Origin of the sequence: Rhizobium sp. T1470 (assembly GCF_042140505.1) — a bacterium.
Taxonomy (GTDB): Bacteria; Pseudomonadota; Alphaproteobacteria; order Rhizobiales; family Rhizobiaceae; genus Rhizobium; species Rhizobium favelukesii.
In genome coordinates, this window is sequence record NZ_CP148094.1 from 570781 (window position 1) to 686123 (window position 115343).

Consider the following 115343-nt stretch of genomic DNA (forward strand, 5'->3'; position numbering starts at 1 on the left):
GGTGCAATGTTCACGACCTACTATGCCGAGCAGAGTTGCACGGCGGGACGGAACGCCTTCTTCACCGGAATGCACCCGCTGCGCACAGGTATGATCCCGCCCCAATTGCCGGGCAGTCCGTCATATCTCAAACCGGGAACTCCATCGCTTGCATGGTTCCTGCGCGACCTCGGCTACAACACCGGTGAGTTCGGCAAGAACCACCTCGGCGATCACACGGACGCCTTGCCAACCGCCCATGGTTTCCATGAGTTTTGGGGTTATCTCTACCACCTCGACGCCATGCAGGGCGTGAGTTTCCCGGATATCAACAGGACGCCGACCGAGCAGACAATTGCTCCGGCGTGCAAGAACACGCCGATCCCAGGCCTCAAAGACGACCCTGCGGCGGTGGACCCAAAAACGACGTTATGCTTGATGCCGCCACGGCCCGTGCTGGCGTGCAAATCCTCGGACGGCACCGCCGCCAACCAGACCTGCGCGGACGAAGGCCCGCTGACGCTGGAGCGCTCGAAGACGGTCGACGAGGAAATATCGAGCCACGTCATCGATTTCCTCGACCGCAACGACCCGGAGAAGACGAAAAAGCCGTTCTTCGTCTGGTACAACCCCGCGCGCATGCACATCACGACCGTGCTTCCGGACAAGTACCAGAACATGGTCGGCGAACCTGGTGGCAAGGACTGGGGTGTCAACGAAGCCGGCATGAAGCAGATGGACGACAACATCGGCTACGTGCTGAAGAAACTTGAAGAAATGGGAGAGCTCGACAATACGATTATCGCCTTCACCACCGACAATGGGGCCGAAACGATCACCTTCCCAGACGGTGGCACTACCCCGTTTAAAGGTGGCAAGCTGACAACATGGGAAGGCGGCATGCGCGCGCCGCTCGTCGTGCGTTGGCCGGGCCACATCAAACCGGGCACTGTAAAGAACGACATCTTCGCCTCTCTCGACTGGCTGCCGACCCTGGTCGACATCGCAGGCGGACCCAAGAAGAACGAACTGAAGGCTGAGATCGAGAAGGGCGCCTATCCGGGAATCGCCAAGACCACGCTCGATGGCGTCAATCAGCGCGACTATCTTGAAGGGACTTCGGAAAAATCTGCCCGAGATACGTTCTTCTACTATTCCGGCAAGGATCCGTCGGCAGTTCGCTACAAGAACTGGAAGATGTATTTCGCAATGGTATCGGATGCGCCCACAGGCTTCCTCGCAGGCGTCCTCCCGTTCCACTGGACCCAGGTGGTCAATATCAAGCGTGATCCGTTCGAGACGTCGATAGGAGAGCAGATCAAGACCCTTACAGGTATGGGTGGAGCGATCTCTGCTCCAGCGACTGCCTATGTCTACGACTGGAACATGCTGCCTATCGGTCAGGCACTATGGCTGAAGGAACTCCAGAGTTATATCGACTATCCGCCGATGCAGGACCCCGCCAGCTATAATCTCGAACAGGTCATCCAACAGGTTCAGGCGATGAAGCAACAGCACCATCCAGGCGAATAGCCTGACCTCAACCGATGACGGACGCCGCTCGACGGCGTCCGTTTCTCAGCATGTCCAAGGGCTGCAGAGGGCGGAACGATGAGTGATGACATCCAAGCACGTCGTGAGGAACCACGCTGGCCTCCGGTGATGGCGATCCTGGCGGTGTTCGTTTTCCTCGAAATTCTGCCGCACCACGTCTATGCCATGCCGCGATGGGTGTCGTACGCGGTTGTCGTCGCCGCACTCGTTCCAATGATCATGGTGACGGTGTCTCCCGACAACTCAACCTGGCTTCGCATCGAAGCGTCGCGGTCATGCTGCTTGCCAGCGTCTACGCTGGGAATACGGCGGCGGAACTTGGCGATATGATAGGGATTATCACGATCCATCCACCGGAGACGCGATCGGTGTCGTTGCTGACTTCATCGTTTTCGATCTGGATCACCAACGTTCTTACCTTCTCGCTTCTCTATTGGCAGATCGATGCGGGCGGTCCGTCACGCATCTCGCGTGGCATGGCAAGGAGACCCGACTGGCTCTTTCCCCAGGCGTCGGCTCCCGAGCTCGCATCGCCCGATTGGCGGCCGCTCTACATCGACTACCTGTCGCTGGCGTTCAATACGGCAACGGCCTTCAGTCCCACGGATGTCATGCCACTCACGCCGCGTGCAAAGGCATTGATGATGCTCGAAAGCGCGATCTCGCTCCTGACCCTGGTGCTCGTGGCCGCACGTGCAGTCAACGTCATTCCGTAGCGTTCTCACGGCGAGTGCCCCAAAGGGCAATAGACAGGCGCCCTGCTTTCCAGCCACAAACACGAAGGCCTGCTGCATCGGACGACGTCCCCAGGCCGCATGAAAGGGTTTCAACCACTAGGAACGGATCACCCCATGACGCAAAAGAGGCTCATGCTCGTCGCCGCAGCGACATTCTCCGCCTTTATGACTCACGCCGTCGCCAGCCGCGCTGACACCATTAGCTACGCGGACGCCGTGACAGCGCTCGCCAAGGAGTGCGGCGCAGACATCAAGAAGCATTGCAAGGGCGTCAATCTTGGCGGTGGCCGCATTCAGGCCTGCCTCGAAGAGAATGCCGCCAAGGTCTCGCCGACATGCACCTCGACGCTTTCGAGCGTGATGACGTCCATCAAGCAGCGGCAAGAGGCACAGATGGCGTACACCAAGGTCTGCAGGCACGACATGTCTCAGTACTGCAACGGCGTGGTAGGGGACGGAAACATCCTCGCATGCCTCATCGAGACCAGCCGCGTCGATGGCAGGAAATGCGACCAGGTAATCACCGACGCCGGATGGCGCTAGGATCGAGGGATAGGAGGGAAGACAATGTTCATTGCCCGAATGCGCATATTGGCAACGGTTGGCCTGCTGCTTGCTCCAGGCTATACAACGGCGCAGCAGATCGACCACAAGCAACTGATCGGAACCTTGGCAGGCTCGACCAGGCCGCACCCGCAGTCGATGTCGCCTTGTTGGCCGAGGAGGTTACCGCAAACGCCGGAAAGGGCGTGGCAAACCTTCCGAACTGGCAGAACCTGGCGCGGCTTTCGCAGCTCATTGTCGAGATTGATTTCGAGAATGATTCCGTCGCCATCGAGCCGGAGTCCTATCGCACGATCGGGATGATCGCCGATGCATTGCATCACCCCAATCTCTCACGATACAGATTCCTGGTGGTGGGGCATACGAGTTCGACCGGTGATGCCAAGCACAATCTCAAGCTCAGCCAGGACCGCGCGGATGCCATAACCTACGCACTGTCCACGACCTTCGCCGTCCCCCCTGATCACCTGTATCCCATCGGAGTCGGCAAGGAATGGCCGATCGACGCTGGCCACCCTGCGGCAGCCGACAATAGACGCGTGCAACTCATCAATCTGGGTCTGGTGCGGTAGAAAGGGACATATGGCCGCGACGCCGATGAGACGTACGCCTGGACACATAGGTGAGAAAGATGTCGGTCGAAGCTGACCAGCTCGCAAGCATGATCAACCACGCGGTCGCGCCGGCGTTCATGCTCAATGGCGTCGCGGCGATGGTGGCGGTGCTGGTCAATCGGATTTCCGGCGTCACCGAGCGGATCAGAAAGCTTCGCGAGATCGATGAGAGTGACGTCGCCCGAGCCCCCCTGAAGAAGGGAATCGGGGAGCTGAAGCGGCGTGAACGCCTCTTAAACAACGCATTGCACCTGGCGGTGCTGGCCGGAATCGGCGTGACGCTTCTGCTCCTCTTCGGCTTCGTCGTGGCCTTTTTGGGATACCGTCACGAACCAGGCGCGGCCGTACTGTTCATTGCGGCACTCTGCTTCCTGGCGGGATCTCTCTTGCGATTCCTGCAGGACATCTGGCTGTCGCAAGGCGAACACGACGACCGTCAGCTGCAATGATCGCCGAATTGCTCCCCTGGCGCTCTCGCCTTCACTAGAAGTGGAAGGATACCCCTACGATCGGGCCTTGCTGGACGACGTCGAAGACAAACCCGTCGTTCTCGTAGTTGACGCCTCATGCGCGGTATCCGCCACTGCCGAGATGGTGTCGTTGAATTTGCAGCCGAGGCCGAGGCCCATGTCTCAGTCGGCGGCACCGCCGCCGCCCACCAGCCCCCATCGTGACATAGATTTCCGGGGTGAAGAAGCAGTTCCCGCGCAGGCCGACGACCGCGTCCACCCATGTCGCACTATCCGTAGCCATGAAGGCGAAGTCGAGATTGTCGAGAATGTCGCCGAAATCGGCGTCGATGTTGACCTCGGGAAGCCCGAATTGCCGTACGTCCCCCGAAATTCCGGCAGCCCAGAAGTACGGCGCGTCCGTGGATTTCCAGCCGCTCCGGTCTCGACCGTCTTCGCTTCGAGCGCGAGCGGTCAGATCGGCGGCATAGCCGATCGAAGCGGCAGGGACGCCGGCCAGCAAGACAATCGCATGCAAGTGAATGGCCTTCATGAGAAGCCCCGATCTCGTTTGTCGGAGACCGTGCAATATGAGCCGATTTCCGCAAGCCGGAGCATCTATTGCGGGTTGACGGCCTGCCGCAACTGCCTGAGCAGGTCCGAGATCTGCGGGTCCTGCGGCCTCAGTTGCGCCATGCGTTCTGCCAATCTCAACGCGTCCGGAAGCCGCTGAAGCTTGAGACTGTATTGGAGCGCGAGGCCCGTGATGTCCGCGTCCGAGCCGGCAGCCGCCCAGGCGTCGAGCTTGTCGAGTGCCTCTGGCGTCCTTCCGACGGAATCAAGGGCGACTGCAAGCGTCGTCTTGTAGCGGGAGCTTCCGCCGTCCAGCCGGACCGCTTCCTCGAGTTCTGTGATCGCGTCGGTTAGGGCCTTCTTGCGAACAAGCGATAGGCCATGTCCGTAACGCAAATCTGCCCGTTCAGGCGAGATCGAAATCGCTTCGGCGTAGGTTTTCTCGGATTTGTCGTTCTGCCCGGTGGCACGGTAAAATTCCGCAAGATTGACGCGCGAGCCTTCCAGTGTAGGGTCGAGGGAAATCGCTCGCTGGAAGGCGGCTTCGGCCTCTGCCGCCCGCTGCTGGCCGAACAGGAAGAAGCCGTAGTTGCTTTGGGTTTCGGCGACATCGGCATTCGTATCGACGTAGGCACGCAGGTCGTTGACCGCGGTTTCGAAGCTGCCTCGCTGGCTGCCAAAGAGGTCGGGAGGGGTACCTCCAAGGGCCGTTGCCGCCGCCACACGCACCGCGCGCGTTTCATCGCCGAGCAGGTCGGCGATCGCCTCCAGCCTGCGCTCTGGCGGAATGTTTCCCGCAGCTTCGGCGGCCCCAAGCCGCACGAGTGGATTTATATCGGCCGATGCCGCTCGAATATCCGCCACGACGTCCGCTCCGCCCATCCGGCTCATTCTGGCAATGGCACTGCCTCTGACGATCCCGGCCTGGTCCTGATCGTTGACCAGCTTGCGCAGTGCTTCCATAGCTGTTTGAGCGTTCGCGCCGTCCGCGAACCCATGGGCGATCGTCGGACGTTTACGCCAGTCGGTTCCGTACCACTTGTCCATGGTCTCGGCTGCCCAGGCATTGTCCTTGCGGGCATGGCACGTCGTGCATGCATTCGGCGTACCCAAGGTCGCCGACAGGTCCGGCCGGGGGACCACGAACGAGTGGTCACGTCTCGGATCGACCTTCATATAGGTGCGTTGTGGCATATGGCAGTTGGCGCATTGAGCTCCCGCCGATCCGACGGGATGGTGGGTATGGCTCGGATCGTCGAACAGGCCGCTCGGATCCTGCTTCACAAAGCGCTCCGGCTTCGTTTCCGTATGGCACTGCGTGCAGAGCGCGTTGCCATCAGCCTTCAGGCTGGCATCGTGCGGCCGATGGCAGTCGAGACATGTCACGCCTGCCCTTGCCATCTTGCTCTGCTGAAACGAGCCGTATTCGAAGACCTCGTCGAGGATCTGTCCATCCGGAAAATAGAGATCCTCTCGGAGGAATGCCGGGGAGAAATAGTCGAGAAAAGGCTTTCCGGGCTGATAGCCTCCCTGGAGCCTGGTCCGCCGGGCGTGGCACGCAAAACAGACGTTCGCATCGACCTTCGGCAAGCCTGCCTGCGGTTTGATGGCCGAAGAGGCGAGGCCGGAGCTTGCCCACGCGACGTGCTCGGCGCCCGGACCATGGCAGGACTGGCAGCCGACGCTGGTGGCGACATAGGTCGACTGGTATTCGTTCGTCTGCGGTTTGAAGTTTGCTTGCGGATCGGTCGAGTGGCAGTCGATGCAGGTGCGGTTCCAGCGGTAGAACGGACCCGCCCAGTGATAGGTCGACCCAGGCTTGGCCGGGGATGCATTGCCGAGCCAGAACCACTCCTGTTTGGTCGTGTCCCAGGCGATGTCGAGAGCCTGCAGTCGTCCTCCTCCTGTATCAGCGAGGTACTGCTGAAGCGGTTCGTAGGCGAAGGTGTATTTGACTTCGAACTCGGCTTGCTTGCCGTCCGGCCCTTCGGTCTTGACGAAGAAGCGGCCGTCACGACGGAAGAATGTCGTGGCAATGGCGTCATGCTCGAACCGGGAATTGTTGAAATCGCCTCGGACGGTGCTGTCGTTTGCCAGCGCCATGGCCTTGGCATGGTGGGATTTTGCGAAAGCGGCGGCCTGATCACCATGGCAGGACGCGCAGGTCTTCTCGTCTACGAAACCCGCATGAATCGATATCCGGGGATCCAGGCCGGGTGTCGCGATATTATCGGACGCATGGCTCTGCCCGGCGGAGGCGAGCAACAGGAAAAAGAGGGACAACAGGAGGACGGTTCCTGAAACCGCCGCTGACCGAAAACATGCTGCCACTCAATCGCTCCATGCCATCGTCTGGGAAAGCGCCACGCCGCATCGGCGGCGTGGCGGGAATGGGGTCAGTAGCAGGACGGGTACGGATAGTAGCCGCACTGCGGGCCGTTGTCGTAGGAATTGTAGTAGGGATAGTAGGGGCGGGCGGCTGCCGCACCAATGGCCGCGCCGGCGACTACACCCGCGGCAACCGGAGCGCCGCGATACCAGGCCCCGTGGTAGACAGGGGCATGCCAATAGCTGCCTCCAACGCGGTTGATGTTCGTATCGCCGATATGCACGTCGTTGCCCCTGAAGCCGCCTCCGCCATAATCTCCGCCACGGAAGCCGCCGCCAGCGAAACTGCCTCCGCCAAATCCGCCTCCGCCGCCGAACCCGCCACCGCCACCGAAGCTGCCGCCGAAATGATCGATGAACAGGGCTGCGGGACCGGTCGCACCGCTCAGGCTTCCCTCCAGAATGGCAATATCGAAGGTGAGCGTGGTGCCGTCGAGTTTTGGAGTTTTGAGTGTGACGACGGCGTCACTGACATCCGATCCGTCGCCGCCCAGCACCGATACCGTCGCGTTCGGAGGATCGACGGCGAAATTGTCCTTGCCGTCGTCCCATTGCATGATGAACTGTTCCGTCATCACATGTCCGGCGGCGCGCACCGGCCGGTCAGCAAAGACGATCGAATTTGGCGAGACGCCAGTCAGAATGAGCTTGCCGTTCTCGATCTTGGCACCAGCCGAATTGAGCACTGCCAATGACGGCACCGGACCTGTCGGCGTGGTTGTGCCAATGGCTTTTTCGAGCGGCACGTGCGGCTTTTTCGGGGCGTCCTGGGCAAAGGCGGCAGTGCTCAGCGCGAAGCCGGCAATGATCAGGGTGGCGATATGATCGACTTTCATGGCGGTATCCTCCCGTTGAGATTGGCAGAAACACGGTCCTAGTCCTTGAAGATCTGCTTCCAGTCGGCCTTCATGTCGATGACGGTCCAGCCGGTGATCGCTGCCGCATCGAGCGCCTTGTCGAGGCGGCCGAAATCGGTGTTGCGGTCATAGGCGTATTCGCGCTCCGCGTCGGTATGGTGGACAAGCATGCCGAGACGCGCAGGCGCGCCCGCCATTGTCGTCCATTGCAGCATTTCGAGGTCGCCGTCGGAATTGCCGAAGGCTGCAATTGGCCGGCGTCCGATCTCCTCGTTGATCCCGACCGGTTTGCCGGCCTTGTCATCGATGAAGTTGACTTCGGGCAGGCGGCGCAGCGTCGGCGTGTCGTCCTGCATCTTGAACTCGGTCTTGATCGAAGAGCCGACGACCTGCTCAGGCGGTACGCCATAGGCCTTCTCCGTCCATGGCCGCATGAACTCCACGCCGCCACCCGATACGATGAATGTCTTGAAGCCGTTGGCGCGCAGGTAGGCGAGCAGTTCGACCATCGGCTGATAGACCAGTTCGGTGTAGGGTCGCTTGAATTTTGGATCGCGCGCCGTCGCAAGCCAGTCGGTGACGACCTTCTGGAACTCGTCGGTCGTCATTCCCGCATGGGTGACCATGATGAGTTCCAGAAGGCCCTTTTCGCCCGATGCGGCAAGGGTTTTCATATCGCCGTCGAGCGCCGCCTTGAACGGCTGCACAGTCTGCCATTCCGGATGCTGTGGAGCGAGCGTCTTCACGCGGTCCAGGGCGAAGGCCAACTGGGTGTACATGGGATGTTCGACCCACAGCGTTCCATCATTGTCGAACACTGCGATCCGTTCGGGTTCGGCGACGAATTCGGGTGATCCCTGCCTGGTGACCTTCTCGACGAAGGAGACGATCGCCTGCTTCGGCGCGGTGTCGTTCCAGGAGGGCAAGGGATCGCTCTGTGCCAGCGTTGTTGGCGCGGCGAGCAAGGTGAACAAGCCGATCGCCAGAATTCCCTGGCGCGTCCATTTGAGGAATTCACGACGAGTGGCCAGCATTTCGGGGCCCTCCTGAAACAGTTGGTCTAGCCTTGAGACGACGACGGCCTGAAGATGTCAGGCCGCCGATCAGATTCAGTTGCCGGTCGGTAGTGTGATGGTGACGCCTTCCTTTGCCAGGGAATCCCGCACCCACTGGAACCGCTCATAGTTCGATAGTGTGATCGGACCCGTATAGCCCATACTCTGCAGCTTGCGAGGAGGATACTGAACATACGTCGCCATGATCTTCTTCAATTCTTCCCCCATGACAACGCCCATCCAGGTTCGTTCCGTGAAGTTGTTCATGAAGATATCGTAGCGCTCCTGCGGGTCTTGCCAGAGGTCAAATACCTGCGGCACTGTGGCTACATACTTGTCCGGCCCCTTCCAGCCGAGGTTGGAATCGACCGCCAAACCGCCCGTCTGAGCGCCGTCATCGCCACGAATATTGAATGCAAATTTGTAGTTATTGACGCGTATAGCGCCAGGCGACAGTTCGTTCTCAGTAAAGTAGAACCATGATTTGCGTTCCGACTTTCCGGTTCCGAGAAGGATCGGCGTCATGTCGTAGCTGTCGAAAATGATTGGCTTGTCTTCGCGATCCTTGTCTGGCAGGGGAACGCCGCCGACGGAGGCAAACGTCGCCATGAGATCAAGCCCACCGACAATATCGTGGTTCTTGGTGCGAGGCTTGATCTTGTTCGGCCATACGGCGATCGCTGGAACCCTGTTGCCGCCGTCACGGAGCGTGCCTTTCGTACCGCGGAAGGGCGTATAGCCTGCGTCAGGATAGACATCCTGCCAGGCCCCATTGTCCGTGGTGTAGAAAACCAGCGTGTTTCGGTCCATTCCGGTCTCACGCAACTTGTCCATGATCCGGCCAATGCGGGTGTCGAGTTCCACGACCGAGTCGGCATACTTGCTCTTTGACATGGACTTGTGCTCGAACTCGGGCGCAGGCATGTTCGGCTGGTGAACCTTCATGAAGTTCACGTTGATGTAGAACGGCTCATCGGGCTTCTTGGCGGCTTCGTCGAGGAAGCCCAGTGCAGCCTTCTCGACGTAGCTGTCGAAGAACGGAATGCCGACGACGCCTTCCTTGCCGTCAATCACCGGTGTGTCGACATATTGCCCGTTGATCTTGAACTCTTCGGTCACCGGCCCGCCGGCGTTTCCGGACAGTGCACCCTTCGTCACCTTCTGAAACATCTCCCGCAGTTTCGGATCCATGTCCGGGAACCACGTCGGGTCGCCATAGGTGTAGGCGTTGAGGTGGTAGAGGCCTGCATACTTCATCTCGTCATAACCTTGGGCATTCGGCAACGCATAGTCCGCCTCGCCGAGATGCCATTTGCCTGTGAAGTAGGTGTGATAGCCTCCACGCTTCAACACGGATCCGAGCGTCCATTCGGCCGCGGGCAAGCCACCGCCCTGACCTTGGAAGGCAACGGTGGTCATGCCGCTGCGGTTGGGAATGCGTCCGGTCTGCATGGCTGCACGCCCAGGCGTGCAGCTCGGCTGGGCATAGAAGGAGAAGAAGGTCATGCCTTCGTCCGCCAGCTTGTCGATGTTCGGGGTCGGCATCCCGCGGCCCTCGCCGCCACCATAGGGACCTAGATCGCCGTAACCAGTATCGTCGGAGACGATGAACAGGATGTTCGGCTTTCGTTGGGAGTCCTGCGCTTGCACCGATGAGGCTGCACACCAGAGAATGGTGGATGAAGCCAGTGCTCCAATGCAGCGGATAAGGATTCTGCTGTTCATTTCAAATCCTCGGTTGGATGTTCGGCTGACGGATGGCAGGTGCGTTGGCCGCAGCCAGGTTGCATGCGTCAGGCGAAACGGACTTTAAACGACTGCGACAGGCCGGCGGGGCCTCTCTCCAGTCGGCCGACGTCGATATTAGCGGATGCAGATGGTCCTCGATATTGCCCTTTAGGGAGTCTCGGAAGCAACGTTCCAATCACCGGTAGTACAATGCGGTGATGACACTACACCGCTAAGGTGTTATTCTCGCCCGGCTTTGGGGAAGCCAGATGAGCTCGCGCACGTGGTCAGTTAGATTGCAATACGCTGGCCTCATGCTGTCGGCGGCCTTGTCGATTGTTGCGAACTCTCACGCGGCAACCTCGGGCACATCGTTCCCCATCGTCGATCGGGTTCCACGCATCCTCATCCTTTATCCCTACGATGAGAGGCTCGTGGCAACGACGGTTGCCGGGGAAGCGTTGCGGAGCCGCCTGCTGGAGGAGACGGATGGGAAGATCGACCTGTTTTCAGAGTTTCTGGATCTGTCGAGGTTTCCGGAAGCCGATCATGTCTCACGCATGGGACGGTATCTCGCGGAGAAATACGCCGCTCGCCGCCCCGACGTAGTTGTCGCGTTAGGCAAGGAGTCTGCCAGCTTCATATCGACGAACCGCGGAAGGATCGCTCCCGATGCAAAGATAGTCGCGGCAGGCTTCGGCAACTCCACCGCGGAGAACATCGATCTGCCGGATGACGTGATCGGGGCGTTCACGACATTCGACATTGTGAAGACGGCGGAAATGGCCCGCAAACTGCAGCCCAATGCCCGTCACCTTTACATCATCGGTGGTTCGTCGGAATTCGACCGGGAATGGTTGGCGTCGGCGCGTGCGGATCTCGACGAGTTCTCCAAGTCATACGAAACGAAGTACCTGGAAGATCTGACGATTGAGGAGTTTATCGAACGCGCATCAGACGTCCCCGTCGATAGCATCATCCTGGCGTTGACGATCTTTAAGGATCGGGCGGGGCGGAATTTCATCCCGCGCGAGGCAATCAGGCAGATCGCGGCAACGGCCAGTGCGCCCGTCTATGGGCCCTATCAGACCTACATCGACCACGGCGTCGTCGGCGGCAATACCGTCACCTTCGATTCCCTGGGACGCACCGTCGGAAACCTCGTCATCGACGCAATCGCCGGCAAGCAGGTGGTGGACGTCAACGCGCCGCAGACCTATATCGTCGATGCCCGGCAACTTCGGCGCTGGGGGCTGGCGGAGGAGGATCTGCCAGCGGGCACCATACAGATGTACAAGGAAAGAGGCTTTTGGGAGGAACACTGGCTCGCATCTACGAGCGTAGTTGCCGTCGTTTTGATGCAGGCAGGCGTCATCTCGATTCTCCTGTTCGAGCGCCGCAAACGCCGCCAGGCGGAGAGCAGGTCTCTTCTTCATTTGCTCGAAGCCGTTCATCTCAACCAATCGGCAACGGCCGGCGCTTTGTCGTCATCCATCGCCCACGAACTGAACCAGCCGTTGTCGGCCATACGAAACAATGCCGAGGCGGCGTCCCAGCTGCTTCGAAGCGAACCCCCCGATCTGCAATTGATCCAGCAGATCCTTCAGGACATTCAGGAAGACGACCAGCGGGCAGGCGACATCATTGGCAGGATGAGGGGGTTGCTCAAGAAGCGAAGCGAGATCGATTGGCAGGAGTTCGACCTCAACGACGTTGCGTCGAGCGCGATCCACATCATTCATGGCGAGGCCGAGCGCAGAGGGATTACACTCAATACAAATCAGCCGACGACCGAGCTGCCGGTGCGGGCGGACAAGGTTCATGTGCAACAGGTCGTCCTCAATCTGGCGACCAATGCGATGGACGCCATGATGGACGCCGATTCCGCCAAAAGAATCCTGACATTCGCAACAGGAATTGAGAAGGAGAGGGCCGAGCTCTGTGTTGTCGACACAGGCAACGGCATTCCTGAAGAGCGCCTGTCCACCATCTTCGAGCCGTTCTATACGACCAAGAACGCAGGGACGGGGTTGGGTCTTTCCATATCGCGTGCGATCGTCGAGACCTATGGCGGCACGATCTCTGCATACAACCGGCCTGAAGGCGGCGCCATCTTCCGGGTGGTCCTGCCTCTCGCCCGACGGGAGGCGCGAGGTGCATGAAACCAGTTGTCCATATCGTAGACGATGACGAATCCTACCGCACGGCGACTGCACGGCTGCTCTGCGCCTATGGTCTGAAGGTCGAGGCCTATGAATCCGGAGATCAGTTTCTAGCCCGCCTTCCAAGCTGCGAGCCGGGCTGCGTTCTCCTTGACCTACAGATGCCAGGTCAATCTGGTCTGCAAATACAGCGCCAGTTGTGCGAGCTGGCGCCGCTACTGCCAATCGTGTTCCTCACCGGCGAAGGAGACATAAAGACAAGCGTCGACGCAATGAAAGCAGGCGCTCAGGACTTCTTGGAGAAGTCGAGCTCGGTGCCGGTCCTGATGGAAACGATCGAGCGCGCGTTGGCTCAATATGAAAGGCGTCGGGCCGAGCTCGATCAGCATCAGGAGCAGCGGAGGCTGGTGGCGAGCCTGAGCGCGCGCGAAGCCGAAGTCTTTGAGTTGATCATCCGTGGCCATCTCAACAAGCAGATCGCCTTCGCCCTTGGCATATCCGAGCGCACCGTCAAGGTGCACCGGCATCGCGTGATGGAAAAGCTCGGCGTGCGCTCCGCTGCCGAAGCAGTGTCGATTGCAGCCAGCGTCGGTCCTTTCGAACGAAAACCCGTTACGCACAATGTCCCGGCGACTTCCCTTTAGGACAATATCAATCGAACACCAACACGCCTACTGTGAAGGCAACCGCGTATCTCTCATGTAGTCACGAGTGGGGCTTGGGATGGGAAAGCTGCGCCACACGGTCGCCGTTGTTGATGATGACGCAAGCCTACGGCGGAGCGCCGGGCGGCTCCTCAACGCCTATGGTTTTGCGGCCGTGGAATATGCATCCGCCGAAGCCTTTCTCGCGCAACCTGCAAGCGCCGACGTCGCCTGTCTTGTGCTGGATATCGACCTGGGCGGTGGCATGTCCGGCATGGAATTGCAGCGCAGGCTGAAAGAGGCTGGCTCGAACCTGCCGGTCATTTTTATCACAGCGATTGAAGATCGACGCCTACAAGCAGAGGCCGAGCGGGCCGGGTGCATCGCGTACTTGCGAAAGCCCTTCGCCGGGGCCGATCTTATCACGGCGATGAATAAGGCGCTTGGGTTGTAAGGGAAGACGTCCACGAGGCAACAGGACGCATGAACGACACGAATATCACCACGTCGATAGAAAGGAACGCTTCACTATGCACTGCAAGACACCCGACAAGCCGTTGATGAACCTGGCGCTCGCTTGACCGCCTGCACGAGCGCGCAAGGTTCCGTCTCCACCAAGGAAAGTAACCTCGCAGCCGGCTTCGTCGCGCGCCCTGCCGACATGCCAAAGCGCCAGGCGATGCGCAACCACCTGCCTCCGGACACTTTCGTGACGAGTACGCGCGGCAACAAGACAACCTACGTCTATGCCGATCCGGGCGGCTGCAAGTGCCTCTACGTTGGAACGCAACAGGCCTACAGACAGTACCGAACCCTTCAACAGGCAAATGCTGCAAGCCAACGGCAGCTTGCCGCACAGGTCCATCCCGACTCCGGCTGGGACTGGGGGAATGGGTGTCCCTGGATCTCGGATTTCAACAACGGTCCCTTCGGCCAAATTTTGACACCCCCTGAACAATCAGAACCGTTAGACGCGGTAACACGGTCGAAGCGTTCAGAGCCGCGAGCGTCCGGCGCGCGACCGTTAACGCTCGTTCGCGCGAAGCACGCCGATGAGAGCCTTCCCGTCGGTGAAATAGGGGTCGCCGCCTCCGTTGCGGCCGCTGCGTGTCGCCCCGATGCCGTCGATCTCATAGTCCGATAGCAGTTGGCCCGCCTTGAGGAGATCGCCGATGACCCGGTTTCGCTCGGCGTCGACATCCGGGCCGATGTGATGCGTGATCTGCCCGGTGTCATGACTGAGGCCAACGCCGCGATCAAAGCTTGCCGAGCCAAACCATAGCGGACGGTCGTCCTCCCCGGTTTGTTTCGTCAGCCAGAAACGAACGTGGTTGCGCTCGTCGGCGCTTTCGCCCACCGGCTTCTCGAAGGCGAGGTCCTGCTTTCTTCCCTCGAAAAACAGCGGACTGACCGGGGCGTCGAGGTCGGGCCGGTCAAGCACGACACTCAATCCGATATCGATCGATGTGCGCAAGGTGATTTTGTCGGCAGGATCCCACTTGGCCGCCGCAAAGGCGCGGACCACATCCTCCTTCGACCCAACAAGGCCGACATTGATCGGATCGCCCGGAATGTCCTGCGCGGTTGTCGTGACCATGCTGCCGAGCTTGGCAACGCGGCCGGCATCATGGAAAAACCAGATCTCGGGAATGACAAAATAAGCGAGCAGCAGGTACGTGTGCAGATTCCGAGGCAATCCGCCCCCGCATTCCGAAATGATGCCGCCCCCCAATTCCGAGAATTAACCGCCCCCTTGTTCCGAGATGATGCCGCCCTCTGATTGGGGTGTTTGTCGGGGTGTTCTGCTGGTGAGACGTTCGTCCTTTCAGTTGCCTGAGAGGAAGGAACGCGATGCCAGCGGAGAGACTAAAGATGCGGCGTGTCCGCGAGATACTGAGATACAGATTTGAGGAAGGCCTTGGCCACAAGTCGATTGCGGTGCGCGTTGGTGCGGCGCCGTCGACGGTGCGTGAGACGCTGCGCCGTGTGGACATTGCTGGGCTTTCCTGGCCGTTGGGCGAGGACGTCAGCGATGCGATGTTGGAAGCGGCTCTCTACAAGGCTGCCGGCACGAAGACCGGTCATCGCCGCAGCGCTGAGCCGGATTGGGCAATTGTTCACCGGGAACTGAAGCGCAAGCATGTGACGCTGCAGATCCTCTGGGACGAGTATATCGGCCTTCATCCCGAGGGATATCGCTACAGCCGTTACTGTGATTTGTATCGCGGCTGGGCGCTGAAGCTGCCGGTGACAATGCGCCAAAACCATGCGGCCGGCGAAAAGCTGTTCGTCGATTATGCCGGCGACACGGTCACGGTGGTCGTCGACAGATTGTCGGGAAAGACGCGGCAAGCCCACCTGTTCGTCGCAGTGCTCGGCGCATCGAGCCTTTCATTTGCACATGCTCGCTGGAGCGAAACGTTGCCCGACTGGATCGAATGTCACCTGCTTGCGCTTGAGGCGTTCGGTGGCGCACCGGCGTTGCTGGTTCCCGACAACGCCAAGGTCGCCGTCATCAAGGCCTGCCATTTTGATCCGCAGGTCAATCGCACCTATGCCGGGATGGCGGCTCATTACGGAAGCGCTGTTCTTCCGGCACGACCGCGCCGGCCTCGGGACAAGGCGAAGGTCGAAGCCGCGGTTCGCATTGTCGAGCGCTGGCTGCTGGGTCGACTACGCCACCGCGTCTTTTACAGCCTTGCCGACGTGAATGCGGCGATTGCTGAATTGCTCGCTGATCTCAACGACAGGCGCGTCCTGCGTCGCGTCGGGCGCACGCGACGGCAATTGTTCGAAGAGCTGGATTATCCCGCCCTGCGTCCGCTGACTGTGGAACGATACGTCTTTGCGGAATGGAAGATACGCAGGGCCGGTCTCGATTATCATGTCGATATCGACAAGCACTATTACTCGGTGCCCTACCGCTTTGCGCGTGAGCAGGTCGAGGCCCGCATCACCGCCAATACCATCGAGATCTTCCACAAAGGTGAGCGGATTGCCGCCCACAGGCGTTCGAGTGGCAATGGCAAGCACACGACAACGCCCGAGCACATGCCGTCATCGCATCGCCGCTTTGCCGACTGGACGATCGAACGTATCAGCCGCGAAGCCTCCGCGATCGGCTCAGACGTTGCATTGCTCTGCGAGCGTATTCTTGCCGATCGACCGCATCCCGAACAGGGCTACAGAGCCTGTCTGGGCATTATCCGCCTCGTCAAAGCGTTTGAGCGCGAGAGGGTCAATGCAGCCTGCGGCCGGGCATTGGAAATCGGCGCTCGAACCTATGGCTCGGTGCGTTCCATTCTCGACAATCACCTTGACCGACCGTCGGCGTCATCAGGCGCATCATCACCCGAGCCGATCAACCACTCCAACATCCGCGGTCCCCGCTATTACCACTGAGGAGACGACATATGCTTGCACATCCCACCCTTGATAAATTGAATGCCATGGGCCTGACCGGCATGGCCAAGGCGTTCAACGAACTGCTGACCAACGGTGAGAGCGAACAACTCTCCCATGCCGAATGGCTCGGGCTACTGCTGGAGCGAGAATGGAGTTCGCGCCACGATCGCAAGCTTGCCGCCCGGCTGCGGTTTGCCAAGCTTCGCCATCATGCTGTGCCTGAGGATGTCGATTACCGCAGCGACCGCGGTCTCGATCGTGCGCTGTTCATGAAGCTGATCGGCGGCGACTGGATTGATGCCCACGACAACCTCGCGATTTGCGGGCCATCTGGCGTTGGCAAAAGCTGGTTAGCCTGTGCACTCGGGCACAAGGCCTGCCGCGACGATCGCTCAGTTCTTTATCAACGCGTGCCACGCTTGTTTGCCAATCTCGCTCTTGCCCACGGCGACGGCCGCTATGCAAGGCTGCAGCGAACCCTCGGCCACGTCCAGCTCTTGATCCTTGATGACTGGGGTCTGGAACCGCTCAATGAGCAGGCACGCCACGACCTCCTGGAGATCCTCGAAGATCGCTACGGACGCCGCTCGACGATTATCACCAGCCAGCTTCCGGTATCAGCCTGGCACGAGATCATCGGCAACCCAACCTACGCCGATGCCATCCTCGATCGCCTCGTTCACAACGCCCACCGCATCGACCTATCCGGCGAAAGCTTGCGGCGAAATCAGCGCCGGAAATCTTGACTCGTTACACGAATGAACTGACAACAATCACAGCCAGCAGGACCCCAGCCTCAAGGGGGCGAGATCATCCCGGAATCCGGGGGCGCAATCATCTCGGAACAAAGGGGCGGCTTCATCGGAATCGGCAGGTACGTGCAGAGCAGGACGATCATAGCGCCCAACACCGTGCGGGTTTTCGTGCGATGACGCATTGGATTTCGCCCACCCTGAAGGTCTCTGGAGGAACGATACGACAAAAATGTTCAGGAAAATATCCAGAAAGTAGTGGGCGGCTTAAGCACTTTGGGTGGCCGTCAAGCGGAGCAGGGTGGGGCGTGAGAGGTCACGCTGCCACCAGCAGAGTGCTTTCTGAAATCCCGCCGAGTTCAAGGTCCGGGATCTTTCAAACCTTTCTTGGCGCGGCCTCTGTCGAGCTTGCCGAATTCGGTCATGATGCTCACCAGAACGCTGCCCGTCCATCCGAATGTAAACAGGCCCGACATCGCCATGATCGGTCCGATCAGACGCCATCCGTCCGGCAGACGGACAGCGCCTTCTCCAAGCGTCGTATAGCTCTCCAAGACGAAGTAGTAGCTGTCTCGCATTGAAGGGATCAGCCCCATCAGCGATATGGGGGCGGCCCAAAGGAAGGTTTCCACAAAATGAAGGACTGCCAGCGAACCGATTGTGAATGCAAGCAAAAGATTGATCCGCCAATGCGGTGTGACGTTAGAGCGCCGTACCTTTAATCGAACCCATAGCCTGCGGCTGTAAAATAGTTTCGACATTCTTGGCTGTTGAAGAGGTTGCAGATGGATCCGAGCGCATTTGAGAGTGCGTCAAACGTGCGAGCGGCGGCGGCTCGGAGATGGGCCTTAATTTTGGCGAAGGCCATTTCGATCGGGTTCAAATCTGGCGAATAAGACGGCAGAAACAGGAGCCACGCACCAACTTCCTTGAGGCAGGCTTTGGCTTTATCGCTCTTGTGAACGCGAAGATTATCCAGGATGACGACATTGCCTGGTTCGAGTGTCGGCGCAAGCTGGGTCTCGATGTAGGTGTCGAAGATTTCCCGGTTCATCGGCCTGTCAATAATCCAGGGCGCAGTAAGACCGAAACAGCGCAAGCCTGCAATGAATGTCTGTGTCCCCCAGTGGCCAAAGGGCGCATCCGTGATGAGACGCTCGCCGCGCGGGGAGCGCCCACGCAGTCTCACCATCTTTGTGTTCACCGAGGTTTCGTCCAAGAAAACAAGTCGATGCGGTTCAAATCGCATCCGGGGTTGGCGTTTCGAAATCCAGACATCACGATCCTTTCGGATATCAGCGCGAGCGCGTTCCGACGCCATTATCTGTTTTTTTATATGTGTATCCCTGCGTTATCAAAAACCGGACGATGGTGGAATAACCAATCCATGTTCATCCTCAAGGCGACGGGCAAGCTCTGGCATGGTGATATCCGGTTTGCCTTCGACCTGTGCGACCAGGAAATCGCGAAACGCCGACAGTTTCCCTGCACCTGGTGGCCTTCCTTGACGCGCGGGGGTTATCAGCCCAGTCCGCTCCCGGCGTTGCAGCAGCTTGATCGCACTGCTGTCGCTGATTGCGAAATGACGGGCAGCGGCTCGCCGTGATTGGCCGCTAGCGACCATGGAAACAACACGCTGACGAAGATCAACAGAATGAGATTTACCCATGTGATTCACCTCCAACCGCAGTGAATCACACCAATACCCTCGTGAAAACCCCACTCGATTCTCAATTCAAGTGCGATGCTCTAGTCACACGGACCCAGGATTTGCTGAAACGCTGGTTGATTGCGCGGATGCCGACACCGTGTACGATGATAATCGCAATCACCATCAAGGTTCCAAGCGCAATCTCAAGAAGCGGATCGGGAGGTGACAGTTGATCCAATCGAATCCCTCAGAAGCAATGGCAGCACGCCGTAACTCGTCTTCCTGGAGCGGATATCGCGAAAGTCTCTTATTTCGGGAACAAGAACGTGACCACTGCCCGAACTCCCCAGCCGTCCGGCCCGTTTTCGGGCGAACTTGCCCAGTAACGCGCGCCGACGCCAAAGCTCACGGGCTGTTCGCCGAACTTCACCACCTTGGAGACCTGGAAGTTGATCGGGACCGACCAGTCATTGGTTTCCCAGTCGTATGTGCTCTCGGTATTCAATGAGAAGGTCCAGGCCTCCGGCGTCGTGTAAGAGATGAAGGGTTGCAGGTATGTCGAACTGACGTCCGCCCGGTCGCTCTGTCCGGCGAACGACCACAAATGGTTCGCCAGTATACCGAAGGTCCATGGCCCGTCTTGCTTGAGAGCCACGCCGGTTGGACCCGCGGCCCACTTTCCGCTTCCGAGGAACTCGTCGGTTGCTGTGGGAACCAGGAACGCCGGGCCGACGCCCCAGATAATTCCATTTTCGGTTGGCTTGGCTGGCGACAGGAAGAAACTCTGTAGCGTGTCACCGAGCCCGAACTGCTCTCCTGACGGGCCAGCGATGTCGTCTTGCCACGTCACAGGCAGGATCGTTCGGGAAATGAGGTTCCAGTCTTCATTGAGCGCGAATGGAATTACCGGCTGAATGTTCACGACGGTATGATCGCCGTCTTGCGGTCCGTAGCCTTGATCGTAGTTGAATTGAAACGGAACGCTGATCAGCGAGGCAATTGGGTTTGAGAGCTTCTTTGCTAGCTCCTCGCTGGATTGGGCGTGCACCGATGCGGCAATGGACGTCAGAAGAATGGCGTAACTGAAGAGTTTGAGCGAACCTGATGCCACAGTCATGCTCCTACCTGCACGTAGGTTTTAAGAAACCGGCGGAGCCGTGCAGGACCCCCCAGGTTGCATGCTGTAAACACGATGGGAGAGTCCGCATATCGGCGCAAGTGCATGGCGGCAACACATGCCGCAAAAGAGCCGGCCCGCAAGCTGAGGCAACCGAGTGGTGGCACCGCGCCAAAAGGCAATGCCTCATGGGCATCGGAAACGACGAGAGCTAGTAGAAGTTGTTACCGGTGCCGCGAACCGGGCCAATCCCTGCCGGGCTTGCGTAGGTTGAGTTTTCTGAGCTGGTGGTTGTACACCCTGAAAGGGTCAAAAGAGCGCTATTGCTGCGGCGGCCAAAAATGTTTCAGAGGCATGGCATTGTCCTGTCATCGAGCCTGCCCAGGCCTCAACGGCCAGAGCCCGAATACTTCCTCAAATCATCGCCAATGGCAAGCGGACGGCAGCCAAATCGGGGCCGTTGCCTCGACGATGTCGAGGACGGAGGCGGGAAAATCGTTTCGCAGCAAGCACAGCAGACGCCACGTTCAGGAGAGCGAACAGTCGAGCACCTGCTGATGTCGACCCTGATGCTCCTTGGGGCTCACTGGCTCTGGATTATCCTTTGCAGGGCCCTTCGTCTTCGACGCCAAGGCGAAAGGCTCGCTGAGCTTCTAACATCCGGTCGCGCACGCCGGCATGCGACGGCGCCATGCAGCTACATGCCGGGCGAACAGCGAGTGCGCACGGGCGTGCATAGTGATGGACATGGTGCGCGCGTCTTCCGCGCGCAAAAAATGGACGCTGTGCGTTGATGGGAGGAGGCCGGCCCGCCAGGCTCCGTCAACTCAGCAGCGATCGCGTTCCTCAAAGCGTTCAATGTGTTCACGACGTGATGCCGACGACGGACAAATCAGGCGCTCCCGACCTTTGAAGGGTCGCGATCCGTAGTAAACCAGGGCGGCGACGAGTGTGACGATGGACCCGTAATTCAAAAAGAAGCCAAGTGTAGACTCGTTGAAGTCCCATAGGTCGAGTGTGTAGGTGAGCATCAGCTTCGAGCCGAAGGCCATCTCGAACGTGCTTTTGATCCCGAGGACTGCAACCACGCCGACGCCAATTCTGATCAGGAGCATCCGCACCGCATTGGTGCCGGTTATACCCAGCGTTCTGCGAGAGACCATCATCACGACCGGCCAACGGAACCCAAGGTGCATGGCGACTATCAGAACGATCCAGTAGGCGGCGAACAGATGTATTTCCCGCACGCCGAACGCCCCGTCGAGCGAGGCGAACGCGAAGACGTCGCGGGATATCAAGATGCTGGTGACGAGCATCATGGTCATCGTGATCACAAGCCCGATGATCGTCGCGGTGTTCAGGATCCGCATTGCGTTGTAACGGCCGCGGAAAGCGACGCCATACCAGCGGCGGTTGATGACGATATGGATAGCCGCCAGCAAGAACATGGCGGTGCCGAAAATCTCGTGGGCCAGATTGTCGAGCCACCAGTAGGCCAGACACGCCACAAGAAGTCCGACGGATACGACGTGGAGAAACAGACGAGCGGGAAACGGGATCATTCGAATTCGAAGCGCCGCATATCGCTGTGGGTGTAGAGGAAGTCCCGGTCAGATCGCGCGTCATGACATGATTGGCAGCGGGCCGTATTCTCGGCCAGGTTGATCGTCTTGTCGGGCTTGAACCACTGGAACTGCCAGTCTCCGGTGCGCCGGCTTTCGTCATAGTCGGCACCAAAGCCTTCGCCCTTCTCCATGACGAAGTACCGAAAGACTTCGCCGTCACGGTAGTCCACGAGCACCACATGAGTGTCGGGCGGGACGGGCTGGCCATTCTTGACCGCCTCGATCGCCTCGCGCGATGTCATGATGTGTTCGGTGACTTCGCCGCGGGTGACGGTCGTATAGTGGATCAGCTTGTCGATGTCTGGAAACGTCGTGCGGTTCTGTTCTGCATGAACCTGCCAGCCGACAAGCGCGACGGCGCAGCCAGACAGGAACGCGCCCACGATAACGCCTGCGACCTTCGTCATTCCGGATTTCTCCCGAATACTTCCTTGGCGACGCCGACCGCCGTGACGGCATTCGGCCAGCCGCCGTAGAAGGCGAGGTGGGTGATGGTCTCGCTCAGCTCTTCCTTGGTAACGCCGTTCTGAAGTGCAATGGCAAGGTGCGAGCGAAGCTGATCCGGCCGGTTCATGGCGATCAGCGCTGCCACGGTAATAAGGCTGCGATCGCGCTTCGAAAGCTCCAGACGTTCCCAAATGTCGCCATAGAGGATATTGTCGGTGAGTTCCGCAAGCTTCGGCGCGGTATCTCCCATCAGTTGCTGGGCTCTGGATTGCTTGGTCATGTCATCGCCTTTCGCCAAGGACTGGGCACACACCGCCCCTGGCAGCGCTGCGAGCACGATGCCGACCGTCAGAAGTATGTTCGCGATCAGGTGTTTCATCAGTTTTCTCCGCTCTGTGGTCAGTCGAGCTTCTGCTCGGCAAGAAACTTCGACACCTGGTCGGCGATCTCGATGTTGTTCAGATCGGAGAACAAGAAGTGGGTGTTGCCGCGGATGCCGATCTCCGGCAAATGGACGAGCTTGGCGTCGCCGCCGTGCTTATTGATGGCGGCAACCCAGAGCTTCGCCATCGCCAGTCTCACACGCCAGTTGTCCTGTCCACGTTCGCTGGTTGGTTCGACGGGGAAGTTGTCTCCGTAGTAGATGACGATCGGAATACGCGTCAGCTTTTCGAACTCTTGGACGGGAACGACTTCCGCTGGCAGAGTGCCCGCCGCGCTCGGCATCGGCTCGGGCACTTCACCGTCTGGAAAGATGAAGCCGCTTCCCGGCTCGAATGCGACGATCCCTTTTACGTTCGGGTTCTTGATAGCGGTAAGCCATCCGGGCCCGCCTCCCTGCGAATGCGTGAATAGGATCGCCGGACCGGTTCGATCGAGAAGCGCTGACATGGCCTGCGAGATGACGCCGGGATCATAAGGACCAGTGTTCGGCGTCACTGAGGTCAGGAATTGTGTCAGCGTATTCGGATCGCGATCGAACTGGACGTTGTCGTAGTATTTCGGCCAAACGCCAATCCGGAACTGGTCGAAGAAGAGCTGGTCGTATGGGGTGGGTTCAATGGCAGCGGCGACGGTGCTGTTGCCGGCACGGCCCCGCCGCGGCTGGTCGACGACGTAGACTGGGAAACCGCGGCGGAGAAAGATCGTCTGGAATCCCTCCCGCCCGTCGGGCGTCGTTTCCCAGCTCCGGCCCGACTGGAAGGCGCCGTGGAGCATCACGATCGGCAGCGGTCTCGGGTTCTGTGGGATCTGGAAGAAGGCGTAGAGATGATCGCCATGGATGCTCTGGCCCTGCGAGGTCGGAGCTTTGTTGTTGAAAGTACCGGGCGTGGTGACGGCCTTACCTCCGGCTGAGAAACTGCCCTGTTCCTCGATGACAATGGCTTCGGGCTTGGGTGCCGTTTGCGCGGACGCAACTGCGGCGATTCCGAAATGGCTCAAGGCTAGTAGAAAAAATGCTGCATTCCGTAGCGAGATATTCATGTCGTCCTTCCCCTGGCGCTGACACAAGGAAAGATACGCGAGGGCTCATCTAGTGATTAGATGCCTTGATCCGCATGAAGCCATTAGCTGTCCTTATCAATCACATCGAAGTGAACGCGCTTTTATGTGCGGTACCGGAGAGCCTCGACGACGAGGGCGAAAGCCGGCGAGGGATGCCTCCGGTTCGGATAGTAAAGATGATAGCCCGCAAACGGCGGGCACCAGTCCTCCAGCACCCTGATCAGTTCGCCCTTGTCCAAAAGCTGGTGCACCTGATCCTCTGGCATGTAGGCCAGCCCCAATCCTCTAAGAGCCGCCTCCCGTCTCATTGCCAGGTTGTTGAAGACGAGCTGTCCCTCGACGCGGACGCGGAGCTCCCGTCCGTCCTTCTCGAACTCCCAGGCGAAGATGTTGTCGTACGTCGGCAGCCGCATGTTGATGCAGTTATGGGCGGTCAAATCCTGTGGTGTCTCCGGCCAAAGGTGCTGACGGAAGTAGGCGGGCGACCCCACAACCGCCATTCTGACTTCGGGGCTGATCGGAACCGCAATCATGTCCTTCGCGACCTGCTCGCCTAGACGGACGCCGGCGTCGAAGCGCTCGGCGACAATGTCTGTGAGCCCGTAGTCGACGATGATCTCGACCTTTACGTCGGGATTGTCCGGCAGGAACTTCTCGAGAGCAGATGCAAGAACGGACACCGCAGCATGCTCTCCCGCGGTAATGCGGACGGTACCCGTCGGCCGGTCCCGCATCTCGCTCAGTGCCGCGAGCTCGGCTTGGATCTCTTCGAAACGCGGCCCCGCCGTCTGCAGCAGCCGTTCGCCGGCTGCGGTGGGCGAAACCCGACGCGTCGTTCTTGTCAGCAGTCTCATGCCCAGCCGCTCCTCGAGACCTCGGATCGTTTGGCTGAGGGCCGACTGCGAAACGCCGAGCTTGGCGGCGGCCTTCGTGAAGCTTTCCTCGCGGGCAACGGTGACGAAGGCGGCAAGGTCATTGAAATTCTCGTTCGGCATTCATTAGTCCTGCTTATAGGGGAATGCGGATTATAGCGTCTAATCGAGCGATCAAGCGAGGGCTATATTCGGAGCGAGAACAACTCCGTACCTCCGTGAAAGGATTTCCAGATGGCAGATCAGCAGAAGATGACATTGGGCCGTCGACGCTTCCTGGGAGCGGCGGGATCGCTCGCAGCCACCCCGCTTCTGGAAGCGGGCCTATCTCCTGCCCTGGCGCAGTCGACATCGACCGCCGGTTCATCTGCCAACGTGCTTGGGCGACGAAAGCTCGGATCGCTCGAGGTCTCCAGCGTCGGCCTCGGCGTGCAGAACGTGAGCCGCACCTACCAGACGACCATCCCCAACCGTGCGGAGATGATCGGCATCATCAGGGCAGCACACGAGCGTGGCGTCACGTTCTACGACGCCGCGGAAGCCTACGGACCGCATGAGGTCGAGCGGATCCTGGGTGAAGGCGTGCAGCCGTTCCGAAACCAGATCGTCGTCGCCTCCAAGTTTGGCTGGAACATCGACCTGGAGACCGGCAAGCGGCTGCCGGGGCTCAACAGCCGTCCAGAGCACGTGAAGCTCGCCGTCGAGGGCATGCTCAAGCGTTTGCGGACTGACCATATCGATCTTCTCTACCAGCATCGCGTCGACCCGCAGGTTCCGATCGAGGACGTCGCGGGCGCAGTCAAGGAACTCGTGACGCAGGGCAAGGTTCTGCACTGGGGGCTGTCCGAGATGGGTCTCAACACCGTACGCCGCGCACACGCCGAGTTGCCGCTTACAGCAGTCCAGAACGAGTATTCGATGCTGTGGCGAGGCCCCGAGGAGGCCGTCATTCCACTCTGCGAGGAACTCGGCATCGGTTTCGTTCCATGGAGCCCGCTGGGCGTCGGTTTCCTGACGGGTGCCATCGACGAACGGACAAGATTTGCCGAAGGAGACATACGCGGCGTCGAGGCGCGGTTCTCGTCAGAAAATGTGCCGAACAATCTGGCCCTGGTCGCTCTAGTGAAGACCTGGGCTGATCGCAAGAAAGCGACGCCCGCCCAGATCGCGTTGGCGTGGCTCATGGCCCAGAAGCCATGGATCGTACCGATCCCCGGGACCACGCAGATGGCGCACATGCTTGAAAACATCGGCGTAGCCTCCATCCACTTCGAGTCCGACGAGGTCGCGGAGCTGAACAAGGCCGTCGCGGCCATTCAGATAAACGGCGCGCGGCTCCCTGACCAAGTCCTGGTCTATTCTGGCGTGGAAGCGCCACCGCGAACCTGACCGTTTGGGGCACGGGGTACTCGTGACCATTGGGCGGACAGCACCACACGAAAGGAATGACGATGACCACATGGACGATTACCGGCTGCTCGACTGGACTGGGAAGAAGCCTCGCTGAAGCCGTTCTCGCGGCGGGACACAACGCAGTCGTAACGGCACGCGACGTGGCGAAGGTGCAGGACCTTGCGGCGGCGTTCCCCGACACGGCTCTCGCAGCCCCCCTCGACGTCACGGACAAGGAGCAGGTGGCCAGGGTTGCTGCTCAGGCGCAGGACCACTTCGGCTCCGTCGACGTTCTCGTCAACAATGCGGGCTACCGGGCCGCGGTCGAGGAGGGCGACGACAAGGAGGTCGAGGATCTGTTTGCCACCAACTTCTTCGGAACCGTCTCGATGATCAAGGCGGTTGTTCCGGGCATGCGTTCCAGGCGCAGCGGAACCATTTTCAACGTATCCTCGATCGCAGGCCGGCTGGCCGCGCCCGGCTCCGGCTACTGCGCGGCGAGCAAGAACGACAAGACCCACGGTCGTCAGCCGGGCGATCCGAGAAGGGCGGCAACCGCGCTTCTCGAGCTGGTCGGAAAGTCGGAACTCCCAGCCCGGTTTCTGCTGGGCAGCGACGCCGTCAAGATCGTCGGAAACGAACTCGACAGCCAGCGGCGAGAGATCGACGCCTGGAAGGAACTCAGCGTCAGCTCGGACTTCCAGTCCGGCGAACGCGGACGCGACGAACAAGCAAAGGGAAACGAAAATGCAGAAGCGTAAACTTGGAACTTCCGGCCTGGAAGTATCGGCCCTCGGCCTCGGATGCATGGGAATGACCGGGGTGTATGGAGCAGCCGGCGACACGAGCGAGATGATCAAGCTGCTCCGCGATGCCTTTAACAGGGGGATCACGCACTTCGACACGGCCGAAGCCTACGGACCGTTCGCGAACGAGTCGTTGCTCGGCGAGGGCCTGCAGCCCATTCGCGACCAGATCACGATCGCGACTAAGTTCGGCTTTGACATCGATTTGGAGACTGGAGCGCGCACCGGTGGCACCAACAGCCGCCCGGAGCACATCAAGGCCGTGGCGGATGCCGCGTTAAACCGTCTGAAGACCGATCGCATCGACCTCTTCTATCAGCACCGCGTCGATCTGAACGTGCCGATCGAGGACGTAGCAGGCGCCGTGAAGGATCTGATCGCGCAAGGCAAGGTCAAGCACTTCGGCCTGTCGGAAGCCGGCGTCCAGACCATCCGCCGTGCTCATGCTGTCCAGCCCGTCACCGCGGTCCAAAGCGAGTACTCGCTGTTCTGGCGCGAGCCGGAGAAGGAGCTCCTGCCGGTGCTCGAGGAGTTCGGGATCGGCTTCGTGCCGTTCAGCCCGCTTGGCGCTGGCTTTCTGACTGGCAAGATCGACGAGAGCACCAAGTTCGAAGAGGGCGACTTCCGCAATATGGTGCCGCGTTTCTCGACCGAGGCCCGCAAGGCGAACCTTGAGCTCGTGTCGGTTATCAAGGCGGTCGCGGAACGGAAGCGGGCGACCCCTGCCCAGGTCGCCCTTGCATGGCTGCTGGCGCAGAAGCCGTGGATCGTTCCTATCCCTGGCACGACGAAGCTACATCGTCTTGAGGAAAACATCGGCGGCGCGGAACTCCCAATGACGGCCGATGATCTCGCCGAGATCGACCGCGAGGCGTCGAAAGTCGACATCCAGGGTGAGCGGCTTCCTGAGGCTGTTCTCAAGATGACCGGCCACTAGGGGCATGAGCTCAGCGTTCGGCGCGGCCGCCGTTTTATTGTCGTAGAGGACGGCGGTCAGGGTTAGATCGTCGAACGCAATTCTGCCTGACGTTGCTTGCTTCTCGGCTTGCGGGATCGCCTCCCTGCTGCGCCTTGAGCGCAGAGGGAAGGGTGGCCGGTGCCGTAGCACCGAGGACTGCCCGACGCGTGAAATTCGTAGATCTCAGCGTTATGCCCGCCCGCCTCAGACCGCAGAAACCCAGCCCGATGTCGGTCACTCATGAGCGTGATCGATAACTGCATGCAGTAAAAGCACCCTAAACAAATTTTCCGGCGCCCTACCTTTGCAAGTTGGCATCAAGCCCATCGGGCCTGATGCCTCCGTCCAACGAATAAAACGAAGTGGAGATGGACATGCAAAACCCTGCCCAACTGGAACTTTCCCGTCGCGACCTGCTTATCTCGTCGGCCGCGACGATCGCGGTTACTGGGACCGTCGCCAAAGGCGCGGCGGCGCAATCCGCAGGGAGAACAATGGATTACACGACGAAGGTAACCTTCATGGTCAACGGCGAGGAACGCGATCTCGACGTCGACAACAGAACCACGCTGCTCGACGCGCTGCGCGAACATCTCCACCTCACCGGCACCAAGAAGGGCTGCGATCACGGCCAATGCGGCGCGTGCACGGTCATCGTCGACGGACGGCGGATCAACTCCTGCCTGACGCTGGCCGTCATGCACGAGGGCGACGAGATCACGACGATCGAAGGCCTCGGAAGGCCCGGCGAACTCCATCCAATGCAGGCCGCCTTCGTCAAACACGACGGCTTCCAGTGCGGCTACTGCACGCCCGGTCAGATCTGTTCCTCCCTGGCGGTGCTCGACGAGATCAAGTCGAACATTCCCAGCCACGTCACCGGCGATTTGAACAGCCCGGCGCAGTTGACTGCAGCCGAAGTGCGCGAACGCATGAGCGGCAACATCTGTCGTTGCGGGGCCTACTCCAACATTCTCGACGCCATTTCGGAAGTCGCGGGGATCAAAGCATGAAAGCCTTTACCTACGAACGGGCCTCATCTGTCGAGGCCGCGGCCAAGGCGGTCGCATCCAACCCTGAAGCAAAGTTCATCGCCGGCGGCACGAACCTGCTCGATCTCATGAAGCTTGAGATCGAGGCGCCGACGCACCTGATCGACGTGAACGGTCTTAGTCTCGACAAGATCGAAATCACTCCCGAGGGCGGACTGCGTATCGGCGCTCTCGTGAGGAATACGGATCTCGCAGCGCACGAAGTCGTCCGTCGCGACTACGGACTTCTATCACGAGCGCTCGTGGCCGGTGCCTCGGGGCAGCTACGGAACAAGGCGACGACGGCAGGAAACCTTCTGCAGCGGACGCGCTGTCCGTACTTCTACGACACCAATCAGCCATGCAACAAGCGCCAGCCGGGCAGCGGCTGTTCGGCCATCGGTGGCTTCTCCCGCCAGCATGCTGTCGTCGGTGGCAGCGATGCTTGCATCGCCACCCATCCAAGCGACATGGCAATCGCCATGCGGGTTCTCGATGCGACCGTCGAGACGGTAAAGGCAGACGGAAGCGAGCGCTCGATCCCAATTGCTGACTTTTATCGTCTGCCCGGCGACACGCCGCATATCGAGACCGTCCTCGAGCGTGGCGAGTTCATCACCGCCGTCATGCTGCCGCCGCCGATCGGTGGGAAGCACATTTACCGCAAGGTTCGCGACCGCGCCTCCTACGCCTTCGCGCTCGTCTCGGTCGGAGCCGTCATCCAGCCCGACGGAACGGGACATGTCGCGGTCGGTGGCGTCGCACACAAGCCCTGGCGGGTCGAGGCGGCCGAAGCCGAGCTTCCGAAAGGTGCTCAGGCTGTCGCAGGCGCCATCCTCGCCGACGCCCATCCCACGGAGCAGAACCGTTTCAAAGTCGAGCTGGTCAAGCGCCGCTCGGCGCCGTTCTTTCAGAAGCAAGGGGTTGAGCCATGAAGTTTGATAGGCCAGCAACCACCAATCCGATCGACCGGCCGAAGGTCGTCGGCCAACCGATCCACCGCATCGACGGGCAGCTCAAGACGACCGGACGGGCGATGTACGCCTACGAGTGGCATGACCCCAATATGCCATACGCCTACGGCTATCCCGTCGGTTCGGCCATCGCCAAGGGCCGGATAAAATCGATGGACGTCTCCGCCGCCAAGATGGCGGCAGGCGTCCTCGCCGTTGTCACGACCCTCGACGTCGGCGACCGTAAGAAGGGCAAGTTCAACACGGCCAAGCTCTTCGGCGGCGACAAGATCCAGCACTACCACCAGGCGATCGCTGTCGTCGTCGCGGAGACCTTTGAACAGGCTCGCGCGGCAGCTGCCTTGATCAAGGTCGCCTACGCTGAGGAGAAAGGTGCGTTCGACCTCAAGGAAGCACAGGCCTCAGCTAAAAAACCGGACGAGTCTGTGCAGCCGGACTCTGCGGCCGGCGACTTCGAGTCCGCGTTCAAGAGCGCGCCAGTTACCTTCGAGGAAACCTACACCACCCCCGACCAGTCCCACGCGATGATGGAGCCGCACGCTTCCATCGCCGTATGGAACGGCGACGAGGTGACGGTGTGGACTTCGAGCCAGATGATCGACTGGTGGCGCTCCGACCTCGCAACGACGCTCGACGTCGACAAGGAGAAGATCCACCTCATGTCTCCATTCATCGGTGGCGGGTTCGGTGGCAAGCTCTTTCTTCGATCGGACGCTGTCCTCGCAGCGTTCGCTGCCAAGGCCGCCAAGCGACCGGTCAAGGTCGCCCTGCCGCGCCCGTTCATGATGAACAACACGACGCATCGTCCAGCGACGATCCAGCGCATCCGCATCGGCGCGGGGCACGACGGGAAGATTACCGCGATCGCCCACGAAAGCTGGTCGGGCGATCTCGAGGGGGGCCAGCTCGAAACGGCCGTCAACCAGACACGGCTCCTCTACGCCGGAGCCAACCGGATGACGGCCATGCGCCTCGCCACGCTGGACCTTCCCGAAGGCAACGCCATGCGTGCGCCCGGCGAGGCGCCCGGGTTGATGGCGCTGGAGATCGCGATCGACGAGATGGCCGAGAAGGTCGGTATTGATCCGGTCGAGTTCAGGATCGTCAACGACACCCAGGTCGACCCGGAAAAGCCCGAGCGTCCGTTTTCTCATCGAGACCTTGTCGGCTGTCTGAAGCTCGGCGCCGAACGGTTCGGCTGGAGCAACCGGCCCAAGGCCGGATCCCGCCGCGAAGGGAACTGGCTGGTCGGCATGGGCGTCGCCGCGGCCTTCCGCAACAACCTCGTCCTGCCGTCCGGGGCGCGGGTGAAGCTCGACAGGCAGGGCGTCGTGACGGTCGAGACCGACATGACCGACATTGGTACTGGCAGCTATACTATCATTGCGCAGACTGCTGCCGAGATGATGGGTGTGGGGATCGACAAGGTCGCCGTCCAGCTCGGAGACTCCCGGTTCCCCGTGTCGGCCGGATCGGGTGGACAATTCGGTGCGAACTCGTCGACCTCGGGCGTTTATGCCGCTTGCGTAAAGCTGCGCGAGGCCGCGGCCAAGAAACTCGGCTTCAATTCTAAGGACGTTGTCTTCGAGAACGGTGACGTGCGCTCGGGCAATCGTTCGGTTCCGCTCGCCGAAGCCGCGGGGCAGGAAGGGCTCGTCGGAGAGGACACAATAACATGGGGCGACCTTACGGAAACCCACCAACAGTCGACCTTCGGCGCGCACTTCATTGAGGTCGGCGTCGACGTCGCGACTGGCGAGACGCGCCTCCGGCGGATGCTGGCCGTCTGCGCCGCCGGCCGCATCCTCAATCCAATCACGGCTCGCAGCCAGGTGATCGGAGCCATGACCATGGGAGCCGGCGGCGCCCTGTCGGAAGAACTTGCCGTCGATACCCGGCGCGGCTTCTTCGTCAACCACGACCTCGCCGGCTACGAGGTCGCGGTCCATGCAGACATTCCGCGTCAGGACGTGATTTTCATGGACGAGACAGATCCGATGTCGTCGCCGATGAAAGCGAAAGGTGTCGGCGAGCTAGGCCTTTGCGGCGTCTCCGCGGCGATCGCCAACGCCATCTACAACGCGACAGGCGTCCGCGTCCGACACTATCCGATCACGCTCGACAAACTGATCGAAGGCATGCCTGCCTGACCGCAAACGGACGGCTGTCGGTTTGACGACCGCCGTCCGCCTCACCATTCGAAACCTTTCCGATGAAACACATCGCGCTCTGCGGGTGCGAGCGGCTCACCATGGCCGTAGCACGGAAGCCGAGAGCCGTGATATTCTCGAATCCGCGGTTCATCCGTCGGAGCGAGTGAAGCTCGGTTCTCTTCTCGCGGAAATCGGCCGTGAAGCAGAGCGTTCCAATCGAGACGTTGAAGCTTTGCATCAAAGTCGCCAACTGAACCAATGACTTTCGAATGATCTCGCTGGACATCAATGTGATATACGAGCCATGGGAACCGGCTCCCGATGAGGCGCTAATCGCTTGGCTGGACGCCCAGGTCGTCGAGACATTGTTCCTGTCCGCAATATCAATCGCTGAACTTCGTTTCGGGATTGCTTCTATGCCTGCAGGTAAGCGGCAAACAATCCTTCGCGATCGCCTCGAGGGTGAAGTGCTCCCACTTTGCCGAGCGCATCCTGCCATTCGACGTCCTTACCTCCCAGTTTACTCGGAGCTCATGGCGCGTGCCCGCTGTCCTCAAATCCATTCTCAAGCGCTGGCCTTGGCTCAGACATATCTTCGCCGATGGCGGCTATGCCGGACCGAAGCTGAGGGCGCGCTGCAAAAGATCGCTACGTTTACTCTCCAGATCGTCAAACGAACCGACAAGGCCAAGGGCTTCGAAGTCCTGCCGCGCCGTTGGGTCGTGGAGCGCACCTTCAGGTGGCTCGGCCGATGCCGACGATTGGCCAAGGATTGGGAGAAATCAATCGCTTCGGCTGAAACCTGGATCATCATCGCTCACATCCGCATCCTGACCCGACGCCTCGCAAGATATTACGATTATTGAATTTTTTTCGAGTCCGGTTCTAAGTCTAAGCTAAGAGATTATGGCTGCCTTATCGGCCGATAGATGACCGAGTTTAGCATTCGCGCGTGATGCGGATAATTTTACGAAAGCGAGCGCCCTGATGAAAACAGGGTACCAGCTAATTTTTATGCCAGATATTGGGAAATTCGCGATACCTCGGGCCTTCTGAGCCCCATAGTACGCCTCAGAGGGGATTGCGATATTTCCGAGCGAGTCTTTTTCGATACGTTCAGGATTGTAAAGCGTGGTCACGTGTTATCACCCTTGAAAAATCACGTCCCGCCCCATCGCAGGGAGGCTTGAAGAACTTCATTCCGACGAAACGTCGGGCGTAAACAGCTGCAGTGAAGGGGCACCAAGGCTACTTCAGCCCCGCGCAGACCCCGTGATCAATGGACTGTCCATGAAGACACTCGGCGGAAGTCGCCAGTGTTCGACGATCCCCGGAGAATATATCTCCCCAGAGCGCGATCAAGACGGCGATCAAGAAGGCCTTCGATTGGGCGCGCTCTGATGAAATGCGCAGCTTCCTCGGTGCAACCACATGCCCGCTCGAAAACTTGTTCGAGGGTCGCGCCGACCTCTTCATGGTCGTGCCGCTCGACCAGGTGGACGCCCAGGCCGTCTTTCTCCGATTGCTGACAAACATCATTCTCGGCATGGCCGTGCGCCTTGAAGGCGCGAAGAAGCCGAAAAAGAACGTGCTCCTGGTGCTGGACGAGTTTGTCCGTCTCGGCCGCATGGAAAGCTGATCAACATCGCAAACGTTGCCGCCGGCTGCGGCATCGAAGCGCTGTTTATCACCCAGGACAAGGGTCAGATCGAAAGCGTCTACGGCAAGGGCGACACCGCTAGCATTCTCGGCTCCTGCGTCACCACCCGCATTTTCGGTCTTGGCCGCGCCGAGTTCGAAACCGCCAATTGGGCCGTGAATGCGGTTGGCGATTGACCCGTACCAAGCAATCGTCCGCCAAATTCGGTGAGAGCCGCAAAACCTCCACCGCCGAGCAGCGCCAGAAGCTCATGACGGCCGATCATATCCTGGAAATGAAGACCGGCAAGATGCTGCCGCTGACGGGTTCGAAACCGCCTGCGCTCGTTGACGCGATCGTTTCGCACAGGCATTCGTCATATCGAGGAAAGTTGGACCGGAATCCGATGGTGTGATTTGATCTGCAAGGCTTCCAGTAGGATAGGAACCGCTGCGATTCCCAATCAACGCGGCCATAACTCCCAATCGGCCGAAGTTCCCGGCATCGCATCGGCTCCACCTGAATTTCCCGATCGGGAAATTTTCCGAAATATGGATCACCTGGCGCTGGTTATTTTCCCGATCGGGAAATTTTATTCGACAGGGCGGCTGATATGCTGCTATTTTTCCCGATCGGGAAATAAAGATGGCAAAACAAGTCAGAAGTCCAGCCGATATCGGCGCCCTAGTACGAAGCGCACGCAAGGAGCAAAACTTGCGACAGGACGAGCTTGCCGGGGTCTCTGGAGTTGGCCTCCGGTTCATTGTAGACCTCGAAGCCGGCAAGCCGACAGCTCAGATCGGAAAGGTTTTGCAGGTTCTGCAAACGCTGGGTTGTTCGATTGATATTCTGGCCCCTGGTGAACGTAGAAAATGACGGTAAGGGTTCTCAACGTCTGGTGGGATGGTCGCATTGTCGGGCAATTCACCCAAGATAAGCATGGCGACATCGGCTTCGCCTACACTGAAGCTTGGCTTGATGACGAAAAGACGCTTCCGCTGTCGGCCTCACTTCCGAAGCGTCCAGAGCGTTTTTCTCGCCGTGAATGCCGACCATTTTTCGGGGGCCTGCTGCCCGAAGAAAGCCAGCGTCTTGTTGCGGCGCAGGCGTTGGGTGTTTCACCTGCCAACGACTTCGCGCTTCTTGATCGCTTGGGCGGCGACGTCGCCGGCGCGCTTCAGCTTTTGCCTGAAGATCAGGAACCGATCGGGGCAGGACCGATTGCGGATCACCAAACGACACCTCTGGATGAGGTGGGAATCGTTCGGATATTGGACGCACTTCCGACGCGGCCGCTGCTGGCCGGTCAAGAAGGCTTAAGGCTATCGCTTGCGGGCGCCCAATCAAAAGTTCCAGTTGTTCTAATCGATGGCCAAGTCGCGCTTCCGCTTCCAGGCCAGGCGACTACGCACATCTTGAAGCCACCAATTGCGCGCTTTCCAGGGACCACCGAGAATGAAGCCTTCGTGATGAGGCTTGCTGCCGCAATCGGGCTCGACGTTGCTCCCGTCGAACCGAGGTCCGCGAATGGTCGCCCTTTTCTTTTGGCTGAGCGATACGATCGCTATCGCAACGCTGACGGCGTAGTTCACCGCATTCACCAGGAGGACTTTTGCCAAGCACTCGGTGTGCCACCTGAAACGAAGTATGCAAGCGAGGGCGGCCCGACCTTCAGGGATTGTTTTGAGTTGTTGCGGCGGGTATCTGAGCGGCCGGGCCCAGACATCGCAAAGCTCTTGGATGCTGCGATTTTCAATCTCATTGTCGGAAATGCGGACGCCCACGGCAAGAATTTCTCGATCCTTTATGATAATCGGGGACCGCGAATGGCTCCGCTGTACGATCTGCTATCCACGGTGGCCCATCCAGACCTTTCTCCGAAAATGGCTATGCGGGTCGGAAAACGCGCAACACTTGCAGAAATGGACGCCGCTGGTTGGCAGGCTTTCTCGAAGGAGACGGGTGTTGGCTTACTTTTGGTACGCCGCCGGGTGAAGGAGCTAGCCGATGCCACAGGTGAAGCGATAACCCAATTATCAGAAAAGATATCTCCACTTGCCGCAGATCCAGTGACACTAAATCACGTGGCAGCTTTGATCTCAGACCGTGCCAAACTCGTAGCGCTAAGCATTTAGCTCAACAGCGCCAGCCATCTCCGCCGACCTAACCCAAATATGGAGTTGTAGCGCCGGTCGCAGCGCGCTCGCGCGGCTTGCGGCGAATCCTCGCGAGACAGGACATATCTGCAAAGGTGCGCCTCCCGAGGGTCGAGCTGGTCGAGAAGCTCAAGACCGGGGAGCGCATGGTGAAGTGGCGGCACTTGCCATAAGCCGCGTCACCACATCCCGCAAGACACGCCTCTAAACTTCAAACTCATTAGATGGAGACAGTCATGTCCGCCTATCTCGTTGTCGACCTCGACATTCACGACCCTGAAGCAATCGCAGATTACCGCTCGAAGGCTCTGCCCTTGGTGGCAAAAACTGGCGGCCGCCTCATCGCTCTCGATGACGCCCGCTCGAGCTCGAAGAATGGCAATCAACCAACATGTTGATGATCGAATTTCCGGACATGGATGCCATCCGCAGTCTCTTTACGTCCCCCGAATATGCGCCACTCGCATACCAGCGTCAGGCTGCAGCAGGTTCGCGGATCATTGCCTTGTGCGGCGTGTAATGCCATTCGCAAGAGAACGGCAGCGCCGTTTTCGATCGCGTGTGGCAGCTTTGCCATGATCGCGGGCCTGGCCGAACACTTGATATCGACACGGCGTGACATAAGTGATATGGAAGATTAATCACTAAACTCATGAGGCTCCAAAATGCAGCCACTGTTCGACCATGCAATACTGATAGATGACCTGGCTTCACCGGCGATCCCCAGTAAGGACACAAGTGCTGTCCAGGCGAAACTATCGGCTGCGATTTTTGAGGCCCTCGGTTCTTTGCGGAAAGGCAAGACTTTGAGGGTCGGAGGAACTGAGCAAGAGCTACAGCGGTTCGCCAATGCGGTGGCCGAAATCGCATTCGGCGACTCCGTCATTCTGCGTCTCCACCGGAATTTATCCGGGGCCGGCAAGGAGTCTGTGAAAACTTTCGCTGACGCACTGGTCCGGGTAAGCGGTTCGGTCGAAGAGAATCGACTGGAAGCTGCCATAGGCAAACTAGCGGAAGTGCTTTTGCCGGACGAACTCGAAGATGCGCGCGGCGTGCTTGCGGCAGACAATCTTGCGTTACGTGATCGCTTTGTCCAGGAGGTGCCTCAACTAAGTAGTATCGATGTTGGAAAGCAGTCTGGATCCAGCGCAAAGAACAGCTACGCAACAGCAGCGCGCTGGAAGAAGAATGGCGAAATCATTTCCGTTCAGCATCGAGGCTCTGAGTTTTTCCCGGCGTTTCAGTTCCAGGACGGCCGACCGCACCCAACCATAAAGCAGGTTCTGGCGGCGCTTCCTCAATCCATGACAGCCTGGCAGAAGGCGTGGTGGTTCGTGTCGTCGAACGGCTGGCTGGAAGATGCCGCACCTATCGATCTCCTCGACAATGCGGACGCCCTGGTGGCTGCGGCGAAGAAGGAACATGAGGAGGTTATTGGGTGAGGGGGAACAGTGTTCCTCCTCCACCGGCTGCATTCGCGACCGTCAATATCGCGACGATCAGCGCTGGATCGGTACTTCATCGGACACATGCATCTGCGTTTCGTCCGGGTCAGTTCAATCCGTGCCTCGGGCAACCGACCAGATTTGCGCCGTTCGCAGACGCGACTGGCACATGTGTTCCATCGCTTTATGCGGCGACCAGCCGGGAGGCTGCCGCGTTCGAGAGCATATTTCATGATATTGCTCCTACTGCGCGATTTAAAACCATTCGCTTGGGCACGATCCAATCGCGGAGCGTCAGCAGAATCGTTCCAAATAAAGACCTTCCTGTCGTCAATCTTTATTCCCCCGACCTCAAAGCCTGGGGTATCGCCCGCACGAATTTGATAGAGACACCAAAGTCGGCCTATCTGAAAACGGTCTTGTGGGCGCAGGCTCTTCACAGAGCGTATCCCGATATCAAAGGCTTGATCTGGACGTCGCGCCAATGCGATCCGGAGAGCTGCCTGATCTTTTTTGGAGACCGTCTCCGAGAGAGCGACTTTGATGTCTTGGATTGTATCGATGTAGCTACAAATCCCAACCTTCTTCTCGAGTTGAGGGGCTGGGGTAAGCGCGCAGGAATTACGATTATCTGACGGTCGTCTCCCAGCTGGCGGCCTTCAACCTTTTCCCGAAAGTCTGCGAGTCCCGACAGAAGCGGAACTCTTTTATCTATCGGTCAACGCGACGCATGCGGCAGCTGGGCGTCACGCCTTGCCCTTGCGGACAACGTCGGCAATCGTCACCTTCTTGGGAATGAGCTTGAGTTTGAAAAAGGTGTCGGCGATGTCTTGCTGCTGCGCGACGACGGCGTCATCCAGGTTCTTGACCCCGTAGGACTGACGCTCGAGCGCCTTGACGAGGACAGGTTCAGGGATGCCGACCGATGGTGATAACTCTGCAGCCGCAGCCGTCGTGTCGGACTTGGTCCATTCGTCAATCTCGGAAATGGCGTCGATCAAGACATCGATCGCCTGGGCGTGGCCGTCGACCAGCGCCCTGGTGCCGAGATAGAACTGTTGATTGGGAACGATGCCCACGCCGTTTCTGAGTTCTCGCGCTTCGATCGCCACTTCCGCAGCTGCCTGGAAGGGATCCCAGATGACCCATGCATCCACCGCGCCCTTTTCGAAGGCTGCGCGACCGTCGGCCGGGGCGAGGAACGATGGCTCCACGTCCTCATAGGACAAGCCAGCTTCTTCGAGCGCCCTAACGAGCAGGTAATGCACGTTCGAGCCCTTGTTGAAGGCGACCTTCTTGCCCTTCAGGTCCGCAACAGAGTTTATGGGGCTATCCTTCGGGACAAGTATGGCTTCGCCGCGCGGGGCGGGCGGCTCGTGTGCGATGTAGACAAGCGGAGCGTTCGCGGCCTGGGCGAAGATCGGCGGCGTTTCGCCGGTCGATCCGAAATCGACAGCACCAGCGTTCAGGGCCTCGAGGAGCTGGGGACCGCCCGGAAACTCGGTCCATTCAACCTTGTAGTCGATGGGTTCAAGTTTCTTCTCCAGCGTCCCTTTGCCCTTGAGAAGCACCAGAGTCCCATATTTCTGGTAGCCGATACGTACGACGTTGTCAGCCGCGCCAGCCAGTCGAACATGCGTCAAAGGTGTCGCGATGGCACCTGCCACCACCGCAGTGAAAGCTCGTCTCGTGATTTTCATCATACCCTCCCGAATAAGACGACGCTAAATTAAAGTGTCTCTACATTTTTACTAGAATATACATACTCCCGCGTCCGCTTCTCCGGGATTCGCTTTTTGTTCTGTCCCGACAGCGAGCAAAAAGAACTGCGCCTCATGCTGATCCAGATTCTAACGCGGGGGCCGCTTGACGATGGTCTCAAATTCCTGGTGACCTTCACCGGTACTGGAAAAGCGCCTTTGATCACAGCATCCAAGAAGCTTTGCTTCACGGCGGCCATCCGAGATTGGTCCGTTGGTTCTCGGCTACAGGCGCTGAATGAAGCAAAAGCGCAAATGCTTGCCTCGCCAGGCCGGAAGGAAATCGATCAGCTCGCGGTTCTCGAGCCGTTCGCTGCCCCACCCGATGATCTGTGCGATACCAGTCCCGGCAATGCATTCCTCCAGCATCTATTTGGGGTCTGTGAACCTGAGGAGGCCGCTGGCAACCGCGACAATCTACTGATCGCGGACGAAACTCCCAATCGAGGCCTGCCTTTATGAGGATCAAGGAACTGCAGACAGCGATGCTTAGATTAGGAGTTTTCTTCGGTTGTCGATACTAAGTTTAGGGTGCCGGGTCTTTCAGTGCGTCGAGGGCCCACTCCAGCGCGATGCATGGTGGCACCAGTTGCTGCTCGATCATCACGATCTGCGGCTTGGCGTTTTCGTCTTCCAGCAGTTCGAAGCCCGGTAAGGCCTATTTTAGGCTATTGACGCTTCCCCCGCACACCTATTGATACTTTCCCCGCATTTCTATTAACACTTTCCCCACAAGGATTTTTTCCCCCAGGCTGAAGTGAACCATCATGGACGACTCTCAAAGAGGCAATATCCATGAAGAACCGAGTTCTCATCCAGGGGCAGCACGCCACAGCCGTTGGTCTCTGCTGCATGGGCTTCAACTTTAGCTACCGCCATTGGTCAGGCAACCGGTCTGCGCAATGTTTTCGGGTGAAACCTTGGAGCGATTGGATAGCGCGTTCGCGCGCTTTGCGGATCAATGCGGCTTTCTCCGAAGCATTCGAAGTGAATCACATCTCGTGCAGGACATGAGCGGCTTTGACGGCGGCAGAGGCGCGGTTTTCGACACCGAGCTTCACGTAGATCTGTTCGAGATGCTTGTTTACGGTGCGCGCCGAAAGGCCAAGAATCTCGCCAATGTCGCGATTTGCCTTACCCTTCGCAATCCATAGCAAAACCTCGGATTCCCTCTGTGTCAGCGAAAAATGCCGGCGCAGCACCTCGTCGTCGGCGCGCGCATTGTTCGCCGTGAGACGAAACAGATATTCGTCAGCACCGATCGCGCCGAGGAAGGCGAGCTGAAGCACGTCTTTGCCGGCACGCGAAACGGAGATCGCGCCGTCGCGCGCCGATCCCGAGCGGGTCTTCATCCAATCGGCAATCTTGCCGACCACGGTATCCATCGCGTCGTCTCGCTCCATTGCGGCATTGACGAGGCGCGTCGCCTGTGGCGTCGACCAGTGAATATTCCCATTGCCCTTGACCGCAAGGAGATGCCTGCCGGCAGCATCCAGCGCCACGCGGGCGCTCAGCGCCGAACGCGCGTTGCGTAGATGGACTCCGATGCGGGCGCGCAGCTCATCGATGTTGATCGGCTTCGTCAGGTAGTCGACGCCTCCGGATTCGAGAGCACGAACGACGTGCTCGGTCTCCGTCAGCCCGGTCATGAAGATGACGGGGATCTGACTGATCGCCGGGTTTGCCTTCAGTTTCCTGCAGGTTTCAAATCCATCCATGGATGGCATGACCGCATCCAGCAGTATGAGGTCGGGGGTAATGCGCTCCACGATATTTAGCGCCGCCGATCCCGACGTTGCTATCAATACCGAGAATCCGGATTGTTCCAGAGCGTCGGTCAGGAACCCCAGTGCTTCCGGCGAGTCATCCACCAGCAGAACGATGTCGCGCGGAAGCTCAGCCAAGGGTTTCTACCTTCTTATCAAAGCGATGCAGGAAATTCATGAAGCCGTTGAGATCGAAGGCGGCAACATAAGTACGGAGGTCATCCGTAAATGGCTGATTTGCCTCCACCTTGGCAAGGTCGGCGAGCTTTGCCTCGATGCCCCTGATGTAGCCGATCTCGGCGAGCCGCAACAATTCCTGCAGATGCGCGGGTCCCGGGCTCAGCAACGGCCGTTCATGCTTGGTGGGGGTAGGCGGGGTCGCCTCCGCATAGAGCCATTTCAGGCCCAGATGGAGTGCAAGCTTGTCACGCAGCTGCTTGATGTCGACCGGCTTGCCGATGGCATCATTGTGACTGTCGTCGCTGTCGCGGTGAGCGGCGGCATCGCCGATATTGGCTGACAGCATGACGATCGGAGCGACCTGGCCATGTGCGCGCAGGCGCGAAACGAGTTGCCATCCATTCATGCCGGGCATCAAGATATCGACGAGAAAAAGATCGGGCTGGATGCCTTCGATTAAGGTCAGGCAGTCGGCGCCGCTCGCGGCAGTCAGGACGACAAAGTCGAGAGGGACAAGAACCTCGCGCATCATTTCGCGGTGGTCTTCATTATCGTCCACGACGACAATCGTACGACGCGGCCCGTCGTAACTGATGATCTTCTTCTCCTGTGGTGGGACGCTCATTTCGCGAAGCACAGCCGAAAGCATAAGCCGAACGCGAAACACCGTTCCACGGTCCCTCTCGCTGCTCACCGAGATTTCGCCGCCGAGCGTGTTGGTCAAAAGCCGCGTGATCGTCAGACCAAGACCGAGGCCGGGCATCGGCCGGATGCTGTCGGCCTCGCCACGCTGGAACGGCTCGTAGATGCGGCTCAAGTCCTTCTCGGCGATGCCGCGGCCAGTGTCGGTGACCGTGAAGGTCGCCACCTGGCTGCGGTATCCGACGTCGAAGGTGACGCTGCCCTCGTCGGTGAACTTGATGGCGTTGGAGAGCAGGTTGACGAGAATCTGGCGCAGCCGCTTCTCGTCGGTGCGCACAAATTGCGGAAGGGCCGGCGAGCGGTCATGACGGAAGGTCAGTCCCTTGGCATGTGCCTGCGGGCGGAACATGTCGACGATCTGATCCAGGAAATCCTGGATGTTGATCTCGTTGGAATAGACCTGCAGGCGCCCGGCTTCGATCTTGGAAATATCGAGAAGCCCATCGATAAGACCAGACAGGTGCTCGGCGCTGCGGCGGATCACCTTGATCGAGGATTGCCGCGGGGCGGGGATCGTCTCGTCGCGCTCGAGGATCTGCGCGTAGCCGAGGACGGCATTGAGCGGTGTGCGCAATTCGTGACTGAGGCCGACGACATAGCGGCTCTTGGCGCGGTTGGCGGCCTCTGCCGTTTCCTTGGCGGTCTGCAGCGCCGCGTCCGTCTTCTTGTGGGCAGCGATTTCTTTCAGCAGCAGCGTGTTCTGGCGCGAAGATTCCTCCTCGGCGACAACCCGGCTATCATGGGCAAGCACATAGAACCAGCAGACGACCCCGGCGATGACCGCAAAGACGAAGAAGACGACCAGGATGGTGCCGTTGACCACCTCGGCGGTTTCCGGCGAAGCGGCGGAAACTTGATGGGCGATCATCGCAAGGATGGCGCCGACCGCGGTGAGCGCCAGCACGACGGCAATGCCGTAGCGGCCAAGGCGGGTGGTCAGCTTCTCGACGACGGTCTCAGGCAGCACTGCCTTGGCGACCGTGCCGATCTGGGCATTCAAGCGCGCCTTCGGTTTGCACATATCGTGGCATCGGCTGTCGAGCGAACAGCAGAGCGAGCAGATCGGTGCCGCGTAGGCCGGGCACCAGGCCATGTCTTCCGGCTCGAAGGGATGTTCGCAGACCGAGCAGGTGATGTTGGTCAGGTTCTTCCAGCTGTGGCGCGGCTTGCGCGCGAGGTAGAACTTGCCCTTCGTACCCCAGGCGATCAGCGGCGAGGCAATGAGCGCGACAACGAGACTGATGTAGGGAGCCAGCGACGCGGCGATGGAGCCGAAGACCCCGAAATGCGCAATCAACGCGATGCCGGCCGACAGCGTCATGGCGCCAAGGCCGACCGGGTTGATATCGTAGAGGTGGGCGCGCTTGAATTCGATGCCGGGAGGGGCGAGGCCAAGCGGCTTGTTGATGAAGAGATCGGCGGAGATCGTGCAAAGCCATGCCATGGCGATAATCGAAAAGATGCCGAGCGTCTCCTCGAGCAGCGTGTAGATGCCAAGCTCCATCAGGAGAAGCGCAATCGCCACGTTGAAAATGAGCCAGATGACGCGGCCAGGATGGCTGTGCGTCAGGCGTGAGAAGAAGTTCGACCAGGCGAGCGATCCGGCATAGGCGTTCATCACATTGATCTTCAGCTGCGAGACCACCACGAAGGCGGCCATCAGCAGCAATGCGGCATTGTGCCAGGGGATCATGTAGCCGAACGCCGTCAGGTACATCTGTGCGGGATCGGCGGCGCGATCGACCGGTACGCCCGAAGCGAAGGTCAGGACGACCAGAAAGGAGCCCGCAAGCAGCTTTGGCGCCCCGATGATGACCCAGCCTGGACCGGCAAGGAAGACGGCCAGGCGATGGCGCCAGTTGCGCTGCTTTTCCGGCGGCAGGAAGCGCAGGAAGTCGGCCTGCTCACCGATCTGCGACATCAGCGCCAGGATGACGGCGGACGCTGCGCCGAACTCCACGAGATCGAAGGACGCGACAGTGCCCGGAGGGCCGGAGGCGTGGCGGATGCCAGCGAAGGCCCGCCAGAGATCGAACTTCTCCCAGTCCATCACGGCAATGAAAATGAAGGGAAGAACGTTGAGTACGATCCAGAACGGCTGCGTGAGCAGTTGAAACCGGCTGATAAGGCGGACTCCATGCGTTACCAGCGGAATGACCATGACGGCGCTGATGATGTAGCCGATCCAGAGCGGGATGCCGAGCGTCAGCTCCAGCGCACCCGACATGATCGAGGCTTCGATCGCAAACAGCATGAAGGTGAAGCTGGCATAGATCAGCGAGGTGACGGTCGAGCCGATGTAGCCGAAGCTCGCACCGCGCGTCAGCAGATCGATGTCGACGCCATGGCGGATCGCATAGCGGCTGATGGGCAGGCCAATCGCCAGCATGGCGATAGAGGCGACGAGGATCGCGTAGAAGGCGTTGGTCGTGCCGTAGGACAGCGTAATTGCGCCGCCGATAGCCTCAAGCGCCAGGAAGGAAATCGCGCCGATCGCGGTTTGCGAAATACGCTGGGAGGAGAATTGCCGTGCGCTCTTCGCAGTAAAGCGCAGCGCGTAGTCTTCGAGTGTCTGGTTCGCGACCCAGCGATTGTATTCGCGCCTGACTGGAATGATGCGTTGCCGCGCTGCCATGCGTTCGTGCCAGCCCCTTTGTTCCCCTTGTCATGCGTTCGTAACACGGAACGACGCAGGGCTTAAGAGTGTGGTGCAACGCAAAACTGCACATTTCGCCCCGTCTACTACGTCATATTACGTATACGGTTTCGCAGTGCAGCACCGGATAGTCCCTTAAGCAACAGTTAACTTCCGTTTTCGGTCTGTTGTCGAACAAGAAGAGGGGATCAACCAGATGAATCTCAAGTCCTATATCACGGGCGCCGCACTCGGCGCCGTCATGTCGGCTACGGCCGCATTCCATGGAGCCGTTGCCGCTGACGACACCATCAAGGTCGGCGTGCTTCATTCGCTGTCCGGCACGATGGCGATTTCCGAAACCACGCTGAAAGACGCCATGCTGATGCTCATCGACGAGCAGAACAAGAAGGGCGGCCTTCTCGGCAAGAAGCTCGAAGCCGTCGTCGTCGATCCGGCTTCCGACTGGCCACTGTTTGCCGAAAAGGCACGCGAGCTGATCGAAAAGGACAAGGTCGCGGCCGTCTTCGGTTGCTGGACCTCGTCTTCGCGCAAGTCGGTTCTGCCGGTTTTCGAAGAACTGAACTCGATTCTCTTCTACCCGGTACAATACGAGGGTGAAGAGTCCTCGCGCAACATCTTCTACACCGGCGCTGCTCCGAACCAACAGGCTATCCCGGCTGTCGACTATCTGATGGAAAAGGAAGGCGTTAAGCGCTTCGTTCTCGAAGGCACCGACTACGTCTATCCTCGCACCACCAACAAGATCCTGGAAGCCTACCTGATCGCCAAGGGCATTCCGAAGGAAGACATCATCATCAACTACACACCGTTCGGCTTCTCCGATTGGCAGACCGAAGTTTCCAAGATCAAGGAATTCGGCGCTGCCGGCAAGAAGACCGCCGTCGTCTCTACCATCAACGGTGACGCCAACGTTCCCTTCTACAAGGAACTCGGCAACCAGGGCGTCAAGGCAACCGACATCCCGGTCGTCGCCTTCTCGGTCGGCGAAGAAGAACTTGCCGGTCTCGACACCAAGCCGCTCGTCGGCCACCTTGCTGCCTGGAACTACTTCGAGTCGGTCGAAAGCCCGGCCAACAAGAAGTTCATCAAGGAATGGCACGCGTTCACCAAGAACGACAAGCGCGTGACCAATGACCCGATGGAAGCTGCCTATATCGGCTTCAACGCTTGGGTTAAGGCTGTCCAGGCTGCCGGCACGACCGACACGGACAACGTGCTCGACACCATCATCGGCACCACGGTTCCGAATCTGTCGGGCGGCTTTGCAACCGTCATGCCGAACCACCACATCACCAAGCCGGTTCTGATCGGCGAAATCCAGGGCAACGGCCAGTTCGAAATCGTTCAGCAGACCCCGGCGGTCGTTGGCGACGAGTGGTCCGACTACCTGCCGGACTCCAAGGATCTGATCTCCGATTGGCGCAAGCCCATGAACTGCGGCAACTTCAACGTTGCCACGGGCAAGTGCGGCGGCAAGGGCTCGTGAGTGATGTGTACCACCCCGTCACTCTGATTGCCTGAAGACTTCCGTCCGGTCTCTCCTGTCCGGGCGGAAGGTCCATCTGCAAAGCGCTGCGTTGACGCTTCGGACGGCCGAGCGGTCCCTCAATTGCATCGATGACGACTTGAAGACTGATTTCTCCCGATTGCGCCGGAAGGCCAACGATAACCGAGGCAAGAAAGCCGATGTGTCGCGCCATCAAGATTCTGCTTCTGACGCTCTGCCTGGCAATGCCGGCTTTTGCGACGGTGCTCAAAGCACAGGAAGACATTCACCCCCTGATCGATGCGCTCGGCGTCGGTGACTTCCCGGAACGCGAAGCGGCCATTAGGGCGCTCGTCGCCTCTGGGGATTCGCACGTCAGCAAGATCTTGCAGCAGCTCGGCGACGGCCAGCTTTTCGTAAATTCCGAAAGCGGCGGCCCGGTTCTGCTACAGGGCGGTACGGAGGATGAGCCAACCTATTCCGATCCGATCAGCGGCGAAGCGGTCGCCGACGTCGATCCGGACTACATGTCCAAGGTCAAGATCAACAACTCGCTGCGCGGCGTCATCGGCACGGCGATGAGCCAGTTGACCCTGCTGAGCCCGGATCGCGGTGAGCGGCTTGCCGCAGCCCAGGGCCTGCTCAGAGACGCCGATCCATCCAATCTCGATCTTTTGAATTCCGCGCTCGCGGATGAAAAGGACGCCGAGGTCAAGAATACCATGGAAGCGGCTCGCGCCGTGCTGATGTTGAAGAGCGACGTCAGCGCCGAGGACAAGAAGGCCGCCGTCGATACGATTGCCGACCGCGGAGGGCGCAACGCTCTGACCATCCTGACAACCGCAATTGCAACTGCGCCTGAGGAACTCAAGGTCGAGATTCAAGCCCACATCAATTCGATCAATCGTAGCCTTGCCCTATGGGACGTCGTTCAAAACATCTGGTATGGCCTGTCGCTCGGCTCGGTGCTCCTGCTTGCTGCGATCGGTCTTGCCATTACCTTCGGTGTCATGGGCGTGATCAACATGGCGCATGGTGAGATGGTGATGATCGGCGCCTATACGACCTATGTCGTGCAGGAGTACATCGCCTCGGCCTTTCCGGGGCTCGCTACGTATTCGCTGGCCTTCGCCGTTCCTGCCGCCTTCGTGTTTACCGGCTTCGTCGGTCTGGTGATCGAGCGCCTCGTCATCCGCTACCTCTACGGCCGGCCGCTCGAGACGCTCTTGGCGACGTGGGGCGTGTCACTGATCCTGCAGCAGGCCGTTCGTTCGATCTTCGGTCCGACGAACCGCGAAGTTCGTAATCCGAGCTGGATGTCCGGCGCATTCGAACTCGCCGGTCTGTCGATCACCTGGAACCGGTTGTGGATCATTGTCTTCTCGATGGCCGTCTTCGTGACACTGCTCATGCTGCTGAAGCGTTCCGCCTTCGGTCTTCAGATGCGCGCTGTTACGCAAAACCGTCGCATGGCATCGTCGATGGGCATCCGCACCGGCTGGGTCGATGCCTTCACCTTTGCGCTCGGCTCCGGCATTGCCGGCATGGCGGGCGTGGCGCTCTCACAGATCGACAATGTTTCGCCGAACCTCGGCCAGAGCTACATCATCGACAGCTTCATGGTCGTGGTCTTCGGCGGTGTCGGCAATCTCTGGGGCACGCTCGTCGGCGCGCTGTCGCTCGGTGTCGTCAACAAGTTCCTCGAGCCCTTCGCCGGCGCCGTGCTCGGCAAGATCCTGGTGCTCGTCCTCATCATTCTCTTCATCCAGAAGCGTCCGCGTGGGCTCTTCGCACTCAAAGGAAGGGCGGTGGAAGCATGATTACGGCCTTCCTTCTCCGGTCTCTCGATCGCAAGATCGTCATCGCACTCGTTCTGCTTCTGGCAGTCGCCGTCCTGGTGCCCGTGCTGAACCTGATGACGGCGCCGACGAACCCGCTGCACATCCCCACCTACATCATGGCGCTGTTCGGCAAATACCTGACCTACGCGCTTTTGGCGCTGGCGCTCGATCTTGTCTGGGGGTTTTGCGGCATCCTTTCGCTCGGCCACGGCGCCTTCTTTGCGCTTGGCGGCTATGCGATGGGCATGTACCTGATGCGGCAGATCGGTTCGCGCGGTGTCTATGGCGATCCTGTCCTGCCAGACTTCATGGTGTTCCTGAACTGGAAGGACCTTCCCTGGTTCTGGTACGGCTTCAACCACTTCTGGTTTGCTGCGATCATGGTGCTCTTGGTCCCCGGGCTGCTTGCCTTCGTTTTCGGCTGGTTCGCCTTCCGCTCGCGTGTCAACGGCGTCTATCTCTCGATCATCACCCAGGCGATGACCTACGCCCTGCTACTGGCCTTCTTCCGCAACGACATGGGTTTCGGTGGCAACAACGGCATGACCGATTTCAAGGAAATCCTCGGCTACAACGTTCAGGCGGACGCAACGCGTGCGGCACTCTTTGCCGCAACGGCAATCTTCCTGTCGCTGTCGCTGATGCTGGCGTCCGCGATCGTGCGCTCGAAGTTCGGCAAGGTTCTGGTCGGCGTTCGCGATGCGGAAAGCCGTACCCGCTTCCTCGGTTATCGCGTCGAGCATTTCAAGCTCTTTACTTTTGTCGTCTCGGCGATGATGGCCGGCATTGCAGGTGCCCTTTACGTGCCGCAGGTCGGCATTATCAATCCCGGCGAATTCGCGCCGGCCAATTCGATCGAAGTCGTCATCTGGACGGCTGTCGGCGGCCGCTCGACGCTGATCGGGCCGATCATCGGCGCCATCCTTGTCAACGGCGGCAAGACGATCTTCACGGGTCTCTTCCCAGAGTTCTGGCTGTTTGCGCTTGGTGGCCTGTTTGTCGCAGTGACCGTGTTCCTGCCCAAGGGCATCGTCGGCACGCTGGCGCAGTATCTGGGCAAGCGCAAACGGCTCCCCGCTGATGCCTCGCCCGCCAAGCAAGAAGACGGCGTTGACGCAAAAATACAAGCCGCGGAGTGAGCGCCATGATCCCCGACGTCAAACCCAACAGCGTTCTCTATCTCAACAACGTCTCGGTCTCCTTCGACGGCTTCAAGGCACTGAACGCGCTCTCGATCGTGATCGAACCGGGCGAGTTACGCGCGATCATCGGCCCGAACGGTGCCGGCAAGACGACGATGATGGATATTATCACCGGCAAGACGCGCCCCGACGCCGGCGAAGTCTATTTCAACGGTCAGACAGACCTCACGAAGCTTGATGAAGCCGACATCGCCCAGCTCGGCATCGGCCGCAAATTCCAGAAGCCGACGGTTTTCGAAAGCCACACCGTCTGGGACAATCTCGAGCTGGCGCTGAACCGCAAGCGCGGTGTCTTCCCGACGCTGTTTTATCGGCTGTCTGCCGACGATCGGGCACGCATCGATGAAATCTTGGCGACGGTGCGGCTCACACATCGTCGGGACGATCTGGCGGCTAATCTATCGCATGGGCAGAAGCAGTGGCTGGAGATCGGCATGCTGCTGGCACAGGAGCCGAAGCTACTGCTGGTCGACGAGCCGGTGGCTGGGATGACCGATGCAGAAACATCTGAGACGGCGATCCTTCTCAAGGAAATCGCCAAAACCCGCTCCGTGGTTGTCGTCGAGCACGACATGGGCTTCATTCGCGACCTTGGCGTCAAGGTCACGTGTCTTGCGGAAGGCTCGGTGCTGGCCGAGGGATCGATCGATTTCGTGAGTTCCGATCCGAAGGTGATCGAAAACTATCTGGGGCGCTGAGATGCTGACAGTCGAGAATGCAAACCTCCATTATGGTGCAGCACAGGCGCTGCGCGGCATCTCCATCAAGGCGGAGATGGGCAAGATTACGTGTGTGCTGGGGCGGAACGGCGTGGGGAAGAGCTCTCTTCTTCGCGCCGTTGCCGGCCAGCACCCTCTATCTGCCGGGGCGGTTACCTTCAACGAAGTCAAGCTGAACGGGCTGCCGCCCTACGCCCGTGCCAAACAGGGGATCGGCTACGTGCCGCAAGGGCGCGAGATATTCCCGCTGCTGACGGTCAAGGAGAACCTGGAGACGGGCTTTGCGCCGCTTTCGCGCCGTGACAAAAATATCCCCGACGACATCTTCAGCCTGTTTCCGGTGCTGCAATCGATGCTGGGGCGGCGCGGCGGCGACCTGTCGGGCGGGCAGCAGCAGCAACTGGCGATCGGCCGGGCCATGGTGACGCGGCCGAAGATCCTGGTTCTCGACGAACCGACGGAAGGTATCCAGCCCTCGATCATCAAGGATATCGGTCGGGCGATCCGCTATCTGCGCGACAGCACCGGCATGGCGATCCTGCTGGTCGAGCAGTATCTCGATTTCTGCCGGGAGCTTGCAGACTACGTCTACATCATGGATCGCGGCGAGATCGTTCACCAGGGGCTGGCCGAAACTCTGGATACGCCCGAGGCGCGTCGCCATCTGACTGTTTGAGTTGGTGGCGATCCGAACCTATTTCGGAACCAGGGAAATTCGCTTTCGCTCGTCAGCGGCGTAGCTTTCTCCCCAACTGGCCATGGCCTGAATGATGGGAGCGAGCGAGCGGCCAAAGGGCGTCAGGGAATATTCAACCTTGGGCAGCACTTGCGGATAGACCTTTCTGTACACGACCCCGTCGGCCTCCAATTCGCGCAATTGCGACGTCAGCATTTGCGCCGTCACGTTATAAACGGGCGATGGTACAGGCATTTCGGCGGTTCGCACGGCGTGTTCCTGATGACGCCGCCAATCGCGCCGCCAGCGACGCATGAAGCAGAACTAGGGCAGGGAGCTGGCGGACGCAGCCGTTGAAGCAGGCGTTCAACACCTCGTTTTCAGCGGCTTGGAAAACGTTGATGAAATTACAAATGGTCGGAAATTCGCGCCGCACTTCACCGACAAAGCCAAGATTGAGGACTATAGCCGTTCGGCTTGTGTTGCTGTCCTTGAGCGGTCGCGAAAAGGCCCCGCTTGGTTCGCGGGGCAAGGTGAGGGCTGAGCGTCACGTCCCCAAGGCCGTGAACAAAAAACGAAAACGCCGTACGCTATGCCATGGTTCCCTTTCGGCTAAGATTGAAACCGCGCGCGGCATCGACAATCTGTTGCAGCTGCTTCGCGTCGCGCACGCCCTGTTGATAAAGCTCGATGGTGATCGCGGCGATGCGATCCGCCTCCTCGGAGCCAGGCTCTATTCCGAAATCTTCGCAAGTCGCATCGAAAACTGCGTGACATTTGCGCAGGTCATCAGAATCCAAGGGTTCATCGTGGCGACTGAATTGTTTTCGAGACATCACAACATCCTCCATGAAGAACATCGCGTTTGCCATCCCTAAAGAGGCCCCGCCATGACAGCGGGGCAAGGGTTGGGACATAGGAAAGGTCGAGGCGAAGCCTCTGGTCGCTAAATGCGATTGCCGATCTTTGGTTCCACGCAAAGGGCTGCGCGAGGTGCAAGACAAGGCGGCTATTTTAGAGGTCAGCTGGCACCTCGGACATTGGCCCGATGAAACCGGGTTCCCGACGGGCCGGCGATCTCGTTCTGCCAGGTGACCGGGAGAATGGTTCGAGAGATGACGTTCCAGTCCTCGTTGATCTCGATGGGAACCACAGGCTGAATGTTCGGCGTCGCCTTGTCGCCGTCTTCGGGACCGTAGCCGCGGTGGTGGTTGAATTGGAAAGGAACGCTGATTAGCGAGGCGATCGGATTTGAGAGCTTCTTGCCAGATCCTCGCTCGACTGGGCATCGGTGCTGGCACCACTGCATCCCAGGGCCAGACTGAGCAAAGCGGAGCGGTATGATGCCATTGTCAATTTCAGTACCCCTCTCGTCCCAGAGCGAGATCTAGAAGTCAAATGTGACGCCGATGATCGGATGTGGCGAATCAAAGCATACTCGATCGGCAGCCGAAGCTGGCGGCCTAGCGTTTGCAGTTCGGCGTCGGCCTGCCTTCCCCGCAGTTCTTGACCGCCGCTGCGGCCGACTGAGGGCCGCTCGAGCCCGCCGCGCTGCTGATGTGGCTGGCATAGTTGTCACGCGTGTCCTGATCGACGACTGCTACAGGCGCGGCGAGAACCAGACCGGCGACGTTGCCAGCCGCCGCTGCGGCGCCCGTAGTTGCTACAAGGATCTGATCGCCAAGTCCGACCCTGCTGTCGGTGAGCGTCTGGCCCTCCGAAATGCGCTGGCCAATGAGCTGGACGATCTCAGGTGACTCGGCGAACTTGCCGTGGTTCATGCTGTCGCCGGATTTGATCTTGGTGAGGTCGATGACCATGATCTTGTTGTCCTCGAGCTCCTTCTTATACGGGGCCTGCTCCGGATCGATGGCACCCAGCCGGGAGACGTCGCCCCAGACCCGGCGCGAGAAGGCCAGCGCCTTGTCATCACGGGAGACAAACAGCGTGAACTGCGGATGCTGCTTGCCCATGTCGGCGATCTGCTGGCGGAACACGTCGACGTCGACATCGGGGGCCGCGAGCATGACGTTCTTGAACTTCTCAGGCAGCCGGCCGTTGCGAATGGCCATCTGGCGCAAGGATTCCAGTGCCAGCCAGTTGCCCATGGAATGCGCAAGGATCGAGACTTCCTTCACCTCGGGGTCTCTTGCCAGATACTGGAAGAGCGTCTCCAGTGCGTTGCGGGTATAGTTGGTACTTTCCCGATCGTAGCCGTAGGCGAGCAGGCTGCCGCGCGAGGGCCAGGTTACCAGAACGGGTGCGCTATGGACGCCGGAGTCGTGGACGATCTGCGCGAAACGGTAGACGGCATCCTCGAACCGATTGTTGAAACCGTGAATGAACACGAGCACGCTGCCGTCCGGGGTCTTCCTGACGGTCGCGCTCAGCCATTTTTTTGCCTTGTCGATGTTGAGATCGTCGGCCTTGACGGTGGCGAAGTCGGTGGCGGGATTGGACGGCAACCTCTTCGGCCAGGCGACCTGTCCTTCCTTGCGAACCTTGCTCGGCGGAATGGATATCGTCATATCGGCAAAGGCAGGAGCCAGCGCCCGTTCGCCGTTGAACATCTCGCCTGGAACCGTGGACCGGGTGCGGGTCGTCGCGATCAGCATGTCGACCTTCGGCGACTGCGGTGAGGTGTTCGCCACGGGGGTCAACACATCCTTCGGATGTCCTCCGCATCCGGGCAATGCTGTAGTCACCGCACATACAAGAAACCAACGAACCCAGCTCGTTCGAGCCGACGCCCACGCTACGCTACTTCGACTGCCCACAGATCGCCCCCATCAAAAATATCTCGCCGACCGTCCCTCGACTGTCTCCTCCTAACAATAATAGACGCCGACCGCGCAACGCCGGACCGTTCGGCGCGCCACTCCGGCAACGCTGTACGGCGTCAGCGGTCTGCCGACCCTGGCTTCTGCCGGGGTCACGATACCGTCTGGCAAGGGGATCGAAAGCTGCTCAGCAACCTCAAGCCCGGAAAATCCGACGGCCGCGGCAATTACAAGAACTCTCACCCGTTGAAACAGGGTCATTGCTTCGCTCCCTTTGCGAGGTGATCGGGAAGCTCGTCGGTGTCCTTGAGCTTCGACAGATCGACCTTCTGCGCGTTCGAGGTGTTTTTGAACGTGTAGTCTGCCGCCATGACATCGGTGCCGGTCTTCCAGTCGCTGATCTGGATGCTGTATTGCGGCCCCTGATCGACCTGTGTCGCGGTGATCACGTAGCGGCACGGGTAGGGGCGGTCGCCTTGAGCGATCCAGATCTGCCAGTCGACCTCCTTGGCGCGGAAGGCGAGATGATCGCACTCGGCCCCCCCGATCACGCCACTCCCAAGGTCTTTCACGTTTGTGACGCCGTCCATCAAGGTGCCGTAGACGTCCGGCAGCAGCAGGTCTGCTCCGGGAACCGGCCGGTGCAGCTTCTCCCGCATTGCGTTGATGAGATCATCGATAGTGCCGGGCACCTCGGCCTGCGCATAGAGGTTGGCGTCTTTGCCAAAAAGGGTCGCCGTCTTGCCGTCAAATGTCATTTCGACATTCGCAAAGCCGCCGTGGCGGGTGACCCGGAGCTTGTCGGGCCGGCCCATTTCCATCTTGCCGGAACTTGCCAGCAGGATCTTCTGATGCTCGGGGGTAACGACCTCGAGATTGGTGTCGTAGGCGAAAGAGATGGCCTTCTGGGAGGCTAGATAGTTGGACATCGCCTTCACCAGCTTCTTGGCGGCGCCTTCGTCGGCATGTGCCACCGACAAGAATCCGGAAACAATCATGGCGACCAACCCGGCCACGAATGCGGCCGTGAAACTATGCCTGGATCTTGGTGATGGTCTGGTCATCGACGGAGGCCCTCCGAGCTGATCGTTGCAATCCGTCGAACTCTACAGTCGGACGGCGGGAAAGGCCCGTAACATCTGGTAGCATCTGTTCCGTTACGCTTGGCCGGGCGCAGGTCAACGCGGCACAAGCTCGGTCGGTCCGTGAAGCGGAAGCAGCATTGATGCTCGCACTTCGTCCGACGCCGGCAGGCCCGCCTTTCGGAGGTCGGCGATCAGTCTAGCTTGATCGGCTGGCTGGAAGTTTCTAGCCGTCAGTTCGGTGACGACATTGGGTACGAAATCCGGCCTCATCGCGTTGAAGAGAGTAGCCTCTCGGCGCGCTTCCTGCCCCCGTCCGATGGTCGCCAGATTACCCTCGGTATCGCGGTCCGCGACAGAGCCAAGGCGTGATGGTCAGCCAGCTCCACGAGCGCTGTGGCGACTCCTCTTTGCTCCAAGCTGCATGGGAAAAGGCCACCAGCTTCGATCCTCAGGAGTGGCTGCGGATGGTTCTTGTTGCGGCCTCGAGCGCCGGCTTCGTGCCGGGGCCCGTATTTCATGCAGTTTTTATGCATGAAAATTTTCTGCGTTGAAAAACCACTGATATCAATGCCTTACCGAATCGATTTTTGCAATCAAGAGCCTGTCGTGAGACATGGCTTTTTTATGCGCGTTTTATGCATATATTGGATGACGTTTAGTGAGAGGTAGTCCTATGCATCCCGTCCTTCTTGTCCCCGAATTACAAGGTCTGGAGAAGAACGTTTATGACACGCTTGCACGGCGCGGCGGAAGCGGGCTTTCTCAGGCGAAGATCATCCAGTTGCTAGAGCTTCGGCCTTCCAGTCAGTCTTCGGTTTCCCGAGCCCTGGCTAAGCTTGGCGCATCGGGACTCGTTGAAAAGTCCGGAACCACTAGAGACGCGTCTTTCAACTTAACTTCGGAAGCGAGATGGTTTTCAGTTCCCAGCCATCTACGTCCGCATGTGAACTATGATCCAATGCGGTTTCGATCCTATGACACTGACGCTGGACCCTGGCTTGATCCCGCTGCGCGCGCTCTCATGGCCGATTCCGTTGGGCAGGGCGGACTTGATCTCGACCCTTCGACGTACACGCGCGAAATTGCCGAAAGGTTTTTGATCGAGATGTCGTGGGCTTCCTCGGCGCTTGAGGGAAACACGTATTCTCTGCCCGAGACCGAGGCTCTGATCAAATACGCGGAAGTCGCGGGTGGCAAGTCCGAAGTCGAAGTGCAAATGATCTTGAATCACAAGCAGGCTATTGGCTGGGTTATCGACAATATCGCAACGGCGCAGATCACGTCGGAAACGGTGATGAGACTGCACGCTATGCTCATGCGGACACTGGTCAGGCAGAACAATCTGGGAGCGGTTCGGCGCGACCCGGTTTCAATCACGACCAGTTCATACTCTCCGTCGTCCGATCACGCGGAGCTATCAATGGGTCTTTCGGAGCTCTGCTGGAAAGCATCGATGACGAGAGACCCTTTCGAGGCCTCCTTCGCGCTGCTTGCAGGCATCGCGTATCTGCAGCCTTTTATCGATGGCAACAAGCGGACTGGGCGGCTGCTCAGCAATATCCCCCTCCTCAAGGCAGGCCTGCCTCCTATTTCCTTCGTCGGAGTGGGTAGAGCCGCTTACGGCATCGGCATGACGACATGGTACGAACTGGCGGATACAAAATACCTCAGCAAAGCCATCTCCGAAGGCTATGCGATCACAGCGCCGTCCTATCTTGTGGCAGCGACCACCAAGAGAGTGCCACGCTCTATCGAAATCAGGATGCGACGACGCCTTGATGACGCGGTCGCGGAATATCTCAATCGAGCGGTCGATGACCCGGCAATGACACCGGATGATTTCGCAACGGAGGCGTTCGCGGATATCGAGGGCGAAGACTTCGATGTCATTGTTCAATCGTTCTCGGACATCATCGAGTCGATCAGCGAAGTGAACTGTGTCGCATATGGCGTGGAGCCCGACCTTGTCGAACGCTACCACGAGGCAAAGGCTGGCGGCGGCCCCGCACATCGCTGATCGCGGTATTTTGCATAAATAGAAGGCGTACGTTGCTGATCTGAAAGATGTTTTTGTGAATCCAGACATTTGTGCATAAAAGATGCATAAATGTTGGCGCTATCGGCACCGGATATTCACGCGCATGGGATTCGTCGGTTAGGCAAGGCTTCTGAGTAGAGAGACGTTGGAAGTTGGTAATCTAATATCTGTCGAAAGTCGGAGTTTGGCGACGGACATTGGCCATGGAGAGTATTCCACCCGTTAGGGACTGGGCCAACTAACCTGATGTTCATTCCGGCATCCTGCCATTTCTAATGGCCATAAAATCTGCTTCGGAACGATCTCTAACCGAGGGTGGGCCATAATCCAATTTGAGGTGAGCTGAGAGACTGAGGCGGCGGTATCGATTCCGAAGAACCGATCATGCAAGTTCACCAAAGTGGGCTGCTTGGCGTATTCGAAAGTGTTCAACATCTCTTCAACCGTAACCGCCCGATTGTTGTTACCGCGGAGATTTCGCTTTGATGTGGGCGATGAGCTCTATCGTCGTCGACAAAGACTTTGAGGAAGTCGTTCCATTGTTCCATTCGTCGGTCGAGCGGCGAGCGTGAGCAAGCATCTGGCGCAGCTCGTCAATGCCATCGTCAGTGAGAGCAGTAATTGCCTCGTCTGATCCGGCACAGACGCTGATGATACTTCCATAGGTCAGATTATCGGAATTTCTGACGATCGCCCAAGGAGCTCAGGGTCCTCGTCGAGTATTTTCGCGACATAGTCGATGGTTAGGACGTGGGTGATCGTCGCCATCAGGCGGGCTAGGCACAGATTGCAGTAACCGGCACCCAATTCACCCCAGCCAATACCTCGGCCCCGGCCCATTGCGTCCTGCCACATCAGCAGGGTTCGCCAGGCTACTCCGGTCGATGGTCGATCGACAGGCAGCCGCAGCCGATGCACTCGGTAAGCCCCGACCGCAGGCGCTGCAACTCGGTTATGCTGATCGATGCGCAATGCCCACTCGCTAGACAGACGTGACCAATCCCGACGCGACGGCACGCGGTTTGCCGGCAACTTGGCGAGCTCGGCGCCGATCTCCTCAAGCGTCAACCCAATGCGCTGTGCAAAGGCGATGAAGGCGATCCCGGCGCAGTACGGACCGGTGATAACCGACAAGTCGCTTGAGCGAGGCACCTTGCAACGGAGCGGGTCATGCCATATCCTATGCACGTAAAATATGTTTCTACATATGGCAGGCAGAGAGATGGCTCAAGCGCACAAACACCCTGGAGAGATCGGTCCGTTGATACTGTCTTACATGGATCGAGGTGGAAAAATCGCGATCGGGCAAGTGGCAGACGGTTTTGGCATGTCTAAAGGCCAGCTTGCGGAAACTGCGGGACTTGCGCGCGAAAGCCTCTACCGGAGCGAGCGCAGCGGTGCAGCGAAAACGCAGAGCCGTCTTCGCGAGATGCTTGAAATCATCAGCCGGATCACAGAGTGGGCCGGCGGCAAGGAACAGGCAATGGCCTGGTACCGGGCACAACCGCTGCCGGCTTTCGGTGACCGAACTGCCGAGGCACTTGTAAAGGATGGCAAGGCTGCAGCCGTTCGCGATTATCTCGACCACATGGCCTTGGGCGGCTTTGCTTGAGGTTTAAGGGAACCTGCTATCGCGCGCATGATCCACGCTGGTCCTTTAAACCAACATCCGGCGATGGTGCTGCAATCAGGGGCGCCCGCTTCAATCCGAAGGGAGTGCCGGCGCTTTACGTTGCGCGCAGCATCATGACGGCTGTAAAGGAAGCCAATCAAGGCTTCGCCCACCGCATCGATCCCTGCGTCCTGTGTTCTTACGACATTGACTGCGAGGACGTCGCTGATCTGACCACCGAGCAAGGCAGGCGCGAATATTCTGTTTCATTCGATGAAATGACTTGCGCCTGGGCAACCGCACTTGCAGATGCACGACGCCCCGCCTCCTGGGCGATCTACGATCGCCTCCACGGGCACGGCGCGGCCGGCATCCTCGTGCCGAGTTTCGCGCCTGGCGCCGAGTCGGATGACCAGAACCTCGTTTTGTGGAAATGGGGGCCAGATCTCCCTCGCCAGGTAAAGGTGGATGACCCGAGCGGTCGGCTCCCCAAAGATCAGCTATCGTGGCGTTGAAGCGTTTGCTTCACGCGCCGCTACTCAGCGCTTCGCGCGAACCATCCCACGCGACATCGATGCCGCCACGCACGCAATCGAACTCCCCTGGAGCAACGGCCAGACCGAGGGTGTGGCCGGTCGCGAAGTGTTGCATTTTGTCATTGGGTTTTGCAGTCGAATTGACCTTTGGCCGGCCGAATTTGTAATACCAACGAGCGCTAATCAAAACCGGTGCGCCCAGTCACGCATTCCAATCGACATGATCTTCCACGGCTGAGCGACCAGCTTGTTCCATGCGTCGCAGCAATGGGCGACGATGTCCTCGTAATCTTTGAAGATCCGGTTGGACAACCAGTTGTCACGCAGAAATTGCCACACGTTCTCGACGGGATTTAATTCGGGCGAGCGTGGCGGCAGGAAGAGCAGTGTGATGTTGTCGGGCACATCGAGCTTCGGCGTGACATGCCACCCCGCCTGATCAACGATCAGCACGGCATGAGCGCCGTCATCGACGGCCTGGCTGATTTCGATCAAATGCTGGTTCATGGCGCGCTGGTGTCGCAGTAGGGAAGAACGAGACCCGCACCTTTGCCCTTCTTGGGGCAGATAGCGCCGAAGATATAGGTCCACATCGTGCGTTGATCGTGTGGTGCCGAAGGCCTTGTTCCCCTGCGTGCCCATCGCCGGGTGATCTTGTTCTTTTGGCCTATCCGAGCTTCGTCGGCCCACCAGAGCTCAATCTCGACGTTCTTCGGGAGCCTGCCTTTGATGGCTGCCAGTGTGGCGGGGAACTTTTTTTAAAACTCTCCAGGTCGCCTTCGTTCTGGGCGTAATGGCGCGGGCGGGCAGACAGCTTTGCAAAGCCGAGCGCCTTCAATTCGCGGCCAATGGTCGTTTCATCGACGGATATCCGATATTCTTGGAACAGCCATTGAGCAAGATCCTTGCGCCGCCAGCGCACAACGCCATGCACCGCCGGTATCGGGCCACTTTCGACGATCTTTGCCAAAGCCTGGCGATGCACGTCGGAAAGCTTTCCTTGATTGCCGGGTGCTTTGCCATTGATGAGCCCCGACGGGCCACGCGCATTGAAGCGAATAACCCAGTCGCGGACAATTTGCAGGGTCACGCCTCCGATCCTGGCCGCATCGCTGCGGGAATGGCCATCATAGATTTCGGCAAGGGCAAGAAGCCGCCGAGCCTGTGCCGCATCCTTCGTGCCTTTGGCCAACGCCCGAAGAGCGAAGCCGTCGAAGTCATCGCGCAGTGGAATTCCTGATGTCATCCGCAAACCTCCGTTTGCGGTATTGATTCAGAACTCAACTGATTTGGAAACCTCAAAAAGAGTCAGAGATCGCTCACGCTGGTATTAGAGCCATCGCGAAGCGACAAGCGTGTCGCGGTTGCGACATTATGGTGCGACTTATAACTACATGGCCTCCCGCCGTCCCAAATAATCCATTGAATTCAAGCGTATCTTACTGGCACAGCTCTTGCCTAGAAGGTAGGCGAAGCGGTTCATTTCCATCGCTTCGCCTACGTTTTTCGAGGTTTTCGAAAGGGCTAACCATGAGCAGTACATCTATGAACAGCTTAATGACGGCGGCGGCCTTGGCTATGGCGACCGCCATGACGGCTTCCGACCAGCCCCAGATGACCACCGTCGCCAAGGCGATCGGTTCCAACCCCAACAAGGCTCCTAACGATGCCACCGACCCTCGCGCCTATCTGAACGAGGTCAACGGCGACGAGGCGATGACCTGGGTCAGGGCGCATAACCTATCGACCGTCAATAAGCTGTCGAAAGATCCGCGCTACAGCGAATACCAAGCCGAGATTCTGAAGATCCTACAGGCCACCGATCGTATTGCTTCGCCCGGCTTCGCGCAAGGCGACATGATCGACAACTTTTGGCAGGACGGCACGCACGTACAAGGCTTGTGGCGGCGTGCGAGCTGGGAATCCTACAGGTCAGGCAAGCCGCAATGGCGCACCATCCTCGATGTCGATGCGCTGTCCAAGGCCGAGGGCAAGACCTGGGTTTTCGCAGGCGGGGACAGCCTGCCGCCGGCCAACAATCTCCGCCTGATCAGCCTGTCCGATGGCGGCAAGGATGCGAATGTGGTGCGCGAATTCGACATTGCCAAGGGTGAATTCGTTAAGGAAGGCTTCGTCCTGCCCGAAGGCAAGCAGTCGGTGACCTGGGTGGACGAGAACACCATCTATGTGACCCGGGAATGGACGCCGGGCGAAGTGACCGTTTCCGGCTATGCATATGTCACGAAGGTGCTGAAGCGCGGCCAGGGCCTGGATCAGGCGGTCGAGATTTTCCGCGGCGATAAGAAGGATGTCTCGGCAGGGCGCGGCGTGCTGCGCGACATCGACGGCAAGTATGTCATGGACACCTCCTATCGCGGCCTCGACTTCTTCAATACCGAACTAGCCTTCTACCCGAACGGCCACAACGATAGCGGCAAGGTGGTCCTGCCCCTCCCGAACACGGCCATCTTTAACGGCTACTACAAGGGCCAGGCAATCTATCAGTTGAAGTCGGACTGGACCTCGGCCAAGGGCACCGTCTTCCACAATGGCGCGATCATCGCTTTCGATCTCAAGGCGGCGCTCGCCGATCCGGCGCACGTCGAACCGCTGGCGCTGTTCATGCCAAACGAGCACCAGTCTGTCAAAGGGACTGCCCAGACCAAAAACCGTCTCGTCCTGTCTATCCTGTCGAACGTCACCAGTGAGGTACGCAGCTTCGATTTCGGCAAGGGCCGCTGGTCGTCTTTCAAGTTGGCGCTGCCGAAAAATTCGACCCTGTCCCTGACGTCTAGCGACCATGGGAGCGATCATTTGTTCGTCTTCTCAGAAGGTTTCCTCGAACCTTCCACCCTGTTTCGTGCCGATGCTGCAAGCGGCAAGGTCGAGGAGATCAAGTCGATCCCTGAACGCTTCGATGCCCAAGGCCTGCAAGTACAGCAGTTCTGGGCGACCTCGACGGATGGCACGAAGGTTCCATACTTCCTCGTGGCACGCAAGGATGTCAAGCTGGACGGCACGAGCCCGACCATCCTCTACGCCTATGGCGGTTTCGAAATTCCAATGCAGCCTCGCTATTCGGCAGTGCTTGGCAAGCTATGGCTGGAAAAGGGCGGCGCCTACGCGCTGGCCCATATCCGCGGCGGCGGCGAATTCGGACCGAAATGGCACCAGGCCGGCCTGAAGACCCTTCGTCAGCGCGTCTTCGACGACTTCCAGGCCGTGGCCCAGGACCTGATTGCGAAGAAGGTCACCTCGACACCGCATCTCGGGATCATGGGTGGTTCTAATGGCGGCCTGCTTATGGGCGTGCAACTGACCGAGCGCCCTGACCTGTGGAACGCGGTCGTGATCCAGGTGCCGCTTCTCGACATGGTCAATTTCACCCGGATGTCGGCAGGTGCCTCCTGGCAGGGCGAATATGGCAATCCAGACGATCCAGCCGAAGGCGCCTTCCTACGCTCGATCTCGCCTTATCATAACGTCAGGGCGGGCGTGGCCTATCCAGAACCTTTCTTCGAGACTTCGACCAAGGATGACCGTGTCGGACCGGTGCACGCGCGCAAGATGGCCGCCCTGTTCGAAGATATGGGTCTACCCTTCTACTATTATGAAAATATCGAGGGCGGTCACGCCGCGGCCGCCAACCTGCAGGAATCCGCCCGCCGTTACGCGCTCGAATACACCTACATGTCTCAAAAACTCATGGACAATAGTGCGGTAGCCTTAGGACCGTGTCAGCGGATTGAAGCGAGATGAAGCCGGCGGCGAGGGCGCAGACGTGGGCGCGCACCACGGGTGGAATCGAACACCTGCACCAGATGCGCCGACCAAATCCGCCCTTCGCCAACAGCGCCCCAATAAAGCGCACCCATGCACGCCTCCATGTGCGCGGCGACAAACAAGGTGAGACTCAGCGTCAATCAGGATGAGACTCGGCGGCGGGGGTGTGACGAAGGGAGGGCGTAGCCCGACTGGAGTTACACCCCCGCCGCGGCGCAATTTTTCGGCGTCTCATGATCGCGGTTGGCCCGGTAGCGTCGGTGATTTTCTGAGAATGGAGAATCACCTTTGTGCCGGGTCGCCATGTAACCGATCATCAGACGAGGCTTTTTATGAAGTACCGACAAAACAACCCCATTGAGGTCGCTGCCGCCAAGGCGTCGATCAGCCGGGCGACGGCTTACCGCATCGAGAAGGATGCGCGTCTTCCATCGCAGACCAAGCCGCCGCGCGACCGGCGTCGCCCCGATCCCCTTGAGCACATCTTCGACGCCGAGGTTGTTCCGCTCCTCAAGGCCGCGCCCGGCATCCGAGCGGTCGCCGTTTACAACGAGATGCTGCGGCGTCATCCAGAGCTGTCAGAAGGTGTTCGCCGTACGATTGAGCGTCGTATCCGATCATGGCGGGCTGTTCACGGTCAGGAGCAGGAAGTGATCTTCCGTCAGATGCACGAACCCGGTCGGTTAGGACTGTCGGATTTTACCGACATGGGCAGCCTCGGCGTGACGATCGCCGGCCAATCGCTCGATCATCTGCTTTATCACTTCCGGCTGGTCTGGTCGGGCTTCGAGCATGCCCATGTCATCCTGGGTGGAGAGAGCTTCGTCGCTCTGGCCGAGGGGCTGCAGAACGCCCTGTGGTCGGTTGGCGGTTCGCCGCTCTATCATCGCAGCGACAGCTTATCGGCCGCCTTCCGCAACCTCGATGCCGACGCCAAGGTCGATCTGACGCATCGCTACGACGAACTGTGCGCCCATTATCGCATGACGCCGACGCGCAACAACAAGGGCGTCGCGCACGAGAACGGCTCGATCGAAAGTTCCCACGGCCATCTCAAGAATGCGATCCGCGATGCTCTGCTGATGCGCGGAACCAGGGACTTTGGCGACCTCGGATCCTATCGCGCCTTCATCGATGAGATCGTCAGCCGCCGCAATGCCGCACATGGCAAGCGCATCGATGCCGAGCGCACGCATCTGCAAGCTCTTCCCGATCGTCGCACCACCGACTTCGAAGAGGTCATCGTCACCGTATCGAGCACCGGCGGCTTCGCCTTGCGCAAGGTCTTCTACACCGTGCCTTCCCGTCTGATTGGCCACCGGCTGCGGGTGCGTCTGTTCGACGATCGCCTCGACGTCTTCATCGGCGGCACGCATCTGCTGACATTACCCCGAGGCCGCGCCCATGCGAGTGGCAAGCACGATCAAGTCGTCAACTATCATCACGTCATTCATTCCCTGCGCAAAAAGCCGATGGCGCTTTTGGGGCTCGTCTATCGCGACAAGCTCTTCCCCAGGCCGGAATATCGCAGGACTTTCGACGCGCTCATCGAGCAACTGCCCGAGCGGCAGGCTTGCAAGATCACCGTGGAACTGCTTGCCTTGGCTCACGATCGCAGTTGCGAGCGTGAACTGGCCGAGGAGCTTGCCAAAACGCTCGACGCCCACAAACTGCCTGATCTGGCGGCTTTGAGAGCGGTCTTCAGCCCGGACCCGGATCAGTTGCCGATCGTTCATGTGCAACTCGCGTCGCTCAATGGTTATGAAGCCCTGATCGGCACGGCCTATGCGGGAGAGGTCGCATGAAGAGCAACATCCACACAGTCGATGAAGCCCGCCTCGGCATCATGCTCAACGAACTGAGGCTGCCGACGATCAAGACGTTCTGGCACCAATTTGCCGAGCAGGCCGATCGGGAAGGATGGCCTGCTGCCCGTTTCCTCTCGGCCATCGCCGAGCATGAATTGGCCGAACGCGCCCATCGCAGGATCGAAAGACACCTCGCCGAGGCCCACCTGCCACCCGGAAAGACGCTCGACAGCTTCGCCTTCGACGCTGTTCCCATGGTCTCCAAGGCCCAGGTCATGGCGATTGCAGCCGGCGATAGCTGGCTCGCCAAAGGCGCCAATATCCTGATGTTCGGTCCGCCCGGCGGCGGAAAGAGCCATCTCGCCGCAGCCGTCGGCCTCGCGCTAATCGAGAACGGCTGGCGCGTGCTCTTCACCCGCACGACCGATCTCGTCCAGAAGCTTCAGGTCGCGCGGAGGGAGCTTCAGCTCGAAGCCGCCATCGCAAAGCTCGACAAGTTCGATCTTCTCATCCTCGACGACCTGGCCTACGTCACCAAGGACCAGGCCGAAACGAGCGTGCTCTTCGAACTCATCTCCGCAAGATATGAGCGGCGTTCCATCATGATCACCGCCAATCAGCCCTTCGGAGAATGGAACCGCGTCTTTCCAGACCCGGCCATGACGCTTGCCGCGGTGGACCGACTTGTCCATCACGCAACAATCTTCGAGATGAATGTCGAAAGCTACCGGCGGCGTTCGGCCATGGAAGCCAAACGCCAGCGCGGCAGACCCGCCTCATTCGCGACAATCAAAAGCTCTTCCCAGCTTGTCGCGGAGCGGCAATCAGAACACGATGAAACTCTTGCCAGCGACAATCAACATGATAACTTCGCTCCAACCGCGACATAAGAATCTCATCCAGATTGTCGCTCGCGTCTCATCCTGATCGTCGCGCTATACCATGTAACTATTGTACACAGGCTACTTGGCTTGACGGAAACACAAGTTGCGTCGCGACAGTTGAAGATCAGAGACATAGGAGAGCGCGGCAGGCAGGGAGCCAACATCAAGATGAGAGACGGCTATGCTAGAGACAAAACATGGCGAGGCGTGCCTAGCCCATCCTGTGCAGAGTGCGTATGGGTGCTGCAGAGGGTGGTCCACGCACACACCAGGCATTCATCGTAACCATCGAGGGCGTCGACTGGCTCGCCGACGCTGTGGGACCGTTCGCCGTTTCCATCCAGCCTCATGATGAGCGTGCTGACAGACGAAGGGCCTGCGAACTTGTTCAACAAGGATTTCAGCTTGATTCGGAACCAAACTGAGGAAACAGAAACACTCGAAACGAAGAGCGAACTGCAGCGAGTCTTGTCCGATGTTTTTCGGCTGCACCTTCCTCGGTCCACAATTGATTCGTTATGGGAAAAGCTTGGGTCGCGTGGACGGCTATAGGAAAGAAGGCCGTCAAGCCTTGCACTGCGGCGTTTTTCAGCAGTCGGATCGGCCTTTTTGCAGGCAACGTGTGTGGCGTCACTCGAAGCCTCATACGTAAATGACCCTGCTCGCTTAAGACCGCTCACCAGCCGTCAGCGGTGGCAGCCAAACGGCAGCTCCAACCAAGATCTCCGGATTGGAAAGGTGAGCGTCGGTTATGGTGTCGCCACAAGCGATCAAGCATACCGGTCCCTGTGCTGCCGTGTCCACAGCGCGCTACTCAGCAATCATCTCAAATCAGCTGCTCATCGGCGTGCCCAGCCTCCGCCGGTTGGGTGCTCGAATGGTTCAAAGGCGGCGGCCCGGCCATGAGCGTTGTGACACCTTCGGGTGCCTGCGCTCTCGAGTGCTCGGATGCACATGATGGGTAAGATGGAGCGGCTTCATTAAGCGCTGCCGGCCGATTGAGTTCCGCATTGCCACGAAATCGGCGCCGTCATCCTTTTTCACCCAGGGGGCCGCCCTCAGCTCTCGAAGCCACTTTCTCAACACAACCTTCAGCGCGTTGTCGGACATACGACATAGTGATGTCTGCGCAACTTCTTGTTCTAACGTGGCTTTTCTGTTGGCTCGCTACTTGCTTCCTCGCTCCAAGTGCATTTCGGAACCAGGAGAAACGATGGGAATAACTACAGAAAGTGCCAATGCCCCATTGAAATTTGCCTCAGTTCCAACCAGCGCTACTTCCTCACACGGGTGGACTCCGTTGGATTCGCCTTCGGCAACCCGAACTGCGGGGAAGGCCAGGTGCTCCATATGAAGGTCCACTGGGAGCTCACCGACCAGGAAAGGCTGGGACGGTCTTGGTCGCCTCAGCCGCCGTTGACGGGAGGACCGCTACGGCTCCGTTGGGGCGCGGACAAGATAAACGAAGTCCATGCGGCTGGTCGCTGTGGTTCGCCAGAATCGGTGGACTCACATGAAGTGATCAACGTTCCGAACTGCCTACGGTCGGTGTCCCCATTGACTAGCGAACACGAGCTTGAGAGATACGAAAGCTACGAACAGATGGATCGCGTCATCGGCAGCCGCGTCGAGCTGACGTTCGTTCCCATGCAAAGCGCAGTCGATTGCCCGAGCCATGGAGCTCCCCGGTTGCATGCAAGCGCTGGCATACAGCCACACCAGCATGACGGGAAGTATCCTCCAACAGACATGAACCACTCAAACGTCCTGCGAGCCCAAGGATTTCTCGAAGCTGGAGTTCCCGACCCGCTGGTCATGCGCGTGGCGCGAAGGGCGCATGGAGCTGCCTACATCAGCGAACTATGCATTGCCGCGTGGTGACGCATGAGCTGGCAGGCGAAGCGCTACCACGATATCAGTTGCGGACACCGCGTTGTTGGGCACGAAGGCAAGTGCAGGCATCTGCACGGGCATAATACCAGCGTGAGCGATCTCTGACTCTTTTTGAGGTTTCCAAATCAGTTGAGTTCTGAATCAATACCGCAAACGGAGGTTTGCGGATGACATCAGGAATTCCACTGCGCGATGACTTCGACGGCTTCGCTCTTCGGGCGTTGGCCAAAGGCACGAAGGATGCGGCACAGGCTCGGCGGCTTCTTGCCCTTGCCGAAATCTATGATGGCCATTCCCGCAGCGATGCGGCCAGGATCGGAGGCGTGACCCTGCAAATTGTCCGCGACTGGGTTATTCGCTTCAATGCGCGTGGCCCGTCGGGGCTCATCAATGGCAAAGCACCCGGCAATCAAGGAAAGCTTTCCGACGTGCATCGCCAGGCTTTGGCAAAGATCGTCGAAAGTGGCCCGATACCGGCGGTGCATGGCGTTGTGCGCTGGCGGCGCAAGGATCTTGCTCAATGGCTGTTCCAAGAATATCGGATATCCGTCGATGAAACGACCATTGGCCGCGAATTGAAGGCGCTCGGCTTTGCAAAGCTGTCTGCCCGCCCGCGCCATTACGCCCAGAACGAAGGCGACCTGGAGAGTTTTAAAAAAAGTTCCCCGCCACACTGGCAGCCATCAAAGGCAGGCTCCCGAAGAACGTCGAGATTGAGCTCTGGTGGGCCGACGAAGCTCGGATAGGCCAAAAGAACAAGATCACCCGGCGATGGGCACGCAGGGGAACAAGGCCTTCGGCACCACACGATCAACGCACGATGTGGACCTATATCTTCGGCGCTATCTGCCCCAAGAAGGGCAAAGGTGCGGGTCTCGTTCTTCCCTACTGCGACACCAGCGCCATGAACCAGCATTTGATCGAAATCAGCCAGGCCGTCGATGACGGCGCTCATGCCGTGCTGATCGTTGATCAGGCGGGGTGGCATGTCACGCCGAAGCTCGATGTGCCCGACAACATCACACTGCTCTTCCTGCCGCCACGCTCGCCCGAATTAAATCCCGTCGAGAACGTGTGGCAATTTCTGCGTGACAACTGGTTGTCCAACCGGATCTTCAAAGATTACGAGGACATCGTCGCCCATTGCTGCGACGCATGGAACAAGCTGGTCGCTCAGCCGTGGAAGATCATGTCGATTGGAATGCGTGACTGGGCGCACCGGTTTTGATTAGCGCTCGTTGGTATAAGAGGTCTGCAACTCCTACCGGAAGCTGGGCTTGGGATGATGCGCGCATTCCGGCCAACCGGAAATCACCGGCCGCCAGCAGGTCTTTTGCCCTTGAGGCTCAGGTGACCAGTATCACGAAGACCCAGCGCGAACCTGGCCCATTTTTAGGTCGCGCCTGGATGCAGACATCGACCGAGGAGAACCGAAACAATGCCTGTTGCCGCTATGCAGGGCAGGCAGGGCGATGTGAGTATGAACAGGTCGAAGACCCCGAGATCGCGGCCCTACGATCACCCCAGCCAATACCTCGGCCCCGGCCCCTTGCGTCCTGCCACATCAGCAGGATTCGCCAGGCTACACCGGTCGATCGACAGGCAGCCGCAGCCGATGCATTCGGTAAGCCCGGACCGCAGGCGCTGCAACTCGGCTATGCGCTGGTCGATGCGCATTGCCCACTCGCCCGACAGCCGTGACCAATCCCGACGCGACGGCACGCGGTCGACCGGCAACTTGGCGAGCTCGGCGCCGATCTCCTCAAGCCTCAACCCAATGCGTTGCGCAAAGACGATGAAGGCGATCCGGCGCAGTACGGATCGGTGATAACGCCTGTGCCCCGAGCCGGCCCGCTCGGACGGGATCAACCCGCGCTCCTCGTAGAAACGCAGTGCCGACGAGGCTACGCCGCTGCGCCGCGACACGTCGGTGATGGTTAGCATCGGATCCATGCATGAATAAGAGCACGAATCCCACTTGACTTCAAGTTAACTTGAACTTGTAGCAACTGTTCTCACGGACTAAAGGAGCACCGCCAATGCAGATGAAAATCGATCTTCAGGGACTTCGCGTGATCGTGACAGGCGGTACGTCCGGCCTCGGACTGTCGCTTGTGCGGCAGCTTACGGCGAAGGGCGCGCGCGTCGCCTTCGTCGCTCGCACGGCAGCCAATGTCGAGCGCGTTGCAGCCGAGACAGGCGCGCACGGCATTGTCGCGGACATCGGCAAGAAGGACGACATCTACCCGATCGCAATGCAGGTCACGGCCAGCTTTGGCGGGATCGACGTCCTGATCAACAATGCTTCAAGCCTCGGTCCTGTCACTCTGGCCCTTCTTGCCGATACCGATTGCGAGGAGCTGGAAGCGGCGCTTGCGGTCAACGTCCTCGGCGTCTTCCGGCTGACGAAAGCCCTGTTTGGTGCGCTTGCCGCGTCAGCACGCGAGGGCCGCGGTGCGCTGGTGATCAACATCTCCAGCGACGCGGCGGTCAACGCGTATCCCGGCTGGGGCGCCTATGGCGCGAGCAAGGCCGCTCTTGTCCATCTGACCGCGATCTGGGACGAGGAGGCGAAACCCGATGGTATCAAGCTCCTTTCGCTCGACCCTGGCGATATGGACACCCCACTTCACGCGCTGGCGCTTCCGGACGCCGATCCGTCGACCTTGAAGGCCCCCGAGCTTGCTGCTGGCGAGATCATCGAAACGATGCTCGACGCATTGTCGGTCCGGGCCCAGCTTTTCCCCGGGGAACAAGCATGATTGCCGACCTTTCCGATCGGCGTTCCGCCAGACTGTTCGTCGTCGAGACGGGCGGCACGATGCGTGACCTGCCGCGCACGAGGCTCGCGACGCTGTTTAATCCGAGCGATCTGGTCGTCGCCAATGACGCCGCGACCTTGCCTGCCAGCTTACACGGCACGCATATCCCAAGCGGTGAGGCGATCGAGATTCGCCTGGCCGGCTGGCTAACACTTTCCGATCCTACCCGCTTCGTGGCGATTGCCTTCGGCTTTGGTGATCACCGCACGCCAACGGAGGACCGGCTGCCTCCGCCTGCGCTGTCAACAGGCGACCGCCTGCGGCTCGGCCCGCTTGACGCCGTCGTCGAGCGTCTTCTCGACCATCCACGACTTCTCGAGCTCCGCTTCCCAGGAAACCCCGCAGCGGTACTTGCAGGAATGGCGCAGCACGGTCGGCCGATCCAATACGCGCATGTTCCCGAGCCATTGGCGCTGTGGGATGTTTGGACGAAGATTGCCGCCCGGCCGTTGGCGTTCGAGGCGCCGTCAGCGTCTTTCGCGCTCGACTGGCGCACGCTTCAAACCTGGCGTCGGCGCGACGTCGGATTCGCAGCACTCACGCATGCCGCGGGCGTTTCTTCCACTGGCGATCCCGCGCTCGACCTGCGCCTTCCCTTCGACGAGCCGTACCACATCCCCGAGCGCACCGCGGAGCGCGTCGCGCGGGCGAAGCTTTGCGGCAGCCGCATCATCGCGATCGGCACGAGCGTCGTGCGCGCGCTCGAGGCCGCTGCCAATCCCGATGGCAGCGTGCGCGCCGGAAATGGCATTGCGACAGGGCGCATCGCGCAGGGCACGTCGCTTCGCGTGGCCGATGCGGTTCTTACGGGCGTCCACCAACCCGGCGAAAGCCATTTCGAGCTCCTGCGCGCCTTCGCTGACGATGCCCTGCTCGCCGAGACATTCGCAGCGCTCACCGCGTCCGGCTACCGCGCGCATGAATTCGGCGATTCCGTGCTGTATAACTGCCAGCCGCTGCAGCTATCGGCGGGAACGGAAGGCGAACCTCTCATCACGCGGCTTGGCTATGATGTCGGCAAGATTGATGGCGTTCCCGGCGTGCTGGACGTGAAAATCTAGCCGATGGCCTCGCCACTTCAACTCCGCTCAAGGCGGCGCTTTCCAGTCGTGGTCGAAAACCATCAGCCGCGGCAGCTTTCTCTTGGCTTTTGAGAGATCACGATGATCGTCAGAGTATGTTCGAGCCGCAGAGGCGTTCCGCCTCCTTTGCGATAATGTTCAACGCGGGGCGCGGCCGCAGCCGTCCGAAACCGGCGTTCTCCTACCGTCAAACGGCGCACCAAGGTGGTCCCTGGCGCTCACTCTTCTCAGATCGGAACTCGTGCAAGGGGACTTCCGGAACATCTCTGAGTGTGTTCTGTTCGGATATCGCAACTCAGGGGGCAACCATGCTTCGATATCTTGTGATTTCCAAACGTACGCTCCCGTCGAGTGTCTCAAATGCTTGGAAAGCAATGGATATCGTTCTGGCGGGTCCGATTGCTGCGGCAGCCCTTGAGGCGTCTGACCTTGGTGGCCACGATGGCGCGATCGTCGATCTCGATTACGAGGGTCACGAGATGATCGCGTGCGTGGAAATGCTTGACGTTGGCCAGATCCCTTTCGTGTTCGCGGCCTTCGTTTCGAGTTCATTGAAGCCCCCCGGATGCTTTGTTCTGAGCGAGGCGAAAGGAGAAATCTGTGCGATCTACCATCGTCTCCGGCAAACCTTTCGAACACATTAGGATTCGCTTGAACTCTTCGATCAGAAGCGTAGGGTTTTGCTAGGGCGTGAGTTCGCGGAGGGTGCCGTGCATCAGATGAGATACTTCCCGGACATCCTGACGTCCACCGACTTTGAGATTCTCACACCGGTTTTCGAACGTCTGCGGGCAGACAACATCTGCACCGATCCCGACCGGCTGGCGCGAACAATTATTGCCTTGTACCGCGTCGGTCTTGTCTGCCCCCGACGCCTAAGTGCGATGGCCCGTTATCTGGAAGCCAGGCAGACGGCGTTCCACTAGCTGCTCTTAGTGACCTCAGGGATTCCTGATACGGGTTGCCTCAGCCAGACGCGAGCCACGAGGCGGTCAACCTGAAGCGAACTTCTGATCGCCCGCCTTTCCTACCTGGTTGCAGCTTCGCTGAAGGAGACCTCGTCCAAAGCCAGCATCAAAGCCATCCGTGCACGCGCGACACGGCTTTTTATGGTGCCGATTTCGCACCCGCACTCCTTTGCAGCATCCATGTACGAGCGCCCGGCCACGACCAGCATTAGCGGTTGTCTCAACTGTTGGGGCAGGCGATCAATCGCGTCTGAAACATCTTTCAGCCGCAATGGCCAATCCTGATCCGATGGCACGGGGATCTCGAAGGAGCCGTCGGAGAGATCGGAGGCCGGACGACAACGCTTCGAGCGCTTGTACTGGCTGCAGTAGTGGTTTCGCAGGATGGTGAACATCCAGCTCTTGAGGTTGGTTCCGGGCGTGAAATGATCCAGATGACTGAGGGCCTTCATGATCGTTTCCTGAGCAAGATCCTCGGCGTCGGCATCTGATTTGGTAAAGCGCCGCGCGAAGGCCTGCATGACAGGACGCAGGGCAACGATGTCATCCTGAATGGAAGGGTACTGCGGCATTGCGGTTCCTCCGAACATCAACCGCAATGGATACGAGCACTAATGGTTCCGGCATTTCGCCCACCGTCCGATATCGAACCAAAAGGTTTGGGTTTGACGACACAGCAGTGAACGAATCTTGGCGTTTCGGTCAGTGATCTCGAAGCGCAATTTGATATCCTTCAGCAGGCTCGTGGTGACACCGCGCCCTTACAATTTCGGTGTCAGCATCTGAAAGCGATCTCGGATCGTGGAGCAGGTGTCGCCACCCAGGCGCGCAATGGCATCGACTTCGGCGGGATCGACGCGCAGCCGTTCCGGATCGACGACGCCATCGCGATAGTGCGCGTAGATGATTTCGCCCAGGATGATCTGCCGGGATTTCCCGAGCTCCAGCGTGACGTGACGCCGGCACTCAAAGGCTGCCGGCGCCTCCGCAATCCATGGCGAGGCGACCTTCTGGCCAGGCATCGCCGTCAGCCCGGCTTCCTTCAATTCGTCGACGCCGCGCGGATATTTCGAACCGCAGATATGCATCGCATCCGCGATGGCAAACGACACGATGTTGACCGTGAAGACCTCGGTCATGCGGATGTTATGGCCCGTGTCCTTGAAGGACATGTCCGGATTGTTCTCGACGCCGAGCGCCAGGATCGGCGGATCGGCCGACAGGCAGTTGAAGAAGCTGAAAGGTGCGGCATTGATACGGCCATGCTCGTCGATGGTCGTCACGAGCGCAATCGGCCGCGGAATGATGGTCCCGATCATCAGCTTGTAGCGTTCGCGCTCGGAGAGCGTTTCGAAGTCGAAGGAAATGGTCATGGATCAGCTTGCTGCCCGCATCGGCGCAAAGGCGCTCATCGCGCCCGTGAAGGGCTTGGCCAGCGGCGATGCATAGGAGCCGCGCTTGCTGGTCGAGAGCCCAAGCGACACCAGCGCCTCCGCCTGCTTGACCGCAGCAGCGACACCGTCGACGACCGGGACGCCGTAGATATCCTGCAGCTCACGCGCCAGATCGGTCATGCCGGCGCAACCGAGCACGATCGCCTCCGCCCCATCTTCCAAGAGTGCCCGTTCGATCTCGGTTCGCAGCTTGTCGATGGCACCCGACGCGGGGTCTTCGAGCTGAAGAACCGGTATATCCGATGCGCGCACCTTTGCACGTCCGCCCATGCCATAGCGCCGCACGAGATTGTCGATCAGAACGCGCGAGCGCTCCAGCGTCGTCACGACGGTAAAGCGTTGCGCCAGGAACCCGGCCGTCGCGACAGCGGACTCGCAGAGCCCGAGCACCGGCACGTCGGCAAAGCTGCGCGCGGCATCAAGCCCGGTATCGTCGAAGCAGGCGATGATGGCCGCGTCATAACCACCGGCCTTCTGTTCCTTCAGTTCGTTGAGAAGCCCCGGGATGGCCAAGGCGCCGTCGTAATGCCCCTCGATCGAGACCGGCCCCATACGGGAGGTCGCAGCAATAATATCGGTGCCGGAGGCCGCGACCGCGCGGGCAGCGACAGCCGCCTTCTCGGTCATGGAGGCCGTCGTATTGGGATTGACGAGAAGAATGCGCATCAGATCAACTTGTTTTTGCTTGGCGCCGGCGCAGCATGAGCATGATACCGAGCGCGACGAGAATGATGGTGAAGGAAAACAGCGTCGTCACCGTTCCGAGCGCGTAGAGCACCGGCGTCGTGACGTTGGTGGTCATGCCGTAAATCTCGAGCGGCAGCGTGTTGTAGCTGCCCGATGTCATCAGCGTCCGAGCGAATTCGTCATAGGAAAGTGTGAAGCCGAAAAGGCCAACGCCGATCAGGCTTGGCGCAATCATCGGCAGCACGACATGCCTGAACGTCTGCCAGGAGGTCGCGCCGAGATCGCGCGCCGCCTCTTCATAGGCGGGCGAGAAGCGGTTGAAGACGGCAAACATGATCAGCACGCCGAACGGCAGCGTCCATGTCAGATGCGCGCCGAAAGCGGATGAATACCAGGCTGGCTTCAGGCCGCTTTGCTGGAACACCACGCCGATCCCGAGCGAAATGATGATCGATGGAACGACGAGGCTTGCGACCGTCGCATAAAAAAGCACGGTCGAACCGCGGAAGCGGCGCCGGAACGCCAGGCCCGCCAGCAGCGAAACGACAACGGTTACCACCATCACCATCAGCCCGAGCGTGAAGGAGCGACGGAAAGAGGCGCCGAAGTCGCCGACCGCCTGCTTCTCGAACAGATTGAAAAACCAATGAACGGATACACCATTCAGCGGGAACGTCAGGCCGCCATCCGGCCCCTGGAAGGACAGGATCAGGATCGCCGACAGCGGTCCGTACAGGAACAGCACGAAGACGAGAAAGAACGCCGCAAGCACATAGAATTCGAAGGTGCGCTTCTCGTGGTTCATCTCACAGCTCCTTGCGGATATCGACGACGCGAAGGATCGCGGCAACCATCAGGAGGACGACCACCAGCAGCACCACCGCGTTGGCGGCAGCGGCCGGATATTGCAGCAGCGACATCTGGTTCTTCATCATCAGTGCCACGGAGGCGCTCTGGCCGCCGGACATGACCTGGACGGTCGAGAAATCGGCCATGACGAGGGTGACGACGAAAATCGTCCCGATCGCCATGCCGGGCTTTGCAAGTGGCAGAACGACGTTCCAGAGGATCTGCCAGCCGCTGGCGCCGGCATCGCGCGCCGCCTCGAAGAGTGAGCGATCGATGCGCATCAGCGTATTGAAGATCGGCGTTACCATGAACAGCGTGTAGAGGTGCACCATGGCAAGAACGACGGCGAAATCGGAATAGAGCAGCCATTCGATCGGCTGCGGCACGATGCCCATCTGAACCAGCGCCGAGTTGACGAGCCCATTACGGCCAAGCACCGGGATCCAGGAGATCATCCGGATGATGTTCGACGTCATGAACGGCACGGTGCAGACCAGGAAGAGGATCATCTGTGTCGTCGTGCGGCGGATGTGGAAGGCCAGGAAGTAGGCGACCCAGAAGCCGATGAAGAGCGTCAAGCCCCAGACGATGACCGTGAATTTCAGGGTGTTGAGATAGGTCTTCCAAGTAACCCATGAACCGAGCGTGTCGGTGTAGTTCATCGTCAAGAAAGCGGGGTAAAGGCCGGCGAAATCATAATCCCAGAAACTGACAACCGCGATCATGGCGATCGGCAGGATGAAGAAGAAACCGAGAATGAGGACCAGCGGCGTCGCCTGCAGATAAGAGGCTGCCCATGCCGGCCATCCGATCCTTCGACGGCTTATCTGTTGCGATTGTTGCTCGGCCTGCGAAGACGCGATCGTGGCCATGTTCCGGTCTCTCCGTTGTGGATACCCCCTCCCCAAAGGAACTGGGGAGAGGGCCTGGCAGAAGGGGGCGCCTTAAGCGGCGATGAACTCGTTCCAGCGCCGAACCATGTAGCGGTCCTCATCCATGACGGAGTTCCAGCACGCGACATGACCCATGCGCTCTTCGAACGAACCACCGTCGCGAACAGCACCGGCCTTCTCCATGACTTTGCCTTCCGGTGAAAGGACATCGCTCTGCGCCGCCTTGCCCTCGATCCAGTAACCCCATTCATCGGCGGTCATGAACTTCTTGGCAGTCTCCATGCAGGCCGAGTAATAGCCTTGGCGGTTGAGGTAGCCGCCGACCCAGCCAGACGTGTACCAGTTGATGTATTCGTATGCCGCGTCGAGCTGAGCGCCCTTGAGGTGCGAGGCAAGGCCGAGACCGCCGCCCCACGAACGATAGCCTTCCTTGAGCGGCTGATACTTGCAGGCGATGCCCTTCGAACGGACGGCGGCAACGGCCGGCGACCACATGGACTGGATAACGACTTCGCCAGAGGCCATCAGGTTGACGGACTCGTCGAAGCTCTTCCAGAAGGCACGGAACTGGCCATCCTGCTTTGCCTTGATCAGGAACTCGATCGTCTTGTCGATCTCTTCCTTGGTCATATTGCCCTTGTCGGCATATTTGATGTTGCCCAAGGCTTCCATGATCATCGCGGCGTCCATGATGCCGATCGACGGGATGTTGAGGATCGAGGTCTTGCCCTTGAACTTGGGATCCATGATATCGGCCCAGGTGGAGATCTCGCGGCCGACGAGGTCAGGGCGAATACCTAGCGTATCGGCATTGTAGATCGTCGGCATCATGGTGAAGAATTCAGTCTCGCCCTTGGCGAAGGTCTTGGCATCCTTGCTTTCGACATAGCCGACCGTGTGCGGCGCCGTGCCCTGAGCGATAACGCTGTCTGGCTTCAGCTTGCCTGTCTTGAAAAGCGGCACGACCTGATCGTAATACTTCAGCTTCTTCGTTTCCATCGGCTGGATGACACCGGTTGGATAGACCTTCTTCAGGATCCAGTATTCGATATCGGCGATGTCGTAGCTGTCGGGCTGCGTCACGGCGCGCTGGGCGGCAGCGTCGGAATCGGTTGCCGTCATCTCGAGCGTGATGCCGAGGTCCTTTTTGCACTGCTCGGCGATGGCGTTGATGTTCGAAACGCCGGTGCCGAACTGACGAAGCGTGATGTTCGACTGTGCCCAGATGGTCGGGAAGCCAGTGATCAGGCCGGAGCCCGCGGCTGCACCGATGGCGGCAGCGCCCGTCTTTAGGAGGCTACGGCGGGAAATCCCCGGTTCCGTCTTGGTCGTCTTCTTTTCAGTTGTCATGTCAGTTCCCCTTTTTTTGGTGGTGAGGTTCATGCATGGCCAAGGAGGATCGCATCCTCCAGAGCCCAACTCAGAGACACCGCATCGCCGACCGATACGGGTTTGGCGAAGTAGTCGCCGTCATTCGCGATGACCGTGAAGTCGTCACTACCCGCGCCGACGACGGTGATCTTCACCGACGCGCCGCGATATTCAATGTTGGAGACGATGCCGTTGAGACCGAGCGTGTTGTCGGCGGACGCGTCGAGGCGGACGCGATCAGTGCGGACGCCGATATCGACGCTCTCGCCGACCTGTTTGCCATTGCCGCGCACGGAAAAGGCTTGCCCCTCCGGCGCCTCCAGCGTCGTGACCCCGTTTTGCGAGGAGACGACACGGCCAGACAGCACGTTGTGATCGCCCATGAAACGTGCGACGAACGCGGTGGCGGGCTCTTCGAACACCTTGCGCGGGGTTGCCGCCTGCTCGATCTTGCCGTCGTTCATGATGACGATCAGATCGGCCAGCGCCATCGCCTCTTCCTGGCTGTGCGTCACATGAACGAAGGTGATGCCGAGGCTCTTCTGGAGCTTCTTGAGCTCGGCGCGCATGCGGATCTTGAGAAACGGATCGAGTGCCGAAAGCGGCTCGTCGAGCAGCAGTGCCTCCGGATCGGTGATGAGAGCGCGCGCCAGCGCCACACGCTGTTGCTGGCCGCCCGAAAGCTGTGCCGGGCGCCGCGTCGCATAGGCGTCCATCTGCATCAGTGTCAGCATCTGCAGCGCCCTGGTGCGACGCTCCTCCTTGTCAACGCCTTTCATCTTCAGGCTGAAGGCGACATTGTCGATGAGGTCTAGATGCGGAAACAGCGCGTAGGACTGGAACATCATCGCAGTGCCGCGCTTGGCGGGTGGAAAATCGGTGACGACGGCATTTCCAAGCCTGATGTCGCCGGACGAAATGCTCTCGTGGCCGGCGATCATGCGCAGCGTCGAAGTCTTGCCGCAGCCCGAAGGCCCAAGGAAGCAGCAGTAGGAGCCGGCCGGAATCTTCAAGCTGATGGAATGGACAGCCGTGGTGGCGCCATACACCTTGGAAACGGATACTATATCGATCTCTGCGGCTTTCGACATCGGTCTTCCTCTATTCGAGAAAGCCAATGCATCTGCCGTGCCAGTGCCTGTTGCGTCGCATCAGCCATCGGCAAATCAGAGGGTTGTCCTGAAATTCCCGTTGTCTTAAAATTCAGGCGCTGGGCCAATCTGCACATAAAATAGGCTATCGTCTGCAATTCGTGCAGAGTATCGTATACAATTTAGACGTCACTTTGAGAGCAAATTCCATTTAACTTTTGCGGGAAACGCAGATATCATTTCCCGGTCAAAAGGTATCCGATTTCATGAAATCCTCCGCAACCGCCCTCCAAACCGCCGACGATTCAGCCGATACCGGCACGCAAAAAATCCGCGACGCGATCCGCGATGCAATCGTGGAACGGCGCCTGTCGCCAGGAACGAAGCTGTCGGAAACCGACGTTGGCAACCTGTTCAATGTCAGCCGAACGCTCGCTCGGGCAGCCTTGCAATCCCTTTCCTATGAGGGCCTCGTCAGTGTCGAGAAAAACCGAGGCGCGTTCGTAGCCTACCCTTCACCCGAAGAGGCACGGCAGATTTTCGCCGCCCGTCGTCTGATCGAGCCCGGAATTCTGCGGGAGGCGGCAGCCAGAATTACGCCTTCGCAGATCCAGCACCTGAAGCAATTGCTGCTGGAGGAAGGCCGACTAATGGGCGAACGCGGTCAGACGGCGCGCCGCGCCGAGATCAAGGCTTCCGGCGATTTTCACCTGACGCTTGCTGCGATATCGGGCAATGCCATCATGCAACGTTTCATGGATGAACTCGTTGCGCGCTCCTCGCTCGTGATCGCCCTTTACGGCCAATCGACCATCTCGAGCTGTGGCCATTCCGAGCATGGCGACATCGCCGCCGCAATCGAGCGAAGCGATCTGGAAGAGGCTTGCCGGTTGATGCTTCACCATATCGCGCATATCGAGGCCGACCTCGATCTACGCGAACGTAAGAGCGTCGGACTCAAGGAAGCTTTCGATCTGTAGCAAGTTCTAGCGTGGGATCCCGCCGCAGCGTAACCGGGGTGATGCGACCATCGGGAGGGAAGTCCATGGGCCGTGCCCATCGAGCGAGCGCTGGCCCAGTTCGGCAAGCATCGTCTGGTACATGTCTATCGGCTTCATTTCCATGGCGACGCTCTGCCGTTATACCTTTTCACCAAAACGGTATAACTGGCAAATTGCACGACAACCCCAAGGAATGTCCAGCCGCGCCTGCATAGCCAAGCTGACCAACGCACTGCGACCGATGGAGACGGACTTCTCCTTTCGCAGGCGTAACACCATCTCGTTGAGCGTGATGCCCTTCGCGACCTCACGCCAACCTCCGCGTCAGCCTTGTTTGGCTGGCGTCAACTGGCCATGTCGTGCGCTCGCGATCCAGGCGATCGCCGTCGAAACGCCAATCCCGCCTGCGGACCTGGCCGACACCCCATCTGCAGAGCCGTCAGGACGCGGCTGCGAAGATCGTTGCTCATGCGGCTGCCGTGCTCCCTCCAGGCAAATCATCTTAGCAACGAAGGAATCATGAAATTCTCAGAGAGCGAACCCCAAACCCGAATTCGATTTCAATGGATGCGCTCTAGCTGTGAGCTTTCAGGAGGTTGTCCATTCGGAGCGGATCTAGGAGACTGGAGTTACCACACCTCAGTTTTCCAGGATCGCGCCGAATGAACATTCATAAGAATGCACGTCTGACACCATTGCGTCGAGAAGAAATGGCCGTCTCCGTTCTCGGCGGTACGCTATCGAAAGCGCAGGCCGCCCGCCTCTATGGTGTCTCGCCAAAGATTGTGTCTCGCTGGGCCGAACGGTTTAGGATGTCGGGACGCGCGGGGATGACGGATCATTCGTCCCGGCCCAAAACCAGTCCTCGGCAGACGGATCAGGCTTTGTGCGAGCGCATTGTCCGTCTTCGAAGGCAGCGTCTGACGGGCAAGCATATCGCCATGGAAACAGGCGTCTCGCCCGCCACCGTCAGCCGTGTTCTCAGGCGAACGGGCTTGTCGCGGATCAAAGACATTGAGCCGGCGGAACCGATCGTACGCTACGAGTATGCACAGCCTGGTGGCCTGATCTGTCTGGACATCAAGCGCCTTGGCCGCTTTGACCGCGTTGGTCACCGGATCACCGGCGACAGGACCGGCCAGAGCAATTCGCGAGGTGTCGGCTGGGAATATGTTCATGTCTGCATCGACGATGCCTCCCGCATCGCCTTCACCAATATCTTCCCGGACGAAAAGGCCGTCAGCGCCATTGCCTTCCTCAAGGCGGCAGTCGCTTATTACGACAGCCTCGCCATCACGGTCACGCGGGTGATGACCGACAACGGCTCCTGCTACAAGGCCAAGGACTTCGCCAAAGCCTGCAAGGCGCTCGGCCTTAAGCACATCCGCACCAAACCCTACACCCTCATTCAGACCGCCTTGCGCGAATGGGCCTATGCACGTGCCTATCCTTCCTCAGAGCATCGAAAGGCGCATCTGCCCAACTGGACCCACATGTACAATTGGCATCGCCCTCACGGCAGTCTGAAATCAAAAACGCCAATCAGTCGCCTCGCCCTTAACCGAGACAACCTGTTGAGGCTCCACATCTAGCGCGCGATGTCGGCCGAGTGACCGGCCGCGTCATCGCCATCCCTTGGCTCCACAGCCGGTTGGTGTTCCACAAGGTCCACCGCCTCCTCCAACTCATCAAAAATCATGGTCGAGCCGACTCGGGCAAGGACACCGGATCGTTCCAGTATTTCCAGCGGCTCGCTGTGCAGTTCCACTATCGCGAACTTTATGCCGCGCTCCTCTGCCATTGTGCGTATCTCGTCAAGCATCACCGCTGCGGTGCTGTCAATCTGAGCGGCTGCTCCTGCGTCGAATATGAACCACTTGGTATCCGGTGCCAGCGTCGCAAAGATCTCTTCCATCCTGCTCTTTATGTGTTCCGCGTTGTAAAATAGCAGGCTCCCCTGAACGAGGTAGATCACCACGCCGGGAACTGGCTCTGCTTGGGGATAGCGATGAAGCTTGTAGAAGCCGTCGCGCCCTGGAATGCGTCCAAGCAATGCATCGCGCGGGGTCATTCCTTCCATGACAAGATATAGCAGTGTCGCGACCACGGCTATGATCACTCCCTGCAAGACGCCGAGGCTGAGCGCACCCGCAATGCTGATAACCGCAAAGAGAAACTCGATCCGACTGATTCGCCACAGTTGGCCCAGCGTTCTAAGATCGATGAGGCTAATGGCGGCCGACGCCAGCACGGCCCCAAGCGCGGGAGTGGGCAGGATCGCCAGCGCGTCGGTCAGAAACAGGACCGTAAGCGTGAGGGCGGCAGCCGAGATGACAGCCGCTACTTGAGTCTTTCCGCCCATGAGGTCGTTGATCGCGGTGCGGGAATCGGAGGCGGTGACTGCGAAGCCGCCGAACACTCCCGAGGCAAGGTTCGCCGCTCCAAAGCCAAGGAGCTCACGGTTGGCATCGACCGGATATCGGTTCTTCGCGCCGAAACTACGCGCGGTTACGATACCCGCGCCAAAGCTGACGATCAAAACGGCTGCCGCCCCGAGGATCAGGTCACCGATGGCGACATCCGGGATTGGGATCGACGGCGACGGTAGCTGGGAAGGGACAGCGCCAACAACACGAATACCCAAAGCCTGGAAATCAAAAGCGTAGGACAGGGCGGTTGCGAGTGCCATGACGACAAGCGGTCCTGGGACAGATGGTAGCCATTTGCCGAGAAGCCGGAGCACCACGAACAGTCCTGCCCCCAACCAGAGCGAAGGCCAGTGGATCAGGTCCGACTTTTTTGCGATTTCGACGAGTGGCCCGAACAGCCCGTCGCTTTCGATCTTCACCCCGGTAAAGCGGCCGATCTGTCCAATCAGGATCGATAGCGAGATGCCGGTCATAAATCCGGTCAGGATCGGACGTGAGAGGAGGTTGGCGATAAACCCCAGCCGAAGGAAGCTTGCCAGAAAGCAAAGGAGGCCGACCATTGCGGCGATCGCCGCGGAAGCCACGACGTTTTCGGCCGTCGACGACAGCCCGAAAGAAACAAGAACCGCTGCCAGCACCGTCACCGTGCCGGCGTCGGGGCCCACAATGAGCTGCCGCGACGAGCCGAGCAGGGCATAGCCAAGCACCGACAGGATGCTCGCGTAGATTCCGACTTCGGGTGGCAAGCCCGCCAGAGCGGGGTAGGCGATGGCGCTTGGCAAGCCAACCGCGGCAATGGCCAGCCCGGATGTCAGATCGTACCGGAGCCACTCCACCCGATATTCTCTCAGACTTGATATGAGGGGAAGGGTCGGCATGGCGGCGAAGATCTCCAACGGAAAATTCGGACGCTCGCGTTTGGGGGATGGCCGCCGCATCTGGCCGCACGCCGGTCACTCCGTCCTCGATAGGGCTGACCCGACGTCTAGTGTGTCAGATCGGGCACAACGTTCCTGTGGCTTTGATCTTCGACATAGTCGTCCGGCCGCTTCTGGCGCTTGCCGAGATCGGGTTCGCGAAATTTAACTCGCTCGTAGGGGATCGATTTGAGTATGTGCGAAATGCAGTTGATACGGGCGCGCTCTTTGTCGTCCGACGGAACGAGCCACCAAGGCGCCTGCTGATGGTTGGTCTTGCGCAGCATCTCGTCATAGGCACGGGTGTAGTCCCACCATTTGCGGTAGGATTCGACATCCATCGGGCTCAATTTCCACTGCCGCAGCGGGTCTTCGATCCGCCGCTTGAAGCGACGCTCCTGTTCTTCCTCGCTGACAGTGAGAAAATACTTCAATAGGACAATACCGCTTTCAACGATTGCCGCCTCAAATCGAGGAGCAAGTTCGAGAAACCTCTGGGCTTTCTTTTCGCTGCAGAACCCCATGACACGGTCGACGCCTGGACGATTGTACCAACTGCGATCGAAGATGACGATTTCCCCGGCCGCTGGCATGTGGGCAAGGTAGCGCTGCATGTACATCTGCGACTTTTCACGGTCGGTCGGCGCGGGCAGAGCAATCACACGAAACACACGCGGGCTCACTTTCTCGGTAATTCGTTTGATCATCCCGCCTTTGCCGGCGGCGTCGCGCCCCTCAAAGACGATCACGATCCTTGCCCCCGATTTCTTCACCCAGGCCTGCAGGTGCGCCAACTCCACCTGAAGCTTCTTTATCTCCTTGTCGTAGTTCCACGACTTGTCTTTCTTCGTTTTCTCTTCCGCGGGGGCTTCAAGGTCTAGGGCGTGCATTTTGGTCATGGCTCCCTCCAAGTTGATCGGCTTCCGGGCAGGCACTCTCCAACGGAGAGGATGGTAGCGCTTTTGGAGACGATATGCCTGTAGCATCGCGTAGCATCTATGGCGGCAGCATGTGACGGACCGGCAGCGGCGCTGCAGGCCCAATCCCTCAGTGCGGCGGGACAGGGATCCCGGCTGCGCGAACCCCATCCAGAAAATGTTCGCGATCTTCAGCGCGTTGGAAACGGGTCGATACCTCTTCGCGCACATTCAGGAGTATGCCCGGTGCATTTTGCTCGAACCATTCCCGTTCCATGCGAGCAGCCGCAATCTTGCCCTGCGCACCGAGCGCGCTAAGGAGAACGAGATGATGGATTGGATTGTAACGGAGGTCCGCCATTCGTGCCCAAACTTCCGCGGCTTCATAGTCACCACGCATATAGGCGCAGGTGGCGAGCCCTACCTCGTAATATCCTATCGGGCCGTTGATGCGGGATATCGCGCTCGACAGCAGTTCGCACCCGCTCTCCCATTTGCCGGACAATGCGAGTCTGAGGCCATACTCACCGGCCAGCTCGGTATCATTGGAATTGAGCGCGAGCGCCTCGGTACCTGTTCTGAGGGCCGCCTCGATGTCCCCCTTGAAAAAATACACCAGCATTTGCGCCTCCAACGCTCTCACGTTCTGGGGGTCCAGTGCGACGGCTTTTTCTGCGGCAATTTCCGCTCGTTCGAGCGACGGGCCTGGCGCCGTCTGTAGCCTATATTGGAAGCGGACTTCGTCCACGTACGCCATGGAAAGCAGCGCCCAGAATGTCGAATATTGCGGGAACCGTTCCGTCGCGTGCTTCAGGCAGTCTCTTGCCAAAGCGTGCTTTTGGGGCTCAAGCGTCCCCCTGTAGGCGTAGTAGGCGAGCGTGCAGGCGTAGGAATCCCGGTCTTCCGGGAGCTGTTTGTCGATGCGGGCCGCATCGGTTTGAAAGACAATGCCAGACGGTTGCGCGATGGCCACGGCTACGCTTCTTGCCACATCTGTCTGGACTTCGAGCATTTCTCTGACACTGAATTGCTTGTCGTAGTTATTGGCCCAGATGACCGATCCCTCGGCTTTGTTCAGGAACCGAGTCGTCAAACGGAGCGTGTCGTCGTCCAGACGAACGCGGCCTTGAAGGATGTATCTTGCAGGCGATTGCCCGACCAACGAAGGTTCGGTTTCTCCTCGCGATCCGCCCGCTATGACAACGATCTCCTTGAATTTAGACAACTGTCCGATGACCTCATCGGTAAGACCGCGGGCGATGGCGGCTGCCTGCGGGGAGCCAGAGAGGTCTTCGAAGGGTTCAACGACGATCCGGGGCATGTCGACGCTGCTCAAATCGCTTCCAGGAGCGAGACGGACCAAACGCTCGATGTCCTTGACGGAAGACCCCACGAGGACGGTCCACAGTAATAGTGCCAGAAGTAGAACAGCCGCCCCGAGTGCCGCCGCGATCCAGATCCAATTCCAACCCCGCCTTGGTACATTTTCGTCGTGGATTGACAGATCCGGCTTGGTCGCGCGAGCAGGTTCAATCTCCTGACCGGGCGACACGTTCGGACGTGTATATCGGAACGCCGGTACGTAGCCGCCTTTCGGGATCGAGATGAAAACGGGATCGTCCTGTCCAGCCACGAGATAGTAGCGCTCGAGCGCACGGCGCATCCGACCAGCCTCTATGCGGACCACAGGGTCGTTCTGTGCATCGAAGGAACTTTCGCGTCCAAACACTTCGAGGGCGATCGAGTAGGCTTTCAGCCGATCGGATCGTCCTGCAAGCGCTTCATTGAGAATGTAGGATACGAAGGCCCGAGCTCGGTTGGGCGCATGAAACTCCGGGCTCGACAGGATGCGGTCATACTGTGCGCGCACTTCCGCTTCCGTAGGAACGGAGACGTCTTCCGTGCCGTCTCGTGAGGCGCCCAGCATTGCCTTCCCCAAGGCTTATTAAACCGCAAATGCACGTGTATCCTCGTGTATCATACATCTCTAAATAAACCACATGCAATATGATGAGTTCGATAAGTCGATCGAGTTCGGCGTTGTCGAGGAGATGTGATGGGATCGAGTTCAAACTATCCCGGTGCTATGTCAGGCCTTGCCATTGCATGCGCGCTTTTTCCTGCACGCGCACGAGAGATTGAAGTCTTGTTCGAGCGCAACGACAGCTTCAGAGGGCTCTGCGAGGACCTCGCCGCGGCGAACGAGGTACTCATGACAATCGATGGACTCCCGGTCGGCGTCCGTGATGCGAGGCGGCTTGAATACAAGGAGCTGATTTCGGGTCTTTCTACTGAAATCGAAGAGATGTTGTCCCTTGCCAAGGTCATCCGAATACCGCGAAAGGATCGGCGCCCGACGTAGTCCCGGTTGCTAACAGGCGTCGCGCTTGCGGAGTGAGCCTTTTGATCCACCACCAAACATAGAGGAATACTCGGCCAATGTTTCGTATATCGATCTGGAAAATCCTCGGCTTAAGCCCCACTCCAACGAGGATCGCAATGTTATTTGCTGCCTGCGCCTCGGTCCCGTTCTATCCCGTCGGCTATTCACAAGCCGCGGGCAATCAGTTCAAAGACTTTCCGTTCGTGATCGGTTGTGAATACAAGGGTATGTTCCACGCTTTTTTCCTCTCGAGAATAACGCCTGACGGACTGGCGACCTATGTCGCATCGGAACGGATTGCGGGTACGATTTCTCTGGATGGGCACGCAAAGGCGGTCGGCGAGCAGAAGGGTGGGACATGCGTGGGCAAGACACTCGAGGAACTGCGCAATTCGGGCCAAGCTCACTATCTACAGCCCTAGGGCTTACGTTTCGTCCAACGCAGGAGGGGGGCGGGGCGGCGACGGGCGTGCCATGCGTTTGTCGAAGGCGCGACCGAAGGGCTGGCGACAGGCAGTTGAAAGCTGTCCGCACCACCGGCGAGTGAGCGTCTATACCAATTTCGCCAGACGCAAGCGAGGCTGCCATCCCTACGGCCTGATGTATGTTCCCGTATGTTACGCCGTCAATCCAAGTGCCTCTTGTATAGTTTCAAGCCGTGCCAATCGAAGGAGGCCGATACCGATGCGAAGATCATTCAGGCTTTTGGTCGGATTGTCGGCCCTGGCGATCATATCGATACGACCGGATATGCCCGTGCACGCACAGGTGCCCACGCCGACGGCAAAACCGTCGGCCGAAGAGCCAGCCGAAACGGAAGGCGACCTCCTTGACGAGGAGGAACTTGAAGTCCTCGTGGCCCGCATTGCGCTTTACCCGGATGACCTGGTGGCGGCGATTTCCGCGGCGTCGCTTTTCCCGTTGCAGATAGTCGAGGCGGCACGGTTCCTCGAGGCGAAGAAGAAGGACGCCGATCTTAAGCCCAAGGACGACTGGGATGGGAGCGTCATCTCGCTCCTGAACTATCCCGATATTGTCAAGATGATGAGTGAGGACCTCGATTGGACCCAATCGCTGGCCGATGCACTCACGAACCAGCAGAAGGATGTGCTGATCGCCATTCAGCAGCTTCGCGACGAGGCAGTGGCAAAGAACATCATCAAGACCGACGACAAGGTCACGGTTGTCATGGAGAACGAGAACGTCGTCATTCGACCGACTGATCCGGAGAAGGTTTATATCCCGCAGTACCCGCCGGAGATGCTCTATGAACCGGGTTACGCGGTCGAGCCGATCTCCTATTACCCCGACCCTTACGACAACTACTATTATCCAGGGGCCGGTTTCTTTGCAGCGGCGGTAACCGGCGTTGCATGGGCGGCCGTCGTCAACTGGGACGATTGGGGCGTATGGGGTGGCGACTGGCGTGGTGACGTCGATATCGACTGCAACAACTGCTTCAACGACCGGAACTTCAACGGCAAGGTCAACTGGAACGACGTCGACTGGACCAAGGTGGACCGGAGCAAGTTGAGTATCGGAAAGGATCAACTCGCTAACATCGATCGGTCGGCGATCAAGTCCAGTCTGCAGTCCGACAACCGCAATCAGCTCAAGAACAAGGTCAGCGACCGGCAAGCAAATCGAGGGCCAGGAGCCAGGGACGTCGGCGCCCGTGCTAACGACATCCGCAAGGGCACGGTCGAAGGCCTGAAGGCAAATCCGAGAGCGGGGAACGCTGCGGCGAACCGGCCCGGGACACCGCGCCTTGATGCCCGCCCAGGCAATGTGGCCAACCGCCCGGATGCCCGGCCGGGGAATGCGGCCAATCGCCCAGGTAATGTGGCAAACCGTTCGTCAAGGCCGGCCGGCAAGGTCAACAGGCCAAGCGCACCGAAGATGGCGGCACGACCCGACAATCGCTCGCGTCAGCCAAGCGCCCTTGGCAACGTGCAGTCCGGTCGGCGTGAAGCGGTTGCTTCCAAGCGGGGAGGGCAGAGCATGGGAGGCGGACAACGCGGCGCGCCGCGCGCGGCGGCACAGCGCTCACGCCCAATGCCACATGGCGGTGGCGGGGGGCGCGGCGGTGGTCGAGGTGGCGGCGGTCGCGGGGGTGGCGGTCGTCGGTAATGTTTTCCAGCCTCTCGGATTTCCGGAGATAAACCATGAGACTACAGTTGAGATTGATCGCGCTGCTGCTCGGAACGGCACTATCCGTAGCCATTGCAGCCCCATCCGTGGCCCAGATGCAGACGGATCTTTCGGAGTTCGAGGCGGGGACGCCGCCATCGTTCGACGATCCCTCGGCGCTGCTTGACCGGCTCAAGGCCGTGCTGAGTGCCAACGATATCGACGGTTTGGCAACTCTCCTTGGCCTGGACGCGGCCAAGCTGCGCTCCAGCAAGGAGGCCATGGTAAGCTACGGACTGATCCGCGAGGGTGCTGCGCGGCAATTGCGACTTCAGGATCTCGGAGATCGCAAGATCGTTGCCGTGGGGGACGTGTTGTGGCCTTTGCCGTTCCCCTTGTCGAAGGACAAGGACGGCAAGTGGGCTTTCGACACGGAGGTTGGTCTGCAGGAGATCATCAATCGCCGGGTGGGCCAGAACGAGCTTACGACAATTCAAACGATGCATGACTACGTGCTCGCTCAGGACCAGTATGCTCAAATCGACGAGGACGAGGATGGCGTCTACGAGTTCGCTCAGCGGCTGATCAGCAGCCTCGGCAAGCGGGACGGCTTATATTGGGAGCCCGGTCTGTTCGATGAGGAGAGCCCGGCCGGACATCTGATAGAGACGGCGGCTTTCGGCAAGGCTAAGCGTGGCGAAGGGTACTATGGATATCGCTATCGTATCTTGACCGCCCAGGGTTCCAACGTGATTGGCGGCAAGCAGAATTACATCGTCAATGGCAACATGACAGCCGGATTTGCCTTGATCGCGTGGCCGGTGATGTATCGCGTGACCGGGGTGCAGACGTTCATCGTCAACGGCGCGAACATCGTCTATGAGCGGGATCTGGGGCCGCAGACGGAGCAGCGGGTCTCAACGATCAAGGAATTCAATCCGGATGATAGCTGGACGATCGTGCGCGACTAGCCATAGAGGCAGGCTCCTGAGGCGTATGCTACCGTATGATACCGTCCGCGACCTGTATCCTACTGCCCACTGCAGGTTATCGGGCCTATCATCCGGCGGTTTCTTGGAGGTATGGCGATGGCAAAGGGTGAAGCAACTGGCACCAATCCTGCCGCAATGAGTGCGGAAGAACTGAGAAAGAAAGCCTTGGAACTGAAGCTCGCGGAGATGGAGCGCGAAGACAAGATAAAATCACGGGAGGCGAAGAAGCATTCCGAGTTTGTCGAAGACTTCTTCCGCAAGCATATAGGCGACGACGAACGTGCCGTTATCAGGCGCGTAGTGACAAAGGCGGCCGCGGACGGGAAGTTCGAGGCCATGGTCTACAGCTTTCCATCCAGCTTCTGCACCGACAGCGGCCGGGCCATCAACAATAGTCTCCAAGGGTGGCAGAACACGCTGCAGGGCAAGGCCAAGGAGGTTTACGAGCTGTTCGAAACCGTAGGAAGACCACAAGGCTACACGCTAAAAGCAGTGGTCATCAATTATCCGGGAGGCATGCCGGGCGACATCGGTTTCTTTTTAGGCTGGGAGCCGCCGCTGGAGTGACCACAGACGAGGCAACGCCACAAGCTGCGAAACCATTCGGAACGGGCGCAATGAAGACGATCGAGATCGAACGGAAGTTCCTGGTGCGCAACGATGCCTGGCGCGCGAGCGTGACTTCGTCCCACGAAATTCGCCAGGGTTACCTGACCCGCGGGCGCGAGAATTCTGTAAGGGTCCGTACAGTCGACGGTCTGTCGGCACGGCTGACCGTGAAGTTCGGAAAACGGGGCCTCAGCCGTGAAGAATACGAATACGACATACCCTACGCAGAAGCGGTCGAGCTCCTCTCCCACGCAATTGGCGGCATCGTCGAAAAGACGCGCTACACCGTGCCACATCGTGGGGTCGTATGGGAGGTCGACGTTTTCGGTGGCAGGCATGACGGTCTGACGATTGGCGAAATTGAACTGAACAGCGAGGAGAGCAACCCTTCAATTCCAAAATGGCTTAGCAGAGAAGTCACCGGTGACAAACGATACTCCAATCGATCATTGGCGACGAGCACACTTGCGATCGCCCTGAACGCTGGTTCGCCTGCCACAACGACCGCTCGGCAGAAACCGTCCGGTTCCTATCAGGACTGAACTCGCTGATCGCTACGGCGTGCGCCGACGATAGCGCCCGCACCAGCCCTTTTATGTAGAGGAAGGCAAAATATGGCTCCGTCGCAGGGTGCTGACCAATCTCTGTCGCTGCACACAGACCCCCGCCTGGATCTTGTTGCCGGCCTCACGGCGGCCGCGGTCGTTCTGCCGAAGGCCATGGCCTACGCAACCGTCGCCGGCCTGCCGGTGAGCGTCGGTCTCTACACCGCCTTCGTACCGATGATCGTCTACGCATTCCTTGGTACTTCGCGGGTACTGAGCGTCAGTTCAACGACCACGCTCGCCATCCTCACGGCCACCGAACTCGGACTGGTTGTGCCGGACGGCGACGCAGGCCGGTTGATCACCGCGACAGCCACGCTCACTGCCCTCACAGGCCTGCTCCTGATGGCGGCCTCGGTCCTGCGGTTTGGATTCGTCGCGAACTTCATTTCCTCGCCGGTGCTGACCGGCTTTAAGGCGGGCATCGGGCTGGTGATCGTCCTGGATCAGGTGCCGAAGCTTTTTGGCCTCCACATCGCGAAGGAAGGGTTCTTCCGGGATGTTCTAAGCCTCGTCCATCATCTCCCCGAGGCGTCTGTTCTCACGGCTGTGATCGGAGCATCCGCACTTGTCCTGTTGCTGGTCATGGAGCAGATCTGGCCGCATTCGCCAGCCCCGCTCGCGATCGTCGGCGGCGGTATCGCTATATCATGGCTGGCGGGGCTCGGCGCGGCTGGCGTCTCGACAGTGGGCTTTATTCCGCAGGCGCTGCCGTCGTTGACGTTTCCTGACGTGGACATGGTCGTCCAATTGCTGCCGGGGGCGATTGGTATCGCACTGATGAGCTTTACCGAGACGATTGCCGCCGGCCGCGCCTTCGCGGCGCCGGCCGAGCCTCCGATCAGAGCAAACCGGGAGCTTCTGGCCGATGGCGCTGCAAACCTTGCCGGGGCATTTTTCGGCGCGATGCCTGCGGGAGGCGGCACGTCGCAGACGGCCGTTGTTCGTGCCGTGGGAGGACGGACACAGAAGGCCTCGCTCGTCACGGCAGCGGTCTCCGCCGCCACGATGCTGATCCTGGCCCCACTGCTTGGGCTCCTGCCGCAAGCAGTGCTAGCGGCCATCGTGATCGTTTATTCCATCGGTCTGATCCAGCCCGGCGAGTTCAGGTCGATCCTCAAGGTTCGACGGATGGAGTTTCTATGGGCGCTCGCCGCCTTCTTCGGCGTGCTGTTGTTCGGCACCCTTCAGGGCATCGTCGTCGCCATCGCCCTTTCTCTTGTCGCTCTGTCCAGGCAGGCGGCCAATCCACGGATCCATGTCATAGGCCGCAAACCAGGCGGGGATGTCCTGCGTCCGGTTTCATCGGAGCATCCCGATGACGAGACCTTCCACGGATTGCTGATCGTGCGGCCGGAGGGCAGGCTGTTCTTTGCCAACGCCCAGCAGATCGCGGACCGGATCGGCGGATTTGTCGCTGAGGCGAAACCCAGTATTCTCCTGCTCGATCTCAGCGGCGTCTTTGATATCGAATATTCGGCGCTTCAGATGATGATGGAGAGCGACCAACGTCTCGCAAAGCAGGGGGTCGGTCTTTGGCTCGCGGGCCTCAATCCGGATGTCCTTGCCTACGTTCGGGCATCGGGATTCGCCGACCGGCTCGGCCGGGACCGCATGTTTGCGACGGCGGGCGCCGGCATCCGCCATTACCAGGACAACGCCCAGCCCCTAACAGAACGCACCGCAAAAACGTGATTTAGGTGCCGCACGGAGGAGCCTTTGCCAGCCGGAAACGTGCGTGATTGGCCTTTGATGGGCGAGCGCCTCTATGCCGCATGGAGCCTTGCATCCAGCAATTTTACCGAATTGCTCAAACGGGTTCGAGCCCGCCCTGTTGGAAACGTGCGGCTTTGTTTGGGCAAGGTCGCCAGCGTCGGTCTGGGGTTGGTGAGCTTCGTCGCGTCAGTGATCATCGCCGGCCGCAGGCACCAACTGCTGGTATCACGTGAGGCATTGGCGACAATCGGCTAAACCGCAACGGCGGCAAGCGCGATGCCAGATCACCAAGAGAAGTCCGGCAGCCGACCATTCACGTGGATCCCGCAGCGATCGCCGCGTTGTGCGTTGCGAGCGTCTGCTGGGCCGCGGCGGCGACACTGTCGTCCTTTCCGCCTGAGACCTGCACCGTGGGCACCGCGATCTTGATGCCGTTCTCGTTGAATGCCTGATGGATCATCCGCAGAGCGCGCCGCTTCAGCGTGAACTGCTGGCCCGGCTGCGTCATGACCTTCATTCGCAGCAGAAGTCCAGAGTCGCCCAGACTGTCGATGCCCTGCATCTTCAGCGGTTCAATGGTGGTCGGCTTGAATTCCGGATCCTCGAACAGCTCCAGACCGATCTTCTTGATGATCTTGCGCGCCTTGTCGATATCGGCATCGTAGGTCACAGTAATCGTCATCTTCTCGATTACCCAGTCGCGGCTCAGGTTCTGAACCGCGCCGAGTTCGCTGAAGGGGACGATATAGACTGCACCGCGATGATGTCTAAGCTTGATGGACCGCAGGCTGAATGACTCGACGTTACCCTTGTAACTGCCGCTCTGGATGTATTCTCCAACCCGGAACGCATCGTCTAGTGCCGCGCCACAGAGATTATGACTCTTTGACGGGGTAAGCTTTGCGGAGCTTTTGGCGGGCTTTTTCGGTTGTGAACATCCATTGGATCTTTGCGCCATTAGCGTTGCGTTGCTGCTCCCAGGCTGCGACTTCGGCGATTATGGTGTCTTTATTGTCGATACGACGGTCGAGGCATTGGCTGCGCAGGACACCGATCTCGATCTCGACCATGTTGAGCCAACTGGCGTGCTTGGGCGTGTGGTGGAACTCCAGTCGCTTCAGCACCCTTCGAGCCTCCGGGGCTGGAAATGCGTCGTAAAGCGCCCCGGCGGAATGGGTGGAGAGGTTGTCCATCACCACGCGGATGATCGGGGCGTCGGGATAATCGACGTCGACCAGTTCGCGCATGCACTGGGCGAAGTCTTGGTTGGTTCGCCGATCGGTGACCTTCACCCTGCGCCAGGGCTGGTGGGCGTCCATGAAGACAAACAGATTGACCGTGCCGTTTCGGCGATACTCGCAGTCGTAGCGTTCAAGCTGGCCAGGCTTGGCCGCAATGGGCTCGCGCACTTCGCCGATGAGTTGGGTCGGGCTCTCGTCGAAGCAGACCACGGGCCTTTGTGGATCAGGCGTCTCTGCGTAGAGGTCGAGAACATCCTCCATGCGCGCGACGTATTCCCCATCGAGCTTTGGGATGCACCACATGTCTTTGCGCCAAGGTTTGAGATGATTCTCAGCCAGCCGGCGACGTACGGTCTCCGAGGACAACTCGTCATGATCGGTGAGTCGGACCATCTCATCGGCCAGAAGCTCCAGGGTCCAGCGGGCTCGCCCGGGCGGCGGCTTTGAGCAGGCGGTCGCCACCAACAGCGCCTCCTCCTTGCTCGATAGCTTGCGCTCAACACCCGGGCGCGGTTCTTCACTGAGCGCGCCTTCCAGATTGGCTTCCACAAACCGGCGCTTGGTCCGGTAAATCGTCGATCCGCTGACGTTCAAGGTTGCCGCGATCACCTCGTCGCTGAAGCCTTCGTCCGCCGCCACCAGGATCTGGGCGCGCTTGATCTTGCGCGACGCATGGCGTCCCCCGCTCAACAAAACGGCCAGTTGATCACGTTCCGATTGGCTAAGCTCTACGTGAAACTTTATATTCATCGACACCTCCTTCAGCGCGGAGACGCAGATGAATCCGAAAATGAGTCCCTCACTTGACCCGCAAGCCGCAACGGCAAGACATGGCCTTACGCAAGTCCAAGGCCAGTACCTGGCCTTCATCTACGCCTACAGCCGCATCTTCAAACAGCCTCCGGCCGAAGCCGACATGCGTCGCCACTTCGCCGTTACGGCTCCGTCTGTTCACCAGATGGTGCTGACCCTCGAGAAGGCAGGATTTATATCCCGCGTGCCAGGCGCAGCACGCAGCATCCAACTTCTCATCCCACCAGAAGACTTGCCCATTCTACGATAACCCAACCCGTCATAATCTCTGTGGCGCGGTACTAGCAGGTAGAACATTCCGCTGATGACGTCCTTCACGACCGTCTGCGCCCCGAAGCCGATGGCGACGCCAACGACGCCGGCACCTGCGATCAACGGTCCGATTTCAACGCCGAGCGACGACAACGCCATCATGATCGCGATGGCGGCGAACAGGATCATCAGGACATTGCGCAGGATGGGCAGCAATGTCCTGAGGCGCGTCCGACGCCGTTCCTGCTCGCTACCAATCGCGAAGACCGCTTCCGTGTCGCCGAGTCTGCGATCGATCAGGACCTTCACGACGCTCCAGGCAAGATCCACGACCATGAGAATAATCCCGGCGCTCAACACACCACGGATCAGCCGCAGGGCGGGGGAGTCCTGCATCGTCATTCGTGTTAGCTCGACGTTGAGCATATCCGCGAGAAAGACGATCGCGCCGATGATCAGGACGGCGCGTATGCCGCGCTCCACGATCACCGATGCGACGGTGCTTTTTCTGCTTTCCTCTTCCATATCCGCGCTATGCAGAACGTTGTTTACCGCGGCCCTGGTGAGGGCGATCGCTCCCGGCAGCGCGGCGCACACGACGACGATCCAGAACAGCTTCGTAGCGCCGACCACCCATAGCAGCCAGACTGCGGCAAAATAGGCGGTCCAGAGGCAGTTCCGGGCACGAATGCCAATTCGACCCGACCGTGGAGTTTGAGAGAACACAGAAGGACGTCGCCAAACGGCTTCGATGCCGATGATGAGGAGGACAACGCCAAGCGAGTAGGCCACGAGCTGGCGCGCGTGAACGGAAAAGCCAAGACTGCCGAGCAGATGGATGGTCACCCAGCCGAAGGCATACCAACCCACAGCATATCCGAGCCGCCTTGCCCAATGAGCGGCGACCTCGTCCGAGACGGGTATAAGGCGAAATTGATTTTGTGCCAGCCGATGGGGGGCGAGGATCACGTCGAAGACGGCACTCGCAAGGCGGAAGACGACGACGGCAAACAGGTAGCCGACGACGATCTCGCGGACGAGCGGCGGCCACTCGAACACAAGGAAAAATCCGATGCTGCCCAGCCCGAAGGCCAGAACGTAGCAGACGGCCCAAAGCAGTCTTGCCCCGACGGCTACCAGTCTCTCTCTCACGGTGAAGATGGGCGCGCGCGACATCCACAGGCGCCATCCGGCGCTCGAACGCCAGAACACCCATTGTGCGGCGAGCCCTGCGACGACAAAGGCGGCGATGAGGAAGATTGGTCGCGTACCGCCGTTCGCTTCGACGTCGCGCTCAAGGACGGCCGCCCCACGCATCGTCTCTGTGGGAAATGACCGTGCCGCTAAAAGCATCGCGCTGGTATGGGTGCGAAGGCGTGTTGTGACCTCGCTGAAGGAAACGTGCGTGTCCCTGGCCTGCGTGGCTGGTTCGGGCGTCGCCCGCGCCGCGGCAGCCTGCTGCTGGAGAAAAGTCTGGACGGCGGGATCGGCGAACATCGCTAAGAACCGTTGAACGCTTTCCGGCTGCGAGATGGGAGCTGGCTGGCTCTGCGCGGCCGTCGAAACAGCCATGAGGGCAACCAGCATGAAAGCCGCTGTACGGACCATGCTTCGAACCCAGGCAAAATTCGGGATTGCTGCCATGTTTCTATCCTGTCCTGACTGCTAGCGCGCCTCCTGCGAACGAATGCCGGCAGTCATTTGCCTCCCGTTCCCAATCTGCTCACCTGGATCGCAAAATTGTCTCTGGTGTCGGCATCGATGACTGCGAGTTCAGCTATTCCTTGGCGTCGTCGCGCGTGATCTCCTCGGTCTTCAACGTGGCAAAGTTCAGTGCTCACATTGTTCCTCGCGTGGTCAATCCGACATAACCCGCTTCGTTGCCGCCCACCGCGGGTGTCAACTCGAGCCCTGAGGATAAACTATGCGAAAACGTGTAATCTTACCCGTAGCATCACGTATCTTACAGCCTTGGGCAGTTTTTCCTTTCGAGCTGCTGGCCGAAGGCGTCCGCCGTTATGGCTCCCCGAGGTTGCATCCTGACGATCTTCCGGCCCTCGCGATGTGCGTCGTCTGGCGGCAGTGATCTCGACGTCTCCGGCCAATCCGTGGTCTCCTTGAAGGCCGAACCGGGATGGACGCCGCCGATTCCAATGTCGGCGTCGATCGCGTGCATAGCCTGCTTCCGTTCCTCCTCCCACGCATGGTTCGCGGGCCGGTATGATACCGTAACATACTGCACATTTTGGCTTCTTTCTCGTACACCAGTAGGTGGCGACCTGCCGTGTCTGTGTCGTGATTGGAGTGAAAGATGGACGAAGGCGTGGCTTTAGCTACGCGGCGGTTTCCGGCCGGCGCTGGTCGCGGCTATATCAAAAGAAATCGAAGAGGCGCTCGATGTCGGTGCCGCCTGACGTAGGGAAACGCGCGACATTCCACAGATGCAGTTTGATATTCTTGTAGGTGGTGGGAATGGCAGAAGAACTTCACCCAGCGGCAATCGAGCATCTGCCGATTTTCATTACTCCGCCCGGCCAGACGGACTACCTTTTCGTTGCCATCGCTATCTTCCTTTTGCTGGCGGTGCTTGCCGTTGGCAATTTATACTTTCAATTGCACGCCCTTCCTGAACGCAGGGCCCACCGCACGAACAAAGTACAGATGGAGATCGTGGCCGTCCTGGCGCTCATCTCGCTGTTCACCCATAACCATATCTTCTGGATTGCCGGTCTGCTCCTGGCCTTCGTTCAGTTTCCCGACTTCTCGACGCCGCTTTACTCCATCGCCCAATCCCTCGGCAAACTCTCCGGCCGCACGGCTGAAACGACAGGTGATGATGCTCTGATTCCCGAGGATCCGGGGGACGCCGTGGCGACGCAGCCGCCGACCAAGACCAGCGCGCATGGAGAGGACATCTGAATGTTTGAGTTGATGCTCTGCTCCATGTTGACGATTTTGCCCGATTATCTTTTCCGACGATACGGTCAGGGAAAGCGGATCGGCCGCGAGATCACGCTTTATACGGTGTGGTACGAGCTCCGGTGGGGGATCACCGCCTGCTTGCTTCTGACCGTATCGCTGATCACGATGATCTTTTACTTTCACCCTTCGACCAAGAGCGTCACGGCGATATTCCGGACGGTCACGATCCTGCCGGAGGCAACCGGACGTGTAGAAGAGGTTTTCGTTGGACTGAATCAGAAGGTCGTGGCAGGTGCGCCACTCTTCCGGCTTGATGCGTCCGAACAGGAGGCGGCGCTGGAGACCGCCCGTCGGCGCATTGCCGAAGTCGAGGCCGAGATGAAGGTGACCCAGACCGAGCTCGCAGGCGTGGACGGCCAGATCAAAGAGGCGCAGGGCGCCTATCAGACGGCCGTCGACGAATACGAGATGAAGGCGGAGCTCCTGACGAGCAACGCCGTCGCCAGGCGCGAGGTCGAACGCCTAGCGACGCAGATCGACAGCCGTAAGGGAGCGGTCGACGCAACGATTGCGAAAAAGCAGACGATGGAGACACAGATCGCCTTGCTGTTGCCCGCTCAAAAAGCAAGCGCCGAAGCAGCCTTGGCACAGGCGCAGGTCGAACTCGACAAGACCATCGTTAGGGCAGGCGTCGCGGGGACCGTCCAACAGTTTACGCTACGTGCCGGCGACGTCGTCAGTGCAATGTTGCGTCCTGCCGGTATCCTTGTGCCAGAGGGTGCTGGACAAGGCACGCTGATTGCCGGCTTCGGGCAGATCGAAGCGCAGGTTATGAAAAAGGGGATGATCGCCGAAGCAACCTGCGTTGGGAAGCCATTTACAATCATTCCAATGGTCGTGACCGAAGTGCAGCAGGTTATCGCCGCCGGACAACTGCGCGCCACGGAGCAACTGATCGATGTTCAGCAGATGGCGCAGCCGGGAACCCTGACCGTCTTTCTACAGCCCCTCTTTGCCGGAGGGCTAGATGGCGTCCCGCCGGGAAGCAGTTGCATCGCGAACGCCTATACCAACAATCACGATGCACTCGCTGATCCGAATATCGGCACGCTTAGGGGGTTTTCCCTGCATATGATCGACGCCGTCGGACTTGTGCATGCGATGATCCTGCGAATGCAGGCTGTGCTGCTTCCTGTCCAGACACTCGTTCTGTCGGGGCATTAAAACCACTCGCCGCGAGCCATATCGTGGCATCGGTGACGTCGTGCTGGATATCGGGGAATGACGTGGCAATTCGGACGCGGCCGGCTTCGATCTCTCGCGGGTACTCTCTGCCAACCTGCGGCGCTGGTCCAAAGGCAGAAAGAGATGTCCGCATGGCTCGCGTTACGATTTCGGATGAACTTGATTGGCCAAGGCGCATGATGTTCGTGGCTGCTGCGACCGCCGCCGTGTCCGTCAATGCCGCGGAGAAGACGGATGGCTTCGTCGACGTTCGGAAACACTGCGACCTCACATACCTTTGGAGAGACCCGCCCGATCTCAGGGCCTTCAACGAATGCATGAAGCAGGCGCACTATCGGCTCCATTTCTCACCGACATGCCAAATCGGAAGCCGAAGGGCGCAATGCTATGATCTGCGGCCCTAGAGCGCCGTACCTTTAATCGAACCCATAGCCTGCGGCTGTAAAATAGTTTCGACATTCTTGGCTGTTGAAGAGGTTGCAGATGGATCCGAGCGCATTTGAGAGTGCGTCAAACGTGCGAGCGGCGGCGGCTCGGAGATGGGCCTTAATTTTGGCGAAGGCCATTTCGATCGGGTTCAAATCTGGCGAATAAGACGGCAGAAACAGGAGCCACGCACCAACTTCCTTGAGGCAGGCTTTGGCTTTATCGCTCTTGTGAACGCGAAGATTATCCAGGATGACGACATTGCCTGGTTCGAGTGTCGGCGCAAGCTGGGTCTCGATGTAGGTGTCGAAGATTTCCCGGTTCATCGGCCTGTCAATAATCCAGGGCGCAGTAAGACCGAAACAGCGCAAGCCTGCAATGAATGTCTGTGTCCCCCAGTGGCCAAAGGGCGCATCCGTGATGAGACGCTCGCCGCGCGGGGAGCGCCCACGCAGTCTCACCATCTTTGTGTTCACCGAGGTTTCGTCCAAGAAAACAAGTCGATGCGGTTCAAATCGCATCCGGGGTTGGCGTTTCGAAATCCAGACATCACGATCCTTTCGGATATCAGCGCGAGCGCGTTCCGACGCCATTATCTGTTTTTTTATATGTGTATCCCTGCGTTATCAAAAACCGGACGATGGTGGAATAACCAATCCATGTTCATCCTCAAGGCGACGGGCAAGCTCTGGCATGGTGATATCCGGTTTGCCTTCGACCTGTGCGACCAGGAAATCGCGAAACGCCGACAGTTTCCCTGCACCTGGTGGCCTTCCTTGACGCGCGGGGGTTATCAGCCCAGTCCGCTCCCGGCGTTGCAGCAGCTTGATCGCACTGCTGTCGCTGATTGCGAAATGACGGGCAGCGGCTCGCCGTGATTGGCCGCTAGCGACCATGGAAACAACACGCTGACGAAGATCAACAGAATGAGATTTACCCATGTGATTCACCTCCAACCGCAGTGAATCACACCAATACCCTCGTGAAAACCCCACTCGATTCTCAATTCAAGTGCGATGCTCTAGCCAGTGGCATAACCGGCCTGAAAGCCGAAGGACAGAAGTGGTCGGAAAATAGACTTTCCTATCATCAAGGGGGCGTGTGATGGGACTTAGCCAGACCGGACGCGCATTTTTCAGGTCGACGTTTCGTTTGTTGCTTGTGTTGTGGCCGATCCTGTCAGGGATCTTCATGGTTATGGTCGCATGCGAGCTTCCCGCCTGACGAACAGAAGGCTGGTCGTTAACCGACGCCCTCTATTTCACCTTCGTGACTGGCCTTACGATTGGCTACGGGGATATGACGCCGCACCTCTTTTCATCGCGCGTTCTGGCAGTCGTCATCGGCTTTTCCGGCATCGTCATTACCGGGCTTGTCGCGGCAGTTGGCGTGCAGGCACTGCGCGGGGCGGGGATCGATCCCAACTCGTGAACGCGCGTCGGTGCGTCCTTTCATCAAGGAGGCTTCTATGAGCTATGTATGGAATGAAATCCGACAGAACCGGCTCCTATGGCTACTCGTCATGGTGCCTGTCGTGATTGCAGCGCAGAAAATCAGCCCGAGTGCGCACACACCTCTTTTCCTGCTGTCGCTTTTGGCGGTGATCCCTTTGGCTACCTTGCTCAGCAACGCCACGGAATCCGTGGCGGCCAAAACCGGGGATGCCGTTGGCGGGCTTCTCAATGCAACGCTTGGTAACCTCACCGAACTTATCATTGCACTTACCGCGCTACGCCTTGGCCAGTTCACCTTGGTGAAGGCCTCGGTGGCCGGAGCTATCGTCGCCAACACGCTATTCCTCTTGGGGGCGTCGTTCTTGCTTGGCGGATTGAAACACCATGTCCAGGACTACAACCGCGGGAACGCCCGTCTGCAAACCAGCCTGCTGTTTCTGGCGACGGTTGCCTTGATCATCCCTTCGGCCGTCGGCTCGGCCGGTTCTGAGGCCGCGCCGGAATTCCTGCAGCAACTGAGTGTCGGCTTGTCCGTGCTCCTCATCGTAGCCTATGGGCTGGGCCTCCTCTTTTCGCTGAGAACCCACCGCGAACTGTTCGGTGCCACGGAGGAAGTCGCGGAGGAGCACGCCCCTTGGCCCCTAAAGGTGGCCCTCGCCACGCTTGCCGGAGTGACGGTGATGGTGGGGCTCGTCAGTGAAATATTCGTCGAATCCGTCCAGGCGGCTGCCGAGACGTTCGGGATGACCCCGGCATTCGTCGGCTTTATCGTCGTTGCGCTGGTCGGCGGAGCGGCGGAGATGGCCTCCGCCTTTTCGGCGGCCCGCAAAAACAGGCTGGACTTGAGTGTCGGAATAGCTCTCGGCAGCGCCGCGCAGATCGCCCTCTTCGTCGCTCCGGCCCTCGTGCTTCTCAGCTATGTGATCGGCCCCACTCCGATGAATCTGCAATTCTGGCCAGGGGTGGTCGTCATGATAATAATTGCCATGATGACTGCGATCATCGTTACAAATAGCGGCCGATCGACATGGTTTGTCGGCGTGCTAATGCTGATGGTTTACCTCATCCTCGCCATGACGCTGTATTTGTTGCCTCCACATAGCCAGTAGGCCGGAGTTGCCCCTCGCGCCTGCGTGATACTGCGCGCCGTTACCGCCAGGCTCCCGGCGTTTGATCAGTTGGGGCGAAATACTCCCGTCAAAAACCTCTTCACCGTGGCTTGTGCCGCCTCGGTCGCAGCTTTGTCGTAACCCACGGTCGAACCGAGTTCCACACAAGCATCATTGAAGGTGAAGGGCTTGCCAGTCTCGACATTGAGTACCTTGCCGTCTTCCTCGCGGCGCTGACAATTGCGAGACGATTGTGCGCTTTGAATAACGGAAACGAACCGCGCATCCGGGTTATCGAATCCGTGGTGCGCGCCGGGATACTCGGTCATGACAGCGTCCATTCCGGCGGCGTTGAGGCGCGTGATGTAATCAAGGCACGTCGCAGCCAGGGTCGTGTCGTCCGCCGCGCCGTGGAATTCGCGGACTGGTGCGTCGGCAATGTCGAGTTCATCGACGAAGTGAATGTTGCACGCAGGATAGAACGAAAGATGTGCGGCAATGCGCGCCTTTGTCGGCCCATGGAGAGCTTGGAAACGCCGCATGCTGGTATAGAGCGCTGCGGAGCCACCGCGCGAGAAGCCTATCACGGCGATGCGTGATGGATCGATCCGCGGGTGGGCCGCGAGCACGTCGACGGCGCGATAGGTGTCGTAGAATTGTGCGAAAGGGCTCAGCCGCGACTGATCTGTCTCGACCTGGTCTATGCCTCGACCGCCGAAGCTATCAAGGCGGAACGTGGCGATGCCCATTCTGTTGAGAAATTCGGCCCATCGGGATGCCGACCCGCTCTTCACGCCGTTGGAGCCGTGGAGCAGAATGACGGCTGGAAGATGTTCATCCCAACTGGGAAATCGAAGCTCGCCCGTCAACGTCACAGCAACCCCGTTCGCCGTGTCTCCCTCCAGGAACTGCTCGTCCGTCAGGGTGAGCGACGAAACGTTCAACCTCTCGTCTGGCGGAAATTTCGGCCGGACTTCCCCGGCGTGTCCTTGCGATGCGAACAGTGCCAGGATGAACAGAGTGAGGGCGGCTCCGATAAAACGTGCCATGTCAAGCACCTCCGACTTGGCGCCCAACTTAGCACGTTAAGCCGCCAAACCACATGACTCCATCAACTTGAGTCGGACTGATGATACCAGCCAACCAGCAAGCCCTTCTTGTGGCGCAAGAGTCATTCATCCGATGTCTGGTGGCATTTGCTGCCGAACTCCGTTTAATTAATGGTTGGGAAGCCGAATTTGAACAATTCGGAAGAAGCCGAAGGCCCAAAGCAGAGAACACAATGCGTTGAAGGGCCCGTGTGCGTAAATGAGTGACGAGCCCTTCTTCGTTGACCGACGGCACCTGCAGGGTTGGGCGGCAAGCCGCCCGCCCCGGCATTGTTTAAAGCCCGTTGTCCTTCATGATCTGTGCGGCATTGTCCTTGGTGATTTTCATTGTGTCGAGCGTCACCGTCTTCTCGACCTTCTCACCGTTCAGGAACTTTATCGCCTGACGTAGACCTTCGGCACCCGGCGTCGCATAGAGAAAAGTCGCGCCGAGTTCGCCGTTGTTCACCCAGGTCACGCCTTCGCCAGGCAGGCCGTCAATGCCTATGAATTTGATTTCCTTTTCCCGGCCTGCATCCTTAGCGGCAAGATAGGCGCCGTAAGCCATGGGATCGTTGTGCCCATATACCAGATCGATCTTTTCATTATTGCGCAGCGCCGTCGCCATTATATTATAGGCTTGGTCCTGTTTCCAATCGCCCGACTGTTGATCCAACAGGTTCTTGATGCCAGGCTCCTTGTCCGTGAACTCATGGAAACCGTCATGGCGGTCATGCGCCGGCTGTGTTCCCATCCCTCCCCAGATTTCCACGACGTTGCCCTGCGCTTTGCCTTTCCCACCCAGCAACTCGACGGCGTATTCCCCCGCCGCGCGGCCGATCAGTTTGTTATCCCCGCCGACGAACTGATTGTATTTGTCCGTGTCGACATTGCGGTCGAGGACGAACACGGGAATTTTTGCATCGATCGCCTGCTGGACGACGCCCGTCAGTCCCGCAGATTCCTTTGGCGAGACGAGCAACGCGTCCACTTCCTGACGGATCAGGTTTTCGACATCGGCCACTTGCTTCTCGGTCTTGTCTTCGCCATCGGTGATAATCAGCTCGACTTCAGGGTGTTTGGCAGCTTCGGCGACGATGTCCTTGTTGAACTGCGCACGCCAGGGCTCGATCGTGGTCGCTTGAGAGAAGCCGATGCGCCACTTCTTGTCTTGGGCAAGGGCATCTCGCGAGGGAAGCATGGCAGTCGTTGCGGCAAGCGCTGCGGCAAGGACGGCCAGTCTCATGATGTCGCGACGTTTCATTTTTCGTTTCCTCCCAATGTTAGAGACACAGTGTCTCTCGACGCCCGCTCCTCTGCGGACGCGTCCCTTTGCGCCGGACGGCGGCTCGAAAGCCGCAGACGGGCGAGAATATCGCCGACATTCCGCTCCTGGACGAGCACAGTGCCGATAATGATGACGCCCTTCAGCACCAGCTGAAGATTGGAATTGATGTTGTGGAGTTGCAGGATGTTCGACAGAAGTCCGAAGATCAGCACACCGCAAAAAGTGCCCGCGAGGCTGCCCCTGCCGCCCATGAGGCTGGTGCCGCCGATGACGACGGCGGCGATTGCATCTAGCTCGAGCCCCGCACCGGCATCCGGCTTTCCCTGCCGATATTGTGCCACGTAGAGCACTGCTGCGACGCCGGCGAGCAGGCCCGAAATTGCATAGGCGACGATCTTCACTCGACCCGCATTGATGCCGGAAAGTCTTGCCGCTTCTTCGTTGCCGCCGATTGCATAGACGTAGCGGCCAAAAGGGGTCAGCCGCAGAACGGCGCCATAAACGATGATCGCGACAATGAAAAATATGCCGGGCATCGGCACAATGCCGAACACAAGCTGCCTCAGCATATCGAATTCCGCAGCCGCATTCGATCCCGTGTAAACCGGGAGAACGGCGTTGTTCTGTCCGGCGGTCAGCCGCGCGACGCCGAGCGCCGATACCATCATTGCCAGCGTAACGATAAAGGGCTGGAGGCGGCCCGCGACGATAACGACACCGTTGATCGCGCCGAAGAGAAGGCCGACGGCGGGTGCGACCAGCAAAACGCCGAGAACACCAAATTTCGTCTGTATCTGCGGCAAGAGGAATGTGAGTAGCAGCCCACAAAGAAGGAGGCCGGCAGCGGCAGGCAGGACCGTGCCGCGCATGCGATCCAGCCGGATCTCTCGATTGCTGATGCCTTCTTTCCGCAACTTTGCCAGGTTTACGAAGATGAACCGAACGACGACTGCGCCGACCAGCAATGCCGCAAGCCCGACGGCAGGCAAGCCTAGGAACACGGCAGGCGTCACGCCGGACACGGTCAGCAGCATAGCGCAGACCACGCTGCAGATGGCCATCAGCGATCCGACCGAAAGGTCGATGCCGCCGGTGATGATGACAGCAGTCATGCCGGTCGCAATCAGCCCGGTCGTCGATACCTGCCGCAAAACGTCGAGAAGATTGCCCGAAGACAGGAAAATGTTCTTTCCCGAAGAGGTCACCGGCGACCAGAGGACTCCGATCAGAAAGATGGCAATTAGGCCCCAATAGAGTTTGGTTCGGGAGATCAGCTTCAGGACGGTCATGCCGCTGGCCTTCCGTGTCTTGCGCTGCGCGGCGCGGCAAGCTGCATTATCCGCTCCTCGCTTGCGTCCGCACGTGTGAGGAGTCCTGTCCGACGGCCCTCGGCCATCACCAGGATACGGTCAGCAAGATGCAAAAGCTCCGGCATTTCCGAACTGACGACGACGATGGCAAGGCCCTCTGCTGCGAGCTTGAAGATGAGATCGTAGATTTCGCGTTTCGCCCCGACGTCAATCCCGCGCGTCGGCTCGTCGAGAAGCAGGATACGGGGCCTGGTGGCCAGCCACTTTGCGATTACCACCTTCTGCTGGTTTCCGCCGGACAGCGTAGCGGCCAGCTGTTTGATCCCACCGCAACGCACGCCGAGCGTTTCGACAGCTCTGCGAGCCAGCGCAGCTTCCGCGTTGAACGCGCGAATGCCGAAGCGTGCGATCCGGCCCACCAGAGGCAGCGCGACATTGTCTGCTATCGAATCGCGAAGATGCAGCCCTTGGGTCTTGCGGTCCTCGGTCACGAGCGCCATACCGAGCCGGCGCGCATCAAGCGGGGAACGAATGTCGACGAGCCTTCCGTCTATCCGGATTTCACCGCCGCGACGCCCGTCGCTGGACCCGAAGATCGTCTCAAGGATTTCGGTTCGGCCGGCACCGAGCAGCCCACCGATGCCGAGAATCTCTCCCGGGCTTACCTCGAAGCTCACGCCCTTCAGTACGTTGCGCCACCCGTGTCGCTCAGCGACGGAAAGAGACAGTCCATCAACGGAAAGAACGGGGAACTCGCCGGGGCGGTGATCACCACGCGTCGCTTCCAGCAGATTGCGGCCGACCATCGCAGCGATGACGGTGTCTTCGTCCAGCTCGCCGATCGATTTGGTCCAGACATGGCGGCCGTCGCGAAATACCGTGACGCGGTCGCTAAGATGCATGACTTCGTCGATCCGATGAGAAATATATACGATTCCAACGCCGCCGGCGGCAAGCTGCCGCATGATCTTAAATAGCCGCTCGCATTCGCCAGGCGAAAGCGCCGATGTTGGCTCATCCATGATAAGGATGCGAGCTTCGATCGAAAGCGCCTTGGCGATCTCGACCAGTTGCTGTTCGCCCACCCGCAAAGACGAGACCCGCCGTTCCGGGTCGAGCTCTATGCCGAGGCGCCGCAGCAGAAGCCGTGCTGCCTCCAGGCTTGCCTTGCGGTCCACGAACAGGCCGGCGATCAGCCGCTCCCTACCGAGAAAGATATTGTCAGCGACGCTAAGGTCGGGAACGAGATTCAGTTCCTGATGGATGATCGCGATGCCGGCGGCTTCCGCGTCCCTAACACTTGTGAACCGGACAGGGGCATCGTTGATACAAACAATACCGTCGTAGTCTTGATAGACGCCCGAAAGGATCTTCATCAGCGTCGACTTGCCGGCGCCATTTTCGCCCATCAGCGCGTGAATCTCGCCGAGTCTGAGTTCGAAACGGACGTCCTTGAGGGCGCTGATGGCACCGAAGGTCTTGGAAATGGATTCCGCCGTCAGCACCGCGGGTTGGGCTGCGGCGCTGACATCATCCGAAAACAATGGCTTCGAACTATCATCGCGCATGACGTTGGCAGCCTCCCTGCGCCTACATCCGACGATTTATTCTGATCGAAACCGATCTTATTCGAAACGTTTAGATTATGTCAATAAGCCGAAAATGCTGTCTTCCGTGCCAATATTGCGCAATTTTGCTTCGTGAAATACACTCCATCGAGCCACATCTTGAAACGTTTCGGTGAAGAAATGCAGCAGCGGCGCAACAGCACCAGAAAATCGCCGACCATGTTGGATGTTGCGCAGTCGGCTAAAGTTTCGGTCGCGACGGTCTCGGCTGTCGTCAACGGGTCGACGCCCGTAAGCCCTGAGCTTCGCAGCCGCATCGAGACGGCAATCCAGGAGATCGGTTACAAGCGCAACACCATCGCCCGCAGCCTCAAGATTGGAACGACACGGACCATCGGACTGATGGTCGCCGATATCACCAACCCCTTCTTCACCGATGTCGTCGCTGTCATCCAGGATGTCCTGCACCGCGCCGGATACGCGGTAATGCTTTGTTGCAACGACGAGGATATCAACCTTCAGGACGAGCAGATCGAGCTGCTTCTCGACCGTATGGTCGATGGACTGATCATCGCGCCGGCGGGCGAGGATGCTCATCTGAAGCGGATCCTTGCCGCCGCCAGCGTGCCAACCGTTCTGATCGATCGGCTCTGCGACGGGATCGAGACCGATGCGGTCATTCTCGACAACTGGCGCGCCGTTCTGGACGCCACTTCCTACATGCTGAAACTTGGGCATCGCCGTATCGGTTATATCTCGGGATCTCTGGAGACATCCACTGGGCGCGAACGCCTTGCTGGTTACCGCGCCGCGCTCGACGCAGCGGCTCTGCCCTTCGATGAGAAACTTGTGCAAATAGGCAATTTTCGAGAGAAGGATGCCTATAAGGCGGCGATGCAACTTCTCACCAGTGCCGATCGTCCGAGCGCTATCTTTTCGGCAAACAACTTGATGGTCATCGGTGTGATGAAAGCCATTCGCGACATTGGGCTCAAGTGCCCGGACGACATCTCCGTCGTCAGTTTCGACGACTTTCCTTGGGCCGACGTTTTCCAGCCTCATCTGACAACGATCGCTCAACCGGTGCAGACCATCGGTGAACAGGCGGCACAACTGATCATCGACCGGCTCTCGGGAAAAGGAACGGAACCGCCACGTCGCCTCATGCTTCAGGGGCGGTTGATAATCCGCGATTCCTGCCGGCCGTTTCCGCTGATTGCGCCTCACGCCACGACCTGATCCTCGGATCGAGATTGCTTACTGAACAGAGCGCGTGCGATAAGAAGGGCGAAATCGAGTACCAACAGCAATACGATGGCAGCCGAAGCACTGGTCATTCAACTCCAAAGATGATGGACCTCAGCGACCCATGAGAGAGTGGACAGCGATCATCGCTGTCGCAGATGTCGCCAGCGACAGCTTCTGGACCGAGCGGTCAAATGATAACTTCGCAGTCAGGAGTTGGCTCTGTTCAGCAGACCATCAGACGACCGGCTTCGGAATTGAATGTAAGCCCGAGCGTTCGGCAACTTTGTCACAAAGCGCAATCGCTGCTGCGTTGTCCTCTTGCGTTTGCCAGTAAACACGCGACGATCCAGCAACCGCCGCCTCTGCACACACATGAGAGATCAGCGCTCGACCAATGCCCCCGCGCATCGTCGGTGCGACAAAAAGGTCCTGTAGATAACAGGCGTCGTTGAGGCTCCAGGTCGAAGGGTGGAAGACGTAGTGCACAGAGCCCACCGCCTCAGCGTCCACAACCGGCAGTGCACCGTGCACCCGTTCGCCTTCGTCTAATAGGCGGGACTACGTTCCATCATGGATAGCGATATCAAGAACGCTGTCGTCGAACCCAAGATATTGCGTCCATAGCGCACGCCATTGTGCTTCGTCGTCGCTTCGTAACTGGTGGATCATTGTGCTCCTCACTCCCGCAACACAGCAGATACCTTGCGAGGAACCTTGCAAGCTGTGCGCATTTCAAATCGCCAAGTCCGCAGATCGCGCATTTTGGGTGCTGTCGACCTTCGCAGACTTGAACGATATCGTTGCGACCAGTAGAGCCCCGCCGCAACGTTTGAAGCCTCATCGCGTCCTCTGTAGGTAGTCAGCCCGATCAAACGGGTCGGCACCCGAACGTGGCCGCGAAGCCGTTGAGCCAGATTTTCGAGCATAGTGATCAAAGGAACTCTCCAGCACGCCCGCGCCGCTCGACAGTCCCGCCAACTGTCGTTGAACGGTCTGAACCATCGCGGATGTTATCGTTCCCTCCAACCGGGCTATGCCGCCGCTGATCAGCTGTCCTTTGGGGGACGCGCCACATTGTGCAAGCAGCGTGAGAGTGGCAGTTAATGCTGCCGCCGGTACCTCGAGAAGGAAACGATCAACCGGCTCGCACACGACTGTATGCGCAGATGATAGAGCGGTCGCCAGTACCAATGGCGTCAGCTTTCGAAAGTCGGCGGCGGTGCTGGAAGGGGAAGAATGCCGCGCGGCTGTCATGGCCACATGGCAATCGATTACCTGCCAACCGTAGATGCCCGCTTTGAGCGTCTCGAAAACGGTTTCTTCGACCGCTCGGTAGAAACTCACCGGCATTTGCCCGACATCCACTTCCAGCGCGAAACTATTGCCCGCATCTTCCGGCCGCGGATCGACACGCAACCCAATCGTCGCAAGAAATGGGTTTGGCTCCTTAAATATAATCTCAAGCCCGCTCCCGGTGCCGACAAGCCTTTCGGCGCAGATAGTCATGCTTTCCTCAAACGTGACGTCGAGGGCGAAGTCGTTTTGCAATGTGGCCTGGATAATCTCCTTTTGCACCTCGCCGTAGAGCGAGACGAACATCTCGCTGGTGTCGCCATTTATGCGCAGATTGATAAGCGGGTCTTGCTCTGAGAGTTGCTGAAGCGCCAACCAAAGTGCTGAAATGTCAGATGGCCGCCGCGGACGAACGCGGGTCTCAAGAGTAGGTGGCGCGAAATGAAAGCCGACGGTTGTGTTCCTACCGGCTCCCACCTCATTGCCAATGCGGGCATTGGCAAGCCCGCCGATCTTGGCGATCTGTCCAGCACTGACCTGATTGACCTTCTCCAGCCGACCCTCGCTGAAGACTTGCATGGTTGCCACCTTGGCCGCGCCGGCCGGCAGTTCGAGATAGTCGCGCATCGCGACCCTACCAGAGGTCAGGTTGAGATATGCGAGTTTTTCTCCGCCCCATCCGCGTTCGATCTTGAAGATTTTTCCTTCGACCGGTCCTAGAGGGTCAGGATTTCGGCCTGGCAGCAGGGTTTCGATCGCTGCAATCAGGTCCGCAATACCGATGCCGGTCATCGCGGTTCCGCAAAATGCCGGATGCAAAAGACACTTCGCAACCTGGTCCGCAAGAGCTGCTCTGAGCCTCTCGATAGTCAGACTTTCGGGGGCCAAAATGAAATCACTGAGAAGAGTTTCGTCCTCGACAGCAAGGGCATCGCAGAAAGCAGAGAAATGAGGCTCCTGCATCATATCGACACCCTCCACCTTCGCGTGTCGGCCACCGGCATTCGTGACGGCTGACATTGCGACGGGTCGAACCGACAATTGGCTGGCGATATCCCCTACGATTTCTGAATAACGCGCCCCGAGGCGGTCGATCTTATTGATGAAGAAAACGAACGGAACACCGAGACGCCGCAACGCCCGAACCAGGACTCTCGTCTGGGCCTGAACGCCCTCCACTGCCGAGACAACAACCACGGCAGCATCGAGTAATTGAAGTATCCGCTCGACCTCGGCGATGAAATCCGGATGTCCGGGCGTGTCGATGAGATTTACAACGAGGTCGCCGAGCGTGAAGGAAACCACAGCGGCCGCAATCGTGATGCCACGCTGTCGCTCGAGTTCAAGGCTGTCTGTCTGCGTGCTACCGGTATCGACGCTGCCGAGCTTGTCGATTGTGCCGGTGTCAAAAAGGAGTCGTTCCGTAAGGCTCGTTTTGCCTGCATCCACATGGGCGAGGATGCCCAGATTTAATGTGCGCATGTCTCATCAGCTTCTCAAAATTTCGGACTTGAGTTTTTTGAGAAGTGACTCGGCGCATTGGGACCTCCAGGTCGGCTACTGTCGGATACCGCGAACCTCGCCTTCCAAGGAGCGCTCGTCAGTTGTAAACATGGAGCACCGGAACCGTCAAGCGCCACCAGCAGTACCGAATTAATGATCACGCTCACGTGTTTTCCCGACCGAGCTCGAAGCACTGAGGGCTGTCACAACCCATCTCCTCGTATATTGCAACGGGCATCTCGTTCGCGACGGTGAGACGGTCCACGCGGAGTCCAACGCAGACGCACTATTTCCGTCCCGGCGACCGATCGTTCGAAAGGGCAAAGTCATTCAGATAGAAAGGGTTGGAGCATGAGATTCACGTTTGCTATCGGCGACATACACGGATGCCTCACGCAACTGGAGGCGATGCTTCGCTGGATCGAACCCTATGGGCGCGGGACTGTCATTTTCCTCGGGGATTATGTCGACCGGGGACCTAATAGCCGGGGCGTTGTCGAGAGACTGATTGCCGGCCCTAAGTCGCCGGAGTGGAAATGGATTGCACTTAAGGGCAACCACGAAGACATGATGGTGGGTGCGATGGAGGGCCGCTACGAAGAGTCCTGGTGGCTTGCAAGCGGTGGCATCGAGACGATCCAGTCCTACGGCGGGCTCATTCCTCAGGCTCATTTAGATTGGGCCGATAGGCTGCCGCTCATCCACTCGGATCAGTACCGCATGTTCGTACATGCCGGGGTTAAAGACGGTGTCTATCTGGAGGATCAGACACCCCACGATCTGATGTGGACACGGTTCACTCCCTCCGACTCCAACGAATTCTGGGGCAAGCACCTCGTTCATGGCCATACCCCCTCAGCCCACAATCCCCGAACGATCGGCAATAGAACCAACGTCGACAGCGCATGTGTCTTCGATGGAAGGCTCTCATGTGCAGTCTTCGACGATGATGTCCCGGGAGCTCCGATTGAGTTCATTGAGGTGAAGACTTGAACTAATCTCGGCCGTTCCTTGCGCCATCTACAAGACTGCCCGTCAGTGCGGCGTGCGCCGCGGAACTGTATAGCTGCTGCGGGGCCGTTCACATTGGCGTGACCCATGGTTGACTGTGGCACAAAAAACCGTTTCGGCCGTTTTCTTGTCAACGCAGATGGTGAATACAATGAGGAAGCTCGCAGTCCTAAGCCTGTCTCTGTTGGCTGCATTTTCGACCGTGATGCCAGCGCAGGCTTTCCCATCCCTCAACGGGCCGACGTTTCAAGCTTCGGACCCACAGTTTATTCAATATCGCAGGCACTTCCCCCGCGCATACGGCCGACATTACGGTGGCTCATGGGGCGGTTATGGAAACTACGGCCGCAGCTACCACGGCGGCTATCGGCCCTATGGTGGCTACCGGTATGGACGCTATGGCGGCTATGGCCGCGGCAACTACTATGGTGGTTACAACGATTTCGGCCTGCTGTTCGGCGGACTGGCGACAGGCGCGATTATTGGCGGCATGCTGGCTCAGCCGAGGTATTATGCTTCGCCCAGTTATTCTGGCTACTCGCATGTTGACTGGTGTTATTCTCGATATCGATCCTATCGGGCATATGACAACACGTTTCAGCCTTACTACGGCCCCCGGCGCCAGTGCATCGGTCCTTACTAGAATCCGTTCCCTGACGCCCACCGCGCCGAGGACAGCGGTCAACTGGAAGGGCAGCCCGGCACCAACGAATGATGGGCGAGTGACGCCTATCCTTCAAACCGTGGAACCTTGGCAGAGAACCGCTGTTTGATGTCCTCGCATGGAGCATCGAATGCGAATTATCCCAATGATTGAAAGCGCAACGGTCGCAATTGCTTTGGCAGCTTGTACCACCTCAACGGCGCAGATCCAGCCGCTTCCAGGAAGCCTGACATACGGCGGCAGGGTAGTTCATTCTCCCTATAGGCCAGGAACTGTCATCAAAAACACATTCCTCGGGAAGTTCGGCTACCGCATTAACGAGCGCTATGTCGTCCAGCCAGACGGGACGCTAAAACTCACATATCAAAACTGGGGGCAAGACTATTGGATCGAATGAAGGTCCTCGGTCAGCCCGTCGCCGGTTTGTCACCCAGTCGGCAGGCTTCTCATTTTCAACCGGCCGGAAGCAGGCGGTTAAGGTCCCAAATACGATAAAAACGAGAGTGGCCTTTGTCGGCGTGCGATAGAAACCTGTTGCGCGCCGGCGGGGGCGCACAGAGCGTGCTTTTCGAGGACATCAGGCCCCGTCGCAAAGTGGTTGAGTGCGCACCAGACGATCTGGAAGATCCGTCATGGCGGCGATGAGCTTCTTGTGCCCCCCGGGGCCAGGTTCGGCGCGTGAGAAAAGGGCAGCGCTTTCACGATCGCAAAACGGCGGTGCGGAGGCAAGTTGAATGGCTTCTTCTTTCAGGTGCGATGGGCATGCGGCCGGGCATGGCCGTGAACGCGCAGATAGCGTTCGTCAAGTTCGGCAACAATTTCAGCCCCTCTCTCACCGGCGTTTATTTTTGAGCAACTCGTCGATCTTTGCCTCGAGTCTATCGTCATTCTCTTTAGAGGAGGGGGAGCCGACATAGAGAAAATAAGCAAGTCCCATCACTTGCCACATCAACTGTAGAAATTCCGATTGCCAATTTTCAAAAGTGTCGCGAGCGAGTTCTGATTGCATATTCAGAAAATTGCGGAGCTTGCGCGTGTTGCATCGTCTCATCAACATACGCGAACCAACCGAAAATCGAGTGTCCCAGGATTGAGACGAGAAAGAAAATAGCTGTAATCCATCGTAAGCATAGCGTTTCATAATGATGTCTCCGACTGACGCATGCGCGTTTTCGACGGTGGCGAATAAATGGCGCGAGCCACTTACCTAAAACGTGATCGGCTGCTTTGAGTTCATTGCAAGGAAGCGGAGGCTCGACGTCAATCGCAAGCCTGATGGCCAACGTTATGTCCGTAGGGCCTACGGCTTGGAAAATGAGCACTGTTTACAGGTGTCCGACACGATCGCTGAACCTCGCAACGAGAACACCGCTCGCCGGCTGTGAAAGCGGCCATTGTCGACGAAGGCGTGCCGAAACAATATGGCCGAAACGGTATAGTTCCTGATCGGCTTTTTAAATTTCGCCGCGCTGGAAGGCCATCCGGAACAACCGGCCTTCTCCCGCATTGTTTCGCGACAGAGGAGAACTCCCATGCAACCTGTCGACGCCCACGTGGGCAATCTGAACGATGGTATCCTCACCGTTGAATTCCAGGGGAAGCGTTGTGATGGCGTTTCCGTTGGGATGGCGACCGAAGGTGGCGACGCTGTCCCGCGGGCAAAGAAGCTAATAGTCCAACTCGCTGTGTTCGGAACCGGGAATGACATCGATCTGTGGGACGAGGGGGACGACGGGAACGAGCAGGGCTGGCTGCAGGACGAACAGCCTTTTCTCGTCGATGTCGGCGAAGACCTCGAGGAAAGTTGTGGGGCAAGCGATCCCGTCTCCCTCATAAACCCCACCGGATCGCGGGACTGACGGATGGCACGGCCAGTCGCGTTCGTCACCGGTGCGAGCTCCGGGATAGGTCTCGAAACCTCAAAAATTCTTGCGTCGTCGGGTTACGATCTCGCGCTCTTCGATCTTAATGACGAACCACTGGAAAACCTGGCTCGAACACTCCGACAACAGGGTGGCAAGGTAGTACCGGTGGACGGAGACGTCGCCTCTGAAGTAGATATGGACCGCGCCATAACGGCCATTAGGAGCGATTTCGGTCGGCTCGACGCTGTGGTCGCCAATGCCGGCATCAACGGCGTCTGGGCGCCAATCGACGATCTCACACCGGAGGAATGGGACGCCACCATCCGCGTCAAACCTACCTGACGCTGAACAGGACGGTACCGCTGATGAAGGACCGTGGACGAGGATCGATTGTGGTCGTTGCCTCGATCAATGGCGTGAGAACCTTCACCAATCCGGGAGCTACGGCGTACAGTGCGACGAAGGCGGCACAGGTTGCGATGACACAGCAGCTCGCGCTCGAGCTCGGCCGCCATGGCATCCGCATTAACGTGGTCTGTCCTGGAGCGATCGAGACCAATATCGAGGCGTCGACCGAAATTCGTCATCGCGAGGAGGCGGAGGTCCCAGTGATTTGGCCGGAGGGAAGCGTGCCCATCACTGGTGGTGATCCTGGTCGGGCTAACGACGTCGGCAAGATCATTATGTTCCTATTGAGCGATGCAGCGCGACACATTACCGGCTCGCCTGTCTTCGTCGACGGCGGACAAGGACTTCTCAGCTGAGAGATGCAAGATAGTTTTCCTGGGGGCCCGCACCGATCTGCCAAACAAGCGGTTTTGACCGGGGTGAAATCTCAACGCGAGGAACAGGAATAGCTGAGTTTTGCAGTTCATTAGCACAACGACGCCGATCCTTCGCCAACTCGACGCCTCCGCAATGCCGACCCCGTCGTCGTGGTCGACCATATAGTCTCGTGGAAAGATTGCACAGACGGTTCTTGCGGAAGACGGGTTGTCAAGCCAAGATTTCAAGCAATCCGAGATCCGGAACAAATTCGCAGAGGTCGTACACCGACTGCGACAGTACGCGCTTGCGCGTCGGGTCCTAAACCGAATGACCGAATGACCGTCACCAACTCATGGCAAGCGTATCGTAAATCGCTCATATTTTTACGTGGCATGTTTCCCGCTTATGTAGAGCTCGCAGCTGAGTTGGAAGTCATCGTCTTTCCGCCCCTTATCTCAGGTCGCGTCGGTTGCCATGCATAGCTGCCATTCGGCATTTGCGTTTGGCCTCCAACCGATATCCGAATAATACTCCGCAAAGAGGATCGAGCCGATCCTCCGTGTGGTGCCCTGTTGGTCTTAAATGGAGACGTGATGCAAAACCTGGCAATTGCGGACAACCATATGGAGTCCGTAGAGAGTGGCAGCAAAACCATTGCTGTTCGGGTCGGTTACTGCTCAATCAAACCAGGGCCGCTTGAGATCAAATCTGCCAGT

97 protein-coding genes and 23 pseudogenes (2 of these 120 only partly in view) are annotated in these 115343 nt (G+C 59.0%); 69 read left to right on the top strand and 51 right to left on the bottom strand.

All coding sequences use genetic code 11. From position 1 onward, the window contains the following. The 5 genes and pseudogenes from WGT02_RS37135 to WGT02_RS37155 form a co-directional block, all read left to right on the top strand. A protein-coding gene (locus WGT02_RS37135) for an arylsulfatase (protein WP_024316662.1) crosses the window boundary here: on the top strand, positions 1 to 1512 show its 3' portion. Its footprint begins 210 nt before the window's first position; 1512 of the gene's 1722 nt are visible here — the last part of the coding sequence; its start codon lies off the left edge, out of view; its stop codon occupies positions 1510 to 1512. Between the two features lie 296 nt (positions 1513 to 1808). Next, complete coding sequence (locus tag WGT02_RS37140) at positions 1809 to 2249, top strand: hypothetical protein (protein ID WP_339151199.1); 441 nt, start codon at positions 1809 to 1811, stop codon at positions 2247 to 2249. Between the two features lie 153 nt (positions 2250 to 2402). Beyond that, on the top strand, positions 2403 to 2813 hold the full coding sequence (locus WGT02_RS37145) for a cysteine rich repeat-containing protein (protein WP_375680025.1): 411 nt from the start codon (positions 2403 to 2405) through the stop codon (positions 2811 to 2813). A gap of 24 nt (positions 2814 to 2837) precedes the next feature. Further along, positions 2838 to 3406 (top strand): annotated as a pseudogene (locus WGT02_RS37150) (OmpA family protein). Positions 3407 to 3495: 89 nt separating this feature from the next. Then, the gene (locus WGT02_RS37155; protein WP_339151198.1) at positions 3496 to 3897 is read left to right on the top strand and encodes a DUF2721 domain-containing protein; all 402 of its coding nucleotides are present in this window, start codon (positions 3496 to 3498) and stop codon (positions 3895 to 3897) included. A 34-nt stretch (positions 3898 to 3931) separates the two neighbouring features. Here WGT02_RS37155 and WGT02_RS37160 read toward each other — a convergent pair. The 5 genes and pseudogenes from WGT02_RS37160 to WGT02_RS37180 form a co-directional block, all read right to left on the bottom strand. After that, positions 3932 to 4450: pseudogene (locus WGT02_RS37160) on the bottom strand (hypothetical protein). Positions 4451 to 4515: 65 nt separating this feature from the next. Then, positions 4516 to 6756: a tetratricopeptide repeat protein gene (locus WGT02_RS37165; RefSeq protein WP_210363083.1), complete on the bottom strand. Its 2241-nt coding sequence runs from the start codon at positions 6754 to 6756 to the stop codon at positions 4516 to 4518. Between the two features lie 110 nt (positions 6757 to 6866). Continuing rightward, positions 6867 to 7694, bottom strand: coding sequence for a hypothetical protein (locus WGT02_RS37170; protein ID WP_208245609.1), 828 nt, complete (start codon positions 7692 to 7694; stop codon positions 6867 to 6869). A gap of 38 nt (positions 7695 to 7732) precedes the next feature. Then, entirely contained in the window at positions 7733 to 8749 is a 1017-nt protein-coding gene (locus WGT02_RS37175) for an HAD family phosphatase (RefSeq protein WP_208245607.1), read from the bottom strand. Positions 8750 to 8824: 75 nt separating this feature from the next. Next, entirely contained in the window at positions 8825 to 10495 is a 1671-nt protein-coding gene (locus WGT02_RS37180; protein ID WP_208245605.1) for an arylsulfatase, read from the bottom strand. 317 nt (positions 10496 to 10812) lie between these two features. On the opposite strand from WGT02_RS37180, the gene WGT02_RS37185 reads away from it, so the two are divergent. From WGT02_RS37185 to WGT02_RS37195, 3 genes are all read left to right on the top strand, one after another. Continuing rightward, on the top strand, positions 10813 to 12660 hold the full coding sequence (locus WGT02_RS37185) for a sensor histidine kinase (RefSeq protein ID WP_225040555.1): 1848 nt from the start codon (positions 10813 to 10815) through the stop codon (positions 12658 to 12660). Beyond that, positions 12657 to 13304, top strand: a complete 648-nt coding sequence (locus tag WGT02_RS37190; RefSeq protein ID WP_024316673.1) for a response regulator transcription factor — start codon at positions 12657 to 12659, stop codon at positions 13302 to 13304. The genes WGT02_RS37185 and WGT02_RS37190 overlap by 4 nt, the downstream gene beginning before the upstream one ends. A gap of 79 nt (positions 13305 to 13383) precedes the next feature. Beyond that, positions 13384 to 13758 carry a response regulator transcription factor gene (locus WGT02_RS37195; protein WP_208245602.1) on the top strand — a complete coding sequence of 125 codons (375 nt, stop codon included), beginning with the start codon at positions 13384 to 13386 and terminating at the stop codon, positions 13756 to 13758. 570 nt (positions 13759 to 14328) lie between these two features. On the opposite strand, the gene WGT02_RS37200 is transcribed toward WGT02_RS37195, so the two are convergent. Then, positions 14329 to 15000: an LssY C-terminal domain-containing protein gene (locus WGT02_RS37200; RefSeq protein ID WP_225040525.1), complete on the bottom strand. Its 672-nt coding sequence runs from the start codon at positions 14998 to 15000 to the stop codon at positions 14329 to 14331. A gap of 176 nt (positions 15001 to 15176) precedes the next feature. Here WGT02_RS37200 and istA (WGT02_RS37205) point away from each other — a divergent pair, with 176 nt between their 5' ends. After that, entirely contained in the window at positions 15177 to 16706 is a 1530-nt protein-coding gene (gene istA, locus WGT02_RS37205; protein WP_208245675.1) for an IS21 family transposase, read from the top strand. Between the two features lie 11 nt (positions 16707 to 16717). Continuing rightward, positions 16718 to 17455 (top strand): IS21-like element ISRel16 family helper ATPase IstB, encoded by a 738-nt coding sequence (gene istB, locus WGT02_RS37210; protein WP_024317380.1) that lies wholly within the window; start codon positions 16718 to 16720, stop codon positions 17453 to 17455. 365 nt (positions 17456 to 17820) lie between these two features. On the opposite strand, the pseudogene WGT02_RS37215 reads toward istB (WGT02_RS37210), so the two are convergent. From WGT02_RS37215 to WGT02_RS37250, 8 genes and pseudogenes are all read right to left on the bottom strand, one after another. Beyond that, positions 17821 to 18168: pseudogene (locus WGT02_RS37215) on the bottom strand (two pore domain potassium channel family protein); the annotation flags it as partial. Between the two features lie 11 nt (positions 18169 to 18179). Beyond that, positions 18180 to 19130, bottom strand: a pseudogene (locus tag WGT02_RS37220) (IS630 family transposase). 289 nt (positions 19131 to 19419) lie between these two features. Continuing rightward, on the bottom strand, positions 19420 to 20229 hold the full coding sequence (locus WGT02_RS37225; protein ID WP_029710233.1) for a hypothetical protein: 810 nt from the start codon (positions 20227 to 20229) through the stop codon (positions 19420 to 19422). An 827-nt stretch (positions 20230 to 21056) separates the two neighbouring features. Beyond that, positions 21057 to 21791 (bottom strand): DUF4405 domain-containing protein, encoded by a 735-nt coding sequence (locus WGT02_RS37230; protein WP_208245598.1) that lies wholly within the window; start codon positions 21789 to 21791, stop codon positions 21057 to 21059. Continuing rightward, entirely contained in the window at positions 21788 to 22261 is a 474-nt protein-coding gene (locus WGT02_RS37235; protein WP_208245597.1) for a cytochrome P460 family protein, read from the bottom strand. The genes WGT02_RS37230 and WGT02_RS37235 overlap by 4 nt, the downstream gene beginning before the upstream one ends. After that, the gene (locus tag WGT02_RS37240) at positions 22258 to 22683 is read right to left on the bottom strand and encodes a carboxymuconolactone decarboxylase family protein (RefSeq protein ID WP_375680026.1); all 426 of its coding nucleotides are present in this window, start codon (positions 22681 to 22683) and stop codon (positions 22258 to 22260) included. Before WGT02_RS37240 ends, WGT02_RS37235 begins: the two co-directional genes overlap by 4 nt. A 17-nt stretch (positions 22684 to 22700) precedes the next feature. Next, positions 22701 to 23786, bottom strand: coding sequence for an alpha/beta fold hydrolase (locus WGT02_RS37245; protein WP_208245596.1), 1086 nt, complete (start codon positions 23784 to 23786; stop codon positions 22701 to 22703). A gap of 122 nt (positions 23787 to 23908) precedes the next feature. Next, positions 23909 to 24802, bottom strand: a complete 894-nt coding sequence (locus WGT02_RS37250) for a LysR family transcriptional regulator (protein ID WP_024316680.1) — start codon at positions 24800 to 24802, stop codon at positions 23909 to 23911. A gap of 111 nt (positions 24803 to 24913) precedes the next feature. On the opposite strand from WGT02_RS37250, the gene WGT02_RS37255 reads away from it, so the two are divergent. The 17 genes and pseudogenes from WGT02_RS37255 to WGT02_RS37335 all read left to right on the top strand — a co-directional run bounded on the left by WGT02_RS37255 (position 24914) and on the right by WGT02_RS37335 (position 37868). Beyond that, a complete protein-coding gene (locus WGT02_RS37255; protein ID WP_208245595.1) occupies positions 24914 to 26068 on the top strand; it encodes an aldo/keto reductase in 1155 nt (384 codons plus the stop codon). Between the two features lie 62 nt (positions 26069 to 26130). Next, positions 26131 to 26832 carry an SDR family NAD(P)-dependent oxidoreductase gene (locus WGT02_RS37260; protein ID WP_024316682.1) on the top strand — a complete coding sequence of 234 codons (702 nt, stop codon included), beginning with the start codon at positions 26131 to 26133 and terminating at the stop codon, positions 26830 to 26832. Beyond that, complete coding sequence (locus tag WGT02_RS37265) at positions 26819 to 27814, top strand: aldo/keto reductase (RefSeq protein ID WP_208245593.1); 996 nt, start codon at positions 26819 to 26821, stop codon at positions 27812 to 27814. The genes WGT02_RS37260 and WGT02_RS37265 overlap by 14 nt, the downstream gene beginning before the upstream one ends. Positions 27815 to 28209: 395 nt before the next feature. Then, positions 28210 to 28848 carry an aldehyde dehydrogenase iron-sulfur subunit PaoA gene (gene paoA / locus WGT02_RS37270; RefSeq protein WP_208245592.1) on the top strand — a complete coding sequence of 213 codons (639 nt, stop codon included), beginning with the start codon at positions 28210 to 28212 and terminating at the stop codon, positions 28846 to 28848. Next, a pseudogene (locus tag WGT02_RS37275) lies at positions 28845 to 29794 on the top strand (FAD binding domain-containing protein). The gene paoA and the pseudogene WGT02_RS37275 overlap by 4 nt, the downstream one beginning before the upstream one ends. Positions 29795 to 29797: 3 nt before the next feature. Then, positions 29798 to 31990, top strand: a complete 2193-nt coding sequence (gene paoC / locus WGT02_RS37280) for an aldehyde oxidoreductase molybdenum-binding subunit PaoC (RefSeq protein ID WP_208245591.1) — start codon at positions 29798 to 29800, stop codon at positions 31988 to 31990. 22 nt (positions 31991 to 32012) lie between these two features. Next, positions 32013 to 32266, top strand: a pseudogene (locus WGT02_RS37285) (plasmid stabilization protein). Beyond that, positions 32263 to 32589, top strand: a pseudogene (locus tag WGT02_RS37290) (PIN domain-containing protein); the annotation flags it as partial. The pseudogenes WGT02_RS37285 and WGT02_RS37290, both read left to right, overlap by 4 nt. Beyond that, a pseudogene (locus tag WGT02_RS37295) lies at positions 32537 to 32859 on the top strand (transposase); the annotation flags it as partial. The pseudogenes WGT02_RS37290 and WGT02_RS37295, both read left to right, overlap by 53 nt. A gap of 539 nt (positions 32860 to 33398) precedes the next feature. Then, on the top strand, positions 33399 to 33632 hold the full coding sequence (locus WGT02_RS37300) for a type IV secretory system conjugative DNA transfer family protein (protein ID WP_263623184.1): 234 nt from the start codon (positions 33399 to 33401) through the stop codon (positions 33630 to 33632). A gap of 47 nt (positions 33633 to 33679) precedes the next feature. Next, complete coding sequence (locus WGT02_RS37305) at positions 33680 to 33829, top strand: TraM recognition domain-containing protein (RefSeq protein WP_341353348.1); 150 nt, start codon at positions 33680 to 33682, stop codon at positions 33827 to 33829. Next, positions 33826 to 34047, top strand: coding sequence for a hypothetical protein (locus tag WGT02_RS37310; protein ID WP_225040521.1), 222 nt, complete (start codon positions 33826 to 33828; stop codon positions 34045 to 34047). Before WGT02_RS37305 ends, WGT02_RS37310 begins: the two co-directional genes overlap by 4 nt. Positions 34048 to 34277: 230 nt before the next feature. Continuing rightward, a complete protein-coding gene (locus WGT02_RS37315; RefSeq protein ID WP_018859659.1) occupies positions 34278 to 34508 on the top strand; it encodes a helix-turn-helix transcriptional regulator in 231 nt (76 codons plus the stop codon). Continuing rightward, positions 34505 to 35767: a type II toxin-antitoxin system HipA family toxin gene (locus WGT02_RS37320; protein WP_208245590.1), complete on the top strand. Its 1263-nt coding sequence runs from the start codon at positions 34505 to 34507 to the stop codon at positions 35765 to 35767. Before WGT02_RS37315 ends, WGT02_RS37320 begins: the two co-directional genes overlap by 4 nt. A 257-nt stretch (positions 35768 to 36024) precedes the next feature. Beyond that, positions 36025 to 36308: pseudogene (locus WGT02_RS37325) on the top strand (DUF1330 domain-containing protein). 145 nt (positions 36309 to 36453) lie between these two features. Next, positions 36454 to 37230 (top strand): hypothetical protein, encoded by a 777-nt coding sequence (locus tag WGT02_RS37330; RefSeq protein WP_024316571.1) that lies wholly within the window; start codon positions 36454 to 36456, stop codon positions 37228 to 37230. After that, the gene (locus WGT02_RS37335; protein ID WP_024316570.1) at positions 37227 to 37868 is read left to right on the top strand and encodes an RES family NAD+ phosphorylase; all 642 of its coding nucleotides are present in this window, start codon (positions 37227 to 37229) and stop codon (positions 37866 to 37868) included. Before WGT02_RS37330 ends, WGT02_RS37335 begins: the two co-directional genes overlap by 4 nt. Positions 37869 to 37979: 111 nt before the next feature. Here the strand turns inward: WGT02_RS37335 and WGT02_RS37340 are convergent, their stop codons facing one another. Further along, positions 37980 to 38933, bottom strand: a complete 954-nt coding sequence (locus WGT02_RS37340; RefSeq protein ID WP_208245588.1) for a sulfonate ABC transporter substrate-binding protein — start codon at positions 38931 to 38933, stop codon at positions 37980 to 37982. Positions 38934 to 39029: 96 nt separating this feature from the next. Here WGT02_RS37340 and WGT02_RS37345 point away from each other — a divergent pair, with 96 nt between their 5' ends. After that, a complete protein-coding gene (locus WGT02_RS37345) occupies positions 39030 to 39455 on the top strand; it encodes a hypothetical protein (protein ID WP_208245586.1) in 426 nt (141 codons plus the stop codon). 530 nt (positions 39456 to 39985) lie between these two features. Here WGT02_RS37345 and WGT02_RS37350 read toward each other — a convergent pair. Together WGT02_RS37350 and WGT02_RS37355 are read right to left on the bottom strand one after the other, a co-directional pair. After that, positions 39986 to 40897: a response regulator transcription factor gene (locus tag WGT02_RS37350; RefSeq protein WP_040680806.1), complete on the bottom strand. Its 912-nt coding sequence runs from the start codon at positions 40895 to 40897 to the stop codon at positions 39986 to 39988. Further along, positions 40890 to 44276 carry an ATP-binding protein gene (locus tag WGT02_RS37355; RefSeq protein ID WP_208245584.1) on the bottom strand — a complete coding sequence of 1129 codons (3387 nt, stop codon included), beginning with the start codon at positions 44274 to 44276 and terminating at the stop codon, positions 40890 to 40892. Before WGT02_RS37355 ends, WGT02_RS37350 begins: the two co-directional genes overlap by 8 nt. Before the next feature lie 217 nt (positions 44277 to 44493). Between WGT02_RS37355 and urtA the strand changes: the two genes are divergently transcribed. The 5 genes from urtA (at position 44494) to urtE (ending at position 50224) form a co-directional block, all read left to right on the top strand. Continuing rightward, positions 44494 to 45786 (top strand): urea ABC transporter substrate-binding protein, encoded by a 1293-nt coding sequence (gene urtA, locus WGT02_RS37360; protein WP_208245582.1) that lies wholly within the window; start codon positions 44494 to 44496, stop codon positions 45784 to 45786. Between the two features lie 200 nt (positions 45787 to 45986). Continuing rightward, positions 45987 to 47606 (top strand): urea ABC transporter permease subunit UrtB, encoded by a 1620-nt coding sequence (gene urtB / locus WGT02_RS37365; RefSeq protein WP_208245580.1) that lies wholly within the window; start codon positions 45987 to 45989, stop codon positions 47604 to 47606. Further along, on the top strand, positions 47603 to 48766 hold the full coding sequence (urtC, locus tag WGT02_RS37370) for an urea ABC transporter permease subunit UrtC (RefSeq protein WP_024316564.1): 1164 nt from the start codon (positions 47603 to 47605) through the stop codon (positions 48764 to 48766). Before urtB ends, urtC begins: the two co-directional genes overlap by 4 nt. Before the next feature lie 5 nt (positions 48767 to 48771). Further along, positions 48772 to 49527 carry an urea ABC transporter ATP-binding protein UrtD gene (gene urtD / locus WGT02_RS37375; protein ID WP_024316563.1) on the top strand — a complete coding sequence of 252 codons (756 nt, stop codon included), beginning with the start codon at positions 48772 to 48774 and terminating at the stop codon, positions 49525 to 49527. A gap of 1 nt (position 49528) precedes the next feature. After that, entirely contained in the window at positions 49529 to 50224 is a 696-nt protein-coding gene (gene urtE / locus WGT02_RS37380; RefSeq protein WP_024316562.1) for an urea ABC transporter ATP-binding subunit UrtE, read from the top strand. 18 nt (positions 50225 to 50242) lie between these two features. Here urtE and WGT02_RS37385 read toward each other — a convergent pair whose 3' ends face one another. After that, positions 50243 to 50539: a helix-turn-helix domain-containing protein gene (locus WGT02_RS37385; protein ID WP_208245578.1), complete on the bottom strand. Its 297-nt coding sequence runs from the start codon at positions 50537 to 50539 to the stop codon at positions 50243 to 50245. On the opposite strand from WGT02_RS37385, the pseudogene WGT02_RS37390 reads away from it, so the two are divergent. Next, positions 50480 to 50696: pseudogene (locus tag WGT02_RS37390) on the top strand (NmrA family NAD(P)-binding protein); the annotation flags it as partial. The gene WGT02_RS37385 and the pseudogene WGT02_RS37390 overlap by 60 nt on opposite strands. Positions 50697 to 50814: 118 nt before the next feature. Here WGT02_RS37390 and WGT02_RS37395 read toward each other — a convergent pair. From WGT02_RS37395 to WGT02_RS37420, 6 genes and pseudogenes are all read right to left on the bottom strand, one after another. Then, positions 50815 to 51084: a hypothetical protein gene (locus WGT02_RS37395; RefSeq protein ID WP_208245577.1), complete on the bottom strand. Its 270-nt coding sequence runs from the start codon at positions 51082 to 51084 to the stop codon at positions 50815 to 50817. Positions 51085 to 51275: 191 nt separating this feature from the next. Beyond that, positions 51276 to 51574: pseudogene (locus WGT02_RS37400) on the bottom strand (transporter); the annotation flags it as partial. A gap of 113 nt (positions 51575 to 51687) precedes the next feature. Continuing rightward, entirely contained in the window at positions 51688 to 52929 is a 1242-nt protein-coding gene (locus tag WGT02_RS37405) for an alpha/beta hydrolase (RefSeq protein WP_051166706.1), read from the bottom strand. A gap of 123 nt (positions 52930 to 53052) precedes the next feature. Next, on the bottom strand, positions 53053 to 53265 hold the full coding sequence (locus WGT02_RS37410) for a hypothetical protein (protein ID WP_024316557.1): 213 nt from the start codon (positions 53263 to 53265) through the stop codon (positions 53053 to 53055). After that, a complete protein-coding gene (locus tag WGT02_RS37415) occupies positions 53262 to 54068 on the bottom strand; it encodes a DUF2092 domain-containing protein (RefSeq protein ID WP_375679935.1) in 807 nt (268 codons plus the stop codon). The genes WGT02_RS37410 and WGT02_RS37415 overlap by 4 nt, the downstream gene beginning before the upstream one ends. Before the next feature lie 114 nt (positions 54069 to 54182). Continuing rightward, a pseudogene (locus WGT02_RS37420) lies at positions 54183 to 54404 on the bottom strand (adenylate cyclase); the annotation flags it as partial. A gap of 706 nt (positions 54405 to 55110) precedes the next feature. On the opposite strand from WGT02_RS37420, the gene WGT02_RS37425 reads away from it, so the two are divergent. After that, complete coding sequence (locus tag WGT02_RS37425) at positions 55111 to 56106, top strand: Fic family protein (RefSeq protein ID WP_157997378.1); 996 nt, start codon at positions 55111 to 55113, stop codon at positions 56104 to 56106. A 484-nt stretch (positions 56107 to 56590) separates the two neighbouring features. Here the strand turns inward: WGT02_RS37425 and WGT02_RS37430 are convergent. Together WGT02_RS37430 and WGT02_RS37435 are read right to left on the bottom strand one after the other, a co-directional pair. Beyond that, positions 56591 to 56895 (bottom strand): annotated as a pseudogene (locus WGT02_RS37430) (hypothetical protein). A 40-nt stretch (positions 56896 to 56935) separates the two neighbouring features. Further along, a pseudogene (locus WGT02_RS37435) lies at positions 56936 to 57253 on the bottom strand (MerR family DNA-binding protein); the annotation flags it as partial. 96 nt (positions 57254 to 57349) lie between these two features. Between WGT02_RS37435 and WGT02_RS37440 the strand changes: the two are divergent. From WGT02_RS37440 to WGT02_RS37450, 3 genes and pseudogenes are all read left to right on the top strand, one after another. Further along, the gene (locus WGT02_RS37440; RefSeq protein ID WP_024316552.1) at positions 57350 to 57739 is read left to right on the top strand and encodes an antitoxin Xre/MbcA/ParS toxin-binding domain-containing protein; all 390 of its coding nucleotides are present in this window, start codon (positions 57350 to 57352) and stop codon (positions 57737 to 57739) included. Then, complete coding sequence (locus tag WGT02_RS37445; RefSeq protein ID WP_024316551.1) at positions 57736 to 58254, top strand: RES family NAD+ phosphorylase; 519 nt, start codon at positions 57736 to 57738, stop codon at positions 58252 to 58254. The genes WGT02_RS37440 and WGT02_RS37445 overlap by 4 nt, the downstream gene beginning before the upstream one ends. Positions 58255 to 58282: 28 nt before the next feature. After that, positions 58283 to 58513: pseudogene (locus WGT02_RS37450) on the top strand (hypothetical protein); the annotation flags it as partial. On the opposite strand, the pseudogene WGT02_RS37455 reads toward WGT02_RS37450, so the two are convergent. Continuing rightward, positions 58459 to 59521: pseudogene (locus WGT02_RS37455) on the bottom strand (IS630 family transposase). The pseudogenes WGT02_RS37450 and WGT02_RS37455 sit on opposite strands and share 55 nt — an antisense overlap. Before the next feature lie 284 nt (positions 59522 to 59805). On the opposite strand from WGT02_RS37455, the gene WGT02_RS37460 reads away from it, so the two are divergent. The 6 genes and pseudogenes from WGT02_RS37460 to WGT02_RS37485 all read left to right on the top strand — a co-directional run bounded on the left by WGT02_RS37460 (position 59806) and on the right by WGT02_RS37485 (position 67871). Next, positions 59806 to 62034 (top strand): prolyl oligopeptidase family protein, encoded by a 2229-nt coding sequence (locus WGT02_RS37460; RefSeq protein WP_208245576.1) that lies wholly within the window; start codon positions 59806 to 59808, stop codon positions 62032 to 62034. A gap of 356 nt (positions 62035 to 62390) precedes the next feature. Beyond that, entirely contained in the window at positions 62391 to 63863 is a 1473-nt protein-coding gene (gene istA / locus WGT02_RS37465) for an IS21 family transposase (RefSeq protein ID WP_208245170.1), read from the top strand. Further along, positions 63860 to 64756 (top strand): IS21-like element helper ATPase IstB, encoded by an 897-nt coding sequence (gene istB / locus WGT02_RS37470; protein ID WP_208245168.1) that lies wholly within the window; start codon positions 63860 to 63862, stop codon positions 64754 to 64756. The genes istA (WGT02_RS37465) and istB (WGT02_RS37470) overlap by 4 nt, the downstream gene beginning before the upstream one ends. Before the next feature lie 345 nt (positions 64757 to 65101). Further along, a complete protein-coding gene (locus WGT02_RS37475) occupies positions 65102 to 65302 on the top strand; it encodes a hypothetical protein (protein WP_263623183.1) in 201 nt (66 codons plus the stop codon). Positions 65303 to 66634: 1332 nt separating this feature from the next. Further along, positions 66635 to 66727, top strand: a pseudogene (locus tag WGT02_RS37480) (6-carboxytetrahydropterin synthase); the annotation flags it as partial. Between the two features lie 83 nt (positions 66728 to 66810). Next, positions 66811 to 67871 (top strand): IS630 family transposase gene (locus WGT02_RS37485; protein WP_208245220.1). Its coding sequence is split into 2 segments (ribosomal slippage): positions 66811 to 67303 and positions 67303 to 67871, totalling 1062 coding nucleotides; the frame shifts between segments, so codons are not numbered across the junction. 290 nt (positions 67872 to 68161) lie between these two features. On the opposite strand, the gene soxR is transcribed toward WGT02_RS37485, so the two are convergent. Next, the gene (gene soxR / locus WGT02_RS37490) at positions 68162 to 68596 is read right to left on the bottom strand and encodes a redox-sensitive transcriptional activator SoxR (protein WP_024316549.1); all 435 of its coding nucleotides are present in this window, start codon (positions 68594 to 68596) and stop codon (positions 68162 to 68164) included. 86 nt (positions 68597 to 68682) lie between these two features. Between soxR and WGT02_RS37495 the strand changes: the two genes are divergently transcribed. The 3 genes from WGT02_RS37495 to WGT02_RS37505 all read left to right on the top strand — a co-directional run bounded on the left by WGT02_RS37495 (position 68683) and on the right by WGT02_RS37505 (position 71473). Next, complete coding sequence (locus tag WGT02_RS37495) at positions 68683 to 69405, top strand: SDR family oxidoreductase (RefSeq protein ID WP_024316548.1); 723 nt, start codon at positions 68683 to 68685, stop codon at positions 69403 to 69405. Further along, positions 69402 to 70526 carry an S-adenosylmethionine:tRNA ribosyltransferase-isomerase gene (locus tag WGT02_RS37500; protein ID WP_024316547.1) on the top strand — a complete coding sequence of 375 codons (1125 nt, stop codon included), beginning with the start codon at positions 69402 to 69404 and terminating at the stop codon, positions 70524 to 70526. Before WGT02_RS37495 ends, WGT02_RS37500 begins: the two co-directional genes overlap by 4 nt. Before the next feature lie 731 nt (positions 70527 to 71257). Further along, positions 71258 to 71473 (top strand): hypothetical protein, encoded by a 216-nt coding sequence (locus tag WGT02_RS37505; RefSeq protein ID WP_141652584.1) that lies wholly within the window; start codon positions 71258 to 71260, stop codon positions 71471 to 71473. A gap of 101 nt (positions 71474 to 71574) precedes the next feature. Here WGT02_RS37505 and WGT02_RS37510 read toward each other — a convergent pair whose 3' ends face one another. The 7 genes from WGT02_RS37510 to WGT02_RS37540 all read right to left on the bottom strand — a co-directional run bounded on the left by WGT02_RS37510 (position 71575) and on the right by WGT02_RS37540 (position 77860). Continuing rightward, positions 71575 to 72087, bottom strand: coding sequence for a sigma-70 family RNA polymerase sigma factor (locus WGT02_RS37510; protein ID WP_225040517.1), 513 nt, complete (start codon positions 72085 to 72087; stop codon positions 71575 to 71577). 189 nt (positions 72088 to 72276) lie between these two features. Further along, positions 72277 to 72888, bottom strand: coding sequence for a flavin reductase family protein (locus WGT02_RS37515; RefSeq protein ID WP_024316543.1), 612 nt, complete (start codon positions 72886 to 72888; stop codon positions 72277 to 72279). A 3-nt stretch (positions 72889 to 72891) separates the two neighbouring features. Then, on the bottom strand, positions 72892 to 73635 hold the full coding sequence (locus WGT02_RS37520; RefSeq protein WP_024316542.1) for an aspartate/glutamate racemase family protein: 744 nt from the start codon (positions 73633 to 73635) through the stop codon (positions 72892 to 72894). Between the two features lie 4 nt (positions 73636 to 73639). Next, complete coding sequence (locus WGT02_RS37525; RefSeq protein WP_024316541.1) at positions 73640 to 74461, bottom strand: ABC transporter permease; 822 nt, start codon at positions 74459 to 74461, stop codon at positions 73640 to 73642. Position 74462: 1 nt separating this feature from the next. Then, positions 74463 to 75377: an ABC transporter permease gene (locus tag WGT02_RS37530; protein ID WP_024316540.1), complete on the bottom strand. Its 915-nt coding sequence runs from the start codon at positions 75375 to 75377 to the stop codon at positions 74463 to 74465. Positions 75378 to 75449: 72 nt separating this feature from the next. After that, entirely contained in the window at positions 75450 to 76748 is a 1299-nt protein-coding gene (locus WGT02_RS37535) for a PotD/PotF family extracellular solute-binding protein (RefSeq protein ID WP_208245575.1), read from the bottom strand. A 29-nt stretch (positions 76749 to 76777) separates the two neighbouring features. After that, positions 76778 to 77860 (bottom strand): ABC transporter ATP-binding protein, encoded by a 1083-nt coding sequence (locus WGT02_RS37540; RefSeq protein WP_024316538.1) that lies wholly within the window; start codon positions 77858 to 77860, stop codon positions 76778 to 76780. A gap of 266 nt (positions 77861 to 78126) precedes the next feature. On the opposite strand from WGT02_RS37540, the gene WGT02_RS37545 reads away from it, so the two are divergent. Beyond that, positions 78127 to 78840: a GntR family transcriptional regulator gene (locus WGT02_RS37545; protein ID WP_024316537.1), complete on the top strand. Its 714-nt coding sequence runs from the start codon at positions 78127 to 78129 to the stop codon at positions 78838 to 78840. A 212-nt stretch (positions 78841 to 79052) separates the two neighbouring features. Here the strand turns inward: WGT02_RS37545 and WGT02_RS37550 are convergent. Further along, a pseudogene (locus WGT02_RS37550) lies at positions 79053 to 79331 on the bottom strand (IS630 family transposase); the annotation flags it as partial. Between the two features lie 192 nt (positions 79332 to 79523). Between WGT02_RS37550 and WGT02_RS37555 the strand changes: the two are divergent. Then, entirely contained in the window at positions 79524 to 80453 is a 930-nt protein-coding gene (locus tag WGT02_RS37555) for an IS481 family transposase (protein WP_208245574.1), read from the top strand. Here WGT02_RS37555 and WGT02_RS37560 read toward each other — a convergent pair. From WGT02_RS37560 to WGT02_RS37570, 3 genes are all read right to left on the bottom strand, one after another. Next, positions 80450 to 82168: a SulP family inorganic anion transporter gene (locus WGT02_RS37560; RefSeq protein ID WP_167546226.1), complete on the bottom strand. Its 1719-nt coding sequence runs from the start codon at positions 82166 to 82168 to the stop codon at positions 80450 to 80452. The genes WGT02_RS37555 and WGT02_RS37560 overlap by 4 nt on opposite strands. A 107-nt stretch (positions 82169 to 82275) precedes the next feature. Next, complete coding sequence (gene ppk2 / locus WGT02_RS37565; RefSeq protein ID WP_024316535.1) at positions 82276 to 83106, bottom strand: polyphosphate kinase 2; 831 nt, start codon at positions 83104 to 83106, stop codon at positions 82276 to 82278. A 148-nt stretch (positions 83107 to 83254) separates the two neighbouring features. Next, on the bottom strand, positions 83255 to 85051 hold the full coding sequence (locus tag WGT02_RS37570; RefSeq protein WP_208245573.1) for a hypothetical protein: 1797 nt from the start codon (positions 85049 to 85051) through the stop codon (positions 83255 to 83257). 129 nt (positions 85052 to 85180) lie between these two features. Between WGT02_RS37570 and WGT02_RS37575 the strand changes: the two genes are divergently transcribed. The 8 genes from WGT02_RS37575 to WGT02_RS37610 all read left to right on the top strand — a co-directional run bounded on the left by WGT02_RS37575 (position 85181) and on the right by WGT02_RS37610 (position 91814). Further along, the gene (locus WGT02_RS37575) at positions 85181 to 85486 is read left to right on the top strand and encodes a hypothetical protein (RefSeq protein WP_024316533.1); all 306 of its coding nucleotides are present in this window, start codon (positions 85181 to 85183) and stop codon (positions 85484 to 85486) included. A gap of 137 nt (positions 85487 to 85623) precedes the next feature. Next, positions 85624 to 85929 (top strand): hypothetical protein, encoded by a 306-nt coding sequence (locus WGT02_RS37580; RefSeq protein WP_037070938.1) that lies wholly within the window; start codon positions 85624 to 85626, stop codon positions 85927 to 85929. A gap of 262 nt (positions 85930 to 86191) precedes the next feature. Continuing rightward, positions 86192 to 87637 carry a DUF3300 domain-containing protein gene (locus tag WGT02_RS37585; RefSeq protein ID WP_024316531.1) on the top strand — a complete coding sequence of 482 codons (1446 nt, stop codon included), beginning with the start codon at positions 86192 to 86194 and terminating at the stop codon, positions 87635 to 87637. A gap of 35 nt (positions 87638 to 87672) precedes the next feature. After that, positions 87673 to 88608, top strand: a complete 936-nt coding sequence (locus WGT02_RS37590; protein WP_208245572.1) for a DUF2950 family protein — start codon at positions 87673 to 87675, stop codon at positions 88606 to 88608. A gap of 111 nt (positions 88609 to 88719) precedes the next feature. Further along, entirely contained in the window at positions 88720 to 89196 is a 477-nt protein-coding gene (locus tag WGT02_RS37595; protein ID WP_375679947.1) for a hypothetical protein, read from the top strand. Positions 89197 to 89246: 50 nt separating this feature from the next. After that, positions 89247 to 89780, top strand: coding sequence for a CYTH domain-containing protein (locus tag WGT02_RS37600; RefSeq protein ID WP_208245570.1), 534 nt, complete (start codon positions 89247 to 89249; stop codon positions 89778 to 89780). Between the two features lie 72 nt (positions 89781 to 89852). After that, positions 89853 to 91538 (top strand): SulP family inorganic anion transporter, encoded by a 1686-nt coding sequence (locus WGT02_RS37605; protein ID WP_208245568.1) that lies wholly within the window; start codon positions 89853 to 89855, stop codon positions 91536 to 91538. Positions 91539 to 91562: 24 nt separating this feature from the next. Beyond that, positions 91563 to 91814: a hypothetical protein gene (locus WGT02_RS37610; protein WP_208245567.1), complete on the top strand. Its 252-nt coding sequence runs from the start codon at positions 91563 to 91565 to the stop codon at positions 91812 to 91814. A gap of 58 nt (positions 91815 to 91872) precedes the next feature. Here WGT02_RS37610 and WGT02_RS37615 read toward each other — a convergent pair. Both WGT02_RS37615 and WGT02_RS37620 read right to left on the bottom strand, forming a co-directional pair. After that, positions 91873 to 92418: pseudogene (locus WGT02_RS37615) on the bottom strand (mechanosensitive ion channel family protein); the annotation flags it as partial. A gap of 16 nt (positions 92419 to 92434) precedes the next feature. Next, entirely contained in the window at positions 92435 to 93550 is a 1116-nt protein-coding gene (locus WGT02_RS37620; RefSeq protein WP_208245192.1) for an IS630 family transposase, read from the bottom strand. Positions 93551 to 93578: 28 nt separating this feature from the next. On the opposite strand from WGT02_RS37620, the gene WGT02_RS37625 reads away from it, so the two are divergent. Next, the gene (locus WGT02_RS37625) at positions 93579 to 93863 is read left to right on the top strand and encodes a LexA family transcriptional regulator (RefSeq protein WP_225039569.1); all 285 of its coding nucleotides are present in this window, start codon (positions 93579 to 93581) and stop codon (positions 93861 to 93863) included. On the opposite strand, the pseudogene WGT02_RS37630 reads toward WGT02_RS37625, so the two are convergent. Then, positions 93809 to 95509: pseudogene (locus WGT02_RS37630) on the bottom strand (mechanosensitive ion channel family protein); the annotation flags it as partial. The gene WGT02_RS37625 and the pseudogene WGT02_RS37630 overlap by 55 nt on opposite strands. 319 nt (positions 95510 to 95828) lie before the next feature. After that, positions 95829 to 96041, bottom strand: a complete 213-nt coding sequence (locus WGT02_RS37635) for a hypothetical protein (RefSeq protein ID WP_208245566.1) — start codon at positions 96039 to 96041, stop codon at positions 95829 to 95831. A 296-nt stretch (positions 96042 to 96337) separates the two neighbouring features. Here WGT02_RS37635 and WGT02_RS37640 point away from each other — a divergent pair, with 296 nt between their 5' ends. Continuing rightward, on the top strand, positions 96338 to 96784 hold the full coding sequence (locus tag WGT02_RS37640) for a hypothetical protein (RefSeq protein WP_208245565.1): 447 nt from the start codon (positions 96338 to 96340) through the stop codon (positions 96782 to 96784). Further along, complete coding sequence (locus WGT02_RS37645) at positions 96785 to 98011, top strand: HlyD family secretion protein (protein ID WP_208245564.1); 1227 nt, start codon at positions 96785 to 96787, stop codon at positions 98009 to 98011. It abuts the gene before it with no gap. Between the two features lie 437 nt (positions 98012 to 98448). Here the strand turns inward: WGT02_RS37645 and WGT02_RS37650 are convergent. After that, positions 98449 to 99399, bottom strand: a pseudogene (locus WGT02_RS37650) (IS630 family transposase). Positions 99400 to 99700: 301 nt separating this feature from the next. Here WGT02_RS37650 and WGT02_RS37655 point away from each other — a divergent pair. After that, positions 99701 to 99889 (top strand): annotated as a pseudogene (locus WGT02_RS37655) (potassium channel family protein); the annotation flags it as partial. A gap of 37 nt (positions 99890 to 99926) precedes the next feature. Beyond that, the gene (cax, locus tag WGT02_RS37660) at positions 99927 to 101021 is read left to right on the top strand and encodes a calcium/proton exchanger (protein ID WP_208245668.1); all 1095 of its coding nucleotides are present in this window, start codon (positions 99927 to 99929) and stop codon (positions 101019 to 101021) included. A gap of 65 nt (positions 101022 to 101086) precedes the next feature. Here cax and WGT02_RS37665 read toward each other — a convergent pair whose 3' ends face one another. The 4 genes from WGT02_RS37665 to WGT02_RS37680 form a co-directional block, all read right to left on the bottom strand. Then, positions 101087 to 102070: a dienelactone hydrolase family protein gene (locus tag WGT02_RS37665; RefSeq protein WP_208245563.1), complete on the bottom strand. Its 984-nt coding sequence runs from the start codon at positions 102068 to 102070 to the stop codon at positions 101087 to 101089. A 334-nt stretch (positions 102071 to 102404) separates the two neighbouring features. Continuing rightward, the gene (locus WGT02_RS37670; protein ID WP_208245562.1) at positions 102405 to 103373 is read right to left on the bottom strand and encodes a substrate-binding domain-containing protein; all 969 of its coding nucleotides are present in this window, start codon (positions 103371 to 103373) and stop codon (positions 102405 to 102407) included. After that, positions 103370 to 104686, bottom strand: coding sequence for an ABC transporter permease (locus tag WGT02_RS37675; RefSeq protein ID WP_208245561.1), 1317 nt, complete (start codon positions 104684 to 104686; stop codon positions 103370 to 103372). The genes WGT02_RS37670 and WGT02_RS37675 overlap by 4 nt, the downstream gene beginning before the upstream one ends. After that, complete coding sequence (locus WGT02_RS37680; RefSeq protein ID WP_208245559.1) at positions 104683 to 106275, bottom strand: sugar ABC transporter ATP-binding protein; 1593 nt, start codon at positions 106273 to 106275, stop codon at positions 104683 to 104685. Before WGT02_RS37680 ends, WGT02_RS37675 begins: the two co-directional genes overlap by 4 nt. Positions 106276 to 106494: 219 nt before the next feature. Here WGT02_RS37680 and WGT02_RS37685 point away from each other — a divergent pair, with 219 nt between their 5' ends. Next, positions 106495 to 107514: a LacI family DNA-binding transcriptional regulator gene (locus WGT02_RS37685; RefSeq protein ID WP_024316515.1), complete on the top strand. Its 1020-nt coding sequence runs from the start codon at positions 106495 to 106497 to the stop codon at positions 107512 to 107514. A 243-nt stretch (positions 107515 to 107757) separates the two neighbouring features. On the opposite strand, the gene WGT02_RS37690 is transcribed toward WGT02_RS37685, so the two are convergent. Together WGT02_RS37690 and WGT02_RS37695 are read right to left on the bottom strand one after the other, a co-directional pair. Further along, on the bottom strand, positions 107758 to 108054 hold the full coding sequence (locus WGT02_RS37690) for an N-acetyltransferase (RefSeq protein WP_331000964.1): 297 nt from the start codon (positions 108052 to 108054) through the stop codon (positions 107758 to 107760). Positions 108055 to 108360: 306 nt separating this feature from the next. Beyond that, positions 108361 to 110298 (bottom strand): translation factor GTPase family protein, encoded by a 1938-nt coding sequence (locus tag WGT02_RS37695; RefSeq protein WP_208245558.1) that lies wholly within the window; start codon positions 110296 to 110298, stop codon positions 108361 to 108363. 372 nt (positions 110299 to 110670) lie between these two features. Here WGT02_RS37695 and WGT02_RS37700 point away from each other — a divergent pair, with 372 nt between their 5' ends. The 3 genes from WGT02_RS37700 to WGT02_RS37710 all read left to right on the top strand — a co-directional run bounded on the left by WGT02_RS37700 (position 110671) and on the right by WGT02_RS37710 (position 112391). Beyond that, the gene (locus tag WGT02_RS37700) at positions 110671 to 111312 is read left to right on the top strand and encodes a metallophosphoesterase family protein (RefSeq protein ID WP_208245557.1); all 642 of its coding nucleotides are present in this window, start codon (positions 110671 to 110673) and stop codon (positions 111310 to 111312) included. Positions 111313 to 111481: 169 nt separating this feature from the next. Continuing rightward, on the top strand, positions 111482 to 111973 hold the full coding sequence (locus WGT02_RS37705) for a BA14K family protein (protein ID WP_024316512.1): 492 nt from the start codon (positions 111482 to 111484) through the stop codon (positions 111971 to 111973). A 151-nt stretch (positions 111974 to 112124) separates the two neighbouring features. Then, positions 112125 to 112391, top strand: coding sequence for a hypothetical protein (locus tag WGT02_RS37710; protein WP_374046197.1), 267 nt, complete (start codon positions 112125 to 112127; stop codon positions 112389 to 112391). A 435-nt stretch (positions 112392 to 112826) separates the two neighbouring features. On the opposite strand, the gene WGT02_RS37715 is transcribed toward WGT02_RS37710, so the two are convergent. Continuing rightward, positions 112827 to 113135, bottom strand: coding sequence for a DUF6766 family protein (locus tag WGT02_RS37715; RefSeq protein ID WP_225040515.1), 309 nt, complete (start codon positions 113133 to 113135; stop codon positions 112827 to 112829). Between the two features lie 391 nt (positions 113136 to 113526). On the opposite strand from WGT02_RS37715, the gene WGT02_RS37720 reads away from it, so the two are divergent. The 3 genes and pseudogenes from WGT02_RS37720 to WGT02_RS37730 form a co-directional block, all read left to right on the top strand. After that, entirely contained in the window at positions 113527 to 113853 is a 327-nt protein-coding gene (locus WGT02_RS37720) for a hypothetical protein (RefSeq protein ID WP_208245556.1), read from the top strand. A gap of 3 nt (positions 113854 to 113856) precedes the next feature. Further along, positions 113857 to 114623, top strand: a pseudogene (locus WGT02_RS37725) (SDR family oxidoreductase). A 597-nt stretch (positions 114624 to 115220) separates the two neighbouring features. After that, positions 115221 to 115343, top strand: the 5' portion of a protein-coding gene (locus WGT02_RS37730) for a hypothetical protein (RefSeq protein WP_024316507.1). The gene runs 189 nt beyond the window's last position; only the first 123 of its 312 coding nucleotides appear in the window; its start codon is at positions 115221 to 115223; its stop codon lies off the right edge, out of view.

Excerpts from the sequence above, each read along its gene's own strand:
- WGT02_RS37175 (WP_208245607.1), bottom strand. The coding sequence starts at position 8,749 with ATGCTGGCCACTCGTCGTGAATTCCTCAAATGGACGCGCCAGGGAATT.
- WGT02_RS37595 (WP_375679947.1), top strand. The coding sequence starts at position 88,720 with ATGGCGATGGCAAAGGGTGAAGCAACTGGCACCAATCCTGCCGCAATG.
- WGT02_RS37645 (WP_208245564.1), top strand. The coding sequence starts at position 96,785 with ATGTTTGAGTTGATGCTCTGCTCCATGTTGACGATTTTGCCCGATTAT.
- urtA (WP_208245582.1), top strand. The coding sequence starts at position 44,494 with ATGAATCTCAAGTCCTATATCACGGGCGCCGCACTCGGCGCCGTCATG.
- WGT02_RS37315 (WP_018859659.1), top strand. The coding sequence starts at position 34,278 with ATGGCAAAACAAGTCAGAAGTCCAGCCGATATCGGCGCCCTAGTACGA.
- WGT02_RS37580 (WP_037070938.1), top strand. The coding sequence starts at position 85,624 with ATGTTATTTGCTGCCTGCGCCTCGGTCCCGTTCTATCCCGTCGGCTAT.
- WGT02_RS37300 (WP_263623184.1), top strand. The coding sequence starts at position 33,399 with ATGCGCAGCTTCCTCGGTGCAACCACATGCCCGCTCGAAAACTTGTTC.
- WGT02_RS37145 (WP_375680025.1), top strand. The coding sequence starts at position 2,403 with ATGCTCGTCGCCGCAGCGACATTCTCCGCCTTTATGACTCACGCCGTC.
- WGT02_RS37600 (WP_208245570.1), top strand. The coding sequence starts at position 89,247 with ATGAAGACGATCGAGATCGAACGGAAGTTCCTGGTGCGCAACGATGCC.
- WGT02_RS37670 (WP_208245562.1), bottom strand. The coding sequence starts at position 103,373 with ATGAAACGTCGCGACATCATGAGACTGGCCGTCCTTGCCGCAGCGCTT.
- WGT02_RS37540 (WP_024316538.1), bottom strand. The coding sequence starts at position 77,860 with ATGTCGAAAGCCGCAGAGATCGATATAGTATCCGTTTCCAAGGTGTAT.
- paoA (WP_208245592.1), top strand. The coding sequence starts at position 28,210 with ATGCAAAACCCTGCCCAACTGGAACTTTCCCGTCGCGACCTGCTTATC.
- WGT02_RS37665 (WP_208245563.1), bottom strand. The coding sequence starts at position 102,070 with ATGGCACGTTTTATCGGAGCCGCCCTCACTCTGTTCATCCTGGCACTG.
- urtE (WP_024316562.1), top strand. The coding sequence starts at position 49,529 with ATGCTGACAGTCGAGAATGCAAACCTCCATTATGGTGCAGCACAGGCG.
- WGT02_RS37635 (WP_208245566.1), bottom strand. The coding sequence starts at position 96,041 with ATGCACGCGATCGACGCCGACATTGGAATCGGCGGCGTCCATCCCGGT.
- WGT02_RS37495 (WP_024316548.1), top strand. The coding sequence starts at position 68,683 with ATGCAGATGAAAATCGATCTTCAGGGACTTCGCGTGATCGTGACAGGC.
- WGT02_RS37545 (WP_024316537.1), top strand. The coding sequence starts at position 78,127 with ATGAAATCCTCCGCAACCGCCCTCCAAACCGCCGACGATTCAGCCGAT.
- WGT02_RS37230 (WP_208245598.1), bottom strand. The coding sequence starts at position 21,791 with ATGATCCCGTTTCCCGCTCGTCTGTTTCTCCACGTCGTATCCGTCGGA.
- WGT02_RS37235 (WP_208245597.1), bottom strand. The coding sequence starts at position 22,261 with ATGACGAAGGTCGCAGGCGTTATCGTGGGCGCGTTCCTGTCTGGCTGC.
- istB (WP_208245168.1), top strand. The coding sequence starts at position 63,860 with ATGAAGAGCAACATCCACACAGTCGATGAAGCCCGCCTCGGCATCATG.
- WGT02_RS37460 (WP_208245576.1), top strand. The coding sequence starts at position 59,806 with ATGAGCAGTACATCTATGAACAGCTTAATGACGGCGGCGGCCTTGGCT.
- WGT02_RS37340 (WP_208245588.1), bottom strand. The coding sequence starts at position 38,933 with ATGAAAATCACGAGACGAGCTTTCACTGCGGTGGTGGCAGGTGCCATC.
- WGT02_RS37525 (WP_024316541.1), bottom strand. The coding sequence starts at position 74,461 with ATGAACCACGAGAAGCGCACCTTCGAATTCTATGTGCTTGCGGCGTTC.
- WGT02_RS37385 (WP_208245578.1), bottom strand. The coding sequence starts at position 50,539 with ATGCGTCGCTGGCGGCGCGATTGGCGGCGTCATCAGGAACACGCCGTG.
- WGT02_RS37520 (WP_024316542.1), bottom strand. The coding sequence starts at position 73,635 with ATGCGCATTCTTCTCGTCAATCCCAATACGACGGCCTCCATGACCGAG.
- istA (WP_208245675.1), top strand. The coding sequence starts at position 15,177 with ATGCGGCGTGTCCGCGAGATACTGAGATACAGATTTGAGGAAGGCCTT.
- WGT02_RS37425 (WP_157997378.1), top strand. The coding sequence starts at position 55,111 with ATGGCCGATTCCGTTGGGCAGGGCGGACTTGATCTCGACCCTTCGACG.
- WGT02_RS37500 (WP_024316547.1), top strand. The coding sequence starts at position 69,402 with ATGATTGCCGACCTTTCCGATCGGCGTTCCGCCAGACTGTTCGTCGTC.
- WGT02_RS37180 (WP_208245605.1), bottom strand. The coding sequence starts at position 10,495 with ATGAACAGCAGAATCCTTATCCGCTGCATTGGAGCACTGGCTTCATCC.
- istB (WP_024317380.1), top strand. The coding sequence starts at position 16,718 with ATGCTTGCACATCCCACCCTTGATAAATTGAATGCCATGGGCCTGACC.
- WGT02_RS37620 (WP_208245192.1), bottom strand. The coding sequence starts at position 93,550 with ATGAATATAAAGTTTCACGTAGAGCTTAGCCAATCGGAACGTGATCAA.
- WGT02_RS37720 (WP_208245556.1), top strand. The coding sequence starts at position 113,527 with ATGCAACCTGTCGACGCCCACGTGGGCAATCTGAACGATGGTATCCTC.
- WGT02_RS37705 (WP_024316512.1), top strand. The coding sequence starts at position 111,482 with ATGAGGAAGCTCGCAGTCCTAAGCCTGTCTCTGTTGGCTGCATTTTCG.
- WGT02_RS37250 (WP_024316680.1), bottom strand. The coding sequence starts at position 24,802 with ATGCCGAACGAGAATTTCAATGACCTTGCCGCCTTCGTCACCGTTGCC.
- WGT02_RS37585 (WP_024316531.1), top strand. The coding sequence starts at position 86,192 with ATGCGAAGATCATTCAGGCTTTTGGTCGGATTGTCGGCCCTGGCGATC.
- WGT02_RS37605 (WP_208245568.1), top strand. The coding sequence starts at position 89,853 with ATGGCTCCGTCGCAGGGTGCTGACCAATCTCTGTCGCTGCACACAGAC.
- WGT02_RS37355 (WP_208245584.1), bottom strand. The coding sequence starts at position 44,276 with ATGGCAGCGCGGCAACGCATCATTCCAGTCAGGCGCGAATACAATCGC.
- WGT02_RS37255 (WP_208245595.1), top strand. The coding sequence starts at position 24,914 with ATGGCAGATCAGCAGAAGATGACATTGGGCCGTCGACGCTTCCTGGGA.
- paoC (WP_208245591.1), top strand. The coding sequence starts at position 29,798 with ATGAAGTTTGATAGGCCAGCAACCACCAATCCGATCGACCGGCCGAAG.
- WGT02_RS37440 (WP_024316552.1), top strand. The coding sequence starts at position 57,350 with ATGGCTCAAGCGCACAAACACCCTGGAGAGATCGGTCCGTTGATACTG.
- WGT02_RS37555 (WP_208245574.1), top strand. The coding sequence starts at position 79,524 with ATGAACATTCATAAGAATGCACGTCTGACACCATTGCGTCGAGAAGAA.
- WGT02_RS37695 (WP_208245558.1), bottom strand. The coding sequence starts at position 110,298 with ATGCGCACATTAAATCTGGGCATCCTCGCCCATGTGGATGCAGGCAAA.
- WGT02_RS37715 (WP_225040515.1), bottom strand. The coding sequence starts at position 113,135 with ATGAAACGCTATGCTTACGATGGATTACAGCTATTTTCTTTCTCGTCT.
- WGT02_RS37415 (WP_375679935.1), bottom strand. The coding sequence starts at position 54,068 with ATGACCAGACCATCACCAAGATCCAGGCATAGTTTCACGGCCGCATTC.
- WGT02_RS37530 (WP_024316540.1), bottom strand. The coding sequence starts at position 75,377 with ATGGCCACGATCGCGTCTTCGCAGGCCGAGCAACAATCGCAACAGATA.
- urtD (WP_024316563.1), top strand. The coding sequence starts at position 48,772 with ATGATCCCCGACGTCAAACCCAACAGCGTTCTCTATCTCAACAACGTC.
- urtB (WP_208245580.1), top strand. The coding sequence starts at position 45,987 with ATGTGTCGCGCCATCAAGATTCTGCTTCTGACGCTCTGCCTGGCAATG.
- WGT02_RS37330 (WP_024316571.1), top strand. The coding sequence starts at position 36,454 with ATGCAGCCACTGTTCGACCATGCAATACTGATAGATGACCTGGCTTCA.
- WGT02_RS37560 (WP_167546226.1), bottom strand. The coding sequence starts at position 82,168 with ATGCCGACCCTTCCCCTCATATCAAGTCTGAGAGAATATCGGGTGGAG.
- WGT02_RS37140 (WP_339151199.1), top strand. The coding sequence starts at position 1,809 with ATGCTGCTTGCCAGCGTCTACGCTGGGAATACGGCGGCGGAACTTGGC.
- WGT02_RS37685 (WP_024316515.1), top strand. The coding sequence starts at position 106,495 with ATGTTGGATGTTGCGCAGTCGGCTAAAGTTTCGGTCGCGACGGTCTCG.
- WGT02_RS37510 (WP_225040517.1), bottom strand. The coding sequence starts at position 72,087 with ATGCCGCAGTACCCTTCCATTCAGGATGACATCGTTGCCCTGCGTCCT.
- soxR (WP_024316549.1), bottom strand. The coding sequence starts at position 68,596 with ATGGATCCGATGCTAACCATCACCGACGTGTCGCGGCGCAGCGGCGTA.
- WGT02_RS37675 (WP_208245561.1), bottom strand. The coding sequence starts at position 104,686 with ATGACCGTCCTGAAGCTGATCTCCCGAACCAAACTCTATTGGGGCCTA.
- WGT02_RS37590 (WP_208245572.1), top strand. The coding sequence starts at position 87,673 with ATGAGACTACAGTTGAGATTGATCGCGCTGCTGCTCGGAACGGCACTA.
- WGT02_RS37410 (WP_024316557.1), bottom strand. The coding sequence starts at position 53,265 with ATGACCCTGTTTCAACGGGTGAGAGTTCTTGTAATTGCCGCGGCCGTC.
- ppk2 (WP_024316535.1), bottom strand. The coding sequence starts at position 83,106 with ATGACCAAAATGCACGCCCTAGACCTTGAAGCCCCCGCGGAAGAGAAA.
- WGT02_RS37245 (WP_208245596.1), bottom strand. The coding sequence starts at position 23,786 with ATGAATATCTCGCTACGGAATGCAGCATTTTTTCTACTAGCCTTGAGC.
- WGT02_RS37320 (WP_208245590.1), top strand. The coding sequence starts at position 34,505 with ATGACGGTAAGGGTTCTCAACGTCTGGTGGGATGGTCGCATTGTCGGG.
- WGT02_RS37195 (WP_208245602.1), top strand. The coding sequence starts at position 13,384 with ATGGGAAAGCTGCGCCACACGGTCGCCGTTGTTGATGATGACGCAAGC.
- WGT02_RS37475 (WP_263623183.1), top strand. The coding sequence starts at position 65,102 with ATGAGCGTGCTGACAGACGAAGGGCCTGCGAACTTGTTCAACAAGGAT.
- WGT02_RS37155 (WP_339151198.1), top strand. The coding sequence starts at position 3,496 with ATGATCAACCACGCGGTCGCGCCGGCGTTCATGCTCAATGGCGTCGCG.
- WGT02_RS37185 (WP_225040555.1), top strand. The coding sequence starts at position 10,813 with ATGCTGTCGGCGGCCTTGTCGATTGTTGCGAACTCTCACGCGGCAACC.
- WGT02_RS37265 (WP_208245593.1), top strand. The coding sequence starts at position 26,819 with ATGCAGAAGCGTAAACTTGGAACTTCCGGCCTGGAAGTATCGGCCCTC.
- WGT02_RS37700 (WP_208245557.1), top strand. The coding sequence starts at position 110,671 with ATGAGATTCACGTTTGCTATCGGCGACATACACGGATGCCTCACGCAA.
- WGT02_RS37625 (WP_225039569.1), top strand. The coding sequence starts at position 93,579 with ATGAATCCGAAAATGAGTCCCTCACTTGACCCGCAAGCCGCAACGGCA.
- WGT02_RS37190 (WP_024316673.1), top strand. The coding sequence starts at position 12,657 with ATGAAACCAGTTGTCCATATCGTAGACGATGACGAATCCTACCGCACG.
- WGT02_RS37170 (WP_208245609.1), bottom strand. The coding sequence starts at position 7,694 with ATGAAAGTCGATCATATCGCCACCCTGATCATTGCCGGCTTCGCGCTG.
- WGT02_RS37535 (WP_208245575.1), bottom strand. The coding sequence starts at position 76,748 with ATGACAACTGAAAAGAAGACGACCAAGACGGAACCGGGGATTTCCCGC.
- istA (WP_208245170.1), top strand. The coding sequence starts at position 62,391 with ATGAAGTACCGACAAAACAACCCCATTGAGGTCGCTGCCGCCAAGGCG.
- WGT02_RS37515 (WP_024316543.1), bottom strand. The coding sequence starts at position 72,888 with ATGACCATTTCCTTCGACTTCGAAACGCTCTCCGAGCGCGAACGCTAC.
- urtC (WP_024316564.1), top strand. The coding sequence starts at position 47,603 with ATGATTACGGCCTTCCTTCTCCGGTCTCTCGATCGCAAGATCGTCATC.
- WGT02_RS37225 (WP_029710233.1), bottom strand. The coding sequence starts at position 20,229 with ATGACTGTGGCATCAGGTTCGCTCAAACTCTTCAGTTACGCCATTCTT.
- WGT02_RS37395 (WP_208245577.1), bottom strand. The coding sequence starts at position 51,084 with ATGTTCTTCATGGAGGATGTTGTGATGTCTCGAAAACAATTCAGTCGC.
- cax (WP_208245668.1), top strand. The coding sequence starts at position 99,927 with ATGAGCTATGTATGGAATGAAATCCGACAGAACCGGCTCCTATGGCTA.
- WGT02_RS37640 (WP_208245565.1), top strand. The coding sequence starts at position 96,338 with ATGGCAGAAGAACTTCACCCAGCGGCAATCGAGCATCTGCCGATTTTC.
- WGT02_RS37570 (WP_208245573.1), bottom strand. The coding sequence starts at position 85,051 with ATGCTGGGCGCCTCACGAGACGGCACGGAAGACGTCTCCGTTCCTACG.
- WGT02_RS37680 (WP_208245559.1), bottom strand. The coding sequence starts at position 106,275 with ATGCGCGATGATAGTTCGAAGCCATTGTTTTCGGATGATGTCAGCGCC.
- WGT02_RS37575 (WP_024316533.1), top strand. The coding sequence starts at position 85,181 with ATGGGATCGAGTTCAAACTATCCCGGTGCTATGTCAGGCCTTGCCATT.
- WGT02_RS37260 (WP_024316682.1), top strand. The coding sequence starts at position 26,131 with ATGACCACATGGACGATTACCGGCTGCTCGACTGGACTGGGAAGAAGC.
- WGT02_RS37710 (WP_374046197.1), top strand. The coding sequence starts at position 112,125 with ATGCGAATTATCCCAATGATTGAAAGCGCAACGGTCGCAATTGCTTTG.